Source organism: Bradyrhizobium murdochi (assembly GCF_000472965.1).
Lineage (GTDB): Bacteria > Pseudomonadota > Alphaproteobacteria > Rhizobiales > Xanthobacteraceae > Bradyrhizobium > Bradyrhizobium murdochi.
On sequence record NZ_AXAU01000021.1, the window covers coordinates 1 to 115,343 of the forward strand.

Consider the following 115,343-nt stretch of genomic DNA (forward strand, 5'->3'; position numbering starts at 1 on the left):
TTCGCTCAGACACCTACGCTGGTCTTGAGCCATTTGTTGATCTGAATGCGCCAACGCCGTCCGAGTTGCGCGACGATGCTCACTTTGCGCCAGCCCATCCTGCCAGGGGTCGCTCGGACACCTACGCTGGTCGTGTATCATTTGTTGGTCGGGATGCGCCCAGACCGCAGGTGATTGATCTAGATCCGCCCACGCTGCAGGAGCTGCGTGCTGATGCTCGTTATGCGCCTTTCCCGCGCACATCCGCCGATGCTCAGATCGGGGCTTTGGATCCGACCGCCTCCTCCCACGGCCGCAGTGGACTAGAGCTCGGCGCCAAGGAATGGCTGGGCGACAAGCATATCCACAGGGATTACGAGCTCCTGGCGGAGGAGTTGCGGCGGGGCCGTCCGGAACTCGCCGCCCTGACGCAGTTCGTGGACCCCCTGATAGCTCACTATCAACTGCGCTTCGGCGCCGAGCCCGACATGCTCCGCGCGTTCCAGCGCATCGTCTACGATCCAAATGGTAATGATACGGCCGACTTCCTGTTCCTGCCAGTGAACGACGCTATGGATCCTAATCGCCTCGGCACGCATTGGTCGCTGCTGCTCCTTGATCGCCACACGCGAGGAGAGCCGGTTGCCTATCACTACGACTCTGTCCGGGGACACAACCACGAGGCGGCAGCGCAGCTCGCACGACGGCTGCGCGCCCGCCTGGAGTCACCCAGCATGGCCCAGCAACGGAACAGCTATGATTGCGGCGTCTTTGTGGTGGACGGCACGCGGGCGCTGGTTCGACGATTGGCCCAAGGAGAGCGGCCAGCGCACGAGCCGCTGCACCTTGGCAACCTCGTCGCCAATCGGCGGTCCCTCCAGAGTCGACTGGCTCATCCCGGCTTGGGCTAATGGAGCTGGCTGGAGCGGCTCTCCCGGACACTACACCGGGGGGCTCGCCCGAGCGAGCGGCCTGTTTGGCCGCGGAAGCCGAAGCCCAGGGGGGCCTTGCTGATCGAGAAGCTCAAACTCACGATCAAGAAGCTCCGGCACGAGCAGTTCGGACAGTCCTCCGAAAGGCGCATTGCTGGAGCAGCTCGAGCTAAAGCTCGCCAACGTGAAGGAGACCGCGGCGCAAGCTAAGACCGCAGCGCAGATGGCAGCCGAGAAGATTGCAGCGCCATCGTCGAGCGCCGCAGCAGTGATTGAAACGATTGTAAACCGTCGTGTAAGGGCACAGTCGGGCGGGTCGCGCCAGCGCGCGCCGCATTATTATATGAATGAGTCTCCGTTCTTTAATCGCGGGCACGGTGTCAACCCCGATAGACAAACGTGATCCACTGCCGGGTTCATGGTTCTTTCCGCGGTCGTCTCTACAGGAGCCGCCGCATGATGGCGTTCAAAGGCGGTCAATTCGTGACCCACGTGAAGGCGCTGCCCGGCGCCCCCTATGACGGGCATACGCTCGCAACCGTCATTCCGGACATGGAGGCCCTCATCGGCATCACCCTCGAGCGCCTCCTCGCCGACACTATAGCGGCCACAATGCCCCACCCGATTACAAGTTCAGGGTGTTCACCTCAGGGCAGAAGGGGCGGGTGACGCCACAGATCAAGCGCGAGCTGCGAAGGCGTTCCGCCGTCGAGCCGGTCATCGGCCATCTCAAGTCCGAGCATCGAATGGGCCGCAATCACCTCTGGCATCGCGAGGGCGACGCCATCAACGCCGTCCTCGCCGCCCCCGGCTACAAACTTGTATGGGGTGTCTCCTGTCAAGAGCTCTTAGCCATTCTTCTCCTTGCACCGAGGGCGCAGTTGTGTGCGTCAAGTTCGGCAAATTGATCGTGGGGTCCGGCGAAGCCGTCCCCTCGGTGGGCCTGAGTATGGTCAAGCGGCAGGGCGTAACGCCTCCTTTTTTGCGCTCTTTCAGCAGATAGCGCGATAAAGCAGGCAATCGTCGTCGACCTTGCGGGGCACGGAGTAGAGCGCGTTCCTGAAGAAGTGCACATGGCGTTGTCAGGACCTCAGCGATCACCTTCTTCAAGCTCGGATGATCATCAGAGACCACTAACTCCGTGGCATGGCGACTGAGAGACATTCCGAGGGAGCTTGCAATCTCCGGCGGGCATCGCGCCGCGTACTTGTATGCGGCCGAACGCTATCTTCGATGCAGCAATGCGCATCTCTAGCGAAGCTGGGGCAGCGGGCCCATTCTTCCGCGAGGTCATATGGACCAAGTTGTAGTGCGGGTCACCGCCACCTCGGCGTATCAGGGTTTAGCGATTGCTTCGCCAAGCCCCAATTGAGGTGTCCCGTCTCGCGTTCATGCTACCGGGCGTAACTTGATCCCTACAGGTATTTCGCCTGTCGTCGTCAAGCGCCAGAACGCTATGAGAAATTTGCGCGCCAGCGCCACGATCATAGTCTTGCGCGTGCCGCCGCGCGCGTCGGCCGCGCGAGTACGGTACCAATGTGCTAATGCGCTGTCTTTCTGGAAAAGGAGAAAGCGCCAGGCCAGTTGGATCATCCCACGCCGCACCCGGGCATTGCCAGCGCGTGCAAGGCCCTTCTCCCGTCTTCGCTTGCCGCTCTCATCGGGAGCGCCCGTGAGGCCCGCGCGCGCGACCGCTCTGCGATCTCTCAATTGCGGGGAGAGGATCTCATGCACGAGCATGTCCGCTGTTTCGATTCCAACGCCAATGATCCGCGCCAGCAATTTGACCATGGCGTGCGCTCCGCCGTCAGAAACCTGCAAACGTTGTAATCGAGCTGCCTCGATCTCCCTGATCTGCTCCCTGACGAGGCGAGGGCGGACCATGTCCCGGCGCATCTCGGCGACAGTGTTGGGTGGCAGAGGCACCCCTTCCGGCGTGCGCAGCGTCTCGAGCCGCTCTGACGCATGACGTAGGTCGGCTTGAAATTGCGAATACCCAGGCGAATGAGACATGCCTTCATTCGATTGACGATGCTGGTTTGTTGGCTGACAAGGTTTTCCCGCTCGCGGTTTGGACGCCGGGCGTCCTCTTCATCGAGGCTTGGGATTGCTGCCATTTGGCAATGGTTCGGCTCGCCGCGCAGCCAACCGAGGAGAGCGCGCTTCAAATACTCGGTGTCGAGCCGATCAGTTTTAGACTAGTGACCGTGGACGATTGCGCGCGCCTTCAGGACATCTATGACGGCCTCCGCAAGTTGCTCAGGCGTCTGATCCATGGTCCTGAGATGAAATTCGGGTCTCATCGGTATTTCGTAGGGTGCATCGATACCCGTGAAGTTCTTGATCTTGCCAGACTTCGCCTTCGAATAGAGACCCTTGGGATCGCGCTGCACGCATTCTTCAAGCGGCGTGTCGACGAAGATTTCGATGAACTCCTCCCTAGCAACCAGGTTGCGCACCATGTCTCGCTCCGCTCTGTAGGGCGAGATGAACGAGCAAATCACGATCAGGCCACCGTCGGCCATCAACTTGGCGACTTCGCCGACACGTCGAATATTCTCGACACGATCGGCCTCGGAGAAACCGAGGTCTCGGTTCAACCCGTGTCGCATGTTGTCGCCATCCAGCAGGATGGTGTGACACGACATTGCGAACAGCTTTTGATCGACGATGTTGGCGATAGTCGACTTGCCGGCACCGGACAGGCCGGTGAACCAGATGATGCAAGGCTTTTGGTTCTTCAGGGCGGCCCGCTCGCTCTTTCCCACTGAAAGCGGTTGCCGAGCAATATTGGTAGCCCGCCGCAGCGGGAACGCAATCATGCCGGCGCCAACGGTGCGATTGGTAAAGCGGTCAATGACAATGAACGATCCGGTCTTGCGATTGACCTCGTACGGATCGAAGGCCACGGGCAGTGCCGTCGCGACATTGCAGAAGCCGATCTCGTTGAGGCTAAGCTTCCTGGCTGCCAGGTGCTCACGTGTGTTGACGTCGATCCGATGCTTGATCGCGGTAATGCTACCGGCGACTCCGGTCCGAGTTCCAATGCGAAGGATGTAATTGCGTCCAGCAACGAGCGGATCGTTGTCCATCCAGATCAGATGGGCCGCGAACTGGTCGGTGACCTCAGGCCGCTCGTTCGGACGCGCCAGAAGATCGCCACGGCCGATATCGATCTCGTCTTCGAGGGTAATGGTGACGGCATCGCCAGCGTCGGCGCGGGGAAGATTGCCGTCCTGGGTCACGATTCGCTTGACGCGCGTGGTCCGTCCAGACGCTGCGACAACAATCTCATCTCCCGCCGAGATGCTCCCGGAGGCCACCGAGCCGGCATAACCGCGGAAGTCCAGATTGGGGCGATTCACCCACTGAACCGGAAAGCGGAAAACCTGGCGCGCGACGTCGGATTGAATATCGATGCTCTCCAAATAGTCGAGCAGGCACGGGCCTTGGTACCACTTGGTTTTATCGGACTGGTTGATGACGTTGTCGCCGTACCGAGCGGAGATCGGGATCGGAACGACCGAGGTGAAGCCAAGACCGGCAGCAAAGGCCATATAATCGCCTACGATCCGATCAAATCTCTCCTTGTTGTACTTGACCAGGTCGATCTTGTTCACTGCCAGCACCACATGGCGGATACCTAGCAGCGAGCAGATGAAGGAGTGACGCTTGGTCTGGACCAACACGCCCTTGCGGGCATCGATCAGGATGATGGCGAGCTGGGCGTTCGAGGCGCCAGTTGCCATGTTGCGGGTGTACTGCTCGTGGCCGGGCGTGTCTGCCACCATGAACGATCGGCGCAGGGTGGTAAAAAAGCGATAGGCCACATCGATCGTGATGCCTTGTTCCCGTTCAGCTTCAAGCCCGTCAACTAGCAGAGCAAAATCAACATCATTGCCGGTGGTGCCGTGCTTGGCGCTGTCGCGTGCCAGCGCCGCGAGCTGATCCTCGTAAATCACCTTGCTATCATGCAACAGCCGTCCGATCAGCGTCGACTTTCCGTCGTCTACCGAACCACAGGTGATGAATTGCAGCTGGTCCTTGCCGGCCTGGACACGGTCGATTGTTGCCTTGGAAGGCATCAAAAGTAACCTTCCCACTTCTTCTTCTCCATCGAAGCTGCTTCATCGGTATCGATCAAGCGTCCCTGGCGCTCAGATACGGTCGCAGTGTGCATTTCCGCGACAATGTCCTCAATTGTGGTCGCGTCGGAGTCGATGGCCCCGCTCAGCGGATAGCATCCCAGCGTGCGAAAACGGATCATGCGCATCTCCGGCGTCTCGTTGGATTGAAGACGCAATCGTTTGTCATCGACCATGATCGTTGCGCCGCTTCGCCGCACCACGGGTCTTTGCTTTGCGAAGTAGAGCGGGACGACCGGGATCTTCTCGAGCATGATGTATTCCCAGATGTCGAGCTCGGTCCAGTTCGACATTGCGAATACACGCATGGTTTCGCCCTGGAGGAGTTGGGTGTTGAAGAGGTTCCAGAGCTCCGGCCGCTGGTTGCGGGGATCCCACACGTGCCCGGCCGAACGGAAGGACAAGATCCGTTCTTTCGCGCGGCTCTTTTCCTCGTCACGTCGCGCCCCACCAAACGCAGCATCGAACTGATAGAGATCGAGCGCCTGCTTCAGGGCATCGGTCTTCATCACCCGCGTATGAAGAGCTGAGCCGCAATCGATCGGGTTAATCCCGCGCTCAAGGCCCTCCTTGTTCACATGGACGATGAGTTCGACGCCTAGCCGCTTGGCCGTCTCATCCCGGAAAGTGATCATCTCGCGGAATTTCCAGGTCGTATCGACGTGAAGGAGGGGAAACGGCAACTTCGCGGGATAGAACGCCTTGATTGCAACGTGCAGCATGACACTCGAGTCTTTACCGATCGAGTAGAGCATAACCGGATTTTTGAACCCGGCGACTACCTCACGCATGATTTCGATCGACTCAGCCTCGAGGCGACGCAAATGTTTCGGCAGCATATGGTTCTTCTTTGATACAGAATTGTTGTTCGTTAGATGCCATTTGGCGCAGCGCTTCCGCTTGGGACGATAACCCTGCCGCAGCAGCAAGCAGGACCGCACGACCCGGCAGCCGCTTTGCTGCATCCTCGGTGCTAGTCAGGGGTAGGCATCGGCCTCGCTTTCAATCATACAGAACTCGAGCGACCATCCGGACCGTTTCAATTCTTGCACCGCGTCTTCGTCCATCCACGTTTTGGTGTTGCGACTGGGAGCTGGCGCATGGACCGATCCAGCCGAGGGCATTCCCTTCTCAACAAGACCAATAATGACGGTGTGCTCGAGTTCTTGAGCTGCTGTCAAGCATCGGAACCGGGATCGGCAGCTTTCGCTTGCTCGCAAAGCTAAGGACAAGTCGAGGATTGGCTCAACTGTACGAAGATAAGCGAGCCAACATAAAAAGGTTGGGAAAACCATACGGAGGTTTATTCGTAGTAAATGCCTACGCGACGTGAGCGACACTTGATGCCCCGCGCCAGCGCAATGCTGCTTGCGTAGAGCATCGAAGAAGATGGCCCCATACGCCTCGGTTGGTGCTCGGCTTACAAATGAGAACACCTCTTAGAGCGACAACAAAGGTTGATAGCCATCCTGATATGCCTGAGGCTTTAAGAGCGTCTTCTCCTCTGCGGACTGAGATGTCCGAGCGCAAACGTGGCGACGCTGCCGTGTTTCTTTTCAGCTGGATGAGATGCTGGGCTCGGTTGCCTCGCGCTAGAAGGGCCTGCGGAGATGGTTCCGGAAATCTGGCGACGCGGAACAGCATTTGGCCCGCCCAAACGGGACATTCTGTTCTCTCCCGATCGCGGCGGTGAAGTTTTCTTGTTTGGTCGCGCAGGCGATACCGTCGCGAACGGTCCGGACGATATGGAGGTGATGGAGCAGGTGATCGAGCGTTGCAGCCCTCGTGTCCGCGGAAGCTTCCTGCCGCGCCTAATTCAACTTGCTAGTCAGGATGATAGATCGTCGCAGGCTTGTTGCTGTGTTGGAAGAACAAGTTGGTTTTTGTCGACGGAACGGCGCAACCGCGAGCGTCGAAGACGATGAGGCTTTTGGTGGTTGTCACCGCACGATCGTGCGGCCGACTGTGAGGAGCCAAAGACGCCGCGTTTGGTCATTTCAAAGAAGCTGGAAGCTGCGGTCACATTTCGTCTCGTTGACAACGCAGCGGCGATGCAGCTGCCATTGCGCGAGCCTGGGTAGCAGTGCCAGCTCTCATCCATCCACTGGAGCAGATCGATTTGGAAAGTCAATGCGATCCTTACTATTGGATTTGGTAGGGGAGGCTGCCTGCACTTTGAGATACTCTGTTCGAGGAACGACCCGCGCAACCCAAAATGTCACGGCAGCTCGAACCATGAATCGCGACCAGATCCGTATATCTCAAGAGAGAACAATCTGGTCATGAAAACGCGATTGGCGGACTTGAGAGCCGATGATGTGTGTCAGATCCCGCTGAGCAATCTGGATGTAAGCGAAGCCAAGCGCTTTCAGGATGATAGCATATGGGGGTACTTCGAGCGGTTGCGAATGGAAGATCCCGTTCACTACTGTCAAGCCAGCCCTTATGGTCCATATTGGTCCGTAACAAAATACCGAGATATCGTAGCGGTAGATACAAATCACAAAGCGTTCTCATCGGAGCAGGGTGTCGCTATTGTCGACGTGCCCGACAAGCACTGGACTCAGAGTTTCATCAAGATGGGTCCTCCCAAACATGGCGAGCAGCGCCATACTGTAAGCCCGATCGTCGCACCGGAAAACCTGATTAAGCTCGAAAGCTTGATCCGCCGACGGGTCAAGACGATTCTGGGCAGCTTGCCGCGCAATCATGACTTCAATTGGGTGGACATGGTCTCCATCGAGTTGACGACGCAGATGCTGGCCACGCTATTCGACTTTCCATTCGAGGATCGGCGGCTCTTGACCTATTGGTCAGACGTAGCTGTTGCAATCCCGAAAGCGGGCCACGCGATCGACAGCTGGGATAAGCGAAGCACGATCTTGTCCGAGTGCCTGGAGTATTTCACGCGGCTTTGGAACGAGCGCATCAATGCCGAGCCACGCATGGACCTGATTTCCATGATGGCGCACTCGCCTGCAACTCGACAGATGGAGCCGAGCGAGTTTCTCGGGAATCTGATTCTGCTGATCGTCGGGGGAAATGACACCACGCGTAGCGATTACCGGGGGCCTCCTGTTCATGAACCAGCACCCCTCCGAGCTGCGAAAACTACGCGATAATCCCGAGCTGGTATCGAGCGCGGTGTCCGAAATTATTCGGTATCAGACTCCCATCGCACATATGCGCCGCAACGCCGCGACCGATATCGTCGTAGGTGGGAAACAAATCAGGAAGGGCGACAAGGTCGTCATGTGGTACATCTCTGGTAACCGCGACGAAGAGGTCATCGAGAGCGCCGACAGATTCCTCATCGACCGCAAGAACGTCCGGCAGCATCTCTCGTTCGGATTCGGCATCCATCGCTGCCTTGGTCGACATCTTGCCGAACTGCAGCTGAAAATCCTGTGGGAAGAAGTCTTGAACGCGCGGCTCGAAGTCGAGGTTGTCGGCGAACCCGATCGAATTGCATCTAACTTCGTGCACGGTTATTCCGCTCTTCCTGTGCAGATTAGAGCTTAGGCTGTGATGCGCATGGGCCCCCAGGCCATGAAGTTTTTCTGCGCCCGACCTGAATGAGCGGATAGCTTTCGTCGAAAATGAGGGCGAGGCTTGTCCTCGCGCCGCTATGCAGAACTCGTTTTTCATTGAAAAGGCAGCGCCCGTAGACCGATCGTTTGCATCGCCACGACGGAGAGAAGAAAACTGCGGGCGGCGCTTCTCTCGCGCTTTTTGGACATTGAGAGTCGCCCGCTCGACCCGATGCGGCTCGCATGCAAGATGAAAGTTGCCACCGGCGGCTTCGGTTGGAAGTGTGGAGGATGCGCGTTATGGCCGGATGCGTCAGAGCGCGCCCAATCAACTACCAAATTCAGCAATTGATGGAACTGACGGACATATGGCAATCAGCATCAAGAAACCCACGCGGCGACAGAATCAAGGAAGTATGGATGCAACATATTAAAAGCGTTGATGCAATGCCATTTCGGGATTGCGCGTCAGTGCCAGGGATGGAGTGAAGTTTGGTCAAAGCAAGAGCGAAGACAAAGTCGCGGCTTGGAAAGCCCACGCTTTCCGCTCCAGACGATGATCCATATCTGTGGTTGGAACAGATCGAAGGCGCACGGGCGCTGAAATTTGTCGAGCGGCAGAATAGCAAGACTCTGCAGGTGTTTGGCGGCGCCGCATTCGAGCGGGATCGCGATGCGCTGACCTCGATTTATGACCGACCGGGACAATATCCCCTATGTCAGCCGGTGCGGCGACTATCTCTACAATCTCTGGAAGGATGCCAATAATCCACGCGGCCTTTGGCGACGAACTACTCTGGAAGAATTTCGTACGCCGAAGCCGTCATGGGAAGTTCTGCTCGACATCGATCAGCTCGCTATCAGCGAAGGCCAAGACTGGCTTCTGAACGGGATGGCCTCACTGGCGGGCGATCATAGACGGACGATTTTGAGCCTTTCGCGCGGCGGCAGCGATTCCGTCACCTTGCGTGAGTTCGATATCGACGCGAAGACCTTTGTCAGCGATGGCTTCGTCTTGCCGGAGGCTAAGGGCTCCGTTGAATGGCTCGATCCCGATACGTTGGTGCTGTCGAGCTCGCATGGGCAGGGCATGGCGACGACCTCCGGCTATGCGCGTAGGGTGAGGCTGTGGCGGCGCGGTACGCAGGCGGATCAAGCACCAGCGATCTTTGAGATCGCAGCCGATCATGTCGGAGTCAGCTGCAATGTCGCCGCCGCGGATGTGGTTCGTCGATGGGGTGGACACCTTCAATTTTGCCATCTGGCTCGGCGACGAATCCGGTGCCACGACTAAACTCAATCTGCCAAGCAACATCTGGATGCTCCCCCATCGCGATTGGCTTGCCATCAAGCCGCGCGAATCCTGGTCTGTGGCGGGGCAGACCTATGCCGCGGATACGGTGCTCGTCATCTCGTTGGCAGCGTTCCTTGAAGGCAACTGTCAGTTCGAGGTTCTTTTCGAACCAAGCCCCCGCCGCGCGCTGCAGGGGTTCTTTTGGAGTGCCGGCAAGCTTGTGCTTTCCATTCTCAACGAACTGCGGCCGCTCTTCGAGATATGCACGCCGTCCGAAAAGGGGTGGAGCCGCGCGCAGCTGCGCGGGTTTCCCGACATCGGGTCGTCGACCTCTGGCCCCTTGATTGCGATCCATCCGAAGGCAACGGCGACCTGCTCGTCGGGAGCCAGGATCCGCTCACGCCAGCTTCGCTTATGCTGATCGAGAAAAACGTCGCCAGTCCGACCGTGCTCATGCAGGCGCCGAAGACCTTTACCGCGGATGGGCTGGTGGTCACCCAACATGAAGCCATTTCGATTGATGGCGAGCGCATTCCCTATGTACAGACCGATCCGGCCGACGAGACGGGCGATGCGCCCGTCCATATGAGCGGCTACGGCGGCTTTGGGATCTCGGTGAGGCCGTACTACAATTCAGCGCTTGGCAAGCTTTGGCTCGAGCGCGGCGGCACCACGGTGCAGGCAAATTTACGCGGCGGCGGCGAGTTCGGTACGCGCTGGCACGATGCCGGCCGGCTCGGTGGTAAGAAATTGTCGCACGACGACCTCGCTGCCGTTGCCGCCGATCTCGTGCGTCGTGGGGTAACGATGCCGAAGCGGATCGCAGCCCAGGGAGGATCAAACGGCGGCATCCTCATTACTAATATGCTGACGCGCTATCCAGAACGCTTCGGCGCGCTGTTCTGCACGATCCCGCTGATCGACATGCGCCGCTACACTAAGCTCCCGGCAGGAGCAAGCTGGATTGCAGAATATGGGGACCCCGATAAGCTCGAGGAGTGGGAGTGGCTCAAGACCTATTCCGCGTATCATGCCGCCAAGCGCGGCCAAAAATACCCCCCGATCCTGATCGCCACTACGCGGCGGGACGATCGTGTTCATCCCGGACACGCGCGCAAGATGGCCGCGAAGCTCCAGGCAATGGGCTACGAGGCCTATTTCTACGAGCCGGCGGCTGGCGGCCATGGTTACGGCCGGGACAACAGGGAGCGCGCCGGCTTCGAGGTGCTGGGCTTTCGATTCCTGAAGAGCAAGATCGGCTGGCTTGACGGCGAGGCTTAGGCGGGGCCCGGCGTTTGTGATCCGACAAACTCCAGCGTGATTGTTGCACGACGTTTCAGCGGTAGGAGATTGGAAACAAGCTCGATTGACCCGCCATTTCTTAGGCCTACGCCGTCCAGCGGCGTAGGGAGCAGCCTTTCCATTCTAGCGCTTCAACGTTCGCGTGGAGAATACGATTGCGCAGCCGCCAATTTCGAAGCTGCAACCTCAACGACGATCATGGCGAGCTGGCTTGCCTGAGCTAGGCGCCCGTTTGCCCCGCAAAGGAGAAACGAGATGAATCGGCGGGATGTGGCCGAATCAATCTTCCCGACCTACGGGTCTTGGATCCACTGATTGGGAAATGCCAGCACTTGGTGAGGGAAGTGGCGATTCCCTATCAATGGGATGCGCTGAACGACCGCAATCCCGAAGCGACACCGAGCCACGCGGTAGAAAACTTCCGTATTGCCGCCGGACGTTCGAAGGGTGAGTTCTACGGCACGGCTTTTCAGGACAGTGATGTCGCAAAATAGTTAGAGGCGTTGCTTGGTCGCTGTGCCAGGCACCAAATCCGGACCTGGAGAAAGCCGCTGATGAGCTGATTGAATTGATTGCGGCCGCCCAATGCGGCGATGGCTATCTCAACACCTATTTCATGGTAAGGGCGCCTCAGGACCGCTGGAGCAACCTAGCCGAATGCCATGAGCTTTATTGTGCCGGGCACTTGATTGAAGCGGGTATCGCTTTCTTTCTGGCTACTGGCAAACGACGCTGCTGGACGTCGTTTGCAAGCTTGCTGACCACGTCGGCAAAGTTTTCGGCCCGGACCGCGATCAGTTACACGGCTATGATGGCCATCCAGAAATTGAACTTGCATTGACGCGCCTCTACGAAGTGACGCAGGAGCAGCGATATCTGACGCTAGCCAATTATTTCGTGGAGCAACGCGGCACAGAGCCGCACTTCTATGACATAGAATACGAGAAACGCCGGCAATCTTACCACGTCAAACCATCTGGCACGCCCTGGATGGTGGAAAATAAAGCCCATAGCCAGGCGCACCTGCCAATTTCGGAACAGCGGACCGCAACTGGTCATGCGGTACGTTTTGTATACCTCATGACTGCGGTCGCTCATCTGGCGCGTCTGCGTCAGAACGAGCAGCAACGCCAGACTTGCCTGCGGCTATGGCAAAACATGGTGCAGCGCCAGATCTATATCACCGGCGGTATCGGCTCGCAAAGCTTCGGCGAAGCGTTCAGCAGTGATTACGATCTGCCGAACGATACAGCGTACGCGGAAAGTTGCGCGTCGATTGGCCTGATGATGTTCGCGCGCCGTATGCTGGAGATGGAAGTGGACAGTCGATATGCCGACGTGATGGAGCGCGTCTTATACAATACGATCCTGGGCAGTATCGCTTTCGATGGGTGTCACTATTTCTATGTTAACCCGCTCGAAGTTCATCCCAAAACGCTGCGGTCCAATGGCATCTACGGTCATGTCAGGGCGGTGCGGCAACGCTGGTTTGGCTGCGCCTGCTGTCCGCCGAACATCGCACGCATTTTCACATCAATTGGTCATTACATCTATACGCCATGCTCCGACGCGCTGTATATCAATCTCTATATTGGCAATAGAGTGGCGGTATTGGTCGGCGAGCATACGCTTCAGTTGCTCATGAGCGGCAACTATCCTTGGAGGGACGAGGTGGAAATCGCTGTGGAATCTGCACACCAATCGTCCACACGCTCGCCCTGCGCCTGCCGGAATGGTGCAGCGCGCCGGAGACGACCCTGAACGGCGAACCCGTCAATTGCGAGTTGCGCAAGGGCTATTTGCATATTCACCGCACGTGGCGGCAGGGAGATCGGGTCAAACTATCGCTGCCGATGGAAGTACGCCGCGTATACGGCCATCCGCAAATTCGCAATTTAGCGGGCAAGGTGGCTATCCAGCGTGGGCCTTTGATTTATTGTCTGGAGGAAACCGACAACGGGACCGAGTTACACAACGTTTGGCTTCCTGCAGAAAGCCGTTTTTCGCTTATCGAAGGCACTGGTCTCGTTAGCGACAAGATTTTGCTGCAGGCTGATGGGGCCCGGTTGCAACACCCGCATTCTGAAGAAAGGGCGCTTTATCATTACGACAAAGTGCCAGGACAGCTACAACCGCAGCCGCTGACATTCATTCCGTGGTTCAGCTGGGCTAACCGCGGCGAAAGCGAAATGCGGATTTGGATTAATTGACGGGCGGACCATCTTGCAGTGCGTCAGCCGTGTTCGGATTATCTACGCTGGCTGTCCGATAGTCAGCTAGATTGCCGCCCAGAAACAAGACCTCGGTCTCCTCGGTCGGTATTCCCCTTACCCAAACTCGCAATTCCTCATCTCCAGGAGCATGCCCGCGCTCTAAAATAGCGTTGATTTTTTTGGTCGGCCAAGCGGTGACACTCGGTACCGTGTAGGTGTGTAACTTCTTAGCGTTCTCTGCAATTGCCTTCGCGCCATGCTCGGTCTCGTCCTTTGAAAGGAGCAGTCGTGAGGGGTCCTCGCACAATGACACAAAAGCACTCTCTGTAACGCCTTGGGTGTGCAATGCAGCGAGGCGCGCCATATCAATTTCGTCCTCCCTTTCGTCGTCCGAGCAGATAGCGGCCTTAGCAACATGCGGGCTAGCGTGAGCACGCAAATCCGCTAAGGAACGCACATGCGCGATGGCACTCACCTCCTTATCTAAGAGCGGCTCGCAATCGATTTCCTCGTTCTGAAAACGATCTAGCGGCAGGTACGATGACGCCAAGACGTCTTCGAGAATGCGGTCACCATCGATACTGCCCACGGAAGATCCGGTTGTTCTCGGCCATTGTGCTGTTCGCTGCTCAGCCAGCCTGATCTCGTTCCTGAGCGCCTCAACGTTCGCTCCGGCGAGTGATGCGGCAAGTTCGGCGCGCCCCCGGATGAACGATAAGGCCGGGCACCGTTCGCTTTCCTGGATAGCGCACGCTCCCAGATTGCCTTTCTTCATGACCGAGGGCGAGCCAACTTCGGAATCTGTCAAAGCGGTGGCTGAATCAGACGTTTGGTGGATTGGCCGAATGTCACTTAGCTGCTGCTCAAATTTCGCTTGGTCTGCGAACGGGTGTGCTGGTGACCTGGTTTGTCCGCTTAGGTCGCCCGGCTGTTCCGGCGCCCGTTGATGCTGCTGAAGGAGACCGTAAGCTTGAACAAAGTCTTCTGCGGTGTTCGGTGTATCGATATTCATTATTTTCCCCACGAGCATGCTACATCAGGTCCCATTTCAGTAAGGGGGGCGGCTTTCGAGAAGCTGACGAGTCAGAGAAAGGAATGCCACTGACGCCAAAACTTTTCGATCGCTTCCCGCTCAGCTGCCATCACTGCGGAGGAGAGCGCCCCACGAACCTGCATCGGCGGCGCGGATCCACCCTCCGCCACGAAGCGGACGATTAGGAGCCTGCAACAGCACCACCACAGGATGTCAGAGCCGTGCGGCTAGAGGGTTATCTCCTCTAGTTGCGCTCGGCGTCGTGGCTCGCTGCGGCGCCTGCGGCCGAGGCACCCGCAAGATCTGTCGAGCTCAGCCGCAGCGCAAGCATCGGCCGGGCAAGGCTCATGATTTTGATTTCGAGTTCAGCATGATGGCCTGTACGGCCATAGTGCGATCCGCTGCGCCGTACTGGGCTCCTAGTGGAGCGGCAAACGGAGGTTGGAATTGCTTTCACTTTCCCGACTCAAAACGCTCTCATGCTCATAGCAGCCTTTCTTCGGCAGACACCAATCCTGCTGCACCCGCAGAAAGAAAACTTTGGCCATTGGCTCATATTCTATTTTCTCTAAACCGCGTCAGCTTCTCGAAAGCTAACGGTAGTAGCGCGGGAGGTGTCAAGCGACGTCCGGATTTGACCCCGCAGCGACATGAGGAAGTGACCCCTTGTTGTTTTGCAGGACTGAACTTCTTCTCCGATTTGGCTTCTGGTGTAGCGGGCTTCTGCAGAAGTCCGCTGCGGCGCTTCTCCTTCAAGCGGTAGCTGTCGCCGCGGATAACGAGTGCGCCATCGCGTTGCACATGGTTCGAGTTGCGTGACGCTGCTCATTCTGTGCCGGCGCCTGACTTTCCACCCTCGTCGGCCAGGCCAGCACGAGGGCATCACCAGGTCCCGCAGCTGCCTGATGTCGGAGAGTTCGTCGGCCACGGCTGGCGCCACGGCCCCGAGAGGCCTGGTCCATCCAGATCGACATGCTCTTGGCCTGCTGCCGAGCCAGGACGGCCCAATGACATGTTTCTTGATCAGTCGACCCTACAAAAAACCTGGCCTGAGCGCAAACCCAAAACCAAAGCGATCCTGAGGGTCCCAGGAAATCACACCATCGCTGTTGCGGGAAGGAGAAGCGCGGCATTCCGCCTTCGGCCGCCAGTGCAGCAGTTCAAGTGCCCGGGCGATACGCAAGATGTCGCGCGCAGGTTACCACCCTTCACATCCGTAGCAGCTACGACAGGATTCCTGCACTGTCCGCACCGCGACACGCGCCAAGATAGTCGGATCCGATTCACCCTCTGCGGCCAGAGTTAAGACCTTCTCAGCAAGGCATGCCTTCAACGAAGAGGTTCGCCTCGCTTCGGGCACCATCCGGACAGCATGCTCCAGCACACCCCTCAACTCAGCACACACTTTATTTTGCGAGGATTTTGCAGGCGTCATGATGCTACTCCACAAAATAGAACCTGTTCATGCGGACTCCGGCCTACCAGCCAGTGTTCCCGAAAAAGCTAGAACTCGGCACCTGATGGCCCGTTCCGCCGAGTGAGTGTGGCAGTCGGGTGGGGGACGGTCACGCCGACGAATACAAGAGATATGATGAGCTGATGTGACAGTTGGACGAAGGAATCACTGTGGCTCGCTGGGACGTAGTACCACTCGATCTGCCGGTGCTGCGATCAGCGCAACATTGCAATGCTGGTGAGCCCGGTGTCGCTATCAGACACGATCATCGCTGGAACAAACGTGCGATGCAATCACAGCATCGAGCTCGCCCGCCCCCCAAGACTGTGCGGCGCACTACTGAAAGATAAGCAAGACATTCCCGCGTGAAGTCATTGACAATAGCCAGGATGCGGAAACCAAAACAGATCTCAAATTCTAACTGGTTGAGGGCGACCGGACCCTCATCGCGTTCTTGGGGAGCTCAGTTCATTTAGCCGAAGACCAAGCGCTCCGGCACCCCGGGGACGGCGCGCAGCCGGCCAGCAATGGCTTCAATGCTCTTTTGATCGCGTCCCGATCAGCCAACAGCTTTACCTTCGTCCACCACCAGATCGTCGTCTTGTCCATGCCAATACCAGTCTAGAGAAGAATACGATGCGCTGGCTGCCTCCGCCTCGTTCTACGCGCGAAGTTTGCGCCACAGCCCCTTGCCGCTCACCACAGCTAGCCCAAATCCACCCGGTATCGCACTACGGTTCACCCGAAGATGTGCTCGATGCCTCCTTTGGGCAGACGAGAAGCGTGTAATCATATCGTCATAAGCGTTGGATATGTGTGATCAAATTTCCCCGGCGCTTCGCGAGGTAACGGCTATCCTGCATAGATTGTGTGTCTGGACAACAAACTAGCGGCGCTGAATCAGGTAGACGAAAAGTCGGTCGGCGGCCAATCGGAGGATTTGCCAGGTGGCGGCCGCATTTTCAGCCACTCTGATTGCACTGCTGCTGACGAACCGCAGCGTTGTATCGAAGAGACGCTGCGATGAGTGGCATCGATCGATATAAACCTCGCGCAGACCGAATTATTCGAGATGAAGACGCCAGGCAAATGTACGGTGGCTTGCTGAAGAATGGCGCGATTGGTCAGTTTTCAAAGGTTAGGTTCTAAACTAAGTATCGGAATCCGGGATGACTTCGATTGATGATAGCTTGAGTGAGATCAAATCCGTGCGGAACGACATTTGGCGTGTTCGTACGCTGCTTCGAACCGAGTTGCCTGATGCGGAGCGAAAAATCGCTGAGAAGCGCCTGCTTGAACAGCGTTCCGCCTTTGAACGGCTCTTAGCGACCACATTTCCTTTGACGTTGAGGCTCTGAAGTCAATTCGGAGCCTGTGCCGCTCAAAAGGTAACTAAACGACGGACGTTTGAACTTCTTATTGACCGAGAGCATCTCGTGACTGGGAGTGGATTGTATGCGGGCTCCGGCAAAGCTCAGATGGAGGCAAAAACCGAATCGCCAAAAAATGTCGCGGTGATAACCTACCTTGTTCCTTGTCTTGCTTTCCACAGGTTTGATTAATTCTCCGATCCGCAGTCTGCCGATCCCTGATCAGCGGCAGACCGATCTGCACTCTTTTCGGCCGCCTTCGATGGTCGATCTTGGCGATTGCCCGTTGCATTCGGGAGCTCAGGACACCAATTCGGCAGAACGATAAGCAGGTAAGGGCGAGGTTTTTTGCGATCGTGACGAATCCGGTGTTTGGCCCCGACAAGAAAGATGCGCTCGGCGCTTCCAAGAAACGCGCGGCCTTCATCGGTGTTCTAATTCGCAATGATGCAACGGTTGCGGGCAGATCGGTTGCTGGAAGACCGCTCGCCATGTCGGCTGTCGATTCCGACGGCCGCCCTCTGGCCATGATGAGCAATCTAGTCGGCCAAACCGTGAAGCTGCATTTCTTGGTCGCGCGCGTCCTCCAGCTATTTGGCGCAGCGCTCCTCCAAAAGAGGCTATCAGAGCTGAAGCCCACCCTCGCCTGCAAGAGGGTCCATTAAGACATCATCGGCAACAGTCCCCGCGGCCTCTCGAGAAAATCGCGTCGTTGCCCAGTCCAACAGGATCGTGTTGTTGCGGGGCGTTCTGCGACCGGCAAGGAACCCACGCGTGCACGAGCTGTCGCCGCGCGGCGGGGGGCCCTATATTAGAAGAATTGCGCCGGGCTGCCTGAGATGGTGCTTGATCGAAATTGTCCGCCCGTGAGAAGAGGTCCTCACCGGAGCGCTGAACCCGCGCCAAGGGATGATTCAACTCGCTGACAAGGCAATCCCTCGCGAGATCGGTGAGATCTCGCCACCGTTCCAAGAGCTGCTCTGTATCCTGGAGGAGCAGGAGTTCCAGCGCGTCGACACATCGGACTATCAAGGTCGCCGTACTATCACTGACTCGATCAACCGCAATCTCGAGAGAAACAAGTTCCGCGCTAGACCTCTACCATCGCATCGTCGTGCCCATCCTGCTGCCGCCCTTGCGCGAGAGCCGCAGTGAGATCCCGCTGCTCACGGCCGAGTTCTTGAAGAATTTCAATGGCGAGAACGATCGTGCATTGAGCTTCGCTACACTGCAATGGAGGGTCTAGTAGTGAATTGCGTCTTTTTCCCCGCAACGTGTGCGAGCTCGAGAATTGCGTGTAGCGGACGCGACGCGGGCCAAGAAACTTGCGATCATCAGAACCGACTTTGCCAGCTCCTCACGGCGGCTGCCTGTTGGCGATGCTGTGGAGCCGCGGATCGGACGAGCTATCACTGCCGCAGCTGCTGATCGTGCCGCTGTCGCCGAAGCGCCGGCGCGGCTTCGGGGGAACTGGTCACCGCGTCCGATTTCGAGTTCGCAAGTTGCGGCCGAACCGGGGGCGAGACCGCCGAGCATTTGGGAGCGGCGCGAAAATGACCGACCGCGACCACGTTACCGCGGCCATCGAGAAGTCGGGCTGGGTGCAGGCGGGAGGCGACTCGCCTCCTTAGGTTAACCTACGCCGGCTGCGCGCTCAGGAAGTACGGCCACCAGATCAAGCGCATTAGCCGATTGTCGCGGTCGCGACACGCTGTCTGGCCCAGGACATGTACAAGAGGGAAATAGCCGAGATAAATCAGCTCGGCGTCTGGCACGAGCCTTGAAGGGAAGAAGCCGTCCCGTCGCCTGCTCAAGGAATCGGAGTTTATGGCCTACAAGATAATCGCCTCCCAGTGCACCGGCTGCGGCGCATGTGAGTTCGAATGCCCGAACGTAGCAATCAGCCTCAAGAACGACATATATGTAATCGATCCGAAGAAGTGCACCCAATGCGAGGAGCATTGCGACACGCCGCAATGCGCCGCTATCTGCCCGGTGCCCGGCACGTGCGTGCAGGCATAAGGAGCGGCCGATGAGCGGGTCCGCTGCGCGCAGCAAGATTGAAACACTATCGGCGGCGTTTCTGATTAGCGGCCTGGTTGGCCGCGAGCTGCGTGTGACTTACGCGATCGCCCATGCGGTGAAGGGGGCGGGCTGCCGCCGTCGTCGGACATGGTCGGAGTCGTCCTTGCGCGAGCGGCGGAGCGGGCAATGGTAGCAGCCGTAAAAGACACGGTCGACCGGGTGCGCTCGATCGACGTCGACCAGTATCGATATGGGTTTGAGACGCTTATCGAGTCCGAGAAGGCGCCCAGGGGGCTCTCGGAAGAAACCGTCCGCTTCATTTCCGCCAAGAAGAACGAACCCGCCTGGATGCTGGAATGGCGCCTGGAGGCCTATCGCCGCTGGCTGACCATGACCGAGCCGACCTGGGCGCGCGTCAACTACCCGAAGATCGACTACCAGGACATCCACTATTACGCGGCGCCAAAGCCGAAGAAGGCGCTGTCGTCGATCGACGAGATCGATCCTGAGATCCTCAAGACCTACGAGAAGCTCGGCATCCCGCTGCGCGAGGTCGCCATTCTCGAAGGCGTCGAGCCGCCGCCGGGAGGTGAGCCCTCAGCAAACCGGAAGATCGCGGTCGATGCCGTGTTCGACTCGGTCTCGGTCGCTACGACCTTCAAGGAAGAGCTGAAGAAGGCCGGCGTCATCTTCATGCCGATCTCGGAGGCGATCCGCGAGCATCCCGAGCTGGTGAAGCAGTATCTCGGCTCGGTCGTGCCGACCTCGGACAATTACTTCGCGACGCTGAACTCGGCGGTATTCTCCGACGGCTCGTTCGTCTACGTGCCGCCGGGCGTGCGCTGCCCGATGGAGCTGTCGACCTATTTCCGCATCAACGAGCGCAACACCGGCCAGTTCGAGCGGACGCTGATCATCGCCGACAAGGGTTCCTACGTCAGCTATCTGGAAGGCTGCACCGCGCCGCAGCGCGACGAGAACCAGCTCCATGCCGCCGTGGTCGAGCTCGTCGCCCTCGATGACGCCGAGATCAAGTACTCGACCGTGCAGAACTGGTACCCCGGCAATGCCGAAGGCGTCGGCGGCATCTACAACTTTGTGACTAAGCGTGGCGACTGCCGCGGTAACCACTCGAAGATCTCCTGGACCCAGGTCGAGACCGGGTCGGCGATCACCTGGAAATATCCGAGCTGCATCCTGCGCGGCGACAATTCGCGCGGCGAGTTCTACTCGATCGCGATCTCGAACGGTCACCAGCAGGTCGATAGCGGCACCAAGATGCTCCATCTCGGCAAGAACACGTCGAGCCGCATCATCTCCAAGGGCATCGCGGCCGGTAAATCGCAGAACACCTATCGCGGCCTCGTGACAGCGCATCGCAAGGCGACCGGCGCGCGCAATTATACCGCCTGCGACTCGCTCCTGATCGGCGATAAGTGCGGCGCGCACACCGTGCCTTACGTCGAGGCGAAGAATTCCTCGGCGACCTTCGAGCACGAAGCGACGACGTCGAAGATTTCCGAAGACGTGCTGTTCTACTGCACCCAGCGCGGCCTCAGCCAGGAAGAAGCCGTCGGCCTCGTCGTCAACGGCTTCGTAAAGGACGTGCTGCAGCAGCTGCCGATGGAGTTCGCAGTTGAGGCGCAGAAGCTGATCTCGATCTCGCTGGAAGGCAGCGTGGGATGATCGCGCCTGATATCAGCGAGATGCGCACGCTGCTACCGATCTTGAACGAGATCGAAGAAACCAGTTTGTCGCGGCTCGACCGTTCAGAGTGGTTCCGGCCAAGCGCGGCGCAGGCGCGCCGCCTTGAGGCCGCCGCCGACACGATGGGTGTTTATCTGATGACCTATCGGGCGAACTGCCGCGCGGGCGTCGGCGACGGACTTTGCAATTTGATCGCAGCGGCGAAGCTCGATGCGGCCGAGCTTGATGAGATCGCAAATCTCGAAAACGCGTGCCCAGACGCCGCGATAGTCGCCTACGAGCGCCCGATCCGGCTGCGCCGGTAAACGAATTTCGACAAGGGAAGGCCATGTCATTACTCGAAGTGAAAGATCTGAAGGTACGCGTTGAGGATAACGAAATTCTCCACGGACTGACGCTCACGGTGAACCCGGGCGAAGTGCACGCGATCATGGGGCCGAACGGCTCCGGCAAGTCGACGCTGAGCCATGTCATCGCCGGCAAGCCGGGCTATGAGGTCACTGACGGCCAGATTCTGTTCAGGGGTGAGGACCTCCTGGAAATGGAGCCGAACGAGCGCGCCGCCAAGGGCGTTTTTCTGGCGTTCCAGTACCCGGTCGAAATCCCCGGCGTCACCACCTGGAATTTCCTGCACACGGCGTTGAACGCCCAGCGCAAGACGCGCGGCGAGAGCCAGCTTTCGTCTCCGGAGTTTCTTAAGAAAGTCCGCGAGGTCGCCAAGTCGCTCAACATCCCGCAGGACATGCTCAAGCGCGGGGTCAATGTCGGCTTCTCCGGCGGTGAGAAGAAGCGCAATGAGATTTTGCAGATGGCGCTGTTCGAGCCGGCTGTCTGCATCCTCGACGAAATGGATTCCGGCCTCGATATCGACGCGCTCAGGATCGCGGCCGACGGCGTCAATGCGCTGCGCTCGCCCGACCGCGCCATGGTGGTCATCACGCACTACCAGCGTCTGCTCAACTACATCATCCCCGACTTCGTGCACGTGATGTCGAAGGGCAGGGTGGTCAAGAGCGGCGGCAAGGATCTGGCGCTGGAGCTCGAGGCTTCAGGCTACATCCAGTTCGAAGACGCGGCCTGACGCAAAGCGGATTTGTGATGAACCTGGTTTTGGCAAAGAACGAGACGGGACGCGCGCTGAGCGACAGCTTTGCGATCGCGCGCGACCGGCTGCCCGGCGCCGGCAAAGTGGCGGAGGCGCGAAGCGCTGCCTTCGAAGCCTACGAACGCACAGGCCTGCCGCATCGCCGGATCGAAGACTGGAAGTATACCGATCTGCGCGCGCTGATGCGCGAAGTGCTGCCGCTGGCCGATGCGCCGGATGCTGCTGCGCTGAAACGCGCTGCCGCGGCCGTAAAGCTGCAGGCGATCAAAGGCGCTCGCGCGCTCGTCCTCGTGGACGGCGTGTTCGTACCAAAGCTTTCCGAAGTCGGAGGCCTGGAGAAAGGCCTTACCATTCGCACCTTGCGGGATGTGCTGGAAACCGGCGATGCGACGTTGCAGGCGCAGCTCTTCTCGCCGGACAACGACAATCCGATGGTAGCGCTCAACAGCGCGATGATAACCGATGGCGTGGTGATCGAGATCGCCAATGGCGTCGTGCTGAAGCAGCCGCTACAGATCATTCATGTCGCGAGCACGCCCGCGGCTGCGGCGATGTCTACGCGTTCGCTGCTGCGTCTTGGCAGGGATGCCGGTGCGACACTGGTTGAAAGCTACGTTGCGGCCGATGGGGCCAAGACCTATCAGGCCCATGATTCCTTGGTTGTCGCGATCGGCGACAATTCGCGGCTCGATCATGTTCGATTGGTCGAAGACAGCCGTGACGCCTTCAACATTTCCTCCGCCGTGGTGACGCTGGGCGCGTATGCGCATTTCAACACCTTCAGCATGACGTCGGGCGCTGCCGTCAGCCGCTACCAGGCGACGATTACGTTCGCCGGAGAGCATTCCGGGGTCGAGACCAACGGCGTCAATCTGCTCGACGGCCGCCAGCACGCTGATCGCACGTTGTTCATGGACCACGCGGTGCCGCATTGCGCCAGCCGCGAGGTGTTCCGCGCCGTCGTCGATGACCGCGGCCATTCGGTGTTCCAGGGCCGCATCATCGTGCGTCCCGACGCGCAGAAGACCGATGCCAAGATGATGACGCGGGCGCTGCTGCTCTCCGACGAGGCCGAGGCCAACAACAAACCGGAACTCGAAATCTTCGCCGACGACGTCACCTGCGGTCATGGCGCGACCACCGGGGCGCTCGACGAGAGCCTGTTGTTCTATATGCGCGCCCGCGGTCTTCCCGAGAAGGAAGCCCAGGCGCTGCTGATCCAGGCGTTCGTCGGCGAGGCGATTGGGTGCGTCGTCAACGACGATCTGCGAGAACTCGCAATTGCAGCTACGCAGCGCTGGCTGGAGGCGCGACGATGAGCCTGCATCCGGCAGTCGCCAACGGCGCCTACGATGTGAATCGCTTGCGCAAGGACTTTCCAGCACTGGCGACGCAGGTCTATGGCAAGCCGCTGGTCTATCTCGACAATGCCGCCTCGGCGCAGAAGCCAAAGGCGGTGCTCGATCGCATGATGCAGGCTTACACGTCCGAATATGCCAACGTGCATCGCGGCCTGCATTATCTGGCCAACGCCGCGACCGACGCCTATGAGGGCGCCCGCGCCAAGGTGGCGCAGTTCGTCAACGCGCGCGGCACCGAGGAGATCATCTTTACTCGTAGCGCCACCGAGGCCATCAATCTGGTCGCCCAGACTTTCGGACGCGAGCGCATTACGGCGGGTGATGAGATCGTTCTCTCGATCATGGAGCACCACGCCAACATCGTGCCATGGCATTTTCTGAGGGAACGCTATGGCGCTGTCATCAAATGGGCGCCAGTGGACGCGGAGGGCAATTTCCTCCTCGAGGAGTTCGAGCGGCTTCTGACCGAGCGCACCAAAATGGTTGCGATCACGCAGATGTCCAACGTGCTCGGCACCGTGTTGCCAGTGAAGGAAATCGTGAGGATCGCGCATGCACGTGGCATCGCGGTGTTGGTCGACGGCTCGCAAGCCTGCGTTCATCTGGATGTTGATGTCCGCGATATTGATTGCGATTTTTACGTGATGACGAGCCACAAACTATATGGGCCGACCGGCATCGGCGTGCTTTACGGTAAGTATGCGCATTTGGCGTCGATGCCGCCGTTCAATGGTGGTGGCGAGATGATCCGCGAGGTCTCGCGTGGCGGCGTCACCTACGGTGATCCGCCTCACCGGTTCGAGGCTGGCACGCCTCCGATCGTCGAGGCGATCGGTCTGGGCGCGGCTGTGGACTATATCAATTCAATAGGAAAGGCACAGATCCACAAGCACGAGAGCGCACTGCTCGCTTACGCGCAGAAGAAGCTGCGGGGCATCAACTCCCTACGTATTATCGGAACGGCGGCTGAGAAGGGCGCGATCATCTCCTTCGAAATAAAAGTCGCGCATGCACACGATTTTGCCACCGTCATCGATCGTGCAGGCGTGGCGGTGCGCGCCGGTACCCATTGCGCGATGCCGCTGCACGAACGTTTTGGCGTGCCAGCGACTTGCCGCGCTTCGTTCGCTCTCTACAACACGCATGAAGATATCGATGTGCTGGCGGGCGCGCTTATCAAGGCGCAGGAGCTGTTCTCATGAGCGAAGGGGCTGGCCCCAGACCATGAGGCGCGTCGTGTATACGCGAGTTGGCGCTGCAATGCGCTAAGCATTATATCGCAGGACTTCCGCCCGGGCGAGTGGGTCCGCTACTTGATGCTGATTAAGAACGGCGCATGGATTCGCCCAAGGATGTTGGTGAGCCGCTGGTCTTTGCGGGCGAGACTCGAACAAGTGCGGCAGATCTGTACTACGCCCTTGGGTTCATAGCGCGGGCCGTCTTCATCATCAGTCGCGCTCACGGGATGATTCGTCTCGGCGAGAGGGCGGATCTCTCGGTGGAATCGAGGTATTAAGCCTAGATCATGATCCGGAAAAGTGCAAACCGGTTTCCCGAAAGATCCTGCTCAAACAAGACATGGGATCATGATGCGAATTCCATCTAGTCGCATCATGATCGAGACGCCTGCCCGGCGTGCCGCCCGAATTGACCGGTATGCCGCCGGCCGAACCATTTCCGAAGGCGGACCACCGTTCACCGTGACGCGGCTTGATGCGCTGATCGAGCCGCCCACCTCTCGCGCACCCGCATGTGTGGTCTCCCGGCAACAATGGCGCGAGAGGGACAAAGATCTCGGGTAGATGCTGCAACGTTGTGCAGCAGGGGGCTCGTCCTCAAGTTTGATCTGAGCACGGCAGCGCCCCAATTGGGCGCGGTGGCCTGCCGATCCTCGCTCGCCATCTGCCTGTCGCGCGAAACCAAGAGCCGCGGGGCCTACACGTCCCCGTAGGCTGCCTCGACATTCTTCCGGCGGCGATCATAGCTTGCGATCATGAACAACGCGCCGATGGTCGCGAGGTTCTTCAAGACATCGACCAGCATCCTGCGTTGCCGTCCCCCGGCTGATTCCGGAAGTCGTACAAATAACAAGTTGAGATCCCGACATAGAGGACCGAGACAAACAGAAAGAAGCGCGCACCAAAGTTCAACGCGATCATCAGCGCCGCGAGGAGTTCGAGCGAACAGACCACAATCGCCAGAAGTTGCGGCGTCGGCATTCCGGTCGCGCTCTCAAGCGGCGCGGTGTAGGACGCGAACGCCTCAGGAACTGAAAGTTCGGTCGCGATGAGATTGGCGGTCTGCTGTATGCCGAACAGCTTCGTCGCCGCATGTAGATGAACAGCAACGCGAACAGAACTCGCCAAAGGTAACGAACGCTGGCTGGTGGACCTGACTGCAGTGCGGACGCGGGAAGAGCGGAACGTTTATGGTCGTTCCGCTCTCCGCCATCAAATCGAATCCGTCTGCGCCCGGAAGGCGACCGCCTTCAATTAGCCGAGTTGCGGACGGCCGGCGCGCTCCTGGGCCTCGACCGCGGCGACCGCCGTCATGTTGAGGACGCCGCGCGCGGTCACCCCGGGCGTTAGGATGTGCGCCGGCCGCGCCGGACCGATCAGGATCGGCCCCACGGGAAGCGCATCCGCCAGGACCTTTACCGTCTGATAGGCGATGTTGGCAGCATCTAGCGTCGGCATGATCAGGATGTTGGCCTCGCCGTCCAACCTCGATTGCGGCAGCACCATCCGTCGTGCAGCGGCCGACAGCGCGGTGTCGCCCTGCATCTCGCCGTCAGCCTCGAGCCCCGGGTGCTGCTCTTTCAGAAGCTGGGTGGCGCGGCGCATCTTGCGCGAGGAATCCGTGTCATAGCTGCCGAAGTCGGAATGCGACACGAACGCGACCTTCGGCTTGAAGTTGAAGCGCTGGACGTGGAGCGCCGCCAGCGAGGCCATTTCCGCCAGTTCCTCCGCGCTTGGGCTGGGCCGCACCTGGGTATCGGCGATGAAATAGGAGCCCTTCTTGGTGATCATCAGCGCCAGCGCCGCATAATCGCTGGTCCCCGGCAAGAAGCCGATGATCTCGCGCACATGCCGCAGGTGGCTCATGTATCGCCCCTCGACGCCGCACAGCATGGCGTCGGCTTCCCCACGCACCACAGCGAGGGCCGCGATCACCGTGTTGTTGGTGCGCACCACCGTGCGCGCCGCATCCGGCGTGACGCCGTGGCGCCCGGCAACGTCGATATAGGACTGCACGTAGGAGCGATAGCGCGGATCGTCCTCAGGATTGACAAGGTCAAAATCCTCGCCCGCCTTGATCGAGAGGCCAAACCGTTTGATGCGGGCTTCGACCACCGAGGGCCGCCCCACCAGGATCGCCCGCGCCAGCTTCTCCTCGAGGACCACTTGCGTGGCGCGCAGCACGCGCTCGTCTTCGCCCTCGGCGTAGATGACGCGCACCGGCTGCGTCTTGGCCTTGGCGAACATCGGCTTCATGACGAGGCCGGAGCGGAACGCAAACCGCTCGAGCAGCGCGCGATATTCGTCGAAATTCTTGATCGGCCGCGTCGCGACGCCGGAGTCCATCGCAGCCCTCGCCACAGCCGGCGCGATGCGCAGGATCAGGCGCGGGTCGAACGGGCTCGGGATCAGCGATCCCGGCCCAAAGCCCTGCGTCTCGCCGGTGTCGAAACCGGAAGCCACCGCGTCGGACGGAGGATCGCGCGCAAGCTGCGCGATTGCATCGACCGCCGCGTGCTTCATCGCCTCGTTGATTTCGGTGGCGCCGACATCGAGCGCGCCGCGGAAGATGAAGGGAAAGCACAGGACGTTGTTGACCTGGTTCGCGAAGTCCGAACGTCCCGTGCAGATCATCGCGTCGGGACGGCCTTTGCGGGCCTCGTCCGGCATGATCTCCGGCACTGGGTTGGCGAGCGCCATCACCAGCGGCTTGTCGGCCATCTGCTTGACCATTTCCGGTCTCAGCACGTTTGGCGCTGACAACCCCAAGAAGATATCCGCACCGGGGATGACATCCGCGAGCACCCGCGCATCAGTGTTCTGCGCATAGACGGCCTTCCAGGGGTCCATCGAGGTATTGCGGCCTTCATGGACGACGCCATCGATGTCGCAGACCCAGATGTTCTTACGCTGCGCACCCATCGACACCAGCAGGTTGAGACAGGCGATCGCGGCTGCGCCGGCGCCGGAGCAGACGATCTTCACGTCGGGCAGCTTCTTGCCGTTGAGAAGCAGCGCGTTGGCGATCGCAGCGCCCACGATGATGGCGGTGCCGTGCTGGTCGTCATGGAAGACTGGGATCTTCATGCGCTCCTTCAGCTGCGCCTCGATTGCGAAGCATTCGGGTCCGCGGATATCTTCGAGATTGATGCCGCCGAAAGTCGGCTCCAGCGCCGCCACGGTGTCGACCACGCGCTCGATGGTGTCGGCCTTGATCTCGATGTCGAACACGTCGATGCCGGCGAACTTCTTGAACAGCACCGCCTTGCCTTCCATCACGGGCTTGGACGCCAGCGGGCCGATATTGCCGAGGCCGAGCACAGCGCTTCCATTACTGACCACGGCAACTAAATTGGCACGTGCCGTCAGAGAGGCGACCTCAGCGGGGTCTTTGGCGATCTCGGTGCAGGCGGCGGCAACGCCGGGCGAATAGGCGAGCGCAAGGTCGCGCTGGTTGACGAGCGGCTTGATCGCCTGGATTTCGAGCTTACCGGGTCGCGGCAGCCGGTGATAGGCCAGCGCCGCCGAAAGGAGATCTTCAGAATGAGATGACATGCTACTCTCGCGCTTCCTAACCCAAGCTTCTAATTCTGTGCTCGTCTAACCAAGGTCAGTTGTCCGGTGGATGGAGCCGGATGTGAAGCACGCCCGGCAGCCTGGATGCAACATCGGATCGCACCCCCATCAACAGCCCCCATCGCATCAAGGCGCATCGGCTAGGGCGGTCTGGGCGTCGACGCGCATGCACAAGACCATCGAGTGGAAATCGCACGAGTGCTGTGGCTTGAAGTGCTCTGCAGTCGAACAACGCCTGCGGGCAGGCCGCGACGATCTCTCTGGCTGGTCAGCCCAATAGGATTGGGATCAGGATGGCGAGGGAGGCTAGGCGCAATTTGCGCACCGCCGTCGCCAACGAGCTGAGCAGCGGTCAGGCTTCACGACGATGGTTATCCAGACTGGCTGCCCAGCCTTGCAGCTGGGTCGCCGCGTCACGTGCCATTTCCGGCAGCGGGCCCGTGTCGCAATGTTCTCGCGGGCAAATGCGGTGCAATATCGCCCGCGCCCGCCCTTGTTTTTGTTTCGAACAGGATCAAACGAGCACGGTAGACACGCTCGATGTCGGGTTTGCAACAACAGTCCGGTTACCCGCGCGAAGGTGCCTATCTACTTTCAACTGCGCTGTTTTTTGCGCTCACGTCGCGGCTGGCACGGTCGTTGCAAAACTCTTGGCCGAGAGCCGCCGTCGCAACAGGAAACCTTTGAAGGATATCAGCATGAGTCTCGCCACGACCCAGAGCATCGCAGAAATCAAAGCCCGCAACAAAGAGCTGATTCAGGAGGTGCTGAGGGTCTATCCGGAGAAGACCGCAAAACGGCGCGCCAAGCACCTCAATGTTCACGAGGTCGGCAAGTCGGACTGCGGAGTCAAGTCCAACCTCAAATCCATCCCCGGTGTGATGACGATCCGCGGTTGCGCTTACGCGGGCTCCAAAGGTGTGGTCTGGGGACCGATCAAGGACATGATCCATATCAGCCACGGTCCGGTCGGCTGTGGACAGTACTCGTGGGGCTCGCGGCGTAACTATTACGTCGGCACGACAGGTATCGATAGTTTCGTGACCTTGCAGTTCACTTCCGACTTCCAGGAAAAGGATATCGTGTTCGGCGGGGACAAGAAGCTCGTCAAAATCATTGATGAAATTCAGGAGCTGTTCCCGCTCAACAACGGCATCACCATCCAGTCGGAATGCCCAATCGGTCTGATCGGCGACGACATCGAGGCGGTCTCCAGGGCAAAATCGAAGGAATATGGCGGCAAGACAATCGTGCCGGTCCGCTGCGAGGGTTTCCGCGGCGTGTCACAGTCGCTCGGCCACCATATTGCCAACGACGCGGTGCGCGATTGGGTGTTCGACAAGGTCACCCCCGAGAGTAAGCCGACATTCGAGCCGACGCCCTACGATGTCGCGATCATCGGCGACTACAATATCGGCGGCGACGCCTGGTCATCTCGAATTCTGCTTGAGGAGATGGGCCTGCGCGTGATCGCGCAGTGGTCCGGTGACGGTTCCCTGGCCGAGCTCGAGGCAACGCCGAAGGCGAAGCTTAACGTGCTGCATTGCTACCGCTCGATGAACTACATCTCGCGCCACATGGAGGAGAAATTCGGTATTCCCTGGTGCGAATACAACTTCTTCGGGCCCTCCAAGATCGTGGAGTCGCTGCGCAAGATAGCCGGTTATTTTGACGACAAGATCAAGGAGGGTGCCGAGCGGGTGATTGCAAAATATCAGCCGCTGGTGGACGCGGTGATCGCTAAATATCGCCCGCGCCTGGAAGGCAAGAGCGTGATGCTGTTCGTTGGCGGACTGCGTCCGCGCCATGTGATCGGCGCCTACGAGGACCTCGGAATGGAGGTCGTCGGCACCGGCTACGAGTTCGGCCACAATGACGATTACCAGCGCACTGCCCAGCACTACGTCAAGGATGGCACGCTCATCTACGACGACGTCACGGGCTATGAGTTCGAACGCTTCGTCGAGAAGATCCAGCCTGACCTGGTCGGCTCTGGCATCAAGGAAAAATACGTCTTCCAAAAGATGGGCGTACCGTTCCGCCAAATGCACTCCTGGGACTATTCGGGTCCGTATCATGGCTATGACGGATTTGCGATCTTCGCGCGCGACATGGACATGGCCATCAACTCACCGATCTGGAAAAAGACCAAGGCGCCGTGGAAGGAGGTCCCGAAGCCGAAGCTGTTGGCTGCCGAATAACCCAAGTGGCCCGGCTCACTGCTGAGAGCCGAATCCAATATTGATCACGATTTTCGAAAGGAATCCTACCAATGCCGCAGAGTGCAGAACACGTGCTCGATCATTTCGAGCTGTTCCGCGGTCCGGAATACCAGCAGATGCTGGCCAACAAGAAGAAGATGTTCGAGAATCCCCGCGATCCCGCGGAAGTAGAACGCATCAGGGAATGGACGAAGACGCCCGAATATCGCGAAAAGAATTTTGCGCGGGAAGCGCTCACGGTAAACCCGGCCAAGGCTTGCCAGCCGCTGGGGGCGGTGTTCGCCTCAGTTGGCTTCGAGGCCACGCTGCCCTTCGTGCATGGCTCCCAAGGCTGCGTGGCCTATTACCGCAGCCATTTGTCGCGGCACTTCAAGGAGCCAAGCTCCTGCGTCTCCTCGTCGATGACGGAGGACGCTGCGGTATTCGGCGGGCTGAACAACATGATCGATGGGCTCGCCAACAGCTATAATATGTATAAGCCCAAGATGATCGCGGTCTCCACCACCTGTATGGCGGAGGTGATCGGAGACGATCTCAATGCCTTTATCAAAACGTCCAAGGAAAAAGGCTCGGTGCCAGCTGATTTCGATGTGCCGTTTGCGCACACGCCAGCCTTCGTGGGCAGCCATGTCACCGGGTACGACAATGCGCTCAAGGGCATCCTCGAGCATTTCTGGGACGGCAAGGCCGGGACAGCCGCGAAACTCGAGCGCGCGCCCAACAAGAAGATCAACCTCATCGGCGGCTTTGACGGCTATACCGTCGGCAACATCCGCGAGATCAAGCGCATCTTCGAATTGCTGGGCATTCAGTACACCATTCTTGCCGATAATTCCGATGTGTTCGATACACCGACCGACGGCGAGTTCCGGATGTATGACGGCGGCACGACTTTGGAAGACGCCGCGAACGCGGTTCACGCTAAAGCAACGATCTCGATGCAGCAGTGGTGCACGGAAAAGACGCTGCCGTTCATCGCCGATCATGGCCAGGAGGTCGTGGCTTTCAATTATCCGGTGGGCGTGTCCGCAACGGATGAGTTTCTGATGGCGCTGTCGCGCATCAGTGGCAAAGACATTCCGGAGGAACTGGCTCGAGAGCGCGGCCGCTTGGTCGACGCGATGGCCGACTCTAGCGCGCATATCCACGGCAAGAAATTCGCGATCTATGGCGATCCAGATCTCTGCTATGGGTTAGCTGCCTTCCTGCTCGAGCTTGGCGCCGAGCCGATCCATGTGCTGTCCACGAACGGCAACAAGGCCTGGGAGGAGAAAATGCAGGCGTTATTTGGGAGCTCGCCGTTTGGGCAGAACTGCCATGCCTATCCGGGGCGAGACCTCTGGCATATGCGCTCGCTCTTGTTCACCGAGCCGGTCGATTTCCTGATTGGTAACACCTATGGCAAGTATCTGGAGCGCGACACTGGTACGCCGCTGATCCGGATCGGTTTCCCAATCTTCGATCGGCATCACCATCACCGCTCTCCGGTGTGGGGCTATCAGGGGGGCATGAACGTGTTGGTGAAGATTCTCGACAAGATCTTCGACGAGATCGACAAGAAGACCAACATTGCCGGCAAGACCGACTATAGCTTCGACATCATTCGTTGATGACGAACGGCGCACGCCATCGCCGGCAAACGTCGGCGATGGCCTAAGCGCACGATGGACTGATCTTCGCGAACAGGCTCGGTTGGGAGGAGAGACGGATGAGTTCGCTATCGGCCACGATCCAGAACATCTTCAACGAGCCGGGCTGCGCCAAGAACGCCAACAAATCGGATGCCGAGCGCAATAAGGGCTGCACCAAGCAGGTGCAGCCGGGCGGCGCCGCAGGCGGCTGCGCCTTCGACGGCGCCAAAATTGCGCTGCAGCCTTTTACCGACGTCGCCCATCTCGTGCACGGTCCGATCGCCTGTGAGGGTAATTCCTGGGATAACCGCGGTGCGGCTTCGTCTGGCGCCAGCATCTGGCGCACCGGACTCACCACTGACATGAACGAAACCGATATAGTATTTGGGGGCGAGAAGCGTCTCTACAAAGCAATCAAAGAGATCATCAACAAGTACAACCCGTCGGCCATTTTCGTCTATCAGACCTGCGTACCCGCCATGATCGGCGACGACATCAATGCGGTTTGCAAGGCGGCTTCGCAAAAGCTCGGCAAGCCAGTCATTCCCGTAAATTCACCGGGCTTCGTCGGCTCCAAGAACCTCGGCAACAAGCTCGCCGGCGAGGCCTTGCTCGAGCATGTCATCGGCACGCATGAGCCGGACTACACCACGCCCTATGACATCAACCTGATTGGCGAATACAACCTCTCCGGCGAGCTTTGGCAGGTCAAGCCGCTGCTTGACGAGCTCGGCATCCGCATCCTCTCCTGCATCTCGGGGGACGGCAAATATCGCGAAGTCGCCTCTTCGCACCGGGCGCGCGCTGCCATGATGGTATGTTCGAAGGCGATGATCAGTGTCGCGCGCAAGATGGAGGAGCGTTACGGCATCCCGTTTTTCGAAGGGTCGTTCTATGGCATCCAGGATTCCAGCGATTCGCTGCGCCAGATTGCCCGGCTGTTGGTCGAACGTGGGGCGCCTTCCGAACTGATCGAGCGCACCGAGGCGGTGATCGCGCGCGAGGAGGCGGGCGCCTGGGCCGCGATCGAACCGTACAAGCCCCGCTTTGCCGGCAAGAGGGCACTTCTGATCACTGGCGGCGTCAAGTCCTGGTCCGTGGTGGCGGCGCTGCAGGAGGCAGGGCTCGAGCTGGTCGGCACCAGCGTCAAGAAATCCACCAAGCAGGACAAGGAGCGCATCAAGGAGCTGATGGGACAGGATGCCCACATGATCGAGGACATGACGCCGCGCGAGATATACAAAATGCTGAAGGACGCGAAAGCAGATATCATGCTCTCGGGCGGCAAATCGCAGTTCGTTGCGCTGAAAGCGGCGATGCCCTGGCTCGACATCAACCAGGAGCGCTGCCACGCCTATATGGGCTACCTCGGTATGGTGAAGCTGGTCGAGGAGATCGACAAGGCGCTGTTCAACCCGATGTGGGAGCAGCTGCGTCGACCAGTGCCGTGGGAGGAGGTGGCCAAGAATAGGCAGACCAAGGTGATGGCGCAGATGGACGCGCAGGCCGCCGAGGTCGCCGCCGATCCGGAGACGACCCGGCGCGCGAAAAAGGTCTGCTTCTGCAAGGAAGTCGATCTCGGCACCCTCGAGGATGCAATCCGCTCCCATGGCCTGACCAGCGTCGAGGCAGTCAGACAGCACACCAACGCGTTCGGTGGCTGCTGCAAGAGGCGTATCGAGGACATCCTGGCGAAAATGCCAGTGTCCTCGCCGCCTGCCATGCTGCAGGCCGCGGAATAGGACGGCGTCATGGCGATCGTCACCACGCCGAAGAAGGCCTGCGCGGTCAACCCGCTGAAGATGAGTCAGCCGATTGGCGGCGCATTCGCCTTCATGGGCCTGCGTGGAGCGATGCCGCTTCTGCACGGCTCGCAAGGGTGCACATCCTTCGGGCTCACGCTGTTCGTGCGGCATTTCAAGGAGGCCGTGCCGCTGCAGACGACTGCGATGAGCGAGGTGGCGACCGTGCTCGGCGGTTATGAAAATGTCGAGCAGGCTATCCTCAACATATACAATCGTGCCAAGCCGGAGATCATCGGGATCTGCTCGACCGGAGTGACCGAAACTAATGGCGATGACGTCGACGGCTACATCAAGCTGATCCGCGAGCAGCATCCGCAGCTCGCCAAATTTCCTTTAGTCTTTGTCTCGACGCCCGATTTCAAGGACGCTTTTCAGGACGGGTGGGGGAAGACGGTGGCATGCATGGTCGAGGTACTGGTGGAGTCGCCGGCGGGCGGGGCGGAGCGTGATGCCGCGCGGGTGAATGTCCTCCCCGGATGTCACCTGACGCCGGGTGACCTCGACGAACTCAGGACGATCCTGGAGGATTTCGGCCTGAAGCCATCGTTCCTGCCTGATCTCGCGGGATCTCTGGACGGGCATATCCCGGACGAGTTTACGCCAACGACCATTGGTGGCATCGGGGTTGACGAAGTAGCGGGCATGGGCCGGTCCAGCTGCACCATTGCCATCGGTGAGCAGATGCGGTGGGCGGCAGAAGCCATGCAGGCCAAGACCGGGGTGCCGTTCCGCCTGTTCGAGCGGCTGTGCGGCCTCATCCCCAACGATGAATTCATCGCTTTCCTGAGCGACATCAGTGGCCGCCCTGTGCCAGCAAAATATCGGCGCCAGCGCGGCCAGCTCGCCGACGCGATGCTGGACGCCCATTTTCATGTCGGCGGCCGCAAGCTCGCGATTGGTGCCGAGCCTGACCTCCTGTTCGACCTGTCTAGCATGCTTCACGAGATGGGCGCGCAGGTGACGGCAGCCGTAACGACCACGCAGTCGCCGGTGCTGGAGCGGATCGGAACCAACGAGGTGTTGATCGGCGATCTCGAGGATCTGGAAGAGCTTGCTAGGACGAGGAATTGCGACCTGCTGATTACGCATTCGCATGGCCGCCAAGCGGCGGCGCGGCTGAAGATTCCGTTTTATCGCGCGGGATTTCCGATGTTCGATCGAATCGGCGCGGGACACCAGCTATCCGTCGGCTATCGCGGCACGCGCGATGTGATCTTCGATATCGCCAATCTCGTGATCGCCGACCGCGAGGAAAATCATCAGCCTACGCCCGATAGCTGGCGGACCTCGAGACAGCCCTTAAAGCCCAGCCGCCGCAGCTTCATCGCCTCAACAGAGGAATCGATTGCATGAAAGTCGCATTCGCTACCCAAGACTTGAGGCGCGTCGATGCGCATTTTGGCTGGGCCAAGTACATCGCGATCTATGATGTTGGGCCGATCGGGCACGTATTTCTGAAGGCAGTTCAGTTCGACGGCGATCTCAAGGAAGACGGCAACGAGGACAAGCTCGCGCCCAAGATCGAGGCAATCAAGGATTGCGCCATCCTCTATGTCGCGGCCATCGGCGGCTCCGGTGCCGCGAGGGTAGTGGCGAACAATATACATCCGATCAAGGTGAACAAGCCCGAGAACATCCTGGTGCTGGTCGAGAAGCTTCGGCGCGTGCTGAAGGGTACGCCGCCACCCTGGCTGCGCAAGGCGCTGGCAAAGAACCAGGAGCGCACGCTCGATTTCGAAGAATGAGGACGACATGACTGAAGTCGCAGATATCGTGCAAACCGATCGCGCGCTCGATGCGCCATTCGTGAGGGAACTGATCAAGATCTGGCGCGCCCAGGACGTCCATGGCGCGTGGGACGGCAAGAGCGATCTCGATTTGCTCGAACCGTATATTCTGGACAAGGAGAAGCGGCGGGCACTGCCGATCGTCGGCGATCCCGATCCGGATACGGTCTGGCGGCTGGAGCTGTTCTTCAATGCAGTCGCGCTCTCGATCGAGAAGGCGACGGGTGTGATGATCCAGCCGATGCTGAAGATGCACCATGAAGGCTTTGGCCGCATCGTGCTGATCGGCGGCCGACTGATCGTGGTGAACAAGCAGCTACGCGATGTGCATCGCTTCGGCTTTGACAATCTCGCAAAGCTCGCCGCCGAGGGTGGCAAATACGTCGAAGGCGGCATCAAGATGATCCGGAAATTTCCCGACGTCGCCAACTATTGAGAGCAGCTCATGAGCGACATTGAAATGCTGAAAGCAGAAATAAGAAAGCTGTCGGTGAAGGCGACCAAGGCCAAGATGGATCTGCACGATTTGTCCGAGGAACTTCCCGTCAACTGGACCTCGATCTTGGCGGTGGCGCAGAAGGCGCACGATGCCTTTGCCGAACTGGAGCGCAAGCGCGAGGATCTCAAGGCGCTAGAAAAGGCCTAAAGGGTATCCGATTATGTCATTTGCAACGCGCGACGGCCGCGACTGGACGCCGAACTACCTGATCTCAATTGATCCCAAGAAGTGCATCGGTTGTGGCCGCTGTTTCAAGGTCTGCGGTCGCGACGTCATGACGTTGAAGGGGATCAATGAGGAGGGCGATCTTGTCGATCTCGACGATGACGATGAGATCGAAAAGAAGATTATGGTGATGAATGACCAGGGCGCTTGTATCGGCTGCGGCGCCTGCGCCCGGGTTTGTCCGACCAACTGCCAGACCCACCAGCCCGCCGGAACGGAGGCCGCTTGACAGCGCCTCTGCCCGCCTTTCCCGCAGGCAAGCGGGAGTTGGACGGCAAAGCCTCGCTGAAGGGACTCTCCATATGCTGCGCTCGGGGATAGAGCCCTTGGCGCCGATCCATTCCCGCCAGCTTGCGGGTGCCGAGCCGACCCCAGGGGTAGAATCATGCCCTCGTCGCCCGCAATTCTCTTTGGATGGAATGCCGATCACACGCTTATGTAATACACTTCATCTCGGTCCTTGCATGTTACGACTACACTGGTGGTACCCCGTAGAAGAGGGTGAGTTCTCGCTAGCTCCTCTGCCAAGCGCTCGGCCGCACGGAAGGCTTGCACCTCGTTTTCGAATGCCAACCCGCAGGGGTCGTCGACATTCCGCTTTCCTGCGAGATTGAAATAAAAACGAAGCATTGCTCGCCGGCCTTGTTGCACATGAGAAAGAAAACAGATTTTCATAAACGAGATGCGGTGATCGCATGTCACCCATAACGAAGTGTGCGCTTCCGGCTACCTAGCTCGAGGCTACTACGGGGCGTCAGACGATGAGCAGAGTGGGCGCCAATCACTTAGGCGGCGCAATCTCGGCGGAATTGTAGCTCATGGGTTTATCCTTGGTTGTTTTCGCCTACCGCAAATGAAGAAAAGGCACAATGCCGCTGGAGAAAAACAAATCAGATAGTTGGTACGCTTCGGACGAAGTGAAGCATGCCGACTACAGCAACGACTTAAACGGTGCGTTCCTACGTACAAGCTTAACGATCAGGAAGGCTCTCAAAAGGTCCAATAAAGGCCGAAGCTTCGTTCTCGCGAAGGGGTGACTCCTTCGCAGAACCAGAGTCGGACGATGCTCACGACGACTCGGTCGGAGAGGAATTCTCAATAGATATGACGGACGGTAGGGATCACGCTGAATCATCAGTGACGACAGACGAACAGCGCGAGCTGGAGTGCTGCAAGCAGGAGATTGCGCATCTCAAGCAGTTGGTTGTGCAGCTTTCGGAGATTGTTATGCGCAACGTCGTACGGCGCACCGAGGACCGAACATCGGAACGCTTGTGAATTCTGAGCCTGCGCGCGCGGTGAAGCTTAACCTCGCGAGCGGCCGCTATGACGTCGAAGGCCGAAAATCGATCAGACATGATCAGGGCAGCGCGGTCATTGGATTGTGGCGGTTTTTGTCCTCAGAGCTCCAGAACGGCCTTCAAGCGAGCTTTCTCTAGACGATGCTTGAGCGCAGTGAGCCTGTTAGCAAACTCGGTCACCTCATGAATAGCGAGATCACCAAAAACAAACTCGTCGAGTGCTTCCTGTTGTGCGGCGACGCTCGCAAAATGCTTTTAAGTCTTGTCCGTCAGCGACATCTGGACGACCCGGGCATCGCTGGTAGAGGGCTTGCGCCGCAAGAAGCCCTTCTTCTCCAGCAGCTTTGATTGCGTAGTGACGAATGAAGCGCGCAGGAATGCGTGCGCGCCACGCTCTTCCCGGTCCGCAAGTCGTGTTGGCGCGGTTCATGGCAGCGGACAAAAGCTTTCGGAAGGCTCGCCGGGCGCCACAGCGCAACCGATGCATCTGAGCAAGATCAACGACGAACTTGCCGCAGTAGTCTGGTAGTAGTCTGGAGGAACTGCATCATTGTGGCCTGCCTGCTTTGTATTCCTCAGTCAAAGCAGAGAAGTTGATGCAAAAGCATCCTGTGCAGATGCACAAAGGCTTATGAATACCGATCGATTATCTTCGAGAGTTTGATTCAGCTAGACGCAATCTGAATCGCACTGGAACGCGATGATCGCGATCAGAAACGCGAGATTTCTTGCTTCCCAAAGGCCTCGGACACGTTTTCCTTCCAGCGCACCGATCCGAACGGGCGTTCCAACATGCGTCGGACCCGCACGGGCTCAGGGCCAATGTGGAAAGCAATTGCCTGCTGTTCAATCGCGCGCTCCGACGGAGTCGAGCGGTTGCGCTGGCGCAAATAATCGAGCCATGTCGGGCAGTGATAGCGCTCGGTCCATAGTTCGGGATCGGCGATGTCGCGCGCTATCGACCAGCCATAAGCGCCATTGCGCTGCCGGAACAGCTGTACGTCCTGCATCACGTTGTGAAAGGACCGCGCATTCCCCTGCATTACGCGATATTCGATCTCGACAACCAACGGGCCGCTACGTCCGGTCAGCGCCAGCCGCACCTCAGGATCCTCAAGCACCTCGGCCTCTTCGCCCCACGCGCCGACGCGCGGCATGCGCCACCAAAGGCCTAGGAGCGGCGAGACCAACATCAGGGCGGCCGAGACCAGGAGCGCAGTTTGGACCCCAGCGACATCGGTGAGATGGCCCCAACCCCAACTGCCGACAGCAATCCCGCCGGAACTCGCCGCCTGATAGGCCGCGAGCGAGCGTCCCGCCACCCAGCGTGGCGCCGATAGCTGTACGCCAATATTGAACAGTGCCCACGCCATCATCCACACGGCGCCCGCAAGGAAAAGCGCGGCCGTCGTCAGTATCGGCTCTCGGCTCAGCGCCACCGCGGCAATCGCACAGCCCATGGACAGCGCACAGGCGCGGATCGCCGCCTCGCCACTCATGCGCTTCCGCACCTCAGTGAGATTGAGAGCGCCGATCACCGCGCCTAGGCCAAAGGCGCTCAGCATGATGCCATAGGTCTGGGCATCGCCATGGAGGAGATCGCGCGCCACTAGCGGCATCAGTGCGATGATCGCGCCGCCGATCGCGCCTGTTACCATGGAGCGGGTCAGAACGATCTTGATCGATGGCGAATTGGCGATGTAGCGCACGCCCGTAACGATGGCACGGTTAAACCTTTCAGGCGGCAGACGCGACGGTTCGGAGAAAGGTTTCCACAGGAACAGCGCCAGCATTAGTGGCAGATAAAGCAGCGCGTTTAGTGCGAAAGCAGCTACTGCGCCAGCGGTCACAACGACAATGCCACCGATTGCCGGACCTACACTGCGCGCGATATTGTAGCTGATGCTGTTCAGCGCGACGGCCGCGGGAAGAGTTTCCGACGGTACCTGTTCGCTGACCGAGGATTGCCAGGCCGGATCCATCAGCGCCACACCGCTGCCGACCACGAAGCACAGCGCCAATAACAGGTTCGGCGTGACTAGGCCGAGCCAGGCGAGGGCCGTCAGCGCGGCCGCGCCCGCGAGCGCGATACCAAGCGAAAATAGCATCACGATGCGCCGGTCATGCATGTCGGCAATGGCACCGGCCGGCATCGAGATCAGCATGACCGGCAGCATCAAGGCGGTCTGGACCAGTGCGACCTTGTCGGCCGACGATGTCATCTGCGTCATCGCCCAAGCCGCGCCAACGCCCCGAATCAAGGCGCCAAGATTAGAGAAAAGACTCGCCAGCCATATGCGGCGGAACGTGACATGGTGGAACGGCGCAGTGATGCTATCGGCGCTGAAGGTCTGCAACTGGGGCAACTCGGTCATTTGGCTCCTGCCTCGCCTCCGATAATGTGAACCTGGGCCAGATCAGTGATGGTCCCGGCAACCTCGACGCTACCAGGCAACCTCGGTCTGCCTTGTCGATTTGGCCGACCCAGCAGCGACATTGGTCGGTGAACGCGATCATCGTTCCGGTCTGGGCAGGTTTCGCGGTCAAGCACGGCATGTCCCGCTCGGTGGCGGTCTTGACTTGAAGATTGATGCTGATCGCGTAGCGGATGGACATGGCTTAGATCACGGCGACGTGAGGCGAGATCGCTGTTTCGCAGCCAAATCTCAGATGAAGCTCTTGAACGGCCGAGTTCCGATATTTTGATCTCGTCAGGGTGGATGGGCCACGCGAGTGAATGGCGATACGATATTCGCGATTCTCAATTTGCCTTCGAACACCGATCTAAAGGAATTCTCCTCAGCTCTGTCGGCCGCAGCATAGAATAGAGTGACCAAACGCGGGTTTTGCGCGTTGTATGCGAGTGAGCGATGAAAAAATGCGTAAACGCACCTCGCGCCTTGGATGGCGGCATCAGCCTATACTTTGGTTTTCGGACGAAGCATCATTGCAAAGGGCAAAGTCTGCACTTGAGTACTTGAGGAGTTCATCGGACTGAATATCGAGCAAGACTTCTGCCACGGCCGCAAAGCGGGCGTAGCACTTCTCAAATACGACTGTCGTCCTGAAGCGAAGCCGAATGATTTGACGCTCGCTTCGTAGAATTTCCATCGAGTGGGCCCCGTGGGTCGTGTGGACACTTATCGCATCCATAGGACGATGGCACCGAAAGTGACGACGGCACGGTAATTTCGGGCGGTCTTTTCGAAGCGGGTTGTGACGCGGCCGGAACTGCTTGAGTTTGAGAGGCACATTCCACGAGATGGCGGGGACATAGAGATGCTTGTCTCGCGGATATTTGAGCGCGCGACGTGTTGGTGTGGGGATGATGGCGAGCGCGCCTTTGCCATACCTGGCGCAATTGATCGGCCTCGTAGGCCGTATCGGGCCATGACGACCTCAACGGCGCGACGGAAACTGGAGGAGCTTCGATGCAAGGATGTCTGCAGAGCAGCTGTCTGAGGAAAGTGCTCGGCCGAAGCGTGAACGGCTTCCTGGGCAGGATTCAAGCGGCTTAGGTTGGCATGTCAAGCGCAAGCTCCAGAAGCCTAAACATTTACCGTTCTTCGAAGCCGAATTCGATCCAGCTGCTCGGGGATCGGCGCGCTAACGCTCCGGCCTTCAGTCAGAAGCGCACCTCCAAAGAAGGCCCCTCAATGTCCCTGAAGCGCGATTTTCCCGAGGTTCGCCGCAAAACCGCGAATAATTGCGTAATTTCGCTGGGAAAATGCAATCTGTCCCCGAAGCAGCGGGGAAAAGGCACCGGATTCGAATAATGATTTATCAATTAACCGGTCAACGGCGCAAAGCAGCGACTGCTGCTCTCCTTGTAATGGAATCGAGAGTTTTTATGCGCAATCAAGACTTTGTCTCCGGTAGTCTCCTGGCCCTGACGGCGGCCGGCCTCGCGCTGCTCTGCTCGAGCCTGCTCGCGTTTGCATTCATCTAAAGGCAGCGCGCTACTCGCGCTGCGAAAGCGCTCGCCGTGCGCAAAAATGCACGAGTCCCCTGAATCCAAAAGAAGATAACTTTGACGCTGAAAAAGGACTTTAATCTGAATGAAGGCCGAGAACACAAGACTGAGGCCGCTGGTATCTAAACGGAAATGACTAAGGTGAGAGGTTTCGGGGAGTCGCCGACACGGTTTGCCTTTACTCGCTCGATCTTCTTTCTGGTCTCACGATGTTGAGCCCGCCGGCAATGCCATTCCCGCAACTTCTTCGTCGTCAGTCCGGCTCGACGGTTTGCCGGGATGGATGATCCGAAAGAAAAGCGCGCCGGTCCTATTCATCGCGCAACCGCCAGCACTGCCCGATACTCGCAACTCATCTCATCTAGCCCCACGTTCCGCTTTTGATCGCTCCTGCTCCAGAGCTTCCATACCGTTTCGATGCAGCCAAAGAAGTCCCCTTGCGAGCTGACGGAGATCGTTTCGCTTCGGACCAATGGGCAGCCGTCTTGCGCGACGAAGAGCGTCCGCAGCTTGCTTCTCCAGCGGCGAGAATTCCCACTCTGTCGGCATCACCTGATCTACTCTCAATCAAACGCTCCGTTAGCTACGCCGCTCAGGCGCCAAGTTTTGTGAAATGGTTCACAAAGGAAAAGCGTCGTGAACTGGTCAGGTAGCCCCCAGTCGTCTGTTTTCCTTTTGACGCAAGCGTTCACAAGAGACGCGGCATGAGCTTCGTGCAGACTGCAAACACATTCAAAGATGTGGATGGAGGCGAACGCGCGACAATGCACGACAGCTTGTCGGCGATCGTGATGCTTTGGAGGGCCCCGACCGCGCGCCTTAACGCTGCACCATTCTGAGAGCTGCGATTGATCGCGCACAAATGCGGCTCTGGCCGCTATCGAGGAGCTAGGCTGCCCCTAGCAAGAAAACAGCGTTTCTGCAACTAGGCCGTCTGCGATGTGGCGCTGCGCTGTAGGAGACCAGCTCAGACAAGCAGAGAGCGAGCCAGGCGAATTGCCCAGTGCTGGCGCGCAATCCGAAAGACCGTGACGTCCGCGATATGGTCAGCGCTGTGAAAGACCTCGGCGTGGAGACCTACGTCACGCTCGGCATGCTGACTCCCTGGGCAGGCCGCACGGCTCGCCGAAGCTGGGCTCGACTCCTACAATCAGAATGTCGACACTTCGCCTGAGTTCTACGACAAGATCATCACCACCGCACCCTGCAGGATCGCATCGATACGCTGGCGCACGTGCGCAATGCCGGCATCGAGATCTGTAAGGCATCGTCGGCCTGGGTGAACGCGTTGATGACCGAATGGGCTTGCTGGTTCTGCTCGCCAACCTGCCGAGCTATCCGGAGAGCGTTCAATCACCTTTGGAGTCAGGTCAAGGGCGTGCCAGTCAACGATACCGCGGAGAGGCTGAATCCGATCGCCCTGGTGCGGTTGATCGCGGTCGCCCGCATTCTAATGGTGAGAAGCCCTAGTGCGGCCCTCCGCCGGAGGTGTCGCCGGCAATATTTTTTCTCGCACGGTAACAAACGATCCGTTCGTTGTGGATATTGGAAAGCGGGTTCTCCGACTGCGATGAAAATTAGCTTGTCTTCGACTCGCGCAGCCGCTCTTTCTCTGAGACTATTGATGTCAATCAATGGTGCTTAGAGAGGGGAACACTGATGGTTTGGAATGACGTCTTCGACGAAGCCAACAACTCCGGTCTGCGCACACCTCCGCGTCGTATGACTTGCGCGTCGTGTTGTTGACCTAATCCATTTCGCGTCAGCGTGCTGACACCGCAGATAGCGAACGCTTCTACAGGCCGTACCCTGCCGTCGGATTTTGAATAGATGCGCACCCGCTTGTCTGAGCCGCGTGATGCAAGTTGCTGCCCGCTTTAATCAATCGCCAGCTCGCCGAGGAAAATAGGATGACCACGATAACGATCCTATCAAATTCGCCTATCGGATGCCGAATGTGTCCGGGCGGCCCCGTTATTTCGTCGATTGAGCAACGCACCAGCTGGGAGATCGACTACAATTGAAAGCGCGGCCAGATCGCCGAGAAGGCCGGCTTCGACTACGCCTTGACCCAAATCCGTTTCACCGCTGGCTATGGCGCCGACCAGCAGCACGAATCGGTCAGCTTCTCGCACGCGCTACTCGCAGCAACTGAAAAGCTCAATCATCGCTGCCATCCCACCGGCCCATGGAACTCAGGGCTGGCCGTACTCATTCGGACAGGTTCAATGTGGGGCGACACCCAGATCCAAAGAAGAAAGAGCGCTCCGTACGACCATGACAATCTTGCCGGCAGGTTATCTTTCGATTTTTCTGGCGATTATTTCAGTTGCCATCGACACGATATCACCATCACCAATGGTGTGAACTAAAGCGTCATTTGAGCTTCAAGATCGCAGCATATCTGCTTTGGGTCGGATGCTGCGGCAGCCTCGCTGCCCCGATGCTACTACGTGGTACGTTGAGCTTGGAGGAGGATGTGACATGGTGACCACGCGTGAAGTGTCTGTCGACGACGCCACAACGGTGACCCAAATGGTTGCTGCCCTACTTGCCGAACTTGGGGCTGGCCAAGCGCAGGCCGGATTAGATACCCAGCTGGTTGCCAACCTTCTCGCCATGAAAGAGCGCGTCTATGGGTTTCTCGCCTTCACCGAGGAACGTCCTGTCGGTATCATCATGGTGTCGGAAAGCGCTGCGCTTTTTGCTCGCGGAACCTACGGCATTATCACCGAACTCTACGTGGTGCCGGATCAGCGATCGTCTGGGGTCGCGATGCACCTTATTGAGGCTGCCGTGGGCCTGGGGACGGTAAAAGGCTGGGGCCAACTTGAAGTGGGAGCGCCGAGGCAGCCGATGTGGAGCCGCAGCCCCAACTCAGCATTGTACTTGAAGGCCGGCTTTGCAGAGATCGGCCCACGCCTCAAGTTGCCGTTGCATGGCCTAGCTAGCCGACGTGCGCAAGGCAATCCTGCGGGCGATCCGCGGTTAGATCCTCGGCGGCAACGCGCCCGATACCGCCGTGTCTCGGATTCATCTGCTGCAGGGTTTGCATGAGCGTCGACTTGCCGGCGCCCGATTTACCCGCGATGAAGTTTGTGACGCCAGCTCGTGAGCGGAGCCTTTTCTTGATGGGACCGCGGCACCCAGTACTCGTCGGATCGCATGATCGTCATCACGCGCTGAGTAACTGCCGAGCGGCCCGGATCCGGCGAACCAGCTGTACGCGACAGGTCGTAGTAGTCGATCTTGAAGAAGTAGCGGTCTGAGCCGAGATAGAACCGAAGTCGTGCTCACCTTACGATCGTTGCCTCGAGTAAACCGATCTAACTTGCGCACGAGCTCAAGCAGCTCGGCCTAGCTAGCAGGCTGTTGAAGGAGCAGCCAATCGGCGGGCGATAAAGGGAATGTCGTCGCCGGCTTCGAGGCATATCTCGTCGGCCGTGAAGAATCTCGTAAGTCCTTGAGCGGGATTCGATTTTCTGGTCACAACGACATTCGAGATTGCCGGGTTTTGGGCGTTGAGGCTCCAAAAGCTTGCAATCTCAAACCTCGCTCCGTTCCGAAAATCGACTCCCGCTCAATGGCTTGGGGGGTTCTTCACAGTCGACTATTTATCAACGAGGCTCGCAAATTCCGATCCGGCGGCTGCCGCAACAATCGCCGAAACAACGGCCGCTCGCCGCAAACGACCGCTGATCCTTGTCCGGTTTCTGACAGTGTGCAACGGCTATCGTCGGGTTCAAGACACCGCCCGCCATGTACGGTGCGAACGGTCTTCAAAGCGAACCCGAAGCTTAACGCGCTTGAGCGCCGTTGGCACAGTCATTGCTATTTAGAGGCGGCAACACAGAGTGAGGGGAGGGCTGAGCGCATTCAAACGCGTGTAACGAGCGATGTTCTCCTCCTCTAAATCCGTATACGCATTTCTGAGAGAGAAACCAGCGCGCGGGAACAGCCGCGCAATCTTTGACAATCGGTTGACGGAGAGCAACATGCCTTCAGTGAGACTGATCATCTCTTACGGAAACCATGGTATCGAAGTCGAGCTCGCCGCAGAACAGGTTAGTGGCACTGGCCGAGATGGGTCACAAGATGCTACTCGTTCGCGGGGGCAAGGCGGATTCCACCTGGTTGATCCCACACGCGAAGCGCAGGACACGAATCCGAGCTTCGCTGATAAATCCCGGCAGTCTCGACGATCTCGAAATCATGACGTGATGCAGATCAACCAGAATATCTGGTGCGTGGAGTCCGGCGGTACGGAGAAATGTGTCATCACATTGATCACTTCCTAGAAGAGAACGGCGCCTATAACGCGGTTCTAGACCACGCCCAGATTCCAAGCAGGCCAATCACTATCGCAACGCTTTGAACAAGATCCACAATAATGGCAGGCAATGGCACCATCCCGACCCCGATCACGATGGACGAGCTCGAGGACATGCTCATGGAGCACGGCATTACGGATGAGGTCGACGGGTCCAGCATCCAAGACACCCCCGAACTCGCCGCCTCATTCTTTGCTACCCAAAGATGGAGAGTTAAATGACTACCCCAGTAGACGTATCTGTGCGGCGCCAAACGACAGACGTAGATGCAATGCTGGCCGAACTCCGACTATGCGAACGCCCGCACGATGTGGAAGTGAGCGGCATGCCCTTACACATTTTGCCTGGCGTTTTGTCACCGCGCCTAAGTCACGCTCCCGATGCCTTGATGTCGAAGTGGCGCATCGACCCTGGCGCAACGGTGCTAGATCTTGGATGCGGGTCAGGTATACTAGGGCTTGCAGCACTCCGAGCCGGGGCAGGACGCCTACTGGCTCTCGATATAAATCCGCAAGCCGTCCTCACAACGGAGATAAACATCGAGCGATTAGGTTACTCGGACAAAGCAGAAGCGCGCTGTAGCGACATCTATTCTGCGCTGCAATCCGGAGAAAAATTTGACGTCATTCTCTTTGCCGCACCCTATTGGAATCGGAAAGCAAAGGACGACCTGGAGCGCTCCTGCTATGATGAAGATCACAAAGTTATGGCCTCAGCTCTCGCGGGAGCGCATCTCTGGTTGAATGCCGCCGGGCTAATGTATGTGGTGTTCTCCGATCAGGGAGATGTTGGACGCGTCTTGAACTTGATTGATCAGAGTATGCTGCGTGTCAGAGACATGCATATTTTCCGACCATCGATTGCAGGTGGGCACGTCCGCATTGTTTGGGAGCTCACGGCTCGATAAAGTCGACTGTGAAGAACCTCCCAAGCCATTGAGCGGGAGTCGATTTTCGGAACGGAGCGAGGTTTGAGATTGCAAGCGTTTTGGGGTTGAAGGCCCGAAAGTTTGCAATTTCGTTTTTGCGATTCCCTCGAATCGCAGGTCGTGATTGCGTGGTTGGATCGGAGGGGGACGATGCGACCCAAGGAACGACGGGACAGCGGACCGGCCGATCTTCTGCGCTCGCGGCTGGACGCGATCATCGACATGGCATGACGTACTCCCTGATGGTGGTGTAGCTCGGTAGAAGCAAAGCCGCCCGGACGCGCGCCCCCAACTAGCGCCGCAGCGGGGGGCTTCGCGGTGGTCACCGGGAGTTCTCCGGTAGGACCGGCTTGCGACTGCTGGGTACTTGAGAACGTATGTCGCTTTGTCGCGTTGACGTTTACGGCGGGAAACGGCACGCCTTGATCATCCGTATGTAGCGATACCGGATACGGTTGATGACGAAGACCAAAGGCATGTCTAAAGCCTGGACGTATACGCGTCGTACGATGCTGTTGGGCAGTAGCTTCTTGGGTAGCGCGTTGTTCGGGGGCGTTACGGTGCCTACACCCAATCGGCCGCAGCGCAAGGTTGCCATGGTGTTGAAGGCGGCCGACTCTTCCTTCGTCGTTGGGTGCACACAAGACGGCATTACCTCGTTGCGTTATCGTAACGATGCGTATGACACGGATTATGTCCTGCCTGGAGCCGTGCTGGGGACGGCTCACGCTAGAGTTCGGCGTGCCGGATCCGAGTGGCATACGCTTCGAACCGGCGCTGATGCAACGAAGCCGATGCATAGCGCGGCCCTTGAACTAGCAGCCCGCGATGCCGGCGTCCTTCTCACGACCCGCCTCGCAGTCGACGAGGCTGGATTGACGTGGGAGATCATGCTGCGGAACGACGGCATGGCGAGTGTGGAGGTTGGCGACCTCTATTTGCCCATGCCGATGAACACCGAATTTCCGGCAGGGCAACCGGTATCGGTGGCTGTTTTGAAGCACAGCTTCGTCTCGGGGCATGGATCGCACATCTTCTGGATTCGCGGCAACAGCACCGGTCCCTTCCTCATGCTCTTACCGGAAGCGGACACGTCACTGGAATATTGGGATGTCCACAAGGATTCGGCCGAAGCCAGTGGGACGTGGTGCGCCTACATCTTGGGCGGGGCGGCCGCCGGCGAGGCAGTGGCGGGCGGGACTCGCTGGCGACAGCCGACCCATTCCCTGTCCCTGTCGCCGGCCGAGCAACGGCGTTACCGTCTCCGCTTCCAGTGGGTTGCCGATTACGAGGCGGCGCGCAGGGCTATCGCGGACGCCGGTCTGGTGGACGTGGAAGTAATGCCGGGCATGACGGTTCCCAATGACCTGCATGTCGACATCGCGCTCGCGTCCTCCATTCCGGTGGAGCGAATCGAAGCGGAATTTACCGGCGACACGGTGGTGCAACGGTTGCCAGATCGGGCTGGCAGGCGACTGTGGCGGGTTCGCTTTTCGCGATTGGGCGAGAACCGGCTGACCCTGCACCAGCCGGGTGCGCGCCAGACCTTTCTTGAATTCTTCGCTACCGAGCCCGTCGAGACGATGATGAAGAAGCGCGCAACCTTCATCGTGAAGCGGCAGCATCGTGACCCGTCCAAATGGTACGACGGTTTGTTTGGCGAGTGGAATATGGAGACGCAGGTCCTGCTTGGCCCGGACAATTACGACCGGATCAAGGGCTGGCGCATCTACGAGGTGACGTGCGACGATCCCGGGCTGAGCAAGCCCGCTTACCTCGCGACCAAGAATGCCGAGCATCCTGATGTGGCGGAAGTGGCGGCGCTGGATCGGTATATAGATACGTTCGTCTGGGGCGGGCTGCAACGTACCACACAGGAGGCATACGCCTACGGCCTCTACGGCATACCGGATTGGAAGCAGAACAGGGAAAGCAGCGATCCCGGCCCAAAGGGCCGCCTGCATATCTGGCGGCCTTATGACTATCCGCACATCTTCGCGATGTATTTGGCCATGCACCGCATCGCGCGTGACCATCCCGCGATACCCACCCGCCAAAGCGCACGAGATTATTTGGTACGCGCCTACGGTACGGCGCTGGCCATGTTCACGGTGCCGATGCGCGTGGTGATGTGGTCTGCCTACCGCACCGGCTTCTACAACGAATGTGTGATCCCCGAACTGGTTTCGGCGCTCACGACGGCGGGCTTGACGCGCGAGGCGGCGACGTTGGAGGCGCACTGGGCGCGTAAGGTGCGCGCCTTCGTCGATCCGAAGGCGGACCTGTTCAAGTCTGAATATCCGTTCGATTCCACAGCCTTCGAATCAACGCAGGCACTGGCGCGCTCGGCCCTTGACGACCCTGTCGCCATGGGGGTTTCGAAGGCGGCAGCGCGTGCCTTCGCGGAGCGTCAGATCGCTGCAAATCTGTTCTGCCGTGGCTGGCTGGAACCTGCTTATTACTACCTGGGCAGCGATTATCGCGGGACTGCGGGCGACGCCTATACGCTGACTTACATGGCGCAGATGGGTGGCTGGGCGCTGCTTGATCATGCGCTGAACGATGCAGACGACCCGCATCCGCTCCTTCGTCTCGGCTATGCGTCACAACTCAGCGCGTGGGCTTTGCTGAACAGCGGCCCTGCGTCGGCCGGTCATGGCTATTGGTATCCGGGCGAGGAGAATGACGGCGCGGCCGGTGGCGGCTTCGAGCCGGCGCCGAGCGGGACCACATGGCTCGGTCAGCCGCATCACCGTGGTCCGTGGTATTACTCGTGCGAGATCGACCTGGGATTTTGTGGCGCTGTCCGCGCTGCTGCGACGATCATTGCCGACGATCCCATCTTCGGCCAGGTTTGTCACGGTGGCATCATGGAGACGTTCGCTCACACCCTGCGTATCTGGCCACGTGATGGCGTGCGGCGACGGCTCAACGTGCGGCTACAGTCTCTCCGACTGGACTTGGTGCTGCTCGACGCCCGATTCGGGGCGGATCGACCGATCATTCTGAATTTGGGGGAGGGGTGGATCAGCCTTACGCCTGAGCCCTTTGCCCCATCTGCATCGGGAGTGACCTTCGAATTGCGGTACGATGACGGGAGGAAGCGCAAGGAAGTCGTCGACATCACGGACAGCCAGATCGTCGTCCGCTTGCCTGCGGCGCGCTTACCGCGGGTTCAGGTTCGCTAGTGTTGCCGATTATCGGGTGCGATCGGCACTTATGGCCTGCTGTTCCACGCGGCTTCCGAGGCGATGACGATCATCGCCGCAAATCCCGAGCATCTCGGCGCACGAATCCGCATCGCCGCGGTGCTGCATACCTCGGGTTCGGCGATGACCCACTATCCGCACATCCACATGATCGTGCCGGGTGGCATCGGCGGCAAATTCAATAATCGTCGAAATATGGAAAAAGTGAATGCCGTGGCCGCCCTCTCCCGGGAGAATCGCCTCTAGACTATCAATCGGCACTGGAATGGGACTCCCATCGGCGTCCAAAAGGGGCTCGGACTCATATGCGGAACGGCCCGGGCTGCAAGATCTTTCTCTGGTTGAACAAGGGATGACGGTGCGGTCATATGTTCGGCCTGTAAACGCGGCACTTGGCCGCTAGCCACGATGATATCCGCGGAAGCAATCGCCCAATCAATTTCTTGCGCTCGAAGCGCAGTGAGTCAGGCGGTCTGATTGCTGCCGGGAATAACGAGCCGCGTGGGGGATTTTCACTTCCTCGTCGAGGACGAGGCCGGGCATGAATTGCAGTTTGAGGATGTCCGCTTTTTGCTCAGCGAGGCTTAGCACGAAGGGCCAAGTTCGAGGCGGATCCATTGCTAGCCGGGAGTGAAGCAAGGATGTCCAGCCCTCGCTCATGGCGCCATCTCTTTTTGTCTTTTTGACAAACTGTGCCAATTGGCCCGATCACTTTGACCCACAAACCGACAAATTGGATTGATTTTCGACCTGCACGCTGAGTAAGTGATTTTCGACGAAATCACCATTTTTGCGGCATAATTCGACGCTCAATATGGATTTTCGACTATGCAGCTGAACTTAGCGGAGACAAGGGCTTTCCAGGACAAGGAACTGCCTACCGAGGCCCAACTTGTCGGGCAGTCCGCATTGGTCCAGACGCTGTCGGTTGCGGCACCCGTCCGTCGGCCTAGCGCCGTGTCGGAAAAGCATATCCGTGGCAGCCACCGGGATGAAGGCGACTGGCGGCTGTTCGACAAGTGATATTTGGCCCGGCGATAATTTTGCAGATCACCTCACCTTGGCCCTGCGCCACGAGGACCTCGATCTCCTCGTGATCAAGCGCGTGTTCAAGGCAGTCCCGAAGGCAGAAATTCGTGACTTTGTCACGGCGGCACCAACCGGTGCTCGCGCCGGGTCTGGTTCCTCTATGAAATGCTGACTGGTGAGACGCTCGACATTCCGGATAACCCGAACGTCGCAGCTGTCGATTTGTTCGACCCGAAGGCTTACTTCACAGGCAAAGCCCAAGCTGTCAAAACGGCACCGCGTTCGCGACAATCTGCTCGGGACGAAAGATTTCAGCCCCTTTCATCCGAAGGACTTCCGCGCTCGTTGCCCTCACAGAGAGTGGCCTTGCGGAAAAGGCCCGCGAAACCGTCGGGCGTACCGGCGGCCATGTGGTCTCCCGCGCCGCGAGTTTTCTGTTGCTCGCCGATAACCGCGCAAGCTTCGAGATCGAAGGCGAACGCCCGCCCAGGAACCGGCTGGAGCGGTGGGGACGCGCTGTCGTGCAGGCAGGCAAGCATGCTCTGACCCTTGAAGAGATCGTGCGGCTACATGGGGTCCTCCTCGAAGACATCCGGCTCGTTCATCCAGGCCTTCGGCCAGATGGCGTTTTTCTGGGTGAGCGAGACCATGAGAATAATCCGCTGCCTGAGTTCATCGGCGCCAGACCCGACGACCTGAACAGCCTCATGAAAGGCCTGATCGACGCTAACGCGCGTATGCGCGATGACGGGATTGATGCCGTTCTACAGGCGGCAAGCACAGCTTTCGGGTTTGTCTATGTCCATCCGCTTCAGGACGGCAACGGACGCCTGCATCGCTGCCTCATCCACCATGTTCTGGCGGAGCGGAAATTCACGCCGCCAGGCATGGTGTTTCCGGTATCGTCCGTCATGCTCGACCGGATTGATGACTACCGCAATACCCTACAGTCCCATTCCCGGCCCTTAATGGACTTTATCGGCTGGAAACCGACAGCGGACAGGAATGTCGAAGTGCTGAACGATACCGCGGACCTCTACCGCTATTTCGATTGCACCGACGAAGCGGAATTTTTGTATCAGTGCGTCAAGAGAACGGTGGAGCACGATCTGCCGCACGAAATCGATTATCTGCGCCGTCACGACGAAGCCCGCCGCAAAATCATGGACACGGTTGAAATGCCGGATCGCCTTGCAGACAGATCTGCTTCTGTTCATCCGGCAGAACAAGGGCGCGCTTCCCAAGAAAAGAAGAGAACGCGAATTCCAGAAGCTAACGGACGATGAGGTTGCCAGCATCGAGGCCGTTGTCCGGGATGCATTCGAAGGGTTTGAAGTTAGCTCAAACGAGCAAAATCACGCCCCGTAAGCTTTCGCGACAAATCCCCTTATGTCGCTGATCAAGCTTGTGCAGCCGATCGAACAAAAAACTCGGGACAGCAGAAACCGGCAATCTGAAGTCGATTCCCGCGACGGCTCGTCGCGAGCCTCTCTGGCGGCCGGCTTAGTGATAGAGCAAGGACGATATGCTGCATCTGGTGACAAAACCGTCAGCCCCGCTCGTGAGCGGGGCCCTTTTCTTTGATGGGACCGCGAGAACCCAGTACTCGTCGGACCGCATGATCGTCATCACGCGCTGAGTAACTGCCGAGTGGGCCGGATCCGGCGAACCAGCTGTACGCGACAGGTCGTAGTAGTCGATCTTGAAGAAGTAGCGGTCTGAGCCGAGATCGATAGAACCGAAGTCGTGCTCACCTTACGATCGTTGCCTCGAGTAAACCGATCGAACTTGCGCACGAGCTCAAGCAGCTCGGCCTAGCGCTGCCATGACAGGCTGGTGCCCCTGTTTCAGGAGGACGGTGCCGCTGAAGACAAGGGTCTGGCGAAAGCTGTCGTTCAAGCTGCGGACTGTTGCGGTCTCGGTGTTGTCGGTCGTTGGGGTTCTTCCCTCGGCTATCGGCCACGCCCTTCGCGGCCGTCGGAAATGCAAAAGGCCGGTGGTCATGAGCGGACGCGCAACGGAGGGTCCGACCGAGGGTTCCGAACTTTCGGTATGCGGTTGGATACCGTTCGCGCTCCCGGCCTATGACCGACATCCAGGCTGCAGCGTGGACGTGCCCAAGGGAGCCTGAACGAGGAACAGACAATGCTCGAACTCGAGACGCGTCTAGAGACGATAGCGCCGTCAGGTCGCGGCCGGAACGCTTTCGGAAGCTGCACTTTCCGATGATCGAAATCGGAAGGCCATGCAGGATCGTTGAAAAAGATGCGAAAGGTGAGTGCAGATGACTGTGACGCCATGGCGGCAGCGTACAACGCTGACAATGAGCACAATGTGGAGCGCGCTTTATCAGCGGCCTACCGATCTCGCTCTGCGGGGCGATGTCAAAAGTTTGCGCGAACTCGAGCTGGTTGGGGCAGGTGCAGCGCATTCCGCAGTCTTCGTTGAGGAAGGGGCGATCATCTCCAGTCTTGACTTCAGTAAGCGGGTTCGCACGACGGGTGTCTTGAGCGGCGCTAATGCGGGCAGATCGTCATCCACGCGGATGTTGCGAGGTCCTCGATCAATTTCCCGCGACTCCCACTTACGGATATTCATGCCGTCGAGCTTCGGTCGGCCGCACGCACATTCATTCCAATCCGATATTAATCACTCCGAAATTGGTATTGGCGTCACCAGTGGCGATTGCGTAGCGTATCGATGCGGTCGATTTCTTCGATGAACTTCAGCGCGAAATATGAAAATTCGCCTGATATGGGCGGTGCCCAGCAGAAATTGGCTAATTTTCTTCTTCATGACGAGGTAAGTCTTCCTTTGTGGACGGTGCCCAGCCGGAGGGCTTGGTCCGGTCGCCCGGATGAAAACTCAAGCCGAATGAGCGCACGCAGCAACAACTTTCTGTCGGATGCCGAGCGCGACGTTGTTCGAGATGCTGCACATGGGAGTCAAGCTCTTCGCTCCCCGCACTTACCTGCTGCAAGATTGGCGGATCACTACGATCTTGGAGCTGAACTTCACCTGTGCACGCACAGTGACTCAGCGACTCCGGAGTTCCACTACCAGGGTGGGGCCACAAAGAAGATGAGGATGCGCGATGGCCACGAACGCTTTGAGTGTCGCCCAGCGGCGGCAAGCTGCGCCGTCTGTGACAGAAAGTTTGGCCTGATCAGGTACTACTCATGGCGGGCGACGCTGTGTTCCAAGAAGTGCCTGGACCGCGTTAAGGCACGCCGGGAACGAGATCGCCGCTGGCTGTTTCGATTTGAGGCGGTGGGCTATGCAGCTGCCCCTCAAAGGCGGCCGCAAGCTGGATCTAGAGCTGCAAGATCGATCTGGAGCTGCAAGATCTGTTCGACGGCGCGCCTCGTGAGTCGTCGATGAAGAGGTACTATTTTGATATCCGCGACGGCAGCCACTTCATCCGCGATGATGAAGGTGCGGAGCTGTCGAACATCGAGTCGGCGCGGGAAGAGGCGACCACTGCACTCTCGGAGATGGCCCGCGAGTGGGTCAGAGGCAGGCCGCAGCACCGCATAGCAGTTGAAGTTCGCGATGATCACGGCCCAATCTTGGAAGCGAGCTTCAGCTTCGTGATCAAGGCGTGCGCGATGTGAAAGCCATTCGTTGGGATCGAAATGCAATCGTGGACGCCGATTGACAGCTGAAATCGCGGGTCATCACGGCGTTTCCATATAACCAAGACCTACAGCAGACATCAGCTGATTGGGAGGCTGGTCCAGGCGCATGGGAAGCGTCAACTGGCTCTGGTCTGTGTGTTCGCGAATCTCAGCTAGCCTTGTCCTTGTCTAGCGGATCACAAATGTCGCGTTGACACTTGTGGCGCAGAATGATTCAAGGCCGATGAAGAGCAGACAGGGGAGAAAGATGCCGACCATGTCCACACGGCGCGCCGAAGTCACAGATGCCGCAACCGTCGCTCGCTTCGTTCATGCTCTCCTCGACGAGCTCTCAGGCGGGAAGGCCCCCGGGATCGAAATCGTCACGCAAAACGCAGAGACAGTCCTTGCGGATATCAGCGTCGTCGCGGTGATCGCCAGCGCAGACAACGAGCCGGTTGGCGTCATGGTCCTAAACGAATGCACTGCGATCTACGCGGGCGGCAAGTTCGGAGTAATCTCGGAACTTTATGTTCGCCCCGACATGAGATCGCAGGGCATTGCGCCTCATCTGATCGCTGTCGCTCTGGCGGAAGGACGCGCGCGGGGATGGAAGCGGCTGGAGGTCGGAGCACCGCGACAGCCGAAATGGAAGCGCACCCTCGACTTCTATCTGCGCAACCGCTTCGAGGAAGTCGGCCCCCGGCTTCGTCGCATGATATGAGCCCGTGGTGTCCGCTTAGCATAGTCTTCAAAAAGTCCCCTAGTCCTAGGCTCGCACGTCTTCCGCCATGCATGTGCGCTCAGCGTGCTGCGGGCATCGGTCCTGGTAAGTGATCGGAGACGCCTTGGGCCATCGTTCAACGGAGGGCAACGATTCCTTACCTGAAACTGACGACGCAGCACCTGCGTGCAATCGCCCTCGAGATCCCGGGACAGGAGATGCGCTCATGAATATCTGGCCGAATACGGACGGCAGAACCATCGCGGCGACGAACATGGAGCGCATTTGCTGCCGGGAGCGGGTAATATTCTTGCTCGCTCCCATCGTCGTAGGACAGGCCGATCGGCTTTCTGATTATGGACATAAACGATGTCGTGGTTGAAGTTCGAGAAGTTTCCAATCGTGCTTCGCGACCAGATGATACCTGAAATATCCTTGAAGTAGTCGCCCTGGAACGCCGTCCGCGGGATAGCCTCACCCGGCTTTACGGCTCGTGCGATTTCACCGCTGAACGTAAACCTACGATCAACTACGTTCATCGTCTCGTGTCGATAGAAAATTGCTCTCGCCGCAGGGATAAACCGCTGAAACTGCGTAAGGCAAGCCCCTGTCACTGCCTGCAGTCCGAATTGCGCTGCCGAGACCCGCGACTATACACGAGGCCCTCGGGCATGATGCCGTCGGTCCGATAGCGTCGGAAGACCATGGCGGTCTTGTAGAGCGCGCTCGTAATCCGCAACTCGACTGTGCGTCGGGGAGCTGCCCGCAGAAGGCGTTTGCGGGTCCCGGCGGGTAAGAGTTCCGGCATTTGGACTAGATTGTCTTGATCCCGCGCGCCGGCGCGATTGCCTCAATCCAGATTATTCGCTTCCTTTGCGAATTCCGATGTCGGGCCCCTTATCTCCGTTGCGGCAGCGCGCAATTTCATTTCGAGGAGTTTCTTGCGAGCACGCACCAAATGGCGGCGGTTAAATACATCTCCCACAAACGGGATCTGGCTGCCTTGCAAACTCACAGAGATATGGCGTTGCAAGAATCCACGCCTTCAGCCTGTAACGCAGTTGGATAGGCGAGTTCCAGCAGTGCCAAAGATCGTGGACCTCCTGCCCATTGACGCGTTCATGCCACTCGAGGTGGACTAATCCAGAGCCACACTGAGGGCATTTTTCGTGATGTGCTATTGAGGCCGGTGCCATGTAGAACGTGCGTCATTTCCCAGGTGCAGCATACGATTCCTGGTAGTCTCGGGAAATGATCTACATCAACGATTTGCTCTTTTTGGGGGACGCGCAGCGCGCCAGGAATATCCGGGTCAGCTCCGGAGCGAATTTCGGATTCAACTCGGCCATTCCCGAACTCGCAGAAGGGGCATTCGCGTCGATTTCGTCTCGGCCATGGCCGGTCTAGCGACAGAAGACATTCAGATAGCGCACGAAGTCGATCGATATGAGCCAGCTGCGGATATCAACTCGCGCGACGGGCAAAGACTAGCGTAGCTCCCAGTGCGCACATGATGGCACCCGACACCTGTCGCATCTTGGTAAGGATTAACGGTCGAAGGCCGGCTCTCGCTCTCGCAGCCAAATGGGTCGCAACCAAATCGACACTGGTGTTGAGTGCAACCGAGATGAGCCCGAGGACGATGAACTGCGCGGCGACGTTCGCGGATGGGTCGACAAACTGGGGGATGAAGGCGAGAAAGAATGCGGCCGTCTTCGGGTTTAGTGCCTCGACGATGATGCCGTCGCGGAAGGCCCGACGCACCCCGGTCGTCTGCACCTCGGTCGGCTCGACAATGCGCGCTTCGCGCCAGGTCTTGAGCCCGAGCCAGATGAGATACAGGGCGCCCGCGATCTTCAAAAAAGTGAATGCCTCGGCGCTTGCGATGACGAGCGCAGATATGCCGACGGCGCCGCCGAACACGTGCATAAGGCCGCCGAGACCTAGGCCAACACTCGATGCCAACCCTTCCGTTCTGCCGCCGACAAGCGTTCGCGCCACGATATAGAAGATTCCTGGCCCCGGCGTGATCGCCACAAGCAGCGACGCTGCCAAGAACAGGAAGAACGTCTGGAAGTCCGGCATCGCCCACCCCTCTAATCGCGTCAACCAGTTCGTCTAGGGGCCGGTCTTCGCACACGATGACTACGCTAACCTCAGGCCGGAATCGGAATGAGGGAAGCCACTTCCCGATCCTGCGGCTTTTCGCACGCCGCAAGGCCGGTGGCGACGCCGATGCGGTCAGCCTCGGGCCGGTTCTGGCTCATCTTGCGCTTGCCCTCGAACCTGGTGACCGGAATGCGCACTCCGATGATCCCTCGCAACTGGGAGGCAATGAAGTCGGTGGGGGCATCGCTGACGGCCCAGGGCTTCGCGCGCGACTTCTCATGGATGTTCGTTAGGCGCGTGACCACCTCGAGAAGACGTTCGGGCTCGTGGAAGAACTCAACCGGCCCGTACGCGTGGACGGCGATGTAATTCCATGTCGGCACCACCTTCCCGGTTTGTTGCTTGGTGGCGTACCATGAGGGTGTCACGTAGGCTTCCGGACCCATGAAGATGGCCAGAGCTTCGCCGGTCGGAGCCGAACGCCATTGTGGATTGGCCTTCGCCAAGTGCCCGTACAGCACTCCGTGCTCTCCTTCGGTCTCATCGAGGAAGAGCGGCAAGGGCGTCGCAATCGGCCCGTCCGCGGTGGCCGTGACCAGGTTGGCGAGGCCGGCGGAGCAAATGGTCGCTCGGATGCTTTCGACCTCGTCATCTTTAAAGGCGGGGGGCACATACATGGCGGTTCTCCTCTTTCGGTCCTGAGATAGACCCAGCCTGGTGCGGTTAGAACTGCCAGTTATCACTGATTTTGATGGTCCAGTTGGAGGGGCATGGCGACTAGGACAATCGCCGCGAACGAAGCTGATCGACCGCCTGAGCCAGAAGCTGACAGCCGCGCTCGATCTGGCGCGCCTCCAGTGCGGCGTAACCCATGACAAGCCCGATAACGTCCGGCCGATGCCGGCGGCCAGGATGGGGGTAAAAGAGTGGGGCGACCGGATAGATGCCGACGCCTTTGACGCGAGCAGTCTCGATCAACGCTGCTTCGGACGTTTGGGGCAGATCGCGAAACCAGACCACCACATGCAAGCCGGCGGCTGCGCCGTCGATTTGGATTCGATCGCCAAATCTGCGGCGCAAAGCGTCGAGCAGGACTTGCCGCCGCTCGCCGTTGCGCCGTCGGACTCGCTTGACGTGCCTGTCGTATGCACCGGTCTCGAGCATCGCCGCGAGCGCTTCCTGCTCGATCAGCGGCGTATGCCTGTCCATGATCTGCTTGGCCGCGGCGAACAGGGACTGGAGTTGAGAGGGCGCCACCAGATAGCCGATCCTCAGCGTAGGCGAGAGCGTCTTGGAGACTGTCCCAAGATAGATGACGTCCTGGCTAGCTGCGAGCGCGTGCAGCGGGGGGACCGGCTTAGTGTCGTATCGGTACTCACTGTCGTAGTCGTCCTCGATTACATAGGCGTCGAACTTCCTTGCCCAGGCGAGCAACTGGTGCCGACGCGCGATCGGCATGACGCCGCCCAGCGGAAATTGATGCGACGGCGTCACGTACGCGAGCCGCGCTTCGGTCTTCGCAAGCTGCTCCGTGTCCAGTCCGTCGACGTCGACTGGAATCGGAACGGCGGCAGCCCCGTTCGCCGCGAAGACGTGCCTTGCCATCAGGTAGCCAGGGTCTTCCATGACGAACCGATCGTCGGAGTTGAGCAGCAGTCGCGCACACAAATCGAGCCCTTGCTGCGAACCGTTCACGATGATTATTTGATCAACGTCGCATCGCACGGTCCTCGAACGCCAGAGATAGGCCTGCAGCGCCATCCGCAGCCGGCGAGAGCCGCAAGGATCGTTGTAGGCCAATCTCGCGGGCCGCCGTGTCATTGCAGCGACCACGGCTCTTTTCCACGCGAGCACGGGGAAATCCGAAGGTGAGAGGTCACCATATCGAAAATTTGCGAGGAGGTTGCGAGATTGCTCCTCCGAGCGCGGCGCGACCTGTCTCAAACGCTCACCGTACCCCGACAGTCGCACCTTCCGTGACAACGGCCGCGACGGAGTGCGCACGCGTCCCCTCTCGATAACAGCTTGTGCAACGCGCGGTCGTGCGCCATGGCGGATCTCGATGAAGCCTTCCGCCGCGAGTTGCTCATAGGCGATCGTCACCGTACCGCGAGATACGCCGAGTTCCGCGGCGAGGGCGCGGGACGACGGCAGCAGCCCATCGGCGCCGTACACGCGCCCCAGGATCTGATCCCTAAGCGCTTCGTAGATCTGACGCGCTCCCATTCGCGGGGTGCGGTACCCAGGGAGCGTCTTGATCTGTGCCATCGAAAGTTCGCATAACTAGGCTTGCTTGATAAGCCACTCTCTAGCTATTCGCCTTGAATGCCAAGCTGTTCTGAGGAGTTAGCGGCGCAGGCAACCCAGGGGGCGCTATTTCGGGCGTTGCCGCAGAATCCAATCCAGCAGGTCTTCGTTTCGGCGAACACTTCGTACTAGTCAACGACGGCCGGTGCGGACGCAAGCGCCATACGGCGCAAATGCAGTTCGCCCCCGGTAGCAAACCGCAATGTTTCTGATAGTGCATTTTCAATGAACTCAGGCGTTGCATCGCCGCGGTTTCACCGAATTATGGATTGCCTCGGGAACGCCCTTTGGCAGCTCGCTTTCGATTTTGCCGAGCGCAGCTTCGGCGGTAAAGGCGACACGTTCGATTGATTCCTGAACAACCGTTTTCGGTACGCCCGCCGCTTCGCCTATCTGCAAGAAATGCCGGCCGTCTACTTGGGCAATCCTGTAGTGAATGTTTGTCCCTACCGACATCGCGAGCTTCATCTGCTTGCGCTGGATTTGACCGGCGTCCAGACTCGGCTGTGCCGTGAGCACGTCGTAAAGCGCTGTCAGATGGTAGCGGCCGCCGGCGTGATGAAGATGCTGAAATTCTTCGCATGGCCATCGCTCGCGACGATCAGCCGTCGCCTGATCATCCGCTCCTGGCCACGACCAGCCTGGTAATCAGACAGCACGATCGGCTGTGGGCTATCCTTGGCCGCTGCGATACGCCAACATGTACCATTTGGTCCGCGCGCCCCGTCCGTCTTCTCTTCCTAACCTCAGTAGCGCCTGGCCGTCAGCTTGGGATCAGCTTTTCTAACTATCATTCGGAGCACCCCTGAGCAGCCCGAACGTATTGCGAAGGGACTTACGCTGAAGGAAAGGTGAACGGCCATGTATGATCGAATCAGTGGCTTATCCACACCGCCGACCCAAGCTGTCGAACCGAGTCAGTCGGTGGATAGTGACGGCTTTATGGAGACAGTTGCGGATCTCGCGCTGCGGCGGAGCCCGCTGCCTGGGGACTTGCCCGATATGGGGTGCTGTGCCAGCAAGCCCAATGTCTCGGATCCAAACAACCCCAGTACATCCGGTCCAGTGAGGCCGAATGACCCACTGTTCGACTACAGGTCGGTCGAATTGGCTGACGCGAATGTAGACGGCATATGCGTTGGGCTGACTGCGGAATGGCTCGGCAATCTCCAGAACAGCCCGAGATCCCGAATGACGGCGCTAACACCCGGATCGGACGGGCACGGCTCATCGGCTGTGTGGCAGCAGCGTTATCTAGATCTCAGGGGGGACTTGCGAAACGAGGGAGCAGAACCTCCTCAGGCCAACAGTGACGCAAAATACGCCATGTTGCAGGAAGCGGGTTTGCAACCATCCCACAAAGAGAAGGTTTACAGCTTCGACGACCCTGCGAGCATCTCGAGCATGTTGGGCAAAATCACTGCCGACGGATCGAGGTATTTGCTTAGTTTGAAGTTCGTCGAAGGTGGGGGACACACAGTTGCGACCTCGACGTTGAATGGAAGGACCACGCTCTTCGATCCAAACTATGGAGAATTCAGTGTTCCATCAGACCAGGTGGATAGTTTGCTCCAACGCCTCGCGGACCGATATATCGATCCCAACGGGCTGTATTTGAAATCAATTGCCACACGAAAAATGTCTTGAGCCGGGCCTGCAGGCACCGCCAATTGGCGCCGGCGCGCCCGAATGGGCCGGTCCTGCTGATACCGACCGTGCCCCAGGACGCCCCGTTGCGACCGCCGTGGGTTTTCGAGCATGTCCGGATGGAGGCTCCGAAAGATGCTCCGACCGGGCTCGGCCTGCCAAGCGGCTCGTTCATGCATTCCGATGATCTCGCCCGGGTCTACCCCATTTGATCTCGCCCACGTTTGAACGAACCGCTGGACGGGAGTGGAGGCGAGCCTGCTGAACTGAGGTGTCTTATCTGAGAGGATGTTGGTCTTCGCCACCCTCTCAAGACAGAAGCCCCAGATGGCCACGATGAGCCCTCTTCGGCAGCGAATGATCGAGGACATGATGGTCCGCAATCTGTCGCCGTGGACTCAACAATCCTACATCTGTGCGATTGCAAAGTTTAGCCGACCTTTCGGCTGCGCCCCGGACCGGTTGAGTCTCGGGCAGGCCCGGGCCTACCGGACTGCATCTCATCAGCCAAAAACGTTTGTGGTCCCACATCAATCAGGTTGCCTGCGCGCTGCGCTTTTCTACGGCGTCACAGTCGGGCAAGTCGACCATCCTGAACATGGCCCAGGTCGTTCTCACCGGCGGCAACCGGCGCTTCCTGCGCCTGATAGCGAAAAGACCTGTAGCGGATCCAAGCGCAGCGTCGTCGACTCTTCAACGGCACGATGTTAGCGCTCGTGCCGCCGGGCTTGGTCAGGGTTGCGCAGACGGCGCGAGGCTGAAGGTGAGTGGTCAGTTCAGGGCTCTGGCAGGGAGAGGGACCAGCAAGTTTCCGTTCGATGGCGCATCATCAGCTTTTCGGGCAGCGCGAAGCGCGCAATTGTGTTCAATTTCGGACAGCGGCGACAAATCCAGTCGCGTTCAAAACACTCGTCGCCGTGGAGTGCCGTTGAGCTTTTCATGGCGTGATCAGGCGCTTAATACGCGCAGACGATGCTGGCACGGACATTGCTCGTAAGTCCAGCAATACTGAATGAGTGCTGAGTGCACACAGACGCGAGACGAGCGATGCTCTCCTTCCTTGAACCCATGTGCCTCGCTCCTGCGAGGAAGAACTTGTTGCTTGTTACTTGGGGCCTCGTCGCGCTTAGCGCGGCGACACCGACATTCGCCGCGGATCTCGCGGGGCAGCTCGTCTACACAGAGGCACCACCGCAACCGGCCGCGGCCGCGATCAGAGATCAGCCAGCGCAAAAAGTCGCGCGACCTCTGACAATCGGTTTGGAGAGAAACATGGTGGTGGGCTTAGAATCTCAAGCTCCTCCGATCAAGGTGGAGAACTGGCTGCGTGGCCAGCCCCTCACGAGCTTCCAGCCCGGGAAAGTGTACATCGTCGAATTTTGGGCAACTTGGTGCGCACCGTGTGTGGCGGCGTTGTCCCATCTGGTGCAGCTGCAAGAGAAATACAAAGACAGCGGAGTTGAGATCGTCGGACTCGCAGCTCGTGAACGCGCTCGAACGGCGGATGAGGCCCGAAGCAAGTTGGACGCATGGTTGACCGAAAAGTTGCCAAATCTCAACTATCGGATCGGGTTCGACTACACAGGTGAAATGAACAAGCTTTGGATGGATCCCAGCTTTTCTGTCGGGATTCCCACCTCGTTCGTCGTCGACCGTGATGGCCACATCGCCTTTATCGGTTTTCCGACGCAACTCGATGACGTTCTGCCGAAAATTCTGAGCGGCAGCTGGCGCACCAGCGACGAAGCTAAAGCCGCCGATACCGAGCGGCTAAAGGCGAACGCGGAAAAGCGCGAAATGACGAGAAAGCGAGCGCACTGAGCCGATCTTCGCCAAACTAGCGCAAGCGATGAAGGCGGGGATTGGGCGAAGGCGCTTTCGGCGGTCGAAGAGGCCGTCGCTGTGATGCCGGACGGTCTTAGCTTCTGCGTGCTCTATGCGGATCTGTTGCTTCACAAGCTGCACGACTTGCAGACCGGCTTGCCGGTCATGGGGCAATTAGTTCGCGAGGCGATCGACAAAAACTCGGAGCTGTGGATGGCCGGGGCGCTGCGGCAACTCTCCGATGCAGCGAATGACAACTGCCACTTCCCGACTGCCGAGCGCCTTGCGATGGGCAAGGAATTGTCCGAACACATTCTGGCGCTGAATCCTCCGCAACTGGGCGATGGCTTCAAGTTCTGTCCTATGGGCGGTCGCTCAATATTGTTACGAGAGCGGCAATAAGGATCCGGTCGAGTTGATCGAGGTGGCGCTGAAGTCGCTGGGACGATCCTGAGCTTACCCCGCTTGAACTGACACAGCACGTTATCTCGCTGTTGGTCCAAGCGCTGGCCAACTACTAGGATGAGGAGGGCTCGCTACGGCGCTCTTTGTGCAACTCCGCAAGACGGATTTCCGAAAAGCGTCAAAGCGATAGTCGGAATTGGTCCAATGATCGAGCGCTTCTCGTTTTGCGACGACGCACGGCGAACTCCCAAAAAAGGCGAGGCGATCAGGTACTTTGCGCGATTTTTGCAAGATGATCGCTGGATGATCAAGCGAATGATCGAGGACATGATGGTCCGCAATCTGTCGCCGTGCACTCAACAATCCTACGTCTGCGCGATTGCAAAGTTTAGCCGATATTTCGGCTGCGCCCCGGACCGGTAGTTGTCGGGCAGGTCCGGGCCTACCGAACCGCATCTCATCAGCCAAAAACGTTTGTGGTCCACATCAATCAGATTGCCTGCGCGCCGCGCTTTTCTACGGCTTGCGGCCTCGGTCTTACACGTGCGGGGCGCTGGAAAGCGCTTCATCAGTTGTTTGATTCGGTCATTGCGCGCGAGAACAGGGAGCAGGTTCGTGCTATGGAATCCCTCTTCCTGTGGGCCTGGAAAGGTGAAGAACGAGAGTCATGGAAACGGATCGAAGGGCTTGAGCCGCCGCAAGACGGCGCTGCGCGACTATCTCCTGACGTTGTTTACGGAGTGGAGCAAGCGTTTCACCGGGCTTACGCCTGACGTCGCGCTGCTGTTTGAGCGTTTTGGAATGCTAGGCTCGTTCATCTTGAACGATACCAGAAAGCGGATGTTCAGCAGAGAGATCGAGGCGCTCTACAAGAGGCGGGTCAACGACAGCTTCTTTCATAAAGAATCCTAGTCTGCCGCGTCCGTTCGGACCGAGCTCTACTCGCGGCGCTCCCGGCGCCGCCGTTGCCGTCTCCGCCATCCGGTAACGATCACTCGCGCGAGGTCTGCGGAAAGAGCCGAAAGCTGCTATGCTCAGGCATGCGCTACAGTGAAACGACGCTTCAGATGGTCCAGCGGCATGTGCGGGACGGGGAGACGATCCTCGCTCGGCAGCGCAGGCTGATTGAGCGCATGACCGACGCCGGACAACCTACCGAGGAAGCCGAGAGGCTCCTGGCCAGCTTTATCTGGATTCAACTGAGCACGTCGCGCACCTGCTGAATAGCCAGCCTCCGGCTGACTTCGTTTTCGTTGCTTTTGGGGCCTGCGGCCCCCATGCACTCAAGGCCAAACCCTCCGCGCTGCTGCGGGCGGAAAACGGCGGCCGTGTCGTCGCTGCGCTCCAGCCCGCACCAAACCGCCGCTTTCCGGCCTTGATAGGAATCCCCCTCATTGGCGCGGGCCTAGTCGGTTGCATGCGCAACCACAACACTAGGAGAAGACCAACAGCGGCATCAGCTCGCCCATAGGGATGGATCGGTGGATGCCGACTACATCGCCAGAACCGGCGACGCCAGCTACCGCGAAGGCCGGCGACTGGTCATCCGCGAGGCGCGGTACGCGACGGCGTCACACTCGTTGAGCGCCTGGCGGCGGGTCTTGCGGCAGATGCAGCGCGGTTGATGAAGCTCTGACCTGCCAGCTTATACTTTCAATGAACGCAGGCCCTGCATAGCGGCCGCTTTCACCGAAGTATGAATTGCCTCGGGAAAGCCCTTTGGCAGCTCGCTTTCGATTTTGGCGAGCGCAGCTTCAGCGGCAGCGGCTACCCCTTCGATTGACTCCTGCACGAGCTTTTTCGGTACGCCCGCCAATTGGCCGGTCTGTACGAAATGCCGACCCTGCACCTTGGCGATCCTGTAATGGTTGTTCGTTCCCACCGACATTGCGAGCTTCATCTGCTTGCGCTGGACTTGGCCTGTGTCCAGGCTGGGCTGTGCCGTGAGCACGTCATAGAGCGGTGTCAGATGATAGCGGCCACCCGGTGTTATGAAGATGCTGAAGTTCTTCGCGTGGCCGTCGGTTGCGCCGATCAGCCAAAAGAAAATCTGTGCTTTCAACAGGATCGCCTGATCCTCGGAGGGGTTATCGCTGCCTTTGAGCAGGCCAAGAAGCTTCACCAGGCCGGGGCCGCCATCGCTCTGGTATTTGCGCGTCGGCGGTACCGACAGGGCCTGACAGCAATCCTCTTGCGGAAGGCGGAGCAGACGGCCATCCCGGGTCCACCGCCGGTCGAAGCGCTCGATCACGAGCGCCGTTGTCTTGCCGAAAGTGGCAATCTCGGCTTGGTTCACCGGCAGGCCGAAGGCGGCGGCAAGTTTCAGGCAGTAGTATTCATTCTCGACGCTGTTCGAGAGGTCGATGCCGTTGGGCAGCTCCCCGATCTGCGTCTTGAACATATGGGTGGTCGGCGTTGTGCCGTGCGGCTTCAGCCATTTGCCCCCGTTCCGCAGCAGCGCCGTCTTCTCCTGCGCGCCTCCCAGCGAAATCCGGAAATCATCGTCGCGCGTGAGCCCGAGCGGAGCCTGGGCAAGCCCCTTGAGAAGCTTTTCGATCGCTTCGTCGTCGACGGCGTCGCCGGCGATAGTGTGACCATCGCCATGGCGATCATCATCCTCGGCGACGAACTGCAGGGCGCCCACACAGTCCCTCCCGATCGCAGCGAGCAGGCTGTAGGCATCGGTCCCGGCGGCGCCGACCTTTTGCGCCACCCGGCGGCGCAGGGCGTCCGAGTCGGGGAGGAGGTTGTCGAAGACAGCCGTAACGGCTTCGCCTCGGAAGGCATCCTCGCGCAGCGGCAGCGACAGTGAGACGGGAAGGGCGTGTTCCCATCCGAGCCAATCATCCTCGTACCGGAATTGAATAGCACCGCTTGCCGCCTTGGTGAGGTGGCCAACAAGTCGGTTGTTGAGGAGCACACGCAGCGGTGCATGGCGAGGACGGCGGGCCATCAGAAGATTTCCTCGATGTCCGCCGGGCCAGCCTTGCGACGGGCCACAATGCGAAATTCAAGGTCGAGAGCGGCCAGCACGGCGAGGATAGTCTCGAGCCTTGCCGCCGGGTTGCCTGTCTCGATCAGGGAAATGGTCTCCTGCCGCACTCCCGCCTGGTCGGCGAGCTGCGTCTGGCTGAGGTCGCGCTTTTTGCGGGCGCGGCGTACCAGATTGCCTATCTGCTGCGGTGTTCTTGCGAGGTCGGTCATGGCTCACTCTCCGGCCCCATTATGCGCTAAATCCGATAAAATAGAAATATCCGATTTGGCGCATAAACAAAAGTTATGCGTCTGATCGCATAAAATCAGTTTATCGAAGTGGCGCATAGACTACCATTTTGGCGCCGACCCCTGGATGGCGTAATGGTCCGATTCACCGCTGTACGCGAAAGCACCCGCCGGCGTGCCCCAATTGCTTACACGGCCGGTTGGTCGGGCGGGGTTGGCCGCGACGGTCTCGCTAGCAATGCGAGACGCTGCCACAGCGCGTCCCGTTCGGCGGTAATATCTGCGACCTGTTCGAGGATTGTCTTGCGGAATTGCAGATCGCGCGTCACGCGCAACGGGAGCCCGACGGTTTCCTCTAAAAAAGCCCGGTCTTTTGCTCGATGATCGCCATCGCTTCGTCGATCCATTCCGTAGATGGGTCCAATCAAGAGAATGTATTTTACCAATTGTGCGGTCGTCATCTAAGACTGTTGAGGACGGCTGGGGCCAATCCAAGGAAGCGAGTCTCGAATGAAAAAATTGCTGTTTGTTACTGCGAGCGCCGTCGCGCTTGCAGCGGCGGTACCGACTTTCGCCGCTGGTGGTGCCGCGCAACCGGTCGACACCAAGGTACTCGTAGCCAATACGTCATATCCTGAATGCGATGAGGACCCGTTGAATGGCATCTGCGATCTCTTTTTTTGCTTAACCGACCCGGCGTGCTTCGCGCGCTAACAACGGAAAACAACTAAGCAGAAAATGAGATAGAGTCTCAGTACACCGCCGCTTGCGGGGACAGCGGCAACGTTCTCTTTGCGTGCGTATACGCGGCCATATCCGTCTTCGGTGTTCTGTCGGACGACATTCAGCCAGAGCAAGTCCACAACGTGGGGTGAGGGCGCTGCGCAAGCAGCGCTTGCGGATACTGCCCTCGCCCTCGCCCTAAACCAAGGGAGTTGACATAGCAAACGCTGGGTGAACGACGATGATCTACGAGTCCCTTGCTCGCATGCGCACGCATCGCAGCAACATTCACCGCTATCGGGCGGGCGAGCGCCCCTTCGGCGCTCGCCCGCCCGATACGCGCAGCGCGCAATTGTTTCAAACCGAGCTGACGGAGCTGGAGAGACAATATGTCGAGCGACGGCTGTCGGAAGAACGGGCGGCGCTCGATGCCCTCGCCAACACGACCCTTCCGTTTGGCTTGCCCTCGCCGAGGACACTTCCCGAGGGCGTGAGCACCCAGCAATCGAACTGAGGCCTCGCTAAAGTGCCGGTCCCGCCGAACGCGGCGTGGCGTGACATGCGTTCCTCGGACAGGAGCCGAAAGGATGGCGAAGCTCACCGTCCACTACGTCGCGTTCTAAATATTCAGAATGTTGAGATAGTGCAGCTCGCGGCGCTGCTTCACTCGTGCAGGCGCCGATCGAGTGAGAAGGCATTGCTTTCACACGCCATGAAGAAATATCCGGAGACGAAAGGTGGTCAACGAGATGGTCGAGGCTTACGCCGACGGATTAGGTGTGAGCGGCAGCAACTTGGCCCGTCTTTTCGCCGGAGCGGCTGTCGAATCGGACTTCATGGCGGGCGCTTCTCGCGCCGGCCGAGCTTCGAACCATTTTTGGCTGGCACAATAGTGGCCGGCTCTTGCGTGGGGCTAGGGCGCACGTCGCTGGGCCTTACGAGCACTCCATTCGATCTCGTTATCGTAGATGAGGCGGCGCGAGCGAATTGCTCGTGCGGTTGCAAGCTGCTCGATGGGGCCGTACTGGCCGGTGACCACGCTCAGCTCGACCGCATCACGAAGCTGAAATCATCAAGCGCGTGGCAAGTGTACGGCAGACACGCCGCTTTCAGTCTCAAGCCCCAATACAGGATGCTACCGCCCATCGGACGGCTGGTGTCGGAAGTGTTCTATCCGGACCTCAAGCTGGAGCCAGGAAGACTCGATCCCGAAGTTGATCGATCCTGTCTGCCGTCGGAGTTCGACAGGCCGCTGCTTTGGATCGATACGGACAGGTTGGGCGAGCGAGGTTACGAACGAGTTCCTTCCAATGGGTCCAGCCGTATCAATCAGGCGGAGGCGCATGCGATCGTGGCGCTGCTGGAAAAATGGCTGGCGCAAAGTAAGTTCATGGATTGGCTGACTAGCCAGACGAAGCACGACGCCGGTATCGGCGTCATCCGCATGTATGCCGCGCAGAGGGACCTCGTACGTCGGGCAAGCGCCGCGACCGTATCGAACACGCGAATGAAATAAGCAAATATATTGGCCTCTTCGAGCGCGCCGGCGGTTTGCGAGCTCCCATAGTCTCGCCTGAATTCCGCTGCGATTGCATCGCGGGTCTCAAGGAGGAACCTGCGATAGCTCTTGGTATCCTTGCGAGCGTAGGAGGGACAGAACTGATAGACGTCGGTGACCGCATGCTCGACCAGCTTTTGGAGGCTTTTCGGATCGCGCCGGAGTGGAGATCCGCCCCGCAATTGTCGCGGGATGCCGCAGTAAGTCATCACGCCGGCAACAGAGCGTACCGTGTACGCGCCGCGGCTTAACCCGATCAGATAGATGGGGTCACCTGGTTCATACAGGCCAATGATCGCCGCGTAGCCATCGACGATATTTCGGGTGATGCCAAGGCCGGTCGCCATGCTGGCGAGGTCATAGAGCCATCGCATCCAGCCGATCTTGAAATGACCGTCGGATGCCGAACCGAGACTCCGAGGGTTTGACCTTCGTGTCGGGATCAACCCGACAAGCTCGGTAGAGCTTGTAAAGGTTGGTTCGGGCTTCGTCGAAATTGGTGCCACCCGCCTGGCCAGTACCGTCGGAAAAGAAAAGTGCGCCAACACTCCAATAATATCACAGATTGTGGGGGTAGAAGTGTGACCTGGCTTACCCTTGAGGGGATAGTCGTTTCGATATTGGACGGTTGCGGCGTGCCGCTATTTGCCATCAACAAGATTGACGCCAATTCGATCGGCGAGGGCAACGAGGTCTGCGTAGAGCGGAATGTCTGTGAGCAGATTCTGTGGGGCTCCCGTCGGGGAGAGGTCCTTTGCCGTGATGCGATCGCCGAAAAGCATCAGAGCGAGGGCCCGGTCGTCCTGTCGCGATACCCAGCACAGTCCATCGGCGTGAGGACACGTGGCGTGGATAGCTTCTGCCCACTTCCGGGTATTTGGATACTCGTCCTTTTCGGTATCGATGAGCTCGCTGCGCTTAACGCCCAGCTTTCTGAGCGAAGTCGTGCTGAGCTCGACCAGATTGAGATCTCGTTTGGGGGTGACCTGAGACCGGACTTGATCGACGAGTTTTTGCTTGTCGAAGGTTTTCAGTCCGGGGGCGAATGGCACGTCGTGGAAAACGGTCTCCATCGCAGCGCACTCGAAGGTCGTGCCGCCGTAGAGCGTAGGGATGCTCGAGCCGTCCGAGGCTTTGATCGGGCTGAACCTCGCGTTGCCCTTGCCCGGGTTGAACTGGCTGCTTCCATAAATCTTCTGGTGAATACGATGGAAGACCTGGCCCTTCGGCCACGTCTTCATGTTCACCAAATTGGCAAGATCGGCGGGTAGTGCCGGCACGCCCGACGGCCGAGCTGGCGACGGTCGGGCGGCCGGGCGGCGTACACCAGACCTCTTCTTAGCCATGGAGCACGCCGGCCACCTCGTCCTCTGCCGCGGTAATGACGCGATCGGACTTGCTGATCAGCAAGTCCTGCGGTCGCTTGCCCCCGAGGAAGCTATTGGCCGACGCAAACCAGTAGGCTAGGCCCCAATCGTCCTTCTGACCGCGAAAGACCTCTAGCACCTTCGCTAGGCCTTTAGTCGGCCTGTAGTCGGTCGAGGCATCCAAGGCATAACCCGGGAAGTAGTCTACGCCGCGATGATGCACCGCGAAGATCTGCCCATCCTTCTTCCACTTGTTCGGTTGAGCGCTTGGATTGCTGGCGCTGAATCCGGCTACCTTGGCGACCTGTGCCGCTGTCATCCAATCGCCGGTCTCGAGCACGCGTTTGCGTGCTTCGGCTGTCATGCGAGCTTCGATCAGCTTGTGTTCCGGAAGGGGTACATCGGGGACGAGGGCCTCGATAATCGAACGGAACATCACATCCTGCCGATGCTCGACGATACTAGAGACGAGCGGAACAAGATTGGCGAGCGTAGCCACAAGCGCCCGAACAGCTGGTTTGTTGCCATGCTTCAACGTCAAAGCGACCACCTGCTCCACGGGCAGTTGGGCCAGACGGTTGCTTACCTCTTCGGGGGTTCCGGTAACGGTTGCGACACCCGAGAGTTCGAGGGTTTTCTCGGCCGTGGTCATGGCTTAGGTCCATATGATGACGGTTATCAATATAATACAATAACCGAAATCATCAAGGACCTTTCCGAAGCTTTCGAATAATCAGCAAAATCGGCCTGTTCGGGGTAAGCAAGACGTCGAAGCTGGTTCCTGCCCCGCTATTGGCTGGCAGCCGGTTGCGCTCACAAGCTGGGCAAATTTTCAGGATTATAGGCGGAGCTAGCAGCAGGCAGACAGGACCGACTGCTCTATTACGTCTTTGATCTCCCATGGCGCGATGGTGACCTTCGCAATTCTCCCCAGATCGAACGCAAGCAGGCGCTACTGGACCAGCTCGGCGAGAACGGCCTGTACTGTACTCTGAACATCTCACCGGCGATGGCCAACAGATGTTCGAATATGCCGCTAAATTGAACTGGGAAGGCATCATCTCTAAACGAGACGCTCCTTACCGTTCCGAGCGCAATGAGAATTGGCTGAAGATCAAGGTCCACACCGGCAAGTTTCCCGTCGTGGGATTTGTCAAAGACCCTACTGGTGTCGCGGCTCTGTACCTTGGCAAGCAGAAGGGCAAAGATCTCGTCTACATGGGCAAGGTCGGGACCGGCTGGTCTCGCACTATCTCCAGCCAGATTAGAAAACAACTCGACACCGTGGTTAGCCCGAAGTCCAAGCTAACCAGACCCATCAGGAAGCCGAAAGCAACATGGGTCGAACCGCAATTCTACGCGGACGTTGAATACCGCGACTCACGGAGGGATTGCTACGTGCCAGTTCGTTCAAAGGGATTTCGCGGAATGATAAACCCTGATTGCACTGTCTGCTTCGGACTGGGATGGGTATGCGAAAATCATCCCCAGCGGGCATGGAGCGAAGATGTCGGGTGTCAGTGCGGAGCAGGAATGCCCTGCGAATGCGTCAGTGCTGACGGGCTTGAGAAGCCTGACGTGAGCCAAATCCTCGAAGCCCCGTCCACACTTCATTAGCGTCGCGTCGTTTTCCGGCGATTGTACGCCGAACGGTTCACTGGTCTCAAGGAAATCGCCTCGCGTTGCGCTTTGCTTGCAATCGATGCTGGGGGGCGCTGCATCTTGAGGCTAAACGCCGGTTGGCGTGTTCGCCTTAGCAAGCGACCCTAGCTGCTTCACTTCCTTATCGCTGCACGGCTGACGTGAGCGCCGCTTGTACTTCGGGTTTGCTTTGCGCCACCCTTCTTGCCGGTGGGCGATCTAGGCCGCTTCCATGCTGGTCGTGGTGCCGGCGTACCTCCACCCTAATGTAGGTTAAGGCATGAATCAGCAGACTGGTTCCCGTACTCGATGTTCAGATGACGTTCATGTTCGCAGCGCTAACGCGGCCTGCATCCGTGGCACGTAGGGGGGACGCATGAAACCCTGTGACCCGATGGCCATCGCGCTAGACCGGCTCCTTGCTTACCGCGCTGCTCGCATCGATCCGATAGTTGGAATGTACAGCCAGGATGCAGTGATTGAATGCGCCTGCGGAGGCCGCAGGATCATCCACGGTCAGGAGGGTATCGCAGCATATTGGCGACGGCGCTTCATCGAAAGCCAGCACTTGAACTAGAAAATTTGCAAGTGGGCGGGGGCGCCGTGGTGGTTTCCTACCGAACGAGTAGCGATATCGTTCAGGCCTTGCCTGAGGATGGGCTGATGAGCCGTTGCCGGTGCGGGCCGATCCGATCGGCGTATCGGCACACCCGCAGAATTACTAGCAATTGCTGCACCCAGCTGCTGTTTTCATTCAGGCGAATTCGAGCAAGTCGCCCAATCTTTCTTATTGTCTCTCATTGCGGTCGGGTGTGTGATAGGGCATCGGGCAGGCAGGGGCGCTACAATGCAGGACATGGCATCTCAGGCCGAAAAGCTGCGGAGCGATGCCGCAGCATGTGAGCTAATCCGAAATACGGCCATCGCTCCCAACAAGCGAGAACTATTCGAGCGGCTAGCGCGACACTTGTCGGTACTGGCCACCGAAGTGGAAAAGTCGATGCTGGAGAGCGGCAAGAGGTGATGCTTGCTAGCGGTTCGGCAGGCCTCTGAACATCGCTTTCCAGTTCGAGAAATCATAAAACCCGGTCCAATCATGAACCGGCGACTCCGCAGCGTTCGCAATAGAACTCGCCAGAACAATAGTTGGTTCGTCGTTCCTGCTTCGCTCGATACATCGTCAAGCAATGCGGACAGGAGAAATGAACAGTGACTTGGCTATCATTGCTCATCAAAGGCCACCCAGTTCTCAGGAGGGGACAGCCGACGCGGGGCCCGTTTATGCCGCGGCTGTCCCTGCGCCCACCTGTCGGAATATTGAAGCCCAGGGCGGCTAGGCGCGATATCCTTGGGAGCTAACAAACTCGACAACATGCAATGTCGGACGACATGCGGCGGCCACGCCATGACTGGTGCACCCACCCGGAATGGCTCGTTGAAAGAATGGACACGCTGCATCGACTAGCAGAGTACTGGACGGCAAAAGGGCCGCATTCGCTGCGGCCCTCCGCCAGCCCAAATATTTGTTCGGGATGAAAACACCACGCTGGCAATACTAACTTTACAGCCTTCCACAAGATTGAGGATTCCGTAGAATCACGGTGTTTGGAGGCCGGACAAACAGTGCAAACACGCACTGACGCGACGAAGTTTGGGAAGGCCGCGGCAAGATAGGCTCTTCCAAAGGCGTATTGACCGACGCCGTCTGGTACCTCCAAAGACAATTGTGTTCCGCGGTGAGGTCTCGAATTGCGAGTTCTCCGTTACGTAGACGTGTTCTTACTTGTCTACTCTCCGCTTCCAAACGACCGCCCACAGTGGGAAATGGGATGACTCAGCAACAACTTAGCAAGATATGGACGGTCGTCGGCCTGTTTCTGCTCTATTACGCGCTGAATACTTGGATTTGTTGTTCAGGGCGGGCAAGAGATCTTCGGCGTCAAGTTGATTGTCGGCAACCGCGTTCCTGCCGCGATGTGGGGCATTCCCCTGACCTGCATCGTTCTGCTTGTAAATTCCCTAGTTGGACTGCGCTACGCCCAGCCCACGCCGCCCGGCCACTGGCACGATCGTATCCCGATCGTCGGCTTCGAAAGCATCGTGACGAATTCGCCGGAAGGCAAAGTTTATCAAGGGGTGATGCTCTTTCTTCTTTCCCTTCTTCCCGCAGCGGTCCTCATTCATTTCTGGCGCATCTTCAACAGCGCCAAGGTCGTCACGACCGATGATCCGCCAAAGCTCGTGAGCAGTATCTGGGACTGGTCCGCGCTGGCCAAACTCGATGATCCCGCGCGCATCTGCACCGACGTTATCCGCGAGGGCAGGAAAATGACGTGCGAGAAAAACGCCACCCTTTTGCCGGGATTGGAGCCAACCCTGTTCGCTGTGTTGACCGCGGTGGCAGTACTCGCCTTGGTGATACACTGGCGTGCCGTGTTCCGGCGAAGCCCGAAGCACGTTGAATAGGCCAGCCCGCGTTAGCGGCATTTTGAGCTCGACCTAGGCACGGGGGGCTGTGCAAAGCTGTCGACAAGCGGTGTCGCGCCCTTGGGCGTTGCATGCGGATACTGTAAGGATCGCAGTTTGCACTCTCTGATTGCGGGGCGAGGCAATGCGTTGGGGTATCTTCCTCCTTCTTGGCGTCCTCGCGGGCGCTGGCACGTGGTACGCGCTGTCAGGCGATAATCTTCGTGATATCGTCAACACGCATTGGCCTCCGGTGACGTCTGAGCAGCAGCGCCAGACCGCGATCGATGGCGCGCTTAGCGCCCTAGAGGCGATGCCGAGTCCCAACATCGCCGCGGGTGTCGACGTCAAAACGATCGAGATGATCGCGGGTGAGTTGCTCAAGGGCAAGGGCGTCACAAAATTGTCGGTCGAGACCGACCGCCAACTCCTAAAGGTGACGGCAGCTTTCGATCTCTCCTTGCGTCCCGAAGACGCGGGTGACGATCCTCAAAAGCGTGCGTGGATCGAGCGCCTCAAGCCACAACTCGCCGGGCGGGCTGAATTCTTCCTGAGCGCCACCACCGCCATGATCACCGCACCAAAGCGCGCCACACAGGTGAAACTCCTGCCGGCATTCAAATCGCTTCACATCAACAAGATAACGCTCGCGGAGCGTTACGATGCCACCGCTGCCGGCGCGTTCCTTGCGAGCCTTCTCGAGAGTTATGCCGACAACATCGTCGGTGCGCTGACGAACGCGCCGGTCCTCAATGCCGAGTTGCCCGCCAGCCTTCAGGATCAATTCGATCCGTCGGGGCCGATCAAAATCAACCCTGCATCCGGGAGCAGTTTCAAGCTCACGCTTTCGTCGCAACCCGTCCGCAGCCCCTACGAACTCGGAAGCGCGACGTTACTCATCGACAACAGCCGCGTGATAGTGCTTGCGCAACTCACGCCGCCCGCAAAAACTTTGACCGCAAAGACGGCGTCGAAGGGCGCGTTCAGCGATCTTGCTGCCGGCTTCACACGCCGCATGTCGGATGGATTTGATCTTCGCGAGGTATCAACCGGTGCGTGGGTTGCGGTTGCGAAGGCGATGATTGCCGACACCTTCAACAGCGCATTCGCACAAGCACAGGCCTGCATCGCAGGTACCGGCGCCATCCCGAAGCAGACCTTCGAGCAGAAGATCCCTACACCGGACGCGTCGGCAATTGATTGCACTCCGAGGGGCGACTGTACGCCGAACCAGGCGTGCGACCTCAACGAAGACACACGAGATTGCCGCCGTTCTCGCAACTGCCAGCACAATCATGATACGCGTGAGTGCCGCAAATGCGTCGTGGGCGTCTGCGCCAATGAACGATTTGCGAAGCGGCGAAAGCTTCGCAAAACGCCATCTATGACGCGGATTATACAGCCTGCGTAAATTTGGGTCCCCTCTATGATGCTGCCTGCGAAGCCCAAAAGGCGACCCAGAATGGGCTCTATGCCACGCAGAAGACTCAGTGCGAAGCGGAAAAGTCGACCAAGAAGCTCGCCTGCGAAGCGGAGAAGACCGGCCGCAAGATGGCTTGCGAAACGTATAAAGGGGCGGTTGACGCACTCCATCGCACCGGCAATGTCGGAAACTTTGACGGCAGCATTTCCGGCACGGGTGATCTTGGGATATGTTTCCGCGATGTGGCATTCTCCGCGGACCTCGCTAAGCTTTCGATGAAGCTTGAGACGACCGGTTCAGCAAGCCTCGATACCAGCTTCAAATTTACGCCGCTCGATGTCGCGGGCCACATTCTCTGTCAGTTGCCGTGGACGGCGGACAAGAATATTAACGTGACCGTACCGTCCCAGTCGATTGGCGTTGATGTTACCCTGGCACGCTCGCCTGGCGGGCCCGAATACCGTGGGCAGTTGAAGGCGTCTCCCATTCGCTTACACTTCGAGCCGAGCCCGACGTCGCTCGTCCTTCAGAACATCAATTTCTACTTGGCCTGTCCGGTCACGGCGCAACTGGTCAACGGCATGACACTCAACTTGGCGCCCTTTGTTCCGGAACTCCTGAAGGACTACACACACACCCTCGATCCAATCGATTTCTCGTTTATCCCGACGATTCCAGATCAGCCGCTGTTCGGACGGACCATCAAGCCCACAGCGTCCGAGACCCCCAAGGCCTTGATCGTTTCCGGTGCACCTTAAGCGGGCGTTGTGATGACGTGTTGCGCCTCTGAAGCTCCGTCCGGACAGCTATCTGGAGCCCTGGCCGTTGCTCGCATGCACCAGCGGCACATCGAGCAATTATTCCGATCATGCAAATACCCATCTTCGAGCGCGCCTTCATGCTGAAAATTGAATGGTATTGTTGCTCTTTAGCTCCAGAACATAGCGTTTCAGGCTCTTCGCTACAAAACTACCCGCGCCTCGGCGTCGGAACAGGGATGCGATAACATTATCAAGGCGGCGCACCAAGTCATCATACGTGAGGATGTCCATCATGTTGGAATACTTGCGCTTGATCACCTCGAGATCGAATAGCTGATCGTCCGCAAGCGCAGATTTCCCGTCAGCTCCTTTGTCGCGTCCCAACAAGATCATGGCTTTCGGGCTGGTCACCCGGATCTGCATGCCGTTCGGGAGCAAGTTGGCATATTTCTTGGTGAGCTGCCGCTCACCTTCGACGCCCCATTTCGAAAGGTGGAAGAGATTTTCTCGGCCTGCATGATCGTTCCAGACAGCTCCTTCGTGGGGACGTTGTTGCCCCGATAAAGGCCCCGGCTCAACAGCACGTCGTTGAACGGCTTCTTGATCTCGATGACATCGATACTTCCCCCGGCATCGATGAGACAGATATCGATGAACCTGTTTTTCCGTGTTCCAGGCCTGGAATAAAAATCTGCGACAGTGACGCCTTCGAGTACGGCAATGTATTTTGGAAACAGCAGGAGGATCACTTTGATGTCAGCCGTTGCCAGTCCTTTTCACTGTAAGCTGTTGCGTCGACGAGCCAAACCAAAATGGTGTCAACAGCACGTACTTGTCGATTTCGGCCTGGATGAGTTCAGGGTCATCCAAAGGAGCGGCCGACACGGCCGAACCTCGCCGCTCGAGATAGGCTTCGTATTTCTCTCTCGCGGCCGCGTTGCCATCGAGGATCTCCCCCACGATCGCCTTGACCCGCGCGCTGGCATACTGATCGAGTTCGGTCGAGTTTGGGAATTTTGCCAGAAGCTCGCGAAAAATCTCAACCGGTATCCCGTCTTGCCGTGAACCTCCGACGACGATCTCGCCGGAGGTTGGCTTCACCTTCTCGATGCGCGGGAAAATGCGGAGGTTGCGCTCCGCGATGAAGGTTTTTCGCTCAAGGCGGAGGCCGTTGACCGTAATCAGCACATCGTGGTCGCACCCCAAAATCCGGCCCGGAATCCGATAATAGCCGGCTTTCTTCTCCGCGAAGTGGAATTCGTAGATCGGCTCCTCGCCGCCGCGCTTCGAAGGAGCCTTCAACAGGTCGGCGGGTTCAAAGGTGAAGCCATTGCTTACGGTGACCTTGCCGTCGTCCTTCAGCCGTTTCGAGGCCCACTCAGGATCGTTGTTCTCGACTTCGTACAGGAGGACTAATCCTCGGTCGTCTTCTTCAAAGCTGATCATGCCGGATTACCAATGCACTGCGCCCGTGACCCCAGTCACAAGGAAGCTAGCGCACGTTCAAACATAGAACTTGAATGGCTGACGTTCCTCTCCTTTCGCCGACCCCATGGTGAGGACGTCTCCGACCATCCGCGCAAACCGGACAGTGACGGGCAGGCCATCATTGAAGTTGCAGGAATTGTAGTTGATCTTGGTGAGACCCATGATGTCTGCGAGCACCGTGCGGATGTCGGGCTTTGCGTTCTTGCTCTTCATGACGGTGATATGCAGCGGGTTGGGCGTCTCTGGCCCAATGTAAGTATCGAGCTGTGGCACATAACCCGTCGTCCAGAGATAGGCCGTCTGATCATCGAGCAGGAGCGCGGTCCCCCGCAGCACGGGATAGTCGCCATCGCGGAAAAGCTTAGTCTCGCCGCCTGTCGATCGAATGCGCACGCCGATGATGTGGTCCCTTTCGGCGCCGCCTCGACAAAGGCGTTCCACTCTTCTTCGTTGAAATAGGTCTGCCCATGGATGAAAAGCTCCTTAGGCGGCCCGCCATGCGTCTCGGCGTAGGTCTTCAGCACCAAAGCGAGCAGGCTTTTCGCCGCGGGCGCCTTGAGATGAAACTCGTAGTCTCCGGTCTTCCACGGTCCGTTGGCACCGCGGAAGACAACACCGTCTCCCTCGTTGAGAAACATCTGCGCCGCGCAGCAGGCATGACCATCGGGGTCGTTCGGCAGGCTCTTGTAGACCATGCCGATGTAACAGACCCCCGGTCGAACGTCGGCCAGCCGCCACGGCGGCTTGGGCTGCGTCTTGTAGTAAAGACCGGTCGCGAGATTCCAGGCGATCGTTGCAGCATCCTGTGTCTTGCGCACCGGATAACCGGCCTTATTGAGGAAAGCGTCGGCGCAATCGTCGTCTCACGGACCAACTGCGTCGGCGCGATCGCCAGGAATTCAGCTTTGATCCTGCGATGGAAATCGGGAACGTCCTCGAAAATCGCCTCCTCTGTCTGATGATGGCGCCCATGGCAGCGAGCAGCGGGACACTCTCCTTCGCCTTCTGCCGCTTGGTGAACTCGCCCTTTTCCATCGGCAGGCCGGTTCGCTTGGACTGAGGCCTGCATCGCTCGTAGACGATCTCGGGCAGAACCAAGATCCAGACGTCGACCGATCGCTCGTCGTTCCGCAAGTGCTGCTTTACGCGATCGATGTAGAGCCGTGCGACCTTGTCGACGGCCTCGTTCAGGTTGACGATGCGCGTTGCGCGATCGATGTCCTTCCACGGAATCGACAGGGCGCTGCATTCGTCCGGCTCGAACGAAATCCCGAACGCCTCATCCAAGCCCGGGAAGTCCGCCAGGTGCAGCCGGTCGGCCTTCTCGCCTTTTCCGGGCGGCGGAACCCGGACAGCCGATTTGAGCTTGCGACCCCATGCACGAAAATGCGCGATCCCATCAGTGGTGCCGACCACGCCGACCCCGATTTCCCGGCTTTTCTTCGCCTTGGCATGAGGTCCGTACAGGAACAATCCGGCCTTGGGGTGCGGACTGCGCTGCGAAAATGCAAACTCAAGCTGCGGTTCGCCAAAGTGTTCGACCCGCAGCGATTTCTCCGGAAATCTCATGCGTCGGCCTCGTCATCGTTGTCGGGGCGACCCAGGGTGCTGATGTCAGCTTCTTCCTCGTCGGCGTCAAGAACATCGGGAAGCGCAGTGCTCACCGGCGAGGAGAACAGCATCGGCGCCGCTTCGATGGCGAGCGCTGCGTTCGCAGACAACGACAGCCGAATATAGGCCGACTCGCCCGACAATAGCTCAAGGAATGCGAGCATGCGTCCGTGCCACTGCTTGTTACGCCAACCCTTGCAAATGCTTCGGCGCAGGCGGTGTAGCTTCCTTGCGTCATCGATGCCGAGCCCCTCGGCCGTATTGTTGTCGACCGAGAACAATACCCTCGACTTGAGTTTCAGATGCCAGAGCGGCCAGAAATAAGGCATCGCAGTAACGCCGAACTGCCAGATATGTCCCTTCGCGACATTGCGCAGCATCGAGGACCGCCGGTCGCCTTGCTTGCCCCAGGGGATGCGGTGTCCCGTCGGTGCCTGCGCGGCCGAAGCGTGGAAGCCGACAGCATTGGAATATTGATACTCGACGAAGCCTTTCTCTCTGCAGAAGGACAGCCAAGCCTTCTTAATCATCGCAATGACCAAGTTGGAAGCGACTTGACGCTCAATCCCAAGCGCAGAAAAGCCATTGTCGATGAATTCCAGCAGAGGGATCTCGTACTTCAGCTTGAATCGGCGGCAGACGCGAACGCGACGTCGATTTCGGATTGTTCAGCAAAAGTGATGATCCCGGCACCCTGTTTCGCGCACGGATAGAGGAAATCCTCGAGCGCCCGATCCAGCAATCGGTCCTCGATCACCCCGGTGCTCTCAAAGATCGGATGACGTCGGGCGCTTCCGCCGCGCGCAGCCAGTTCGAGGTCGGTCGCTCGGCCTCCTCGACGAGCGGGATCGCGCCACGCCGCCGGAAAATCTCCCAATTTGGATCGATCACCGGCTGGCCGGAAGGACGCGGGACTTTCTGGCGCTGCAGCGCGTCAAGTAGGAGACCGACGCCTTCTCCTCAGCCGCGCACAAAATCAACGGTCACGGCATCTCCGACGCCCTTGACCTTCTTTCCCGGTTCGAGCCGGAGCGGAATAATGAACCGGGAATCGTCGAGCTCCTTGGACAACTCCAGCGCGATGTCGAGATCATCCTGGACATGAGGGTCAGCGAGCGTGGCATCGCGGCAGATGAGCAGAACTTTCACGGCCCGGTATTGCAGCGCCTCATTGATCTGTCGGCGCCATCGGTCGCCGGGCTGAAGCGTGAGGATGTCGGCGAACACGCGGTACCCCTCGGCCTCAAGCTTGGGCGCGAGCCAAAGCGCAAACTCATCGTCGACAGGCGATGCTTTGATCAGAAATATGGTGTCTCGCGCTACCTTCTCGACAGGCGCAGCATTCCCGGCAGCCTCCGCAGGCGGAAGGAGATTGGCAAGAACTGCGGGAACCACCCCGGGCTTTGACAGAGCCTTTCCAACCGCTTCCGTGACAACCGTTTCCAGAACCGAGGTGCTCTGCGCCCAAAGCGTTTGATGGGCTTTCTCGTTGTCCGGATATTTTCGAAGCAGAGCGTTGAGGTCGCCGGACCGAAAATGTCGCCCGGCGTTTGCAGCGAAGGGCCGATGATCTGCGCTAACGCGTTCTTGTTTTTTGGCGTGAGCGGCGCCGATGTCACGAGGATATAGCGCGTCGCTGCTAGCCGATCGATCGACAGCCGCTCCTTCGCCATCTTTGACTTCAGCGCCGCAAAACCGGACCCGTGGTAGTGCTTCGCCTGCATCACAATCGATCCGTCGGCTCGCGCATGGCGGCCGCCCATCCCGTCGTCCGGGCCTGCCGGAAAGGCCTCGAAGCGCAGGTCTATCTCTCGCCCGACGAGGTCGCGGGCCAGATCTTCGAATTCGCTATGGGATAGACCTGAAAAGTCATAATTCATGCTTGCAGAATGAGTGCTCGTCTCCTAGGCAGTCAAGCGAGGGATCGCGGTATTGCTTGGTCCCTAAGTTTTACCAACAACAAGATAAACCTGCTTTTGTGGACGTGCCCACGCAACGAAAACAAGCCTCGGTCGCGGAATGCTGAGCCAGCGAATCTCCGCGACGCAACAACCGCGGACATCCGAAGCCAGCTTCCCACCGCTTCGCTTCGCTGCGCGAGGGCGGTGTCGCCAAGGACGATGCGTTGCCGAAAATGACGAGCGGGTTGGACCTCATACGAGCGATTAGAGGTGGTGCACAAATTCCCGATCCCTGGGCGCGAGCCGACTATTGCGGATTCTCGTTTTGTTCGCTACTTGTTGGGCTTGGTGCATAAGCACCTGTACGCCCCGGCCCATGCCCGCCGGATCGGTCGGAGCCACCCCGCTGAGCCGCTGTCGTCAGCCCCGCATCTGGCTGTGGTTGACGTGACTTTAACGGCTGAAAGGCATGGTGGGACCGGACGATCCAAACTATGTTTGACGCCAAGCTAGATAAGTGGACCGCTAATGGCTCGCGGCGAGTTGATGAAAAAGCTGTTGGCGAGTTACGGCCGGGACGACGAGTTCCGGGCGGTTGCCGAACAGATCATTCTTGAGGAAGAGCAGAAGAACAACCGCGTTCTAGCCCGGTCCCTCCGCCAAACCCTAGACCATGCGTCGAACCGCGCGCCCCCACCGCGGGCGCTGGCGCCGCTCATTCCGTTCCCGGACGCCGCCAACGATTTCGTCGAGCGCGTCGAGCCGGAGCACAAGGGCGACATTGTTCTCAGCAAGGCCAATATCCGGATCTTTTCCGGACTAATTCAGGAATTTCGCCGCGCCGATGACATCCGCCGCAGCGGACTCCCGGTGCGCTCGAAGCTGCTGTTCTGTGGACCTCCGGGCTGCGGAAAGACTCTTTGCACCGAGATCTTCGCGGGCGAGCTCGGGCTTCCGCTGTTCGTGGTCAAGATCGACCGCCTGATCTCGTCCTATCTTGGCGAAACCGCGACCAACATTCGCAAGATTTTCGAGTTCGCGCGCAAGCAGCCCTGCGTCCTCTTTCTCGACGAATTTGATGCGCTGGCGCGCTCGCGTGATGATACGAGCGAGCACAACGAGCTGCGGCGCGTGGTCAACAGCCTTTTGATCTTCATCGACCGGATCAAGCCGAAGGGCTTTCTGGTTGCGGCGACCAATCTCGACCAGTCCCTTGACCCCGCGGTCTGGCGCCGCTTCGACGAGGTCATCTGGTTCGAAAAGCCGGACCGAGAGATGATCGAGCATTTCCTGGCGCTGAAATTCAAGAATATCAAAACAGCTTTCGATCCAGTCTCTCATGTCGGTTCGCTGGATGGCTATTCTTTCGCCGAAATCGAACGCATTTGCGTGCAGGCGATCAAGGCCGCCGTAATCGAGCGCCGCAAAGAGGTCCGTGAATTGGACTTATGTCACGCCGTCGCTGATGAGATTCGACGACGGTCTGGCACCGCACGCCTGCAGCATCTGGAAGACTGATCCGGCGTGCCGCGCTACGACCACCTCCAGCTCCTGCGGCTTCCCGAGCGTCTCGAACGGCGGAAGCATGGGGGAGGAGGTGCTGCCCCTCAACGAGACGTCAGCGTACATAGCCGCAAGCTTCGTGCTGAGCTCGACACCGCTATTGCTGAGCAGCAACGCCGTCGCCGCCCGGAGTTCGTCGATCCGTCGCTCATTCTGCGCGTTCGCATGACCGGAATGACGATGGAGGAAGACTGGGAGCGGCTTGGACTGACCCTCCTCGCCAGCGATGAAGACAAAACCCTGATCCTCTTCGCATCGAATGACGATCTGCAGGGTTTTCGCGATCGCCTGCAGGCCTATGCGCAGGGAACCCCGCCTGGACAAGCCGCCCCGTCCTACAATGGCTTCATCACCCGCATCGAAGAGATTGGCGCGGTGAAACCTCGTGATCGTATCGGGCTGCGATTGCGTGAAGAAGGGCTGACCCTGCCTGAAGACTTCGATGCGGACCGGGTCTTCGTCCTCGATCTCGAGCTATGGGACATTGGCCGGCGTGAACTCCGCACCCGAAAGCTTGAGCAAATCGCCGAATACATAGATGCGCGGGGAGGCGAAGTGCTTGACCGCTATGTTGGCCCATCGATTACAATGCTGCGCGCTCGCATGTCCGGCAATGTGATACAGACGCTCCTCACAGTCGAAGACGTTGCCGATGTCGATCTGCCGCCCGAACCTGATATTGTCACCGGCGAGGCGTTTGAGTTGACGATCGCCGATCTACCGGAGATCGACGACGTTGGCGACGACGCGCCGGTCATTGGCATCATCGACAGCGGCGTCAATGACCATCCGTTGCTGGCGGGCGCCATTGTCGGCGCGATCGGTGTACCGGAGCGGCTCGGAACGGCCGACGATTGGGGCCACGGCACGCGCGTTGCCGGCGTGTCACTATTTGGCGATCTGCGCGATCAAATTGCCGCTGGCGCGCTGGTGCGGGCAGGGCGCATCGCCTCGGCCAAGGTCGTGAACGAACGTGGTCAATTCGACGAACGTCGTCTTATTGCCTCCCAGATGCGCGAAGCCCTGACCGCCCTCAATCAGCGTTTCGGTTGCCGCCTCTTTGTCGTCGCGCTCGGTGATCCGAAGCGCCCCTATGACGGAGGCAAGGTTGGCCCGTGGGCGGCAACGCTGGATGAACTCGCACGCGAACTCGATTCCGTCATCATCGTCTCGGCCGGCAATCGCGCGCCCCGCAGCGGTAATCGGCTGGAACAAGCCGTTACTGAGTATCCCGGCTATCTGCTCGAACCGGCCAACCGTCTGTGTGAGCCTGCGGGCGCTATGAACGTTCTCACGGTCGGCGCGTTGGCGCACGGCGAGGGTCTTGGGCCCGATCTTGTCGAGCACGTTCATGCCCGTCCCATCACGCGTGCGTTCGAGCCTGCGCCTTTCACGCGGATCGGCCCCGGGATCGGCGGTTCCATCAAGCCGGATCTGGTCGATGTCGGTGGCACAATGGTATTCGATCCCGCAGTAGGGCGGCTGCGGCTGGGCGAAGACTTGCCGACGGCCGGTGTTCTCACGCTCCATCATCTGTTTCTTGACCGGTTGTTTACGGCGGGATCCGGCACGTCCTATGCCGCCCCTCGCGTTGCCCACAAAGAGCAGCGCAGATTCTTGCGCGCTTTCCCAGCGCGTCTGCAAACCTCGTCCGTGCGTTGCTTGCAGGCGCGGCGCGCATCCCGGATGAGGCCCAGCTCAGGCTTCAAACCCTCGGTGACGATGCCATGCGTTCAATCTGCGGCCATGGCGCTGTCGATTCAGAGCGAGCAGCATATTCCGATGATCATCGCGTCGTGCTGTACGCCGAGGATGAATTGGCGCTCGACCACTTTGCGGTCTATCAATTGCCGATTCCCGAGCTGTTCCAGAGTGGCGGCCGTCGCAGCATCCGCGTGACGCTTGCCTTCGATCCCCCAGTTCGTCACACCCGCGCCGACTATGCCGGAATTGGCATGAATTTTCGTCTGGTCCGAGGATGTGAGCCCGATCTGATCTTCGAGCACTTCCGACGGAGAACCCAGGAGGAGGGGCGTCAGCCGGATATCGACGGTCGCTTTGACTGCGGCCTGAAGCCGAGTCCGCGCGAGCGTGAACGCGGAACTCTGCAAACCGCGAGTGTAACGTTTACGCGCGGCACCGAAGCCTATGGCGATAGCTATTATCTGGTCGTGCGTTGCGACGCCGGTTGGGCAGCAACCTTCGAAACGCAACAACGCTTTGCAATCGTGGTGGAGCTGACCCATCAAGCGGAAGTGCAATTGTACGAGCGGCTGCGCGCTCGTGTCCGCCTTCGAGGTTGAGAAAGCGGCAAATGGAATGAGCCGATCGCCACCTTTGTCACGATCCGGACCCGACGGCGGCCCCATCCTCTTTTTCCCTGCTGCGTATCAGTTCCACAACGCCGTGTCGGAGACCCGACCAAGCCAGACGAACTATAGCCGGTTTCCCGCGAGGCCATGCGATGAAGTGGGGAGACAATGCCCGAGATTTTGACACCGCACTGGCGGTGTGGCCGCACTATCGCCCGCTGTTCGACAATTGGCTGATGCAGGAGCTGGTGGAGCAGGGCGACAAGGCTCCGATATGGCGCGACCGCAGAGTGCCGACCGAGAATGGACGCGTACGCGGCGACGTTTATCCGGATGGCGAGACCGCACGATCGGCCGCCGCCACGCTCAATCAGATGCTCCACGACGCGCTCGCTGCGCGCGAGATGGATGCCGCGAGCAAGCTTTCGCTTCAGCTCAAAGTCGCGAAGAACCTGCAATCCAAAGAACGCCTTCGCGACGAAGAGGAGCTCATGCTCGCGGAGGCACGCCGCCGGCACGTCAATGATCCGCGACCGGACCCTTCCGCAATTGTGCTGCCTGCGGAGTCGGCTCCTTTCCGTCAGCAATTGAGCGACCAGCTTTCAGACATGCCCTATCTGAGGGTCGTGATCGTGACGGTCCGGGAGACGGATCGCAGGTGGCACCGCTCCATTCTTTATCTCTCGCACGACAACAAATGGTCCAAGCCTTACACGGCCGGTGAGCGATCCGCTGAAAAAGCCATGCGGGCGCGAATCGCCAACGGCTTCGGCCTTAGCGCCGACGACCATTGGGGAAAGACCAAGGCCAAGATCCGCCAGATCTTGTTGCCACGCGCCAACCAGCTGCTGCAACTGGCAAGCGTGCAGCGTATGCGGGCAGAAGCATTGGCCAATGGTCAAAAGGTGCTGGTCTCGAACGGCATCGTTTTCTGGTACGAGGAAGATGGCGGTATCGGCTGGCAGGTCAAACAGACGACGTCCACCAAGGAGTCCGAGGGAAGCACCTTATGGAAGGAAGGCACAATTCACTCGGTAAACCATGGTCGATTGGTGATCCTGCCCTATATTAAGGAAAGCGGCGAGCAGGTGCGTGGCCACACCAGAAATGGCCCGGATGACGGCAGAGCCAAACCACGGCATCCCGATCACTACGTCGATATTCCGTTTGCGCAACTCGACGGTAACCTTATGATCGGTCTGTTCGGCGAATTGCCCTACGAATAGCCTGGATCGCTGCGCTAGCGTCAGGAAACAGCACACGGAAGCCTCGGCTCGTTCCGCTCATCGCGGGTTCCCGCGAAGGCTTCTGCGGCGGCGATAGCTATACGATGATGCGTGAGCTGCGATCGTTAGATCGATAGACCAAGCTGCAGCTCTGCCTCGTTGCCTTGTAACGACGAAAGCGACACCCCCAACAGCCGGACTGGCTTCGAAAAGGCATCTCGTTCTGAAGCAGCGCGATCGATAGTCGTTCGAGTTCCGCGCGATTCAAAATCGCGGAGGGCACCGACCTGCTGCGCGTGTTGATTTCGAAGTCGTTGAACTTTACCTTGAGGGTAACCGTCCGGCCTAGCGCGCCCTTATCTTCGCAGTACTGCCAGGCCTTGTCGATCAATGGTTGAAGTTCGGCGGCCATAGCTTTGATTTCGGTCAGGTCGTTAAGGAAGGTATTCTCTGCGCCGACCGACTTCCGGATTCGGTTCGGACGGACCTCGCGATTAGCGACGCCTCTCGATATCCAATAGTAATACTCACCCGCCTAGCCGAAATTAACCTGCATGAACTCGAGCGACTGATTGCGCATATCGAGCCCGTGTAGAGGCCAAGGCCATACATTGGCTGTGGTTGCGTGCCCGATGCCGTGGAATTTGTCGACCGCCAGGGCTTCTACAAACGCCGGGCCCCATCTCAGGAGTGATGACGTACTGGCGGTTCGGCTTGCGATGGTCGGAGGCGAGCTGTTGTAGGAGATGCTGGCGGAGGCATTGAGGCCGGTTACCTCCTTGATCTTCGTACGGATCGCCAACGCCACGTCCCGCGCCAATGGGACGTTTTGCAGGCATCCTTGATGGCAACCAAGTCAGCGGCTTCGCCTGACCCATCGTCATTGAAGACCAGACCAGATCGAATTCCGCCTTCAGCCGCTGAACGGTGTAGTGCTGGATCGTATCTGGTGCCCGAGCCTTGCGCATCGATTCCCGATTGAGCGGCACATTCTTCCAAGGCCAGGATTCCAAAACGCGCGACCGGGAAGCGGCCCGCATTAAGGATGGTCGGGATGTGGTAGCAGTAATAGGAGTAGGTGCCATCCGCGTGTCTCACGATGAAGGGTCGACTTCGAGGTGCTCTTCGAGCGGCAGAACGACGCCCTTGGACCTCTTCAACGAGACATCTGGACTGGCCTCTTAACTGGCGTCAGCCTCGGTGTCGCGCCGGTTGCCGAGGAGGAGCAGGTCTGAAGATGGGAGGCTTATTTTGCTCCATCGTATATCACGTAGATCGCAGGTACTGCGATTCTTTCGGAGCCTTCCAGCTTGCGTGGTACGCATGGAAGCCTGCGTGAGGGCCTCGCCCCCCAGAAGTCGGCGATAGATATCGCAGCGCTGAGGTGCTTGGCGGAGCAGAAAAGATGCTAGACAAGCATCGGAAATTGCTAATTTGATGTCAGCGCGGCGATGCTGAACCGCATTTGCACTCAGCGTTCCCGGTGTCCGGCCGTCAAACGGCGAATTGCAGAATCTTGACTGCCTGCCAGCTGAAAAGCGCGCCGCGCCGGTCGCTAATCTTAAGAAGGTTCTGAGCAAATAACAGAAGCCATCGCGCGGCCACATGGCTCTGGATCTGCTGCGATCCGATTCCTGAATAGCCAAGCGGTGCCTGATCCCACAAAGCTCGTTGGTCCGATGATCGAGCGGTTCTCGTTTTGCGACGACGGCGCGCCGGACTCCAAAGACAGGTAGGGCGATCCGGTACTTTGCGCGATTCTTGCATAGTCATCGCAGGATGATCAATTGAAGGTTCTCTTGTCATGAACGAGCGGCGGACGCAGTCGAATATCGCCTATGCAATCTGCGGCTTCAACGATATTCCAAGCCAGCGCGCCATGGGCTTCCACCTCATGATAGTGGACGAAGACGGCGGCCACAGGCCGTGGCCCATTGTCGTGGTGCGCTGGGGCAAGCGGGTGTTTGCCTATCTCAACAAATGCCCGCACACTGGCGTCAATCTCGACTGGGAACGCAACCAGTTTTTCGATCCCCTCGGTATGCGGCTGATGTGCGGCAAACACGGCTCGACCTTCGAGCTCGGCACGGGCCGCTGTGTGGACGGCCGGTGCAAGGGCAGCAGTCTCACGCCGGTCGCGTTGACGGTGCTGGACGGCGATATCTGCGCGACCGGCGTGCGGCTTGTCGAGGAGGAGGATTCCTCTGGCTAAAGTTGAAGCCATTGCTCAGACCGGCCGGTTCTCGTTACGGTTTCTTACGGGTTCCATCCTCTTCAGGCCGTCTTCGTAAGAGATCTCATCATAGGACGCATCGATACCCTTGGTTGCGTCGAGCAGGTAGTCGAGCTTGCCGGGCGCGTCGAGCTTCTTAATGTCATTTTTGTCGACCCCGGCCAGGTCCATCATCTCCTTCCAAACGGTAGATTCATCGCACGGCAGCACGTTGAAGGTGATACCACGGAGCTTGATGCGATATTTCGCCAACAGGTCTATGTTGTTGCAAAACATGAAGTAGGTGCCATCAGGACTTAGCGCGCCGTCAAGAACATTTGCGACATCAGCAAGATAAGCGAAGCAGTGCAGATAGCCGGCAAGCACCGGAATGCTGCGTTCGCCTTCCTGCACGACCGTCAGCACCTGCTCGATCGAATAGTGGGGCGGCCGCTTCTCGTCGGCGACCTGGGCCTGGAATTTTAGGGCGATATCGCCGCGAAAGCCGAACCGGCCCTGCTTGGTGGTCCCGCCCTTGAATATGGCATTGAGCAGGCGTCCCTCCTTCTCCAACCGGCCTAGCGCGGTGTTCTCGATTGCAGTCATAAAAAATCATCCCTTGATCCAAGACAATCGCCGGACACTCCGGCGGCAGAAGACGCAATGCAAATTGTTTGCCGCCGCGTTCGTAACGCTTCATCGGCTAATCCATAAGGAAGACACTTAAAAGCTCCCGCGATCCCTCGAAAACCCCTTGTCAGCAACCCGACACGCGTCGCAAAGCCAACAGGCGCGATTTCGAAAAAGGTAAGCATTGTCAAGCTCGTGCGCGCTGGCATGCGACTTGCCAATTCTCATGCAAACGACTTGGGAAAATAAGAGTGCCATGATCAATCTGACGAATAGCGCAGTGAATGCGCTCAAGAGCGCGATCTCGGCTTCGGCGCAGCCGACGAGCGGCCTGCGCATCATGGTCGAGGCTGGCGGCTGCGACGGATTCAAATACAAGATGGGTTTTGCCGACGAGGCAAAGTCCGACGACACCGTCATTGAGCGCGACGGGATCAAGGTGTTCGTCGACAATAAGAGCCATGAGCACCTCGCCGGCACCACGATCGATTTCGTGGTGGCGCTGGAGGGCTCGGGCTTCACCTTCGACAATCCAAACGCCAGCTCGAGCTGCTCCTGCGGAAAATCCTTCAGCAGATGAAAAGAGAAATCGAAGCATGCTGGTGGAACCAGAACAACTAAGGCAACCGCCGGTCATTGAGAGCGATCGGGAGCAACTCATTCGCGCTGTGATCGAGGAGATCCGGCCCAATCTGCAACGCGACGGCGGCGACTGTCAGCTGGTCGGGACCGAGGGCAGCAAGATCATGGTAAAGCTGACTGGTGCCTGCGTATTCTGCAAGCTTTCAAGCGTGACGCTAGAAAGCATTCAGGCGCGGCTGGTCGAAAGGCTCGGCGAATTCGTTCGCCTGATCCCGGTCGCCGGCGTCGCTAATGCGCGGCATTGAACGAGGCGTTTGTGCCGATCTATCTCGACAACAATGCGACCACACGGGCAGATCCGTGTGTCTTGCAAGCCATGTTGCCGTTCTTTACAGAGCGGTTCGGTAATGCCTCGTCCACCCATGCCTTCGGCAGCGAGATCGCGGGCGCGGTCGGGAAGGCGCGCCGCAGCCTGCAGGATTTGCTGGGAGCCGCCCACGATCATGAGATCGTCTTCACCTCCGGCGGGACCGAATCCAACAATACCGCCATCCTTTCTGCGCTTGCGACCCAGGAAGGGCGCGACGAGATCGTCACCACTTCCGTCGAGCATTCCGCCATCCTCACTCTGGTCGAGCAATTGGCGACAAGGGGCATCAAGACGCATGTGATCCCGGTGGACTCGCGCGGACGGCTTGACGTCGAGGCTTTTCGCTGGGCACTTGGACCACGCACGGCGATTGCGTCGGTTATGTGGGCCAACAACGAGACCGGAACGATTTTCCCGGTGGAGTTTCTGGCTGGGTTGGCGCGTGCGGCAGGCGCGCTGTTTCACACCGACGCGGTGCAGGTCATAGGCAGAGAGCCCATCGACCTGAAAGACAGCGCTATCGACATGCTGTCGCTGTCCGCGCATAAGCTGCATGGCCCCAAGGGGATTGGAGCGCTCTATTTACGCCAAGGCACGAAATTCAGGCCGCTGATCTGGGGCGGGGCACAGGAACGACGGCGCCGCGGCGGAACCGAGAACATCCCTGGCATTATCGGTCTTGGAAAAGCTGCAGAGCTTGCGGCCGAGCGGCTCGAGCCGGAGCGCGTTCGCATTGGTGCGTTGCGCGATCGCCTGGAGCAGGCAATTTTGCACAACTGCCGCTGCATGGCGCTCGGCGATGTCAGTAACCGGCTGCCGAACACGGCTAACATCGCGTTCGAAGATCTCGAAGGGGAAGCAATCGTCCACCATCTCAATCGCGCGGGCATTGCCGCTTCGCTGGGATCAGCTTGCAGCTCGTCTTCAATGGACCCGTCTCATGTGCTGCGCGCCATGAACGTGCCGGCGAGGAGCCTGCGCGGCGCGGTGCGCTTTTCCTTATCGCATGAAACCACCTTCGAAGAAATCGATCAGGTCGTCCGCGTAATGTCCGGCATCGTGGCTCACCTGCGCGCCATGTCACGAGAGCATCCCCATCCCGCCAGCAATTCGCCCCGATACACGAGTTGATCTCATGAAAGTCATGATTCGCCGCTCTCCGGAGGCCGGCCTGTCGATTTACGTGCCGAAAAAAGATCTCGAGGAGCCGATCATTGAATCGGAGCACGAGAGGCTGTGGGGCGGTTGGATCAGAATAGCCAATGGCTGGGTGCTCGATCTGCCCGAAATGGCGAGCGATACGCCGCTGCCGATCACGGTCAATGCCCGAAAGCGTGGCGAGGGCGCGGACGAGCGATGAAGACGGCCCCGCAAATCGACTTTGTCAACGCGGCCGATGCGGAGGCGATTCTCACCGACGTCGCGAACCGGCTGCGTGCCGGCAGCATTGTTCCCTATCTCGGACCTGGCCTGGCCGATTTGTCCAAAACGGATGCGCCTTCGACTCCGGAGGCCTTGGCTGGCTTCTTCGCTACCAAGGTCGCGCTGCCGCGCCGGGCCAAGGGCAACGTCTGGGCGTCGGCGCAGCACATCGAGAGCAACAAGCATCGCTCCACCGTGACGGCATTGATGGCGCAGGCCTTTGCTGCGCCGGTCGAGCCGACACCACTGCATCACCATCTCGCCGCGCTGTCCCTGCCTGTCATCGTCGATGCCTGGTATGACGGCGAGATGCGTGCGGCGCTTGGCAAGCACGAGGGGTGGGGCGAGGTGCAGGGCATTAGCCGCGCCGGCATCGGCGAGGATCGCTGGTATCGCTTCTATGATGCGGAGGGCAGAGAGGTCGATCGCGCTGTGGCGCAGAGCTGGACCACGGTCCTCTACAAGCCGCACGGCGGCGTGCTGCCTGCCAGGAACTTCCTGATCTCTGACGCCGACTATGTCGAGGTGCTGACCGAGATCGACATTCAGACGCCAATCCCCGATGTGGTGAAAGAGCGGCGCAATGGCCGAAGATTTCTCTTCATCGGCTGCCGCTTCAACGATCAGCTGCTGCGAACCTATGCGCGGCAGCTCACCAAGCGCTCGGCCGGTGTTCATTACGCCATCGTGGAACCGGATGTGCTGTCCAGGAATGAGCTGCGCTTTCTGGTCGAACAGGGCCTGACGCCGCTTGCGATCCCGCTCCCGCGCGCGATCGAGATACTGCTCGCCGGCTGACAGAACTTGTATATGGGTCGATGTTGCTCGCGTGCCGGGCGCACGCGAGTTGTCTTGCGTTTCGCGCCAGGAAATGACTGCGCTCATCTCCATGTCAGGATCAAGACGCCTGTCACACTTCGAACATTTCTAATGTCGTGCAAGGCTTCGCTTCCACGGTCAGCCCAGGCAGGCGGCTTACTTTTTTGGCTTAGATCAAAATTGCTCACCATTTCGGCCATGGCACGCGAGTTGCAAATCTTGATTTCAGTTTCCGCCTGCAGGGAGAATGGTTAGGATGGACGTATCAGCGCTGGACGAAGCAAGCTTGGCAGGGAGCGCCGTCAACATCGGCGAGATCATGCAGGCGATCGCCGAGCACAAGGGCTGCGGCACGTCCGGCGGCAGCGGCAAGGCGAGCTGCGGCTCGCAAGCCGGCCAGGGTGAGCTGCCGACCGAGATCTGGGAGAAGGTCAAGAACCATCCCTGCTACAGCGAAGAAGCGCATCATCACTACGCCCGCATGCATGTTGCGGTTGCGCCCGCCTGTAACATCCAATGCAATTACTGCAACCGTAAATATGATTGCGCCAATGAATCGCGCCCGGGCGTGGTGAGCGAAAAACTAACGCCGGAGCAGGCGGCGAAAAAGGTGCTGGCGGTCGCCTCCACCATCCCACAGATGACCGTGCTCGGCATCGCGGGGCCTGGCGATCCCCTGGCCAATCCGAAAAAGACGTTCATGACCTTCGAACTGGTGGCCAGGGCCGCTCCCGACATCAAGCTGTGCCTGTCGACCAACGGCCTCATGCTGCCCGACCATGTCGACACGATCGCCCGCTTCAAGATCGACCATGTCACCATCACCATCAACATGGTCGACCCCGCAATCGGCGCCAAAATCTATCCGTGGATTTTCTACAACCACAAGCGCTACACGGGCCTCGAAGCCGCAAAGATCCTCAACGACCGCCAGCTGCAAGGCCTCGAGATGCTGACTGAGCGGGGCATCCTCTGCAAGATCAATTCGGTGATGATCCCAGGCATCAACGACCAGCATCTGGTTGAGGTCAACAAGGCGGTCAAATCGCGCGGCGCGTTCCTACACAACATCATGCCGCTGATCTCCGCGCCCGAGCACGGCACCGTATTCGGGCTCAACGGCCAGCGGGGTCCGACCGCACAGGAATTGAAGGCACTGCAGGATGTCTGCAAAGGCGAGATGAACATGATGCGGCACTGCCGGCAGTGCCGCGCCGACGCTGTCGGCCTGCTCGGCGAGGACCGCAGCGCGGAGTTCACTACCGAGAAGGTTATGGCCATGGACGTCAAATATGACCTGGAAATGCGCAAGGCCTATCAGGCCAAGGTCGAGGAGGAGCGCGTCGCCAAGGTTGCTGCCGAGCAGGAAGAGCTCGCCGAGCTCGCCAGCGAGATGAGCGGCATCAAGCTCTTAGTTGCAGTGGCGACGAAGGGCTCGGGCCTGATCAACGAGCACTTTGGGCATGCCAAGGAGTTCCAAGTGTACGAACTATCGACTACGGGCGCCAAATTAGTCGGCCATCGCCGCGTCGATCACTATTGCCGGGGCGGTTATGGCGAGGAGGAGAGCCTTGCCACCATCATCCACGCCATCAACGACTGCCATGCGGTGTTCGTGGCCAAGATCGGCGGCTGTCCGAAGAGCAATCTGTTGAAGGCCGGGATCGAACCAGTCGACCAATACGCCCATGAGTTCATCGAAAAATCAGCAATCGCCTGGTTCAAGTCCTATCTTGAGAGGGTCCAAAGCGGCGAGATCCAGTATGTCGACAGGAGCGAGGCGGCGATCCGGCAGAGCGCGCTGATTTCGGCTGCTTGAGGGAGACGTCGATGCCGTTCAAGATCATTGCCTCGCAATGCACGAGCTGCTCGGCTTGCGAGCAGGAATGTCCGAATGTCGCAATCTCGGAGAAAGGCGGGACGTTCGTCATCGACCCGAAGAAATGCACCGAGTGCATCGGCCATTTCGAAGAGCCGCAATGCGTCGCGGTGTGCCCGGTCGATAACACATGCGTCATCGACACCTCATTGCCGCGCTACTAGGCGCGGGCGTAAATAGGCTCGAGCCTATGACCTTCACGCTGGCGCCCACCGCTGAAAAACTCGCGAGTTTCGTGCTGCGTGCCGATGGCACCGCTGGCGCCAGCGTCCGGCTCGCCGTCACGGCAGATGGTTGCTCGGGATTACCCGCCGATATGGGTGTTGCGCCGGCACCTCGGCCCGGTCAGCAAGGCGTCGAGCGCAACGGCCTAAAGTTGCTTCTCAATGCCGAGAACCAGCTAATGCTTGGGGGGCTCACGATCGATTTGACCGACACCACTGTGCAGACCGGGCTGATCTTCCCAGAAGCGGGTGTGCTGCTCCAGCAACACCGCAAAGGCTGCCCATTAGAAGAGGAAAGCTGCCGATGAACCTCGATGGGGCAGGCGATCTAGTGTCCGGAAGCGAGGGCGCGCTCATCGCGCACACGCTACTCGGAAAGGGCCTGCCGTGCGAAGCCGAGGATCATCTGCGGCGGGCCGGGCTCTCCTATCACCTGGACGAGATCGCGGAAAAACACCTGCACGAAGCGCAGGCGCTGACGCCGGGACACGCCGCCGTTCTGATCGGATTCTACCGCTTCTATTTCTACAAGGCTCGCTTGGCCGAGGCGTTGGACGTCGCAAAGCTCTGCATCTCTAAAGCAGCTCGTGAAAACGGTCTCTCAGACGACTGGCGGTGGGTCAGCGCGACCGATGCTGCTTCCGCTTGCTACGAGAACAGCCTGCTGCGCTTCTATTTATTTTCACTGAAAGCCTACGCCTACCGCAGATGCGGCGCGGCAATCTCAATGAAGGGCACGCGGCTGCCAGCAAGCTCGTAGAGCTCGACCCGACCGACAAGATCGGCGCCAAGGTGCTCCTGGACGTGCTGGAGCGGATGGGACAGGACGATGACGGGTGACATCGATGAGGCCCGCGACTGGCTAGGCAACAAGGTTGACTGCGGCACCTGCACGCATCTCGGGCTCAGGGCCAGCGGCGGCTGCCGCTTGATGCAAGCCTGCGTCAACGACCGCTATGCCCGCCGCATCGACCGCTTCTTCAACTGGAATCCGGCGCTGGCCGACGCTTACATCACTCATCCGCATTTCGAGGTGCGCGCGATCGCGGCCAAACACGCTAACCTATTCCTGCTGCCGATGCTGCTCGATGACGCTGAGGAAACCGTGCGCTGGAACGCGGCGCGCCGCCTTCCCAAGCGCTTTGTGCTGCGGCTGCGCAGCGACCCGCATCGGGAGGTGAGGATGCGGGTTGCTACCTTGCTGAAAGGCGAGGAGCTGGCGCCGATGCTGTCGGATCAGGACTATTTCGTCCGCCTGGTGGTGGCGAGCCGGATCGCGCCGGCGCTGCTTGGGCCCCTCATGAACGATGACGAGCCCGAGGTGCGCCGCGTGGTTGCGCTACGCATTCCCTGTGAGTGGCTTCTCGGCATGGTCAATGATCGCGATTCGAGCGTGCGGCTCGAGATCGCACGGCGGCTGTCTCCGGATTCGCTCAGCGTGCTGCGCCGCGATCCGGATTGGCGCGTCCGCTATGAGGTGGCAAGCCGCATTACGACGGACGAGCTGGCTGAGTTGGCCGAGGACGAGGACTCGATGGTGCAGGAAGTCGCCCGCGCGCGCGTGGCGATCCGGCCCGAACGACCGAGGGAGAGTGGGACATGAGCAACTTCGTTCGCGACAGCGAAGTCGTCGAGCTCACCGGGCCACCTTTCTTCAGCTTCGGCGAAAAGGTGCGGGCCAACCGCACCGTCCGCAATGATGGAACCTATGCCGGCAAGGAAGTTGGCGAGATCCTCGCCAAAAAGGGGCAGGTGGGTTACGTCGTCTCAATCGGCACTTTCCTGCAGCAGTTCTACATCTATGGCGTCGAATTTCTCGAAAGCGGCAACCGCGTCGGCATGAAGCGCAAGGAGCTCGAGCCGGTGGTGGCGCGCGAGGAGCTTGAGGACCTGCCGTTGCCGGAAGAGGCCGCCCCGTGATCGACCCGAGGCTGCCGAAGTACCAATGGGGCCAGCGCGTCAAGGCGGCGGTCGACCTCATTAACGACGGCTCCTTTCCGGACGCACCGGTGAACGGACTCTTGATCGGCGCCGGAGCGATCGGCGAGATCGTGCAGGTCGGAAGGCATACCGAAGCGAACGTGCCAATCTATCTCGTCGAGTACGGCGAGCGGCTGGTCGTCGGCTGTCTTGAAGAAGAAATCACAATGCTTTGAGGGGAGCCGTTCGCAATGAATGCCGCGGTAATGAGAAAAGTAGGGATCGGGACTAACCCTCATCCGAACGAGCTCGATTGCAAGCGGATCGAGCGCGCCTTGAGCTCGCGCCAGCGCTATCGCTATGTCTCGCCGAATGTGAAACCGGTGAGGGGTGGCTATCTGATCGAGAGTCCCTGCTGCTCTCACAATATCGATAAGGACGGCGGCCTCATCGACGTCGCGCTAGTCCACTATGACACGGTGAACGGGATGTGGAAGCTGTTTCGAAAGAACCACGCAAACGGAATCTGGGAGTTTTATAGCATTTACTACCGCCTGACCTCCGCAATCGAAGAATTGAATACCGATCCCGAGCGGCTGTTCTGGCAATAAAGCTGATTTTGGAACCAGTTATATGGGAGCCGCGATGGCGCTTGGCACAGACGAACTGATCGAAATCGAACGAGTGCTTGCGGCAGCGCAGCCTGATGCAAGCTCATTCTCCGAGCTGCGGCGCCGCTTTCCGCAGCTCGCCGTGACGCGCTGTGATGCCTCTGACGTGACGGAGCAGCCGTTCCTTAAGTTTCCGCGTTTCGACCTGCATCTCATCGATGGCTGCGATCGCTGCGTGCAGATCACGGCCGATCCGGCACGCGCGACTGGTATCCTGCTGGCGACAAGGAGTACTGGACGGTGACCGGCATTGCACTCGCAGAGGATCACGACGACGGCACAGAAGCGATCGAGGCCGTATCCTTCATTCCGCTCTCCGATCCCGATATCACCTCCGCCGAGCTCTCTGCCGTTGAAGCACTGCTGTGTTCGCCGCGAGTCTCCAATGGACCCATCACTGACGTCTTCGAGAAAGCCTTCGCCGCCTACCTTGGCCGCAAATATGCCGTTGCCGTCCCCAGCGGCACGATCGGGCTTTTGCTTGCGCTAAAAGCGCTCGGCGTCGGACCCGGGCAGGAGGTGATTGCCTCGCCTTATTCGTTTCGCGAGACGGTGCATGCTATCAGTCTAGTGGGCGCGCGGGCCGTATTTGCCGACGTCGACTATTGGTCGGGAGCCTTGGCTCCGGCGAAGGTCGAAGAGCGTGTCACGGCCAACACGCGGGCGATTATAGGTGGCAACCCCAATGGCCATCCAGCGCCATGGTCGGAGCTGCGCGCGATCGCGCAGCACCATCAGCTGCCGCTCCTGGAGGATTCGACCGAAGCGATCGGATCGCGATACAAGGGCGAGCTCGTCGGCCGTTTTGGCGATATCGCCGTGTTCGACTTCGCCCAGCCACTGGCCCTGACCTGCGGTGAAGGCGGGATGGTGGTGACCGATGACATCGACTTGGCCGTTGGCTTACGTCGCCATCGCGCACATCGGCTGGATGAACGCTCCTCCGTTGTCATCAGCAGCGCAGCGCCCCACCAGGCCGGCATGAGCGATCTCACAGCTGCGCTGGGTCTTGCGCAGCTAAGGCGCCTCGAGGAAATCCTGGAGCGGCGCCGGCTCGCCGAACAGCTTTACAACGCGCATATGCAATCCTTTGAGGGTATCAAGCCGCCCTATGTGGCTCCCGATGCGACCGGCGTGAACTGGTTCCTCTATCTCGTCCATCTCGGGACACGCTTCACGCGCTCCAGCCGCGATGCCATCGTAGATGACCTGCGCATCGAGCAGGTCGAGGCCGCCGCCTATTGCCATCCGTTGCATTTGCAGCGGCATTATTTTGATCTCGGCTATCGGCATGGCGATTTCCAGGTCACGGAGAAGATCGCCGATCGCGCCCTGGCACTGCCATTTCACACCCATCTGACCAGCGACCATATCGAGTTTATCGTGGAGACGGTGAAGGATGCGTCAATCAACATCGGCGCTGGCGCAGCAATTTATTGAACCGAAGAATCATCAATGCGACGCAAGGGAAAGCTTGAATGTCGACAGTCAGGGTCTCACAGTGGGACAAGATAATGGAGGTCATTCAGGCCACATCACTATTGGCGGTGCTGCAGAACCCGAAGATTCCGGACAAATACAGGGGGCAGACCAAAGACGGATCTTCCGACGTCCAGCAAGGCCGCAAGGAACTCCCGAGGATAGGTCCGAAGAGCGAGCGTGGAGAATGAGAAGCTCAAAACGATCGGAGCCGTCGGCTCCGAGTTGCGGCTCGCCCGCGAGCCCAAGGTGCTCGGAACGAAGACATGAACATCGAGCCCTTGGGCTTCGGCTCGGGCTTCTGCAGGCTCGGCGCTAAATAGCAGGGAAGGCAAATGGATTTCGCAGCAGGTCAATGTTCCCTGAACGGGATAGTGGTCGAGATTGGCGAGCGGCGGCCGGCCTTAGGCCGCACGATGGTTTTGGTTTTCTCAGCGCGCCGTCGGTGCCTGCCAGGAGCTGGCCGGTGAACTTGGCGCGCTTCGGCTGACCCGTGCCGCCGTCGATGCCTTCAGGCAGGAAAACGTGACGACAGCATGAGCCAAGGGAGCACCGCGACATGGGCAGCCAAGAGATTGAGGTGTTCACCGTCTGTCACGCCGATGCAATCGAGCGGGGCGGTGCGAAGGGCTTTAGCCTGTCGCGGATCGACGAGAGCGGCGAGAGTCGGCCGTTTCCGATTGTCGTGGTGCGGACCTTCGGAAACGACTACCACGGCTACCTCAACCGCTGCCCGCATGACGGTGTCTGGCTCAACATCGGCTCCGGAGAATTTTTCTCGTCGGACCGCGCCTTTATCAGATGCGGCCGGCACGGTGCGATCTTCGAGATCGACAGCGGGCTTTGCCTCGACGGCCCCTGCAACGCAAAATCCCTGGAGCCGGTCGCGCTCGCCGTGGTCGACGGCGACGTCTGTCTATGTGGCGTGAAGCTGGTGGAGGACAACGGGTTTCCCGATCCGTTCGAGGACAGCGATGAAACCATAGACATCATGATCCATCCGGATTAACAGGCATGATCTCATGACCGTGGCTCCGGAGTCTTTCGGGAAAGCGCCGTCGTTCGGATGAACATTGGCGCAGGCCTGCGCCTGTCGCTGCTTTCGAAGTCGTGAGAGATCAAAGTGCCGGCACGCCGGCGGAAGTCATCCTGTAGCCCGGCATGAATGAATGGTACTGCGACACTCGAACAACGAGACGCGCAGCGATTTCGATGTTCGAGCGCATTGGCGGCCGTGTGAGGACCGATCGGCCGTCGACAGCTCTTATAGCGCATGGAGGCATTACCCGAAACGGAGATCATCGGCGCCGTGCATCCGGCTGATGTCCGGGGCAGCAAGCAGGTGTTCAAGTGCTATCTCACGGAGCGGACGGCGGGCCAAGACTCGACACGCCCGAGCATGGCTACGCCAGCGCCATCTCGGTTTTCTCATTGGCGGCGCCGCGCTCAACCCCGCTGGCTCGCTTGCATCTGCGGCGCATTGCTGGGACGATTGCCAACGAAACCGCGCTCGCCGAACTGGACCTCCCGCTAACAACGCTCGGCCGACTGGGGGCGCAACCAGGCGGGCTACCCGGGATGATGAAAGACGGCGGCGCTTCCTAAAGACTAGGTAGAGGGCCCTGACCTCGTCCCGCTTGGCTTTTGCTTACCGTTCGCTCTTGGCCCGCGATAAGAGGCCGGCGTCCTTTTAGGAGAATGGGCGGCTACCTCTCCATATATTGCTAGATGCGCAACTGGCGTGCGGCGAACGCGAGCTGCACGGCTCCACCCTGTGTACGGAGTGAGGCAGGCCGGCAAAGGGGGTGAACATCGACGCCAGCACTTCTTGGTCGGGTGAAGCCGGGTGCGGCCTTCGCTTCCGATGACAACCGCGCTTATCGAGGGCGCCGAGACCGAGCAGGTGCTAGTGACATCCAAGGCGCGCTTGAGACAGAGAAAGCCCCCGGCGGTCACAATGCCGCCGAGGGCTCCGTCTGGGCTGGAGGGGGTGTTTGGGCCCAGACGTAACAGGACCGTTAGGGTGAGATAACGATCCTGTATCAGGAGTTCTTTCAGACTCGCTGAAACCAGATTGGCCGTGCGTGCCGCGAGAGGGGGAACAACCCTGCGAAGTATCAATCCCAGTCACGCACGGCAATTAAGGGCATATCCATTGACGCAGTCTTGTATCGAGGTCTCCGCCCCCAGGAATGATTGAAGGCAAGCGCCTCAAGGTGTACAGCGCGCAGCGCCGGCGTCACTGGCATCGCTGATTGCGGTTGCCATTGGCGCCAGTCGCGCTCCTAGCCGGCTTGGCTTGCGAGCTCGCGCAATCCACGCTCGGCGATCAACGCGCCCCTCGTCGCACGGTCCAACGCTCACCGAAAGATGCGGTCGGTTCGCGCCGGATCATGCCGTTAGGCGACCACGCCTTGCTACAGCTAAGCGTCGATCTCATCAGGAAAATCGCCAAGATTGATGAGCTCCTCCAAGAAGACGACAATTATAGCGATCGCTTCATTCTTGAGATGACATTGCAAGAGCCGGGCCATCCAGAAGGACCGGTATTCTCCGTCTATTTGGGGCCTCGCTGCGGAAAAGCTGGAGGCGCGAGTCCGGCTCGATCTTTGTCACGTCTGCTACAGAAGAGATCGCTGCTGTAGCAAACGTGACAGTGACTAGCAGTCGCTGGCAGATTGAGAATGACCGGCGCGGACGCGCGCGTCGCGCATCTTGGTTCGAAGCTTGCATGGCAGACGCGAGATGGCGGCCAAGCAAGGTCGGGAGCAAGGAATATCGCGATGATGGGACCAGACTTTGAGGCCCTGATCAGGAAGGCCTTTCCGGAGGCGGAGGTGTCCGTGACAGATATTGCCGGCAACGGCGATCATTATGGCGCCCACATCATTACGCGTGCCTTCACAGTCAAGAGCCGAAGCAGCATCAGATTTTGCATGCGGCGCTCAAGGGGACAATGGGTGACGAACTTCACGCGCTCGCGCTGATGACCGCGGTCCCAGGGGCGATGCACTCGGACCTTGTCTCTCTTCATATAACCCAATCGAACGCGTGGCAGGCGCATGAACTCAGAAACGGAATTCGAGCTTCCTCAACTCTACAGGCATCACGTGTTTGCCTGCCCCGTCCAGCGTCCGCCCACACATCCGCACGGCAGCTGCGGTGCAGCTGGCGCGCAAGTTCTGTGCGACAGGATGAGCAAGGCGATCGAAGCGCAAGGGCTCACCGATATCGGCTTCACGGCGGCGGGCTGTCTCGGCTTTTGCAACGTAGGTCCCCTTATGGTGATCTATCCCGATGGCGTCTGGTACCGCCCGACCACGCCTGACGATATCGACGAAATCATCGAGTCCCATCTCAAGGAAGGCAAACGCGTCGACCGCCTGATAATGGTGTTGAAGCGGAGCTAGACGAAGGGCTCCGTTAACGCCGCCTGCGCGGGCTATCAAGTACGGCGCGGCTACACGTCCAAACGGAACGTCTCTGAAACGCCGGATTACCAGCTCACCAGGATGATGAGTGGTGGTGACCTCACGGCTCGCTTCAAGAAATCCGTCCGCAACACCGGGCCCTTGACCTTATCGGTGTGGACTTTGATCTCATCGGGATCTTCGGTGAGATGAATATTTCTGATCACGGTGCCGCGCGTAGAACGAGCCTTTGAGCTTCAAGTCCTTGATCACCGTGACGGTGTCACCCTGGTGGCGTACCGCTTGAAACCCTGGCCTTGACCTCCATGTGGTGCTTTCCGCCAGTCGCGCCGAGATGAGAAAAATGACTTAATCGATTGCACTTAACCCAATTCGATCGTGTCTGTCGTCACCTAATGCTGGCTCCGCCAATAGCTCGCAGCCAAAGCGGATGCGGCGCCGGGGCCCGGCTCCCGGCGCCGAGAGAGATGATGCTTCTTCGAATCGTCAGCTCGCTCGATCTTTTTGTTTGGAACCGGTTTCCACTCTTCCGGATCGTGCTCTTGTCAGTACTTGTAGGTGATGCCGCCGCCGACCAGCCATGGGTCGATATTGGCGCGCCCGGTGACGGGAATGGCGTTATTGACGGTGGCCGAATAATCCGGCCGCAGCCACAACTTCTTCACGTCGACATTGAGGCCCCAGTGACTGTCGAGCATGTAGTCGAAGCCGAATTGGACCGCGGCGCCAACCTGGTTGCTGATGTGCAGATCCGTCATCGCTAGGCCGGCAAACGGTGTATTGGCCGCAGACTGGTTGAAAAAGACGGTGTAGTTGATGCCAGCGCCAATATAGGGCTTGAACGCGCCGAAATCGGTGAAGTGATACTGCAGCGTCAGCGTCGGCGGCAACAACCAGGCTGTGCCGATCTCGAGCCCGTTGAGCGTCCCGGTGCCGCTGATCTGATGCCTGGTCACGCCGAGAATGAGTTCGGCGGCGATGTTCCTGGTGAAGAAATAGGTGATGTCGAGCTCCGGTATGGCCTGATCGCTGATCGAGAGCCCGGAATTCGGCGACGACAGGGGCGGGATACCGGCAACATTGACCAAGCTGCCTCTTGCATCCGGCAGCACGCCGAGCACGCGCAGGCGGACCATCCAGGGATTGAAGGGGGCGACCGGCGGCGCCTTGGTGTAGATCGACGCCGATGCCAGATCCGCAGCCCGTACCGACATGGCGGCCCCACCGAACGCCGCCGCGAGCACGAGCAGCGACGCCATCGTTAGAATTGCTCTTGTTCTCATCGCATTCTCCATTCCCAGTCAGCGCGGGGAGTCGCGCGACGCCTCTGTCACACCACAAGCGGGCTGGTGATGATGTGATGCGGATCAAATCGGGCGGGTGATGGCGCGATTAAGTCGACGCGTTGCAAAAGGATCACTGGCCGTGCAGCATAATGACTTTTCTTCGAACATTTCGCTCTATATTTGTCTGAGCAGGATTCTGTCTGTATTGTACCTCAGCCGGCGAGCTCTGAGTCCACCAGAGAGCGGTCGGAGGCGACACAGTTCGTGACCTGTACAAGATAAGTCGTGGCTGCGCTGCATTCGCAACTACGCTGTTGTTGCACGGAGGTTTACCTATCGCCGACCAATATCGCTCTGCGCCGAAGCGGCAATCTCGAAGACGCCATGCTGCTCATCCTCACTCATCACGGTTGCGAGGCAGTAACGTTCCGTTTTCCGTCAACCAACTGAATGGCTCCAGGCGGATGAGGCGTCTCTAATGCGCCAAGACTTCTACTCCGCGGACGAGGCGGTCAGCAAATTTGAGCCTAAAAAATCGGTGCTCGCTCAACTTGCCTGCTTGTCGATTTACCAAAAGAAGACAAGTGCCAACGCAGCGAAGTCGAAAAGGCCCGCTCTGATTGGGATGGCTTGGTACTCGAACGGACGATTTACCGCGATTGAAACGTCCATAGACTGAATTAAGGGCAGCTGCTGAGCTTGAAGAAGTCGATTGATACCGAAAAAAGGCGCACGGGGAGACAGCGGTGCCCGACGCTCTGTGTTGTCGAGCAGGGCTCTTAAGAGTGCACCAGCCGGCATCGGACGCGCCGACCGCACTTGGATTGCCGAAGGCGAATGTGCGGTGCATTCGCCGCCAGACTAGGGCAAGCGCAAACGCTCGCCTGTCGTTGCGCGCTCCACAACGCTCTAGCTATTGCCAACTGGAGGTCGGCCGTGCGCGGCGTGTTAGCGTACTTGTCCCGCCGGCTTTTGAACTCACCGCGAACTCCTTGGTCGGTGAGCGCGGCGAGTCACCATGGCTCTTCCGCCCCATCATGGCCTGAATTTATTCTCGCCAGTTCGACCCGATGGCGTTCCAGTTAGGTGGTTCTTGCCCGAGAATGTTGCGAACGAAGAAGTCCAGGAGCTTGAGCTTGCTGTAACTGCTTGGTGCTACGTGATCTGCGCCGGGCACCACAAGCCAGTCGAAGTATTTTCCCGCCCTAATGAGCCGGTCGGCAAGCTGGAGAGTAGAGGACGGATCGACAATGCGGTCCGTTTCGCTCACAATGAGCAGCAGCTTACCTTGCAATCTGAAAGCATTGTCGACGGCGGAGGATTGAGAATATTCGATGCCAACTGGCCAGCCCATCCACTGTTCGCTCCACCAGATCTGGTCCATCCGGTTGTCATAGGAGCCATTGCTCGCGACCGCTACCTTGTAGAAATCAGGATGGAAGAGCAGCGCACTCATAGCGTTCTGCCCGCCGGCGGACCCGCCAAAAATGCCAAGGTTCGAGATATCGTACCAGGGATACTTCGCACTCGCCGCCTTGTGCCACAGGATTCTATCGGGAAGGCCGCCGTCCTTCAAGTTTTTCCAAGCAACGTCGTGGAACGCGCGAGAGCGGTTGTTCGTACCCATTCCATCGATCTGAACGACAATAAACCCGAGCTGCGTGAGAGGCTCGACGAAGGCCGAGAAGGACTTGGGAACGGAAGACCTAGTCGGGCCGGCGTAAATGTGCTCCACAACCGGATATCTCTTGTTTGGATCGAAGTTGACCGGCAGGTGAATGATACCCCATATATCGGTTTCACCGTCCCGCCCCTTGGCATGGAAGCTGAGTGGCGGCTGCCAGCCGGCGGCGACGAGTTCGGAGATCTCGGCGCTCTCGACCTGCATCAGCTCGGCATTATCGCTGGCTCGGTACAGCATCAAGCGGGGCGGGGCATCGATGCGTGACCAGAGGTCGACATAGTAGCGGCCGTCAGGCGAGAACTCGATGTGATGATTGGCCAGCTCAGGCGTGAGCGCGGTCAGTCCCTTCCCGTCGAAGTCGATGCGGTAGGCGTGGACGAAATACGGGTCCTCCGCTGGGTTCATCCCGCTCGCGCCAAACCAGATCTGGCGCTTGACCGGATCGACGTAATAGACCGTGCGGACCACCCAATCTCCTCTGGTGATCTGATTTTTGAGTTCGCCGGTCCGGCCATTGAAAAGGTAGAGGTGCTCGTATCCATCGCGCTCGGACGCCCAGATGATCTCCTTTCCGTCGTCAACATCGTAGCGGAAGGTCTTTCCAGTACGCGGCTGATTCACCAGTGGCTGGTAGTCGACAAAGGTGTGGCTGACCTCATCAATCAAAGAGCGCACCTGGCCGGTGCTGGCGTCCACCTCGACAACACGATAGAGCTGATGTCCGCGCTGATTAAATTCGAAGGTGAAGCCGCGGCCATCCTTCCACCACAGGATCGGCGAAAGACTGTAGGGATTTGGGAACGAAGCATTGTCGACCGCGATCTGGCGCCGGCTGACGATGTCAAACAGCACCGGCTGGTGCAGTGCCAAGGTATCACCCGCCTTCGGATACGTCATCGTCCAATGTTTCGGTTGAAGCTGGTCCCTCGGTGATGATTCGAGGTAATGGACCTGCCGTTTGTGCCCTGGACGGATGCGGTAACCCGCGAGGTGACGCGAGTCTGGAGACCATTTCAGCGTCGACAAAGCATAGTAGTTGGATTCAGATCCGTCCCAGGTCAATGGGATGTTTCGAGAGCCATCCTTGCTGCGCAGGAACAAGTTGTAGTTCTTAGAATAGGCCAGCCATTTGCCGTCAGGCGAGACGCTTGTCTTCTCTCGATTATTTTCCGCGGGTGGCGTGCGGTCATACCTGTACTGATAGGCTTGGGGTGGCATGGTATTGCTTGTGCACGCATCGCTTACAAGGTCGCAGCTCCACCGGGTATTCTCGATGTTGAAGGTGATCCTGCCAGCATCTTTGGCCATCTTGAAACCGGCGAAGGGCAGATTGTCGGCCTTATAGTCCTTGTGGCTTGCCCTGTTCAGCGCGGCCGCGAGGCGGGTGTGATCAAAAGCCGGCTGTTTTGTGCCCGTGGCAGCATTCACGAGAATGAACTGATGCTTGCCTTTAGTTGTTTGCCGGTAGACGAAAGACTCACCATCTGCGAGCCAGAATGGCACGTCGGAGACATTGGTAGTGAGCTTTGCATATTGATCGCCGATCGTCATCGCTCGCTTGTAATCGGAGAGCTGCAGCTGATTTGCAGTGCTGTCCGTCGGACCCGCGGCAGCGGACGCCTGCTGAACCAACAGAACAAGCGTCAAAACGCCGAACTTGTACATGAACGATTACCTCTCCTGTTTGTTTGGGATGAAACACAAGTGTTGACTTCCCGAATGTTGTGCAGCTGCGGCTAGCGTCTGCTGCAGATACCGCACCGGATTTCTGGGCGTAGAGCGCCGTGAACGCTGCTTTCAACTCCGTAACGCTCGTGGTGTGCAGAATGGATGCCAACGGGGCGCGATGCGTATCCCGTGTTTCTCGATTACGATGTCATCTAGGCGACAAGAACGTTGAATGTTGAACCAAGCCGCGCGTCTAAGATCAAACACGAAACCCCATGCCAGTTATAGATTGCTGTCGACATGAGATCGACCATGCTCGCGTCTACGCCACTTAACTCGTTGTTGATATCGCCCAGCTTGTTCTACCAAGCACGCTCGCCTTCAGGCTGGGATCGTCAAGGATGAGAAAGGCGGCGATGGGAAATGGACCTCGTCGAAACAACCAGCATTTCGCCGCGCGGCGTGCGGCGGGCTTGGTGTAGAAATATGGGCATCCGGCCTTCAGTTCTAAAATGATCGCCTCGACCGCAATGTATTCGTGCCATTCGGAGAAACGCGCCGGTGGCGAAAACTGCCGAATGGTGATCACGCTGTTTGGGACGACTGAGATGACCCGCGGCACGCGCTGGGCAGTCTTCAGCACGATGGTCAGCAGCAATATTCCCACGAGTCGGCATCACGGCGCGCCAAGCATGGTGACGCGCTGCTCGCCGGTCTGATCCGGTGCAAGCGCTGCGACCGCAAGCTCACACTCCGAAGCGCCGTATCCTGCGCTACAGCGGCAGCCGCGCCTGGATGGATAATGTCGGCCCTACTGCATCGTCCTCCATGGGATTGCACGTCGATGATGCGATCGAGAAAGCGTTGCTCGGCCTCGTCGGTCCGGGGCTATCGACGCTGCGATCGCTGCCGCCAAGGAAGCTGGAGGACGGCGCGATCAGGTGCATGCTCTCAGTCGCAACCTCGAACGGCGCACTATGCCGCCGACAGGCAATTTCACAGGAACGTATGTGAATAACGCGGCTGGATTTTCTTGCCGGGGACAGCCTTACGCTGTGGCGGGTAACGTCACGGCAGGCAAATAGATTTCTACATCACCTGGATATCGCCCACGGCTCCGACCTGCAGAACACTCAAGGTCTGGAATGGCCGTGTAGCTGGTGACAAAATTCCAAGGCGATGGAAGCTGTACTACGTGGGATAGGACTGGAACTTTCACAAAATGACCGGCCGGGACTTCTTTACGAAGAGGAGACCAAACCTGGTTTAAGCCACGATGGCGACGGCCCGTAACGTCGTCACCGGATCTGTATTTGCATGATCGTCTGCTCCTGCAATGTTCTGACTGACCAGAACGCGTAATCGATCGGGTCCCCCTTATCATGGAGAGAGAAACGGCCCGTTGATCTTTTCGATGTGGATCCACGGCTGTCCCTCGATGGGCCCGACGGCGCGAGCGAGATCCGTCAGCGCCTGCATGCGGCGTTGCTAATCGTCCGCGTTTATGGCGGCCATGGCAAAGTTCAGATTGCTATTTGTCCTCCTTGTCGGAGAGGCACCCTCGACCGAGGGCTGGGTTTGAGCACGGCGAGTTGATCGTAGCGGATATACTGGGCGGCACCCGGAGCGTGAGGCTTCAATTTTGCTGATAACTGCAATCAGTGTCGTCCTTCAGGTAATTCAGCATGGTGTTGCAGGCGTCCTCGGCTTCAGCAAAACTTTGGAGGGGCAAGCCGAGAACCCTGATCGCGCCACGGCCCTGGTGAAGCGGACGCCACGACGCGACGTAGCCCAACCTTCCGCGAAAGCCAGGACCGGTGGGGCTCTGGAAGCTGATCACGAACGAATATTGGTCGCTGCTTGCGCTCCATATCTCCATGTCTTCGACGGCACGATGGAATTGCAGGGGCATCAGGGTCCGTTCGCTGGGCCAGGCCGCGAACCAAACTGCTGCGGATCGGCGCCGGGTAGGGGCAATACAGCGCAGCTCTCGCCGGCAAATTGCGTTTCATGGTCAACCAGTGCCATCGCTTTCTTATAGCCACGGCCGGAAGTAGGAGCTTGACGTCAAACTTCGGCGTACATTTAACGATCGAACTCCACCGACTGCTAGACCGTATGTCTGAAGGAAGGCCGGAGGATGGCCCGTAACGTGGCCACTTCGCCTCCGCATTGCACGGCAACTAATATGGATTTCTTGCGGAGGGCACCTTGCGGTAAATCAATCTGGTTTGAGGGCGACTTAAGAGCTGGGCAAATCCGATCTAAGACTGTACACAGCACTCTGGTGAGAGCGCCGAATGCTGGCGTCGGCATCCCAGTTGACCCCCATCAATGACTGCTCTGCACTGGGGGGCACAGCGCCACCGCCAATCTCATCGAAGGTTGTCCGCCGCCTGGCCCTAGAACATACCTATGCATCGAGGCGACTTGGATTAAGTGAGGCCGAGGAGCAGGGTCGTTAAAGCGACAAGTGTACGGCGGGCCAATCAACATCAGCGCGTTTGGCCGCCGAGGTCATCGAGCCGGCTTGCGAAACGGGCGCTGCCGGTCGGGTGGCCAGGCGGTCGCGAACAGGGCACAATGGAAATCAATGGTGGCCTTCTAGCGCAGAGGCGGCGATCTCACCCGAAGCTGAGTGCGTCCACCGCCCGACACTACTTCTGGCCAGTACGACAGGGGCTGTCCAGCGGCGATACACACGATAGACAGAGATCTGCCACACTGAACTTTTGCAGCGAGCTGTTATCGTTGGTTTCGATTGTGGTGTCATCAGCGTATTTGGCAGCAACAACTGGCTGTCAGCGCAACAGCGGGCAGCCGTACCAGTAATCACCTGGGCACTGACGGGACGACCGCCCACACAGGCTACTAGCGCTTTGGCACGAGCGGACCCGCCAGCTCAAGGCAGCCCCGTGAGCAGTGTTAGGAGAGAGCTGGTCCTGAAAGTGGTTGCTGCTTGACGGCAGGAAGAACAGAACGAGCGCACGCGCGATCGATGTAGAGACGCTGCACGCCAAAATCGGGGAGCTGAGACTGGAGATACGATTTTTCAGAAGGCGCACTCAGCAAAGCCCGGCTGCTGAGCGCAAAGCGATGTTCGACGGTGGGCACGACCTGCCGATCACAAAACAAACGGAAATTTTGAAGATCAGCCGCAGCAGTGTCTATTATCTATCGTCCGTGGAGTAGGATTCCAGCTGAGGTCTCGCACTAAGAAACGCTGATCTACTATACGCGCGCGAACACGAACCTGCTTGTGACTTAGTTCGCCGCCGGCTCGATGAGCACACGCCCGTACTTGATCATCGTTTCGACCTCTGCGCGAAAAGCTTGACGCGAGGCGTTGCGTGAATAGAACATGTGACCGCCCGGAAAGACCACGAGTCTGACTCGCGGCGCTGAGGCGTAGGCAGGCAACTGATCGAGCACCATCTTCGAGCCGAAATAGGGCGTGGCAAGATCGAACAGGCCGTGCCCGACCAGTACGCTCATCTTCGCGTCTGTCGCAAGGATCTGGCGCAGCTCCGACAGCGACTGCGGGGGGCTGCCGCCGAAATCCCAGGCCCGCCCGACCGCACCGTTGCGCAGTTCATAGGAGCCGTCCGGCCGCCAGTTGAGCTTGCGCGTCAGGATATCGACGGCGGCGCTGGTCAGCGGCGCCTGCAGCGCATCGCCCGAGGGATCGCCGAAGAGGTAGCCATCGGAGTCCGGATAGGGATCGAGGCCGCGCACGGAGGCGTCATAACGGCCGGTCACCTTGCCGCTCTTGCGGTCGAACTCGCGGCGGAATTCGTTGACATCAAAGCGCCCGGCAAGCCGTCGGCTCACGGCCCGGTCGATTCCGGTCAAGGCAGCGACCTTGTCTGCGAGACGGTTGGTGGCCTCCTTGTCTGCCTCGCCCTTGACGAGGTCGGCCAAGAACTCACCGCGCGCGTAAGCTTCCACGTCGGCGAGATCGGCCCGCTTCACCGGCCCCCTGGCTTCGCGCTCGGTCGCGACATAGCTCGGCAACGTTGCGACATATTGCAGGATGCTGGTGCCGGTGAACTCGCGGAAGTCGAACCGAGGCGAGATCATGATCAGGCCCCTGACGCCAATGCCCTGCTGCATCTGCAACTCGCGCACGACTTTCGGCCCGCGAATGCCGCCATAGCTTTCGCCCGCAACGTATTTTGGCGACAGCAGCCGGTCGTGCTTCTCAAGCCAGCGGCGGATCACCAGCGCAAGTGCGCTGACATCACCGTCGACGGAATAGAACCGCTTGCGGACATCCTCTCCGGTCGCGACGAAACGGCTATAGCCGGTACCGACGGGGTCGATGAAGACGAGGTCGGTGAAATCGAGCCAGGTCTCCGCATTTGGCTTCACCTCTGCAGAAGTCGATGGCGTGACCTCGTCGGCGTTGATTGGCAGCCGCCAGGGACCCGCACTGCCGAGTTGCAGCCAGGCCGACGATGCGCCGGGTCCGCCGTTGAAGAAGAACGTGACCGGGCGCGTGTCGCGGTCGGTGCCGTCGAGCTGATAGGAGGTGTAAGCGATCTCAGCCTGCGGCTCGCCCTTGTCATCGAACGGACGGATCGAGCCTGCGGTCGCGGCGAAGGCGAGCATCCGCCCAGGGAGCTCGATCGTTTGCCTGGTGGTGGAGTCCGGCGGCAGGCGATGCTGCTCGGACGTAGGCGGATCGTCGGCCCGGGCGGCGCTTCCCATCACGCCGCAGGCAGACAGGGCCAGCGCAAGAGAGGTGAGGCGCAGTGCGGTCAAATCAAACTGCATCGAGTGTCTCCCGTCCCGGCCGCACTTTGCGCGCACGAGGTGCGTCTGCCACAACGGCTCTACTCACCTAGCTGATAGTCGAGGAACAACAAACCTACTAAGTCGGGTAGCATTCGCTATGCTTGGGTCCTTTCGGCGGCAGAAACCTGCCTGGATCGGTCTCGCCGGATGATCTTCGAAGTGATTTGGGCGAGCAGTGCAGTCGTGCTTTCCATGCACTGGCGCCAATTCCTGTGTCCCAGGCGAGTGGCGTGTCGGTCAGCACTGGAACGAATCTTTACGGAATCCAAAAGGTCCATGCCCAAAATAAGAGCGCTCGGATGGGGCACGTCGTGCTGAACTGTCGAGGACGTCGAAGCCTCGCTGCCATTTTATCGTGGCGTACCGGGCTTCAAGGTGGAACGGCGAATACGCCGATCACGAGGGCAGGGCAGATGCTCCAGTCGGTACCATGCAGGAGCATTGATCGAACAAGCCTCCAAGCCCGTTCGCGGTCAAAGGCTCCAGGCGGCGCAGGCCCGTGACCCAAGCTGCTGAAGCAACGCCTCCGCGAGATCCTGAGGCGTTCTGGCGCTTCAATAAGAAGCCGGCATGCAGTTAGAGAAGTCCAGTCGCTGAAGGCGCTGGAGGGCAACGATCTTGCCCTCTCTCTGATCCGAACAACCGGACTCGCCTGCATCGCATGGCGACGGCGGGAGCCTACAAGCGTATGGTAGTGGCGCCGCCGCAAGCTTCGACACTGAGAAGGCCAGAGCAAGTGTACCAGCACGACATTGCCCAGGGCAATCGCTTACATGGTCTCGCAAGCCGCTACCGGGCACACGAGCGCTCTAAGCACATGGCTGAGTGTCAGGTCAAGCTTGCCTCCCAAGCCCCAGAAGAAGGAAGGCAATAAATGACCAAACGTCACCCCGATAAGGCGCAGGACATCGGCCACATCGAATCGCCGACTACGAAGACCGATCCATGCGTCCATGAGGACGAGCTGATCCTGAAGGACCGATCCGCGTGGCTCGGTACCGCTTTCCCGTACGATGCAGAAGCCCGCGAGCATACACCGCGCAACCAAAGGACCGAAGTGACGCGACAGCTCAAGTACTCGGGTAATGCCGCCGCCGCTCCGCAGAAAAGCGCTAGAATGAGCAACAAGGCCGGCTTTGCCAACGGCGGCGGCGTGACGCCATACCCCAAGATGGAGCATGGCGCTGACAGAGGCGAGGGCCTTCATGAGAAGACGAAAAGTACAGCGACAAGGCCAAGCCGCGGAAATGATCCTGGTGCCGCATATGGTGGCCGATGCCGGCGGCGAGCGGCGATTTTGGCGTTACCCTTGCCGATCTCGACATAAACGTTCGTATCGTTGCGTCGCACCGTTTGGATGCTCGACGATTACCTGCGTTCAATTGAGCTGCTGAGGGCGTTCATTCTAGGCTGCATCCTGCCCTCCTTGGGCGTTTCCTCCCTAGACTTCGGCCGCTTGTGGCAACGCAGGCGGCCTTTTCTTTGTCTGATACCCGGTGACCGAGATGAACGCTCCTGCAATTAGCTCGGAAAACAAGTGGTCGCTGTAAATGAGCGTCACCATCGCCGCCAAACTGGCGAACATCTTAAAGCCAAGGTTGATGAGCTGGATAAGTGATCGACGCCATCACGTCGGCAATCTCACAGCTTGGGGCCGTATCAGCGCAAGGTGGGCGAAGGCGCTCGCCGACGCGCGTACGCTGCTCGCTTAGCCGATGGAAGACATCCTGAAAGAGTAGGAGGAGAGGGAAGGGATGCTACGCGTTCGACACTGGAACGGCGCTCGAAGTCGGAGGATCAGAAGGCAGCGCTGATGAAACTCATTGGCGATCTGTGCAGCATCGAGCTGCTAAATAACAAAGATCTTGCTAGGCATCTACATCGAGCCGGAGAAGACCAAGGGCGGGCTCATCCTGTAGACCGGCCGATCAAGGAATCAGTCGGGCAGGGCACCCCTCGGCCTGGTGCTCAAGAAGGGCAAGACTGCCTTCAAGGGTGAGCCGGAGACCGGCACCTATTTCCACGGCCAGGACGTCAAGTTCGGCGATTGGGTTGTAATCCGGCCCGGCGATGCTCGACGCGTGCAGATCAATGGCGTGGATTGCCCATGCTCGAGGAAACGCCGCTCGACATGGTGGTCGACAACCCCGACGTGATCACACGCCGCTGATAGTGATACGGATTGGCAGAGCCTTCGGGCGCACTGAACGAGAGCGGCCTGTTGTCAGCTTTGACACCAATGTCCGCGACTTGACGCTACACACATCCAGTACGAAGCGACTGTAGAACCTCCAACTTTCAAAATCGGCACGCCGCTTGCTTCATTCGGGGCACTATCACCGGTCGGAGGCGGGGTGGTGCTGTAGGAGTGGACTCGGCACGTCCGCGGGGCGTCCGGGCCCGCCAATTTGCTGTGAGGCGACATGAAACAGCATGTTCGAGCGCCTGCAACTGCGGTCGCAGCCGCTCATGCTCTCCACCGTGATGTTCTTAGCGAGTACGAACACGAAACCACCAACTCGTCTTTCGGCGTTCCCCGATGATGTCCGTCGATCGCCTGGCCACCCGGCTCACGACGCGTCTTGCATTTTTTGTCGCCGGGTTCGGCATTGCGGCCTGGGCGCCGCTGGTGCCGTTCGCAAAGGAGCGGCTGGCGGTCGATGCCCGAGTTCTCTGTTTTCTGCTGCTCTGCCTGGGCGTCGGCTTGCTCGTCTCGATGTTTTGGACCCGTTTGTTGTGCGCGCGCTACGGCAGCAAAGCGATCATCCTGATCGGCGGTTTCGGAATTGCGCTCATCCTGCCGTGGCTCGCGGTTGCCAGTACGCCGCTGGAGCTCGGCGCCGCGCTGGTTGCCTTCGGTGCCTCGCTAGGCTCAATCGATGTCGCTGCGAATGTGCATGCTGTCGAACTGGAACGTGCAGCGAAGCGTCCGCTGATGTCCGGCTTTCACGCGCAATTCAGCATCGGCGAATTTGCCGGCTTCGACGCGATGACCGCATTGGCTGGCTGCACATTGGGCCTTTTTCATCAACCCTAATATCCTTGTCCGGCTTCTGACAGCGGCACGAATCCTGTCACGTTCAAAACACCTGGTTTCATCCGCCGGCTCGCGAATTTTTCAAAGTGTAATCAGAAACTTAAAGACCGTGGACAGGGTTGGCACGGCGG

97 protein-coding genes and 19 pseudogenes are annotated in these 115,343 nt (G+C 59.0%); 75 read left to right on the plus strand and 41 right to left on the minus strand.

Annotated features, from left to right (window positions below):
• From YUO_RS0129585 to YUO_RS45180, 3 genes and pseudogenes are all read left to right on the plus strand, one after another.
• Window positions 1–890 (plus strand): Ulp1 family isopeptidase (locus YUO_RS0129585; protein ID WP_028350517.1); only part of this gene is annotated, 890 nt, incomplete at its 5' end.
• A gap of 172 nt (window positions 891–1,062) precedes the next feature.
• Window positions 1,063–1,314: a hypothetical protein gene (locus YUO_RS46585; protein ID WP_028350518.1), complete on the plus strand. Its 252-nt coding sequence runs from the start codon at window positions 1,063–1,065 to the stop codon at window positions 1,312–1,314.
• Between the two features lie 65 nt (window positions 1,315–1,379).
• Window positions 1,380–1,819: pseudogene (locus tag YUO_RS45180) on the plus strand (IS5/IS1182 family transposase); the annotation flags it as partial.
• Between the two features lie 102 nt (window positions 1,820–1,921).
• Here YUO_RS45180 and YUO_RS47965 read toward each other — a convergent pair.
• From YUO_RS47965 to cysD, 4 genes and pseudogenes are all read right to left on the minus strand, one after another.
• Window positions 1,922–2,060, minus strand: a pseudogene (locus YUO_RS47965) (transposase); the annotation flags it as partial.
• Between the two features lie 240 nt (window positions 2,061–2,300).
• Window positions 2,301–3,109, minus strand: a pseudogene (locus YUO_RS42080) (transposase); the annotation flags it as partial.
• A complete protein-coding gene (cysN, locus tag YUO_RS0129605) occupies window positions 3,110–4,996 on the minus strand; it encodes a sulfate adenylyltransferase subunit CysN (protein WP_028350520.1) in 1,887 nt (628 codons plus the stop codon).
• Entirely contained in the window at window positions 4,996–6,021 is a 1,026-nt protein-coding gene (gene cysD / locus YUO_RS0129610) for a sulfate adenylyltransferase subunit CysD (RefSeq protein ID WP_083754769.1), read from the minus strand. The genes cysN and cysD overlap by 1 nt, the downstream gene beginning before the upstream one ends.
• A 1,317-nt stretch (window positions 6,022–7,338) precedes the next feature.
• Here cysD and YUO_RS42085 point away from each other — a divergent pair.
• The 5 genes and pseudogenes from YUO_RS42085 to YUO_RS48705 all read left to right on the plus strand — a co-directional run bounded on the left by YUO_RS42085 (window position 7,339) and on the right by YUO_RS48705 (window position 13,392).
• Window positions 7,339–8,578: pseudogene (locus YUO_RS42085) on the plus strand (cytochrome P450).
• 500 nt (window positions 8,579–9,078) lie between these two features.
• Window positions 9,079–11,161 (plus strand): annotated as a pseudogene (locus tag YUO_RS42090) (prolyl oligopeptidase family serine peptidase).
• Between the two features lie 365 nt (window positions 11,162–11,526).
• Window positions 11,527–11,676: a hypothetical protein gene (locus tag YUO_RS47295; protein WP_198028113.1), complete on the plus strand. Its 150-nt coding sequence runs from the start codon at window positions 11,527–11,529 to the stop codon at window positions 11,674–11,676.
• Window positions 11,677–11,720: 44 nt separating this feature from the next.
• Window positions 11,721–12,943, plus strand: a pseudogene (locus tag YUO_RS47970) (glycoside hydrolase family 127 protein).
• Window positions 12,841–13,392, plus strand: coding sequence for a glycoside hydrolase family 127 protein (locus YUO_RS48705; protein WP_198028114.1), 552 nt, complete (start codon window positions 12,841–12,843; stop codon window positions 13,390–13,392). Before YUO_RS47970 ends, YUO_RS48705 begins: the two are co-directional and overlap by 103 nt.
• On the opposite strand, the gene YUO_RS42100 is transcribed toward YUO_RS48705, so the two are convergent.
• Window positions 13,385–14,407, minus strand: coding sequence for a hypothetical protein (locus tag YUO_RS42100; protein WP_063830330.1), 1,023 nt, complete (start codon window positions 14,405–14,407; stop codon window positions 13,385–13,387). The genes YUO_RS48705 and YUO_RS42100 overlap by 8 nt on opposite strands.
• Before the next feature lie 2,646 nt (window positions 14,408–17,053).
• On the opposite strand from YUO_RS42100, the gene YUO_RS42105 reads away from it, so the two are divergent.
• From YUO_RS42105 to YUO_RS0129685, 9 genes are all read left to right on the plus strand, one after another.
• On the plus strand, window positions 17,054–17,242 hold the full coding sequence (locus tag YUO_RS42105) for a hypothetical protein (protein WP_198028115.1): 189 nt from the start codon (window positions 17,054–17,056) through the stop codon (window positions 17,240–17,242).
• Between the two features lie 284 nt (window positions 17,243–17,526).
• Complete coding sequence (locus YUO_RS44010) at window positions 17,527–17,919, plus strand: hypothetical protein (protein WP_028350522.1); 393 nt, start codon at window positions 17,527–17,529, stop codon at window positions 17,917–17,919.
• 1,162 nt (window positions 17,920–19,081) lie between these two features.
• Window positions 19,082–19,276 carry a 4Fe-4S binding protein gene (locus tag YUO_RS45185; protein WP_083754770.1) on the plus strand — a complete coding sequence of 65 codons (195 nt, stop codon included), beginning with the start codon at window positions 19,082–19,084 and terminating at the stop codon, window positions 19,274–19,276.
• Between the two features lie 10 nt (window positions 19,277–19,286).
• Window positions 19,287–19,472, plus strand: coding sequence for a hypothetical protein (locus YUO_RS46590; protein WP_156908821.1), 186 nt, complete (start codon window positions 19,287–19,289; stop codon window positions 19,470–19,472).
• Window positions 19,466–20,965: a Fe-S cluster assembly protein SufB gene (sufB, locus tag YUO_RS0129665; protein WP_028350524.1), complete on the plus strand. Its 1,500-nt coding sequence runs from the start codon at window positions 19,466–19,468 to the stop codon at window positions 20,963–20,965. The genes YUO_RS46590 and sufB overlap by 7 nt, the downstream gene beginning before the upstream one ends.
• Before the next feature lie 41 nt (window positions 20,966–21,006).
• Window positions 21,007–21,291: a hypothetical protein gene (locus YUO_RS0129670; RefSeq protein WP_156908822.1), complete on the plus strand. Its 285-nt coding sequence runs from the start codon at window positions 21,007–21,009 to the stop codon at window positions 21,289–21,291.
• Between the two features lie 23 nt (window positions 21,292–21,314).
• Complete coding sequence (gene sufC / locus YUO_RS0129675; protein ID WP_028350526.1) at window positions 21,315–22,067, plus strand: Fe-S cluster assembly ATPase SufC; 753 nt, start codon at window positions 21,315–21,317, stop codon at window positions 22,065–22,067.
• A 17-nt stretch (window positions 22,068–22,084) separates the two neighbouring features.
• Window positions 22,085–23,410, plus strand: a complete 1,326-nt coding sequence (sufD, locus tag YUO_RS0129680) for a Fe-S cluster assembly protein SufD (protein ID WP_028350527.1) — start codon at window positions 22,085–22,087, stop codon at window positions 23,408–23,410.
• Window positions 23,407–24,654: a cysteine desulfurase gene (locus YUO_RS0129685; RefSeq protein WP_035727942.1), complete on the plus strand. Its 1,248-nt coding sequence runs from the start codon at window positions 23,407–23,409 to the stop codon at window positions 24,652–24,654. The genes sufD and YUO_RS0129685 overlap by 4 nt, the downstream gene beginning before the upstream one ends.
• Before the next feature lie 822 nt (window positions 24,655–25,476).
• Here YUO_RS0129685 and YUO_RS42115 read toward each other — a convergent pair.
• Together YUO_RS42115 and YUO_RS0129700 are read right to left on the minus strand one after the other, a co-directional pair.
• Window positions 25,477–25,818 carry a DoxX family membrane protein gene (locus tag YUO_RS42115; protein ID WP_235782862.1) on the minus strand — a complete coding sequence of 114 codons (342 nt, stop codon included), beginning with the start codon at window positions 25,816–25,818 and terminating at the stop codon, window positions 25,477–25,479.
• 126 nt (window positions 25,819–25,944) lie between these two features.
• Window positions 25,945–28,245, minus strand: a complete 2,301-nt coding sequence (locus YUO_RS0129700; protein WP_028350530.1) for an NADP-dependent malic enzyme — start codon at window positions 28,243–28,245, stop codon at window positions 25,945–25,947.
• 719 nt (window positions 28,246–28,964) lie between these two features.
• Between YUO_RS0129700 and nifD the strand changes: the two genes are divergently transcribed.
• The 8 genes from nifD to fdxB all read left to right on the plus strand — a co-directional run bounded on the left by nifD (window position 28,965) and on the right by fdxB (window position 36,664).
• Window positions 28,965–30,467, plus strand: a complete 1,503-nt coding sequence (gene nifD / locus YUO_RS0129710; RefSeq protein ID WP_028350531.1) for a nitrogenase molybdenum-iron protein alpha chain — start codon at window positions 28,965–28,967, stop codon at window positions 30,465–30,467.
• Between the two features lie 71 nt (window positions 30,468–30,538).
• Window positions 30,539–32,098: a nitrogenase molybdenum-iron protein subunit beta gene (gene nifK / locus YUO_RS0129715; RefSeq protein WP_028350532.1), complete on the plus strand. Its 1,560-nt coding sequence runs from the start codon at window positions 30,539–30,541 to the stop codon at window positions 32,096–32,098.
• Window positions 32,099–32,196: 98 nt separating this feature from the next.
• Window positions 32,197–33,861 (plus strand): nitrogenase iron-molybdenum cofactor biosynthesis protein NifE, encoded by a 1,665-nt coding sequence (gene nifE / locus YUO_RS0129720; RefSeq protein ID WP_028350533.1) that lies wholly within the window; start codon window positions 32,197–32,199, stop codon window positions 33,859–33,861.
• A gap of 9 nt (window positions 33,862–33,870) precedes the next feature.
• Complete coding sequence (gene nifN / locus YUO_RS0129725; RefSeq protein WP_028350534.1) at window positions 33,871–35,277, plus strand: nitrogenase iron-molybdenum cofactor biosynthesis protein NifN; 1,407 nt, start codon at window positions 33,871–33,873, stop codon at window positions 35,275–35,277.
• Window positions 35,274–35,669: a nitrogen fixation protein NifX gene (gene nifX / locus YUO_RS0129730; protein ID WP_028350535.1), complete on the plus strand. Its 396-nt coding sequence runs from the start codon at window positions 35,274–35,276 to the stop codon at window positions 35,667–35,669. The genes nifN and nifX overlap by 4 nt, the downstream gene beginning before the upstream one ends.
• 7 nt (window positions 35,670–35,676) lie before the next feature.
• Complete coding sequence (locus YUO_RS0129735; RefSeq protein WP_028350536.1) at window positions 35,677–36,147, plus strand: NifX-associated nitrogen fixation protein; 471 nt, start codon at window positions 35,677–35,679, stop codon at window positions 36,145–36,147.
• A 9-nt stretch (window positions 36,148–36,156) separates the two neighbouring features.
• Window positions 36,157–36,357 (plus strand): CCE_0567 family metalloprotein, encoded by a 201-nt coding sequence (locus YUO_RS0129740; RefSeq protein ID WP_028350537.1) that lies wholly within the window; start codon window positions 36,157–36,159, stop codon window positions 36,355–36,357.
• 13 nt (window positions 36,358–36,370) lie between these two features.
• Window positions 36,371–36,664 (plus strand): ferredoxin III, nif-specific, encoded by a 294-nt coding sequence (fdxB, locus tag YUO_RS0129745; protein WP_028350538.1) that lies wholly within the window; start codon window positions 36,371–36,373, stop codon window positions 36,662–36,664.
• Window positions 36,665–36,861: 197 nt separating this feature from the next.
• Here the strand turns inward: fdxB and YUO_RS49020 are convergent, their stop codons facing one another.
• The 4 genes and pseudogenes from YUO_RS49020 to YUO_RS47980 form a co-directional block, all read right to left on the minus strand.
• Window positions 36,862–37,110: a DUF6894 family protein gene (locus YUO_RS49020; RefSeq protein ID WP_430649566.1), complete on the minus strand. Its 249-nt coding sequence runs from the start codon at window positions 37,108–37,110 to the stop codon at window positions 36,862–36,864.
• 881 nt (window positions 37,111–37,991) lie between these two features.
• On the minus strand, window positions 37,992–38,111 hold the full coding sequence (locus tag YUO_RS49025) for a MarR family transcriptional regulator (protein WP_430649569.1): 120 nt from the start codon (window positions 38,109–38,111) through the stop codon (window positions 37,992–37,994).
• A 335-nt stretch (window positions 38,112–38,446) separates the two neighbouring features.
• Window positions 38,447–40,111, minus strand: coding sequence for an MFS transporter (locus tag YUO_RS0129765; protein ID WP_028350541.1), 1,665 nt, complete (start codon window positions 40,109–40,111; stop codon window positions 38,447–38,449).
• Window positions 40,112–40,876: 765 nt separating this feature from the next.
• Window positions 40,877–41,124 (minus strand): annotated as a pseudogene (locus YUO_RS47980) (IS5/IS1182 family transposase); the annotation flags it as partial.
• Window positions 41,125–42,721: 1,597 nt separating this feature from the next.
• Here YUO_RS47980 and YUO_RS47985 point away from each other — a divergent pair.
• The 3 pseudogenes from YUO_RS47985 to YUO_RS49030 form a co-directional block, all read left to right on the plus strand.
• Window positions 42,722–43,213, plus strand: a pseudogene (locus YUO_RS47985) (biotin synthase BioB); the annotation flags it as partial.
• A gap of 444 nt (window positions 43,214–43,657) precedes the next feature.
• Window positions 43,658–43,916, plus strand: a pseudogene (locus tag YUO_RS45200) (dimethylsulfone monooxygenase SfnG); the annotation flags it as partial.
• A gap of 412 nt (window positions 43,917–44,328) precedes the next feature.
• Window positions 44,329–44,496 (plus strand): annotated as a pseudogene (locus YUO_RS49030) (GNAT family N-acetyltransferase); the annotation flags it as partial.
• Between the two features lie 160 nt (window positions 44,497–44,656).
• On the opposite strand, the gene YUO_RS49035 reads toward YUO_RS49030, so the two are convergent.
• Together YUO_RS49035 and YUO_RS47990 are read right to left on the minus strand one after the other, a co-directional pair.
• Window positions 44,657–44,764: a hypothetical protein gene (locus tag YUO_RS49035; protein WP_376712050.1), complete on the minus strand. Its 108-nt coding sequence runs from the start codon at window positions 44,762–44,764 to the stop codon at window positions 44,657–44,659.
• 25 nt (window positions 44,765–44,789) lie between these two features.
• The gene (locus tag YUO_RS47990; protein WP_347335954.1) at window positions 44,790–44,957 is read right to left on the minus strand and encodes a DUF3768 domain-containing protein; all 168 of its coding nucleotides are present in this window, start codon (window positions 44,955–44,957) and stop codon (window positions 44,790–44,792) included.
• A gap of 747 nt (window positions 44,958–45,704) precedes the next feature.
• On the opposite strand from YUO_RS47990, the pseudogene YUO_RS49040 reads away from it, so the two are divergent.
• From YUO_RS49040 to YUO_RS48005, 6 genes and pseudogenes are all read left to right on the plus strand, one after another.
• Window positions 45,705–46,261, plus strand: a pseudogene (locus YUO_RS49040) (P-loop NTPase family protein).
• Window positions 46,258–46,947: a 50S ribosomal protein L11 methyltransferase gene (locus YUO_RS0129810; RefSeq protein WP_028350545.1), complete on the plus strand. Its 690-nt coding sequence runs from the start codon at window positions 46,258–46,260 to the stop codon at window positions 46,945–46,947. Before YUO_RS49040 ends, YUO_RS0129810 begins: the two are co-directional and overlap by 4 nt.
• 479 nt (window positions 46,948–47,426) lie before the next feature.
• Window positions 47,427–50,156, plus strand: coding sequence for a DUF5695 domain-containing protein (locus YUO_RS42130; RefSeq protein ID WP_235782863.1), 2,730 nt, complete (start codon window positions 47,427–47,429; stop codon window positions 50,154–50,156).
• A 30-nt stretch (window positions 50,157–50,186) separates the two neighbouring features.
• Window positions 50,187–50,342 (plus strand): annotated as a pseudogene (locus tag YUO_RS49045) (transposase); the annotation flags it as partial.
• Between the two features lie 663 nt (window positions 50,343–51,005).
• The gene (locus tag YUO_RS48000) at window positions 51,006–51,200 is read left to right on the plus strand and encodes a hypothetical protein (protein WP_235782864.1); all 195 of its coding nucleotides are present in this window, start codon (window positions 51,006–51,008) and stop codon (window positions 51,198–51,200) included.
• A gap of 416 nt (window positions 51,201–51,616) precedes the next feature.
• Entirely contained in the window at window positions 51,617–52,492 is an 876-nt protein-coding gene (locus tag YUO_RS48005; RefSeq protein WP_235782865.1) for a Fic family protein, read from the plus strand.
• A gap of 217 nt (window positions 52,493–52,709) precedes the next feature.
• On the opposite strand, the pseudogene YUO_RS48010 reads toward YUO_RS48005, so the two are convergent.
• Window positions 52,710–52,949: pseudogene (locus YUO_RS48010) on the minus strand (DUF3768 domain-containing protein); the annotation flags it as partial.
• A gap of 1,634 nt (window positions 52,950–54,583) precedes the next feature.
• Here YUO_RS48010 and YUO_RS0129840 point away from each other — a divergent pair.
• Together YUO_RS0129840 and YUO_RS0129850 are read left to right on the plus strand one after the other, a co-directional pair.
• Window positions 54,584–54,820 (plus strand): DUF6894 family protein, encoded by a 237-nt coding sequence (locus YUO_RS0129840; protein WP_028350547.1) that lies wholly within the window; start codon window positions 54,584–54,586, stop codon window positions 54,818–54,820.
• Window positions 54,821–55,091: 271 nt separating this feature from the next.
• Window positions 55,092–55,547 (plus strand): GNAT family N-acetyltransferase, encoded by a 456-nt coding sequence (locus YUO_RS0129850; protein ID WP_028350548.1) that lies wholly within the window; start codon window positions 55,092–55,094, stop codon window positions 55,545–55,547.
• Between the two features lie 1,464 nt (window positions 55,548–57,011).
• Here the strand turns inward: YUO_RS0129850 and YUO_RS0129865 are convergent.
• The 5 genes from YUO_RS0129865 to YUO_RS48540 all read right to left on the minus strand — a co-directional run bounded on the left by YUO_RS0129865 (window position 57,012) and on the right by YUO_RS48540 (window position 60,622).
• Window positions 57,012–57,632 carry a LysE family translocator gene (locus tag YUO_RS0129865; RefSeq protein WP_028350550.1) on the minus strand — a complete coding sequence of 207 codons (621 nt, stop codon included), beginning with the start codon at window positions 57,630–57,632 and terminating at the stop codon, window positions 57,012–57,014.
• Window positions 57,633–57,703: 71 nt separating this feature from the next.
• On the minus strand, window positions 57,704–58,333 hold the full coding sequence (locus tag YUO_RS0129870; RefSeq protein ID WP_028350551.1) for an FMN-binding negative transcriptional regulator: 630 nt from the start codon (window positions 58,331–58,333) through the stop codon (window positions 57,704–57,706).
• Between the two features lie 100 nt (window positions 58,334–58,433).
• A complete protein-coding gene (gene pdxR, locus YUO_RS0129875; protein WP_028350552.1) occupies window positions 58,434–59,924 on the minus strand; it encodes a MocR-like pyridoxine biosynthesis transcription factor PdxR in 1,491 nt (496 codons plus the stop codon).
• Window positions 59,925–60,194: 270 nt separating this feature from the next.
• Window positions 60,195–60,482: a hypothetical protein gene (locus YUO_RS46610; protein ID WP_028350553.1), complete on the minus strand. Its 288-nt coding sequence runs from the start codon at window positions 60,480–60,482 to the stop codon at window positions 60,195–60,197.
• A gap of 14 nt (window positions 60,483–60,496) precedes the next feature.
• A complete protein-coding gene (locus tag YUO_RS48540) occupies window positions 60,497–60,622 on the minus strand; it encodes a hypothetical protein (protein ID WP_283806432.1) in 126 nt (41 codons plus the stop codon).
• Window positions 60,623–60,824: 202 nt separating this feature from the next.
• Here YUO_RS48540 and YUO_RS42150 point away from each other — a divergent pair, with 202 nt between their 5' ends.
• The 6 genes from YUO_RS42150 to YUO_RS46625 all read left to right on the plus strand — a co-directional run bounded on the left by YUO_RS42150 (window position 60,825) and on the right by YUO_RS46625 (window position 65,464).
• Window positions 60,825–61,610 carry a YopT-type cysteine protease domain-containing protein gene (locus tag YUO_RS42150; protein ID WP_028350554.1) on the plus strand — a complete coding sequence of 262 codons (786 nt, stop codon included), beginning with the start codon at window positions 60,825–60,827 and terminating at the stop codon, window positions 61,608–61,610.
• Between the two features lie 1,047 nt (window positions 61,611–62,657).
• Window positions 62,658–63,431, plus strand: coding sequence for a TlpA disulfide reductase family protein (locus YUO_RS48015; protein ID WP_235782866.1), 774 nt, complete (start codon window positions 62,658–62,660; stop codon window positions 63,429–63,431).
• Between the two features lie 84 nt (window positions 63,432–63,515).
• The gene (locus YUO_RS48020) at window positions 63,516–63,836 is read left to right on the plus strand and encodes a hypothetical protein (protein WP_235782867.1); all 321 of its coding nucleotides are present in this window, start codon (window positions 63,516–63,518) and stop codon (window positions 63,834–63,836) included.
• Between the two features lie 207 nt (window positions 63,837–64,043).
• The gene (locus YUO_RS49050) at window positions 64,044–64,262 is read left to right on the plus strand and encodes a hypothetical protein (RefSeq protein ID WP_051379711.1); all 219 of its coding nucleotides are present in this window, start codon (window positions 64,044–64,046) and stop codon (window positions 64,260–64,262) included.
• Between the two features lie 264 nt (window positions 64,263–64,526).
• Window positions 64,527–64,751, plus strand: a complete 225-nt coding sequence (locus tag YUO_RS0129910; protein WP_156908824.1) for a hypothetical protein — start codon at window positions 64,527–64,529, stop codon at window positions 64,749–64,751.
• A gap of 569 nt (window positions 64,752–65,320) precedes the next feature.
• Window positions 65,321–65,464: a hypothetical protein gene (locus YUO_RS46625; protein ID WP_156908825.1), complete on the plus strand. Its 144-nt coding sequence runs from the start codon at window positions 65,321–65,323 to the stop codon at window positions 65,462–65,464.
• Between the two features lie 20 nt (window positions 65,465–65,484).
• On the opposite strand, the gene YUO_RS0129925 is transcribed toward YUO_RS46625, so the two are convergent.
• From YUO_RS0129925 to YUO_RS0129935, 3 genes are all read right to left on the minus strand, one after another.
• On the minus strand, window positions 65,485–66,792 hold the full coding sequence (locus YUO_RS0129925) for a type II toxin-antitoxin system HipA family toxin (protein ID WP_028350558.1): 1,308 nt from the start codon (window positions 66,790–66,792) through the stop codon (window positions 65,485–65,487).
• Entirely contained in the window at window positions 66,792–67,043 is a 252-nt protein-coding gene (locus YUO_RS0129930) for a helix-turn-helix transcriptional regulator (RefSeq protein ID WP_028350559.1), read from the minus strand. The genes YUO_RS0129925 and YUO_RS0129930 overlap by 1 nt, the downstream gene beginning before the upstream one ends.
• A gap of 206 nt (window positions 67,044–67,249) precedes the next feature.
• On the minus strand, window positions 67,250–67,522 hold the full coding sequence (locus YUO_RS0129935) for a hypothetical protein (RefSeq protein ID WP_028350560.1): 273 nt from the start codon (window positions 67,520–67,522) through the stop codon (window positions 67,250–67,252).
• A 49-nt stretch (window positions 67,523–67,571) separates the two neighbouring features.
• Here YUO_RS0129935 and YUO_RS0129940 point away from each other — a divergent pair, with 49 nt between their 5' ends.
• From YUO_RS0129940 to YUO_RS49055, 3 genes are all read left to right on the plus strand, one after another.
• A complete protein-coding gene (locus YUO_RS0129940) occupies window positions 67,572–67,775 on the plus strand; it encodes a hypothetical protein (protein ID WP_028350561.1) in 204 nt (67 codons plus the stop codon).
• A gap of 250 nt (window positions 67,776–68,025) precedes the next feature.
• Complete coding sequence (locus YUO_RS42165) at window positions 68,026–68,298, plus strand: hypothetical protein (RefSeq protein WP_035727955.1); 273 nt, start codon at window positions 68,026–68,028, stop codon at window positions 68,296–68,298.
• Window positions 68,299–68,496: 198 nt separating this feature from the next.
• Window positions 68,497–69,300: an AAA domain-containing protein gene (locus YUO_RS49055; RefSeq protein ID WP_430649567.1), complete on the plus strand. Its 804-nt coding sequence runs from the start codon at window positions 68,497–68,499 to the stop codon at window positions 69,298–69,300.
• Here YUO_RS49055 and YUO_RS48025 read toward each other — a convergent pair.
• The 3 genes and pseudogenes from YUO_RS48025 to YUO_RS0129960 form a co-directional block, all read right to left on the minus strand.
• A pseudogene (locus YUO_RS48025) lies at window positions 69,258–69,716 on the minus strand (phospholipase effector Tle1 domain-containing protein); the annotation flags it as partial. The gene YUO_RS49055 and the pseudogene YUO_RS48025 sit on opposite strands and share 43 nt — an antisense overlap.
• A 267-nt stretch (window positions 69,717–69,983) precedes the next feature.
• Entirely contained in the window at window positions 69,984–70,688 is a 705-nt protein-coding gene (locus YUO_RS0129955; protein WP_028350563.1) for an RES family NAD+ phosphorylase, read from the minus strand.
• The gene (locus tag YUO_RS0129960) at window positions 70,681–71,361 is read right to left on the minus strand and encodes a hypothetical protein (RefSeq protein ID WP_028350564.1); all 681 of its coding nucleotides are present in this window, start codon (window positions 71,359–71,361) and stop codon (window positions 70,681–70,683) included. Before YUO_RS0129960 ends, YUO_RS0129955 begins: the two co-directional genes overlap by 8 nt.
• Before the next feature lie 368 nt (window positions 71,362–71,729).
• On the opposite strand from YUO_RS0129960, the gene YUO_RS48030 reads away from it, so the two are divergent.
• From YUO_RS48030 to YUO_RS0129990, 4 genes are all read left to right on the plus strand, one after another.
• On the plus strand, window positions 71,730–72,326 hold the full coding sequence (locus tag YUO_RS48030; RefSeq protein WP_051379713.1) for an ATP dependent DNA ligase: 597 nt from the start codon (window positions 71,730–71,732) through the stop codon (window positions 72,324–72,326).
• Between the two features lie 1,968 nt (window positions 72,327–74,294).
• Window positions 74,295–74,816, plus strand: a complete 522-nt coding sequence (locus YUO_RS0129980; RefSeq protein WP_156908827.1) for a hypothetical protein — start codon at window positions 74,295–74,297, stop codon at window positions 74,814–74,816.
• 145 nt (window positions 74,817–74,961) lie between these two features.
• Complete coding sequence (locus YUO_RS0129985) at window positions 74,962–76,227, plus strand: hypothetical protein (RefSeq protein ID WP_028350566.1); 1,266 nt, start codon at window positions 74,962–74,964, stop codon at window positions 76,225–76,227.
• Window positions 76,228–76,229: 2 nt separating this feature from the next.
• A complete protein-coding gene (locus YUO_RS0129990; RefSeq protein WP_028350567.1) occupies window positions 76,230–76,997 on the plus strand; it encodes a hypothetical protein in 768 nt (255 codons plus the stop codon).
• A 138-nt stretch (window positions 76,998–77,135) separates the two neighbouring features.
• On the opposite strand, the pseudogene YUO_RS49060 reads toward YUO_RS0129990, so the two are convergent.
• The 8 genes and pseudogenes from YUO_RS49060 to YUO_RS48735 form a co-directional block, all read right to left on the minus strand.
• Window positions 77,136–77,749: pseudogene (locus YUO_RS49060) on the minus strand (Shedu immune nuclease family protein).
• Window positions 77,750–77,756: 7 nt separating this feature from the next.
• Window positions 77,757–78,446: a hypothetical protein gene (locus tag YUO_RS47320; protein ID WP_051379716.1), complete on the minus strand. Its 690-nt coding sequence runs from the start codon at window positions 78,444–78,446 to the stop codon at window positions 77,757–77,759.
• Between the two features lie 57 nt (window positions 78,447–78,503).
• Window positions 78,504–78,929, minus strand: coding sequence for an argonaute/piwi family protein (locus YUO_RS48045; RefSeq protein ID WP_235782869.1), 426 nt, complete (start codon window positions 78,927–78,929; stop codon window positions 78,504–78,506).
• A 390-nt stretch (window positions 78,930–79,319) separates the two neighbouring features.
• Complete coding sequence (locus YUO_RS48050; RefSeq protein ID WP_235782870.1) at window positions 79,320–80,057, minus strand: argonaute/piwi family protein; 738 nt, start codon at window positions 80,055–80,057, stop codon at window positions 79,320–79,322.
• Window positions 80,054–80,629 carry a hypothetical protein gene (locus tag YUO_RS48720; protein ID WP_347335952.1) on the minus strand — a complete coding sequence of 192 codons (576 nt, stop codon included), beginning with the start codon at window positions 80,627–80,629 and terminating at the stop codon, window positions 80,054–80,056. The genes YUO_RS48050 and YUO_RS48720 overlap by 4 nt, the downstream gene beginning before the upstream one ends.
• Window positions 80,630–80,718: 89 nt before the next feature.
• Window positions 80,719–80,976, minus strand: coding sequence for a hypothetical protein (locus YUO_RS48725; protein ID WP_028350569.1), 258 nt, complete (start codon window positions 80,974–80,976; stop codon window positions 80,719–80,721).
• A gap of 83 nt (window positions 80,977–81,059) precedes the next feature.
• Window positions 81,060–81,494, minus strand: a complete 435-nt coding sequence (locus YUO_RS48730) for a TIR domain-containing protein (RefSeq protein ID WP_028350570.1) — start codon at window positions 81,492–81,494, stop codon at window positions 81,060–81,062.
• A complete protein-coding gene (locus YUO_RS48735; protein WP_347335953.1) occupies window positions 81,419–81,979 on the minus strand; it encodes a hypothetical protein in 561 nt (186 codons plus the stop codon). Before YUO_RS48735 ends, YUO_RS48730 begins: the two co-directional genes overlap by 76 nt.
• Before the next feature lie 567 nt (window positions 81,980–82,546).
• On the opposite strand from YUO_RS48735, the gene YUO_RS0130030 reads away from it, so the two are divergent.
• From YUO_RS0130030 to YUO_RS0130040, 4 genes are all read left to right on the plus strand, one after another.
• On the plus strand, window positions 82,547–83,518 hold the full coding sequence (locus YUO_RS0130030; RefSeq protein ID WP_235782871.1) for an AAA family ATPase: 972 nt from the start codon (window positions 82,547–82,549) through the stop codon (window positions 83,516–83,518).
• Between the two features lie 6 nt (window positions 83,519–83,524).
• Complete coding sequence (locus tag YUO_RS48055) at window positions 83,525–85,462, plus strand: S8 family peptidase (protein ID WP_235782872.1); 1,938 nt, start codon at window positions 83,525–83,527, stop codon at window positions 85,460–85,462.
• Window positions 85,411–85,866 (plus strand): hypothetical protein, encoded by a 456-nt coding sequence (locus YUO_RS48060; protein WP_235782873.1) that lies wholly within the window; start codon window positions 85,411–85,413, stop codon window positions 85,864–85,866. The genes YUO_RS48055 and YUO_RS48060 overlap by 52 nt, the downstream gene beginning before the upstream one ends.
• 161 nt (window positions 85,867–86,027) lie before the next feature.
• Window positions 86,028–87,101, plus strand: coding sequence for a hypothetical protein (locus tag YUO_RS0130040; RefSeq protein WP_028350572.1), 1,074 nt, complete (start codon window positions 86,028–86,030; stop codon window positions 87,099–87,101).
• Between the two features lie 125 nt (window positions 87,102–87,226).
• Here the strand turns inward: YUO_RS0130040 and YUO_RS45255 are convergent.
• Window positions 87,227–87,936 (minus strand): annotated as a pseudogene (locus YUO_RS45255) (DinB/UmuC family translesion DNA polymerase); the annotation flags it as partial.
• Window positions 87,937–88,905: 969 nt separating this feature from the next.
• Here YUO_RS45255 and YUO_RS0130060 point away from each other — a divergent pair.
• A complete protein-coding gene (locus YUO_RS0130060; RefSeq protein WP_028350575.1) occupies window positions 88,906–89,313 on the plus strand; it encodes a Rieske (2Fe-2S) protein in 408 nt (135 codons plus the stop codon).
• Window positions 89,314–89,328: 15 nt separating this feature from the next.
• Here the strand turns inward: YUO_RS0130060 and YUO_RS0130065 are convergent, their stop codons facing one another.
• Complete coding sequence (locus YUO_RS0130065) at window positions 89,329–89,919, minus strand: hypothetical protein (protein WP_028350576.1); 591 nt, start codon at window positions 89,917–89,919, stop codon at window positions 89,329–89,331.
• 280 nt (window positions 89,920–90,199) lie between these two features.
• Here YUO_RS0130065 and YUO_RS0130070 point away from each other — a divergent pair, with 280 nt between their 5' ends.
• From YUO_RS0130070 to YUO_RS0130170, 18 genes and pseudogenes are all read left to right on the plus strand, one after another.
• Window positions 90,200–90,523, plus strand: coding sequence for a HesB/IscA family protein (locus YUO_RS0130070; protein ID WP_028350577.1), 324 nt, complete (start codon window positions 90,200–90,202; stop codon window positions 90,521–90,523).
• A gap of 16 nt (window positions 90,524–90,539) precedes the next feature.
• Complete coding sequence (locus tag YUO_RS0130075; RefSeq protein ID WP_028350578.1) at window positions 90,540–90,830, plus strand: NifU family protein; 291 nt, start codon at window positions 90,540–90,542, stop codon at window positions 90,828–90,830.
• An 11-nt stretch (window positions 90,831–90,841) separates the two neighbouring features.
• Window positions 90,842–92,026 carry a cysteine desulfurase NifS gene (gene nifS / locus YUO_RS0130080; protein WP_430649568.1) on the plus strand — a complete coding sequence of 395 codons (1,185 nt, stop codon included), beginning with the start codon at window positions 90,842–90,844 and terminating at the stop codon, window positions 92,024–92,026.
• Between the two features lie 4 nt (window positions 92,027–92,030).
• Entirely contained in the window at window positions 92,031–92,255 is a 225-nt protein-coding gene (gene nifT, locus YUO_RS0130085; RefSeq protein WP_028350580.1) for a putative nitrogen fixation protein NifT, read from the plus strand.
• A complete protein-coding gene (locus YUO_RS0130090) occupies window positions 92,252–93,115 on the plus strand; it encodes an SIR2 family NAD-dependent protein deacylase (protein WP_035727959.1) in 864 nt (287 codons plus the stop codon). Before nifT ends, YUO_RS0130090 begins: the two co-directional genes overlap by 4 nt.
• A gap of 340 nt (window positions 93,116–93,455) precedes the next feature.
• A complete protein-coding gene (gene nifB, locus YUO_RS0130095; protein WP_430649570.1) occupies window positions 93,456–94,955 on the plus strand; it encodes a nitrogenase cofactor biosynthesis protein NifB in 1,500 nt (499 codons plus the stop codon).
• 11 nt (window positions 94,956–94,966) lie between these two features.
• Complete coding sequence (locus YUO_RS0130100; RefSeq protein WP_028350583.1) at window positions 94,967–95,179, plus strand: 4Fe-4S binding protein; 213 nt, start codon at window positions 94,967–94,969, stop codon at window positions 95,177–95,179.
• Between the two features lie 26 nt (window positions 95,180–95,205).
• A complete protein-coding gene (locus YUO_RS42205) occupies window positions 95,206–95,547 on the plus strand; it encodes a HesB/IscA family protein (RefSeq protein WP_225673100.1) in 342 nt (113 codons plus the stop codon).
• Window positions 95,544–96,079 (plus strand): annotated as a pseudogene (locus tag YUO_RS42210) (hypothetical protein). Before YUO_RS42205 ends, YUO_RS42210 begins: the two are co-directional and overlap by 4 nt.
• Complete coding sequence (locus YUO_RS0130115) at window positions 96,069–96,842, plus strand: 4Fe4S-binding leucine-rich repeat protein (RefSeq protein WP_028350584.1); 774 nt, start codon at window positions 96,069–96,071, stop codon at window positions 96,840–96,842. Before YUO_RS42210 ends, YUO_RS0130115 begins: the two are co-directional and overlap by 11 nt.
• Window positions 96,839–97,159, plus strand: coding sequence for a nitrogen fixation protein NifZ (locus YUO_RS0130120; RefSeq protein ID WP_028350585.1), 321 nt, complete (start codon window positions 96,839–96,841; stop codon window positions 97,157–97,159). Before YUO_RS0130115 ends, YUO_RS0130120 begins: the two co-directional genes overlap by 4 nt.
• Window positions 97,156–97,395, plus strand: coding sequence for a nitrogen fixation protein NifZ (locus tag YUO_RS0130125; protein WP_028350586.1), 240 nt, complete (start codon window positions 97,156–97,158; stop codon window positions 97,393–97,395). Before YUO_RS0130120 ends, YUO_RS0130125 begins: the two co-directional genes overlap by 4 nt.
• Before the next feature lie 15 nt (window positions 97,396–97,410).
• Entirely contained in the window at window positions 97,411–97,770 is a 360-nt protein-coding gene (locus YUO_RS0130130; RefSeq protein WP_028350587.1) for a DUF3024 domain-containing protein, read from the plus strand.
• Window positions 97,771–97,804: 34 nt separating this feature from the next.
• Entirely contained in the window at window positions 97,805–98,074 is a 270-nt protein-coding gene (locus YUO_RS0130135; RefSeq protein WP_028350588.1) for a DUF6129 family protein, read from the plus strand.
• A 5-nt stretch (window positions 98,075–98,079) separates the two neighbouring features.
• A complete protein-coding gene (locus YUO_RS0130140) occupies window positions 98,080–99,270 on the plus strand; it encodes a DegT/DnrJ/EryC1/StrS family aminotransferase (protein WP_235782878.1) in 1,191 nt (396 codons plus the stop codon).
• A 74-nt stretch (window positions 99,271–99,344) separates the two neighbouring features.
• Entirely contained in the window at window positions 99,345–99,500 is a 156-nt protein-coding gene (locus tag YUO_RS0130145; protein WP_156908828.1) for a hypothetical protein, read from the plus strand.
• Between the two features lie 368 nt (window positions 99,501–99,868).
• Window positions 99,869–100,318, plus strand: a complete 450-nt coding sequence (locus YUO_RS0130155; RefSeq protein WP_028350591.1) for a Rieske (2Fe-2S) protein — start codon at window positions 99,869–99,871, stop codon at window positions 100,316–100,318.
• Window positions 100,319–102,371: 2,053 nt separating this feature from the next.
• Window positions 102,372–102,719 (plus strand): (2Fe-2S) ferredoxin domain-containing protein, encoded by a 348-nt coding sequence (locus YUO_RS0130170; RefSeq protein ID WP_028350592.1) that lies wholly within the window; start codon window positions 102,372–102,374, stop codon window positions 102,717–102,719.
• Window positions 102,720–102,805: 86 nt separating this feature from the next.
• On the opposite strand, the pseudogene YUO_RS45260 reads toward YUO_RS0130170, so the two are convergent.
• The 5 genes and pseudogenes from YUO_RS45260 to YUO_RS0130205 all read right to left on the minus strand — a co-directional run bounded on the left by YUO_RS45260 (window position 102,806) and on the right by YUO_RS0130205 (window position 109,290).
• Window positions 102,806–103,064, minus strand: a pseudogene (locus YUO_RS45260) (alkylphosphonate utilization protein).
• Between the two features lie 221 nt (window positions 103,065–103,285).
• Window positions 103,286–104,023 (minus strand): OmpW/AlkL family protein, encoded by a 738-nt coding sequence (locus YUO_RS0130175; protein WP_028350593.1) that lies wholly within the window; start codon window positions 104,021–104,023, stop codon window positions 103,286–103,288.
• Between the two features lie 1,051 nt (window positions 104,024–105,074).
• Window positions 105,075–107,375, minus strand: a complete 2,301-nt coding sequence (locus tag YUO_RS0130185) for a S9 family peptidase (RefSeq protein WP_028350595.1) — start codon at window positions 107,373–107,375, stop codon at window positions 105,075–105,077.
• Between the two features lie 334 nt (window positions 107,376–107,709).
• Window positions 107,710–108,036 carry a hypothetical protein gene (locus tag YUO_RS0130190; protein WP_028350596.1) on the minus strand — a complete coding sequence of 109 codons (327 nt, stop codon included), beginning with the start codon at window positions 108,034–108,036 and terminating at the stop codon, window positions 107,710–107,712.
• A gap of 978 nt (window positions 108,037–109,014) precedes the next feature.
• The gene (locus YUO_RS0130205; protein ID WP_028350598.1) at window positions 109,015–109,290 is read right to left on the minus strand and encodes a hypothetical protein; all 276 of its coding nucleotides are present in this window, start codon (window positions 109,288–109,290) and stop codon (window positions 109,015–109,017) included.
• A gap of 1,052 nt (window positions 109,291–110,342) precedes the next feature.
• On the opposite strand from YUO_RS0130205, the pseudogene YUO_RS0130210 reads away from it, so the two are divergent.
• A pseudogene (locus tag YUO_RS0130210) lies at window positions 110,343–110,555 on the plus strand (IS3 family transposase); the annotation flags it as partial.
• Between the two features lie 87 nt (window positions 110,556–110,642).
• Here YUO_RS0130210 and YUO_RS42220 read toward each other — a convergent pair.
• Entirely contained in the window at window positions 110,643–112,154 is a 1,512-nt protein-coding gene (locus YUO_RS42220) for a S10 family peptidase (protein WP_051379720.1), read from the minus strand.
• Window positions 112,155–113,049: 895 nt separating this feature from the next.
• On the opposite strand from YUO_RS42220, the gene YUO_RS46630 reads away from it, so the two are divergent.
• Both YUO_RS46630 and YUO_RS42225 read left to right on the plus strand, forming a co-directional pair.
• The gene (locus YUO_RS46630) at window positions 113,050–113,502 is read left to right on the plus strand and encodes a hypothetical protein (RefSeq protein ID WP_156908830.1); all 453 of its coding nucleotides are present in this window, start codon (window positions 113,050–113,052) and stop codon (window positions 113,500–113,502) included.
• 1,212 nt (window positions 113,503–114,714) lie between these two features.
• Window positions 114,715–115,212: an MFS transporter gene (locus tag YUO_RS42225; protein WP_198028117.1), complete on the plus strand. Its 498-nt coding sequence runs from the start codon at window positions 114,715–114,717 to the stop codon at window positions 115,210–115,212.
• Window positions 115,213–115,343: the final 131 nt, after the last annotated feature.

Bases quoted from the DNA above. Each gene is read 5' to 3' on its own strand.
- YUO_RS0130065 (WP_028350576.1), bottom strand. From the start codon at position 89,919: ATGACTGCAATCGAGAACACCGCGCTAGGCCGGTTGGAGAAGGAGGGA.
- YUO_RS0130060 (WP_028350575.1), top strand. From the start codon at position 88,906: ATGAACGAGCGGCGGACGCAGTCGAATATCGCCTATGCAATCTGCGGC.
- YUO_RS0130070 (WP_028350577.1), top strand. From the start codon at position 90,200: ATGATCAATCTGACGAATAGCGCAGTGAATGCGCTCAAGAGCGCGATC.
- YUO_RS0129765 (WP_028350541.1), bottom strand. From the start codon at position 40,111: ATGACCGAGTTGCCCCAGTTGCAGACCTTCAGCGCCGATAGCATCACT.
- YUO_RS42205 (WP_225673100.1), top strand. From the start codon at position 95,206: ATGACCTTCACGCTGGCGCCCACCGCTGAAAAACTCGCGAGTTTCGTG.
- YUO_RS49035 (WP_376712050.1), bottom strand. From the start codon at position 44,764: ATGCAAACCCTGCAGCAGATGAATCCGAGACACGGCGGTATCGGGCGC.
- nifK (WP_028350532.1), top strand. From the start codon at position 30,539: ATGCCGCAGAGTGCAGAACACGTGCTCGATCATTTCGAGCTGTTCCGC.
- YUO_RS42225 (WP_198028117.1), top strand. From the start codon at position 114,715: ATGATGTCCGTCGATCGCCTGGCCACCCGGCTCACGACGCGTCTTGCA.
- YUO_RS42130 (WP_235782863.1), top strand. From the start codon at position 47,427: ATGACGAAGACCAAAGGCATGTCTAAAGCCTGGACGTATACGCGTCGT.
- nifX (WP_028350535.1), top strand. From the start codon at position 35,274: ATGAAAGTCGCATTCGCTACCCAAGACTTGAGGCGCGTCGATGCGCAT.
- YUO_RS0129985 (WP_028350566.1), top strand. From the start codon at position 74,962: ATGCGTTGGGGTATCTTCCTCCTTCTTGGCGTCCTCGCGGGCGCTGGC.
- YUO_RS0129925 (WP_028350558.1), bottom strand. From the start codon at position 66,792: ATGGCCCGCCGTCCTCGCCATGCACCGCTGCGTGTGCTCCTCAACAAC.
- YUO_RS48020 (WP_235782867.1), top strand. From the start codon at position 63,516: ATGCCGGACGGTCTTAGCTTCTGCGTGCTCTATGCGGATCTGTTGCTT.
- YUO_RS46630 (WP_156908830.1), top strand. From the start codon at position 113,050: ATGACCAAACGTCACCCCGATAAGGCGCAGGACATCGGCCACATCGAA.
- YUO_RS42150 (WP_028350554.1), top strand. From the start codon at position 60,825: ATGTATGATCGAATCAGTGGCTTATCCACACCGCCGACCCAAGCTGTC.
- YUO_RS0130175 (WP_028350593.1), bottom strand. From the start codon at position 104,023: ATGAGAACAAGAGCAATTCTAACGATGGCGTCGCTGCTCGTGCTCGCG.
- YUO_RS49050 (WP_051379711.1), top strand. From the start codon at position 64,044: ATGATCGAGCGCTTCTCGTTTTGCGACGACGCACGGCGAACTCCCAAA.
- YUO_RS0129960 (WP_028350564.1), bottom strand. From the start codon at position 71,361: ATGACCACGGCCGAGAAAACCCTCGAACTCTCGGGTGTCGCAACCGTT.
- YUO_RS0130120 (WP_028350585.1), top strand. From the start codon at position 96,839: ATGAGCAACTTCGTTCGCGACAGCGAAGTCGTCGAGCTCACCGGGCCA.
- YUO_RS0129840 (WP_028350547.1), top strand. From the start codon at position 54,584: ATGAAGAGGTACTATTTTGATATCCGCGACGGCAGCCACTTCATCCGC.
- nifE (WP_028350533.1), top strand. From the start codon at position 32,197: ATGAGTTCGCTATCGGCCACGATCCAGAACATCTTCAACGAGCCGGGC.
- YUO_RS0130135 (WP_028350588.1), top strand. From the start codon at position 97,805: ATGGCGCTTGGCACAGACGAACTGATCGAAATCGAACGAGTGCTTGCG.
- YUO_RS42220 (WP_051379720.1), bottom strand. From the start codon at position 112,154: ATGCAGTTTGATTTGACCGCACTGCGCCTCACCTCTCTTGCGCTGGCC.
- YUO_RS0129685 (WP_035727942.1), top strand. From the start codon at position 23,407: ATGAGCCTGCATCCGGCAGTCGCCAACGGCGCCTACGATGTGAATCGC.
- sufC (WP_028350526.1), top strand. From the start codon at position 21,315: ATGTCATTACTCGAAGTGAAAGATCTGAAGGTACGCGTTGAGGATAAC.
- YUO_RS0129865 (WP_028350550.1), bottom strand. From the start codon at position 57,632: ATGCCGGACTTCCAGACGTTCTTCCTGTTCTTGGCAGCGTCGCTGCTT.
- YUO_RS48050 (WP_235782870.1), bottom strand. From the start codon at position 80,057: ATGAGATTTCCGGAGAAATCGCTGCGGGTCGAACACTTTGGCGAACCG.
- nifN (WP_028350534.1), top strand. From the start codon at position 33,871: ATGGCGATCGTCACCACGCCGAAGAAGGCCTGCGCGGTCAACCCGCTG.
- YUO_RS0130155 (WP_028350591.1), top strand. From the start codon at position 99,869: ATGGGCAGCCAAGAGATTGAGGTGTTCACCGTCTGTCACGCCGATGCA.
- cysN (WP_028350520.1), bottom strand. From the start codon at position 4,996: ATGCCTTCCAAGGCAACAATCGACCGTGTCCAGGCCGGCAAGGACCAG.
- nifB (WP_430649570.1), top strand. From the start codon at position 93,456: ATGCAGGCGATCGCCGAGCACAAGGGCTGCGGCACGTCCGGCGGCAGC.
- YUO_RS0130145 (WP_156908828.1), top strand. From the start codon at position 99,345: ATGGAGGTCATTCAGGCCACATCACTATTGGCGGTGCTGCAGAACCCG.
- YUO_RS0130090 (WP_035727959.1), top strand. From the start codon at position 92,252: ATGAAGACGGCCCCGCAAATCGACTTTGTCAACGCGGCCGATGCGGAG.
- YUO_RS0130205 (WP_028350598.1), bottom strand. From the start codon at position 109,290: ATGCCCCTGCAATTCCATCGTGCCGTCGAAGACATGGAGATATGGAGC.
- YUO_RS0129870 (WP_028350551.1), bottom strand. From the start codon at position 58,333: ATGTATGTGCCCCCCGCCTTTAAAGATGACGAGGTCGAAAGCATCCGA.
- YUO_RS0130130 (WP_028350587.1), top strand. From the start codon at position 97,411: ATGAATGCCGCGGTAATGAGAAAAGTAGGGATCGGGACTAACCCTCAT.
- YUO_RS48735 (WP_347335953.1), bottom strand. From the start codon at position 81,979: ATGAATTATGACTTTTCAGGTCTATCCCATAGCGAATTCGAAGATCTG.
- nifT (WP_028350580.1), top strand. From the start codon at position 92,031: ATGAAAGTCATGATTCGCCGCTCTCCGGAGGCCGGCCTGTCGATTTAC.
- YUO_RS49055 (WP_430649567.1), top strand. From the start codon at position 68,497: ATGAAGAAATATCCGGAGACGAAAGGTGGTCAACGAGATGGTCGAGGC.
- YUO_RS46590 (WP_156908821.1), top strand. From the start codon at position 19,287: ATGAGCGGGTCCGCTGCGCGCAGCAAGATTGAAACACTATCGGCGGCG.
- YUO_RS0130040 (WP_028350572.1), top strand. From the start codon at position 86,028: ATGAAGTGGGGAGACAATGCCCGAGATTTTGACACCGCACTGGCGGTG.
- YUO_RS42165 (WP_035727955.1), top strand. From the start codon at position 68,026: ATGATCTACGAGTCCCTTGCTCGCATGCGCACGCATCGCAGCAACATT.
- sufD (WP_028350527.1), top strand. From the start codon at position 22,085: ATGAACCTGGTTTTGGCAAAGAACGAGACGGGACGCGCGCTGAGCGAC.
- YUO_RS0129735 (WP_028350536.1), top strand. From the start codon at position 35,677: ATGACTGAAGTCGCAGATATCGTGCAAACCGATCGCGCGCTCGATGCG.
- YUO_RS42105 (WP_198028115.1), top strand. From the start codon at position 17,054: ATGACTTCGATTGATGATAGCTTGAGTGAGATCAAATCCGTGCGGAAC.
- YUO_RS0129700 (WP_028350530.1), bottom strand. From the start codon at position 28,245: ATGTCATCTCATTCTGAAGATCTCCTTTCGGCGGCGCTGGCCTATCAC.
- YUO_RS0130115 (WP_028350584.1), top strand. From the start codon at position 96,069: ATGACGGGTGACATCGATGAGGCCCGCGACTGGCTAGGCAACAAGGTT.
- fdxB (WP_028350538.1), top strand. From the start codon at position 36,371: ATGTCATTTGCAACGCGCGACGGCCGCGACTGGACGCCGAACTACCTG.
- YUO_RS0130100 (WP_028350583.1), top strand. From the start codon at position 94,967: ATGCCGTTCAAGATCATTGCCTCGCAATGCACGAGCTGCTCGGCTTGC.
- YUO_RS42100 (WP_063830330.1), bottom strand. From the start codon at position 14,407: ATGAATATCGATACACCGAACACCGCAGAAGACTTTGTTCAAGCTTAC.
- YUO_RS0129935 (WP_028350560.1), bottom strand. From the start codon at position 67,522: ATGACGACCGCACAATTGGTAAAATACATTCTCTTGATTGGACCCATC.
- YUO_RS0130170 (WP_028350592.1), top strand. From the start codon at position 102,372: ATGAACTCAGAAACGGAATTCGAGCTTCCTCAACTCTACAGGCATCAC.
- YUO_RS0129955 (WP_028350563.1), bottom strand. From the start codon at position 70,688: ATGGCTAAGAAGAGGTCTGGTGTACGCCGCCCGGCCGCCCGACCGTCG.
- YUO_RS48030 (WP_051379713.1), top strand. From the start codon at position 71,730: ATGTTCGAATATGCCGCTAAATTGAACTGGGAAGGCATCATCTCTAAA.
- YUO_RS0130185 (WP_028350595.1), bottom strand. From the start codon at position 107,375: ATGTACAAGTTCGGCGTTTTGACGCTTGTTCTGTTGGTTCAGCAGGCG.
- YUO_RS47320 (WP_051379716.1), bottom strand. From the start codon at position 78,446: ATGATCAGCTTTGAAGAAGACGACCGAGGATTAGTCCTCCTGTACGAA.
- YUO_RS48015 (WP_235782866.1), top strand. From the start codon at position 62,658: ATGCTCTCCTTCCTTGAACCCATGTGCCTCGCTCCTGCGAGGAAGAAC.
- YUO_RS0130030 (WP_235782871.1), top strand. From the start codon at position 82,547: ATGAAAAAGCTGTTGGCGAGTTACGGCCGGGACGACGAGTTCCGGGCG.
- YUO_RS49020 (WP_430649566.1), bottom strand. From the start codon at position 37,110: ATGAAAATCTGTTTTCTTTCTCATGTGCAACAAGGCCGGCGAGCAATG.
- pdxR (WP_028350552.1), bottom strand. From the start codon at position 59,924: ATGGCACAGATCAAGACGCTCCCTGGGTACCGCACCCCGCGAATGGGA.
- YUO_RS0129930 (WP_028350559.1), bottom strand. From the start codon at position 67,043: ATGACCGACCTCGCAAGAACACCGCAGCAGATAGGCAATCTGGTACGC.
- YUO_RS0129940 (WP_028350561.1), top strand. From the start codon at position 67,572: ATGAAAAAATTGCTGTTTGTTACTGCGAGCGCCGTCGCGCTTGCAGCG.
- nifD (WP_028350531.1), top strand. From the start codon at position 28,965: ATGAGTCTCGCCACGACCCAGAGCATCGCAGAAATCAAAGCCCGCAAC.
- YUO_RS0129810 (WP_028350545.1), top strand. From the start codon at position 46,258: ATGACTACCCCAGTAGACGTATCTGTGCGGCGCCAAACGACAGACGTA.
- YUO_RS48720 (WP_347335952.1), bottom strand. From the start codon at position 80,629: ATGATTAAGAAGGCTTGGCTGTCCTTCTGCAGAGAGAAAGGCTTCGTC.
- cysD (WP_083754769.1), bottom strand. From the start codon at position 6,021: ATGCAGCAAAGCGGCTGCCGGGTCGTGCGGTCCTGCTTGCTGCTGCGG.
- sufB (WP_028350524.1), top strand. From the start codon at position 19,466: ATGGTAGCAGCCGTAAAAGACACGGTCGACCGGGTGCGCTCGATCGAC.
- YUO_RS0130075 (WP_028350578.1), top strand. From the start codon at position 90,540: ATGCTGGTGGAACCAGAACAACTAAGGCAACCGCCGGTCATTGAGAGC.
- YUO_RS45185 (WP_083754770.1), top strand. From the start codon at position 19,082: ATGGCCTACAAGATAATCGCCTCCCAGTGCACCGGCTGCGGCGCATGT.
- YUO_RS0129850 (WP_028350548.1), top strand. From the start codon at position 55,092: ATGCCGACCATGTCCACACGGCGCGCCGAAGTCACAGATGCCGCAACC.
- YUO_RS48000 (WP_235782864.1), top strand. From the start codon at position 51,006: ATGCAGCTGAACTTAGCGGAGACAAGGGCTTTCCAGGACAAGGAACTG.
- YUO_RS0129740 (WP_028350537.1), top strand. From the start codon at position 36,157: ATGAGCGACATTGAAATGCTGAAAGCAGAAATAAGAAAGCTGTCGGTG.